This window comes from Pseudomonas sp. GW821-FHT07E12 (assembly GCF_058986605.1).
The window spans coordinates 1-93300 of the sequence record NZ_JBYSVX010000016.1 but is presented as its reverse complement, the minus strand read 5'-3'; the positions used below and the strand labels follow the sequence as shown (position 1 = coordinate 93300).

At 66.5% G+C, this 93300-nt stretch carries 85 protein-coding genes, 1 tRNA gene and 1 pseudogene; 34 read left to right on the top strand and 53 right to left on the bottom strand.

The window, feature by feature from the left end:
• Window positions 1-131 precede the first annotated feature (131 nt).
• The gene (locus AC3WJE_RS11230; protein WP_493730877.1) at window positions 132-503 is read right to left on the bottom strand and encodes a MerC domain-containing protein; all 372 of its coding nucleotides are present in this window, start codon (window positions 501-503) and stop codon (window positions 132-134) included.
• Between the two features lie 63 nt (window positions 504-566).
• On the opposite strand from AC3WJE_RS11230, the gene AC3WJE_RS11225 reads away from it, so the two are divergent.
• The gene (locus AC3WJE_RS11225) at window positions 567-1895 is read left to right on the top strand and encodes a GTP-binding protein (RefSeq protein WP_493730876.1); all 1329 of its coding nucleotides are present in this window, start codon (window positions 567-569) and stop codon (window positions 1893-1895) included.
• Window positions 1896-2106: 211 nt separating this feature from the next.
• Here AC3WJE_RS11225 and AC3WJE_RS11220 read toward each other — a convergent pair whose 3' ends face one another.
• A complete protein-coding gene (locus AC3WJE_RS11220; RefSeq protein ID WP_493730875.1) occupies window positions 2107-2379 on the bottom strand; it encodes a hypothetical protein in 273 nt (90 codons plus the stop codon).
• Between the two features lie 46 nt (window positions 2380-2425).
• On the bottom strand, window positions 2426-3298 hold the full coding sequence (locus AC3WJE_RS11215; RefSeq protein WP_493730874.1) for an EamA family transporter: 873 nt from the start codon (window positions 3296-3298) through the stop codon (window positions 2426-2428).
• A 211-nt stretch (window positions 3299-3509) separates the two neighbouring features.
• Between AC3WJE_RS11215 and AC3WJE_RS11210 the strand changes: the two genes are divergently transcribed.
• The 8 genes from AC3WJE_RS11210 to AC3WJE_RS11175 all read left to right on the top strand — a co-directional run bounded on the left by AC3WJE_RS11210 (window position 3510) and on the right by AC3WJE_RS11175 (window position 10075).
• On the top strand, window positions 3510-4172 hold the full coding sequence (locus AC3WJE_RS11210; protein ID WP_493730873.1) for an alpha/beta hydrolase: 663 nt from the start codon (window positions 3510-3512) through the stop codon (window positions 4170-4172).
• A gap of 57 nt (window positions 4173-4229) precedes the next feature.
• Window positions 4230-5324 carry a cell division protein ZapE gene (gene zapE / locus AC3WJE_RS11205; RefSeq protein ID WP_493730872.1) on the top strand — a complete coding sequence of 365 codons (1095 nt, stop codon included), beginning with the start codon at window positions 4230-4232 and terminating at the stop codon, window positions 5322-5324.
• A gap of 208 nt (window positions 5325-5532) precedes the next feature.
• Window positions 5533-5955: a MarR family winged helix-turn-helix transcriptional regulator gene (locus AC3WJE_RS11200; protein WP_493730871.1), complete on the top strand. Its 423-nt coding sequence runs from the start codon at window positions 5533-5535 to the stop codon at window positions 5953-5955.
• Window positions 5956-6046: 91 nt separating this feature from the next.
• Window positions 6047-6478, top strand: a complete 432-nt coding sequence (locus tag AC3WJE_RS11195) for an organic hydroperoxide resistance protein (protein WP_493730870.1) — start codon at window positions 6047-6049, stop codon at window positions 6476-6478.
• Window positions 6479-7106: 628 nt separating this feature from the next.
• Complete coding sequence (locus AC3WJE_RS11190; RefSeq protein WP_493730869.1) at window positions 7107-8114, top strand: tetratricopeptide repeat protein; 1008 nt, start codon at window positions 7107-7109, stop codon at window positions 8112-8114.
• Window positions 8115-8231: 117 nt separating this feature from the next.
• Window positions 8232-8459, top strand: coding sequence for a MerR family transcriptional regulator (locus AC3WJE_RS11185; RefSeq protein WP_493730868.1), 228 nt, complete (start codon window positions 8232-8234; stop codon window positions 8457-8459).
• Between the two features lie 568 nt (window positions 8460-9027).
• Entirely contained in the window at window positions 9028-9237 is a 210-nt protein-coding gene (locus AC3WJE_RS11180; RefSeq protein ID WP_493730867.1) for a hypothetical protein, read from the top strand.
• A 127-nt stretch (window positions 9238-9364) separates the two neighbouring features.
• Window positions 9365-10075 carry an alpha/beta fold hydrolase gene (locus AC3WJE_RS11175; RefSeq protein ID WP_493730866.1) on the top strand — a complete coding sequence of 237 codons (711 nt, stop codon included), beginning with the start codon at window positions 9365-9367 and terminating at the stop codon, window positions 10073-10075.
• Window positions 10076-10081: 6 nt separating this feature from the next.
• Here AC3WJE_RS11175 and AC3WJE_RS11170 read toward each other — a convergent pair whose 3' ends face one another.
• Window positions 10082-10876, bottom strand: coding sequence for a DUF2884 family protein (locus AC3WJE_RS11170; RefSeq protein WP_493730865.1), 795 nt, complete (start codon window positions 10874-10876; stop codon window positions 10082-10084).
• A gap of 190 nt (window positions 10877-11066) precedes the next feature.
• Between AC3WJE_RS11170 and AC3WJE_RS11165 the strand changes: the two genes are divergently transcribed.
• Window positions 11067-11483: a hypothetical protein gene (locus AC3WJE_RS11165; RefSeq protein WP_493730864.1), complete on the top strand. Its 417-nt coding sequence runs from the start codon at window positions 11067-11069 to the stop codon at window positions 11481-11483.
• Window positions 11484-11541: 58 nt separating this feature from the next.
• Here AC3WJE_RS11165 and AC3WJE_RS11160 read toward each other — a convergent pair whose 3' ends face one another.
• The 6 genes from AC3WJE_RS11160 to AC3WJE_RS11135 all read right to left on the bottom strand — a co-directional run bounded on the left by AC3WJE_RS11160 (window position 11542) and on the right by AC3WJE_RS11135 (window position 17599).
• A complete protein-coding gene (locus tag AC3WJE_RS11160) occupies window positions 11542-11844 on the bottom strand; it encodes a hypothetical protein (protein ID WP_493730863.1) in 303 nt (100 codons plus the stop codon).
• Window positions 11845-12039: 195 nt separating this feature from the next.
• On the bottom strand, window positions 12040-13263 hold the full coding sequence (locus AC3WJE_RS11155; RefSeq protein ID WP_493730862.1) for an RtcB family protein: 1224 nt from the start codon (window positions 13261-13263) through the stop codon (window positions 12040-12042).
• Between the two features lie 55 nt (window positions 13264-13318).
• A complete protein-coding gene (locus AC3WJE_RS11150; RefSeq protein WP_493730861.1) occupies window positions 13319-14443 on the bottom strand; it encodes a slipin family protein in 1125 nt (374 codons plus the stop codon).
• Between the two features lie 359 nt (window positions 14444-14802).
• Window positions 14803-14869 (bottom strand) — tRNA-Thr (locus AC3WJE_RS11145).
• 693 nt (window positions 14870-15562) lie between these two features.
• Window positions 15563-16600: an NADPH-dependent curcumin/dihydrocurcumin reductase gene (gene curA, locus AC3WJE_RS11140; RefSeq protein WP_493730860.1), complete on the bottom strand. Its 1038-nt coding sequence runs from the start codon at window positions 16598-16600 to the stop codon at window positions 15563-15565.
• Window positions 16601-16636: 36 nt separating this feature from the next.
• On the bottom strand, window positions 16637-17599 hold the full coding sequence (locus AC3WJE_RS11135; protein ID WP_493730859.1) for an aldo/keto reductase: 963 nt from the start codon (window positions 17597-17599) through the stop codon (window positions 16637-16639).
• A 182-nt stretch (window positions 17600-17781) separates the two neighbouring features.
• On the opposite strand from AC3WJE_RS11135, the gene AC3WJE_RS11130 reads away from it, so the two are divergent.
• Both AC3WJE_RS11130 and AC3WJE_RS11125 read left to right on the top strand, forming a co-directional pair.
• A complete protein-coding gene (locus AC3WJE_RS11130; RefSeq protein ID WP_493730858.1) occupies window positions 17782-18636 on the top strand; it encodes a class I SAM-dependent methyltransferase in 855 nt (284 codons plus the stop codon).
• Window positions 18637-18752: 116 nt separating this feature from the next.
• The gene (locus AC3WJE_RS11125; protein WP_493730857.1) at window positions 18753-19292 is read left to right on the top strand and encodes a pseudouridine synthase; all 540 of its coding nucleotides are present in this window, start codon (window positions 18753-18755) and stop codon (window positions 19290-19292) included.
• A gap of 110 nt (window positions 19293-19402) precedes the next feature.
• Here AC3WJE_RS11125 and AC3WJE_RS11120 read toward each other — a convergent pair whose 3' ends face one another.
• Together AC3WJE_RS11120 and hrpB are read right to left on the bottom strand one after the other, a co-directional pair.
• Complete coding sequence (locus AC3WJE_RS11120) at window positions 19403-19804, bottom strand: hypothetical protein (RefSeq protein WP_493730856.1); 402 nt, start codon at window positions 19802-19804, stop codon at window positions 19403-19405.
• 285 nt (window positions 19805-20089) lie between these two features.
• A complete protein-coding gene (gene hrpB, locus AC3WJE_RS11115; protein WP_493730855.1) occupies window positions 20090-22588 on the bottom strand; it encodes an ATP-dependent helicase HrpB in 2499 nt (832 codons plus the stop codon).
• A 236-nt stretch (window positions 22589-22824) separates the two neighbouring features.
• On the opposite strand from hrpB, the gene AC3WJE_RS11110 reads away from it, so the two are divergent.
• Window positions 22825-23313: an REP-associated tyrosine transposase gene (locus tag AC3WJE_RS11110; RefSeq protein WP_493730854.1), complete on the top strand. Its 489-nt coding sequence runs from the start codon at window positions 22825-22827 to the stop codon at window positions 23311-23313.
• 60 nt (window positions 23314-23373) lie between these two features.
• On the opposite strand, the gene xdhC is transcribed toward AC3WJE_RS11110, so the two are convergent.
• The 8 genes from xdhC to puuE are packed head-to-tail and all read right to left on the bottom strand — an operon-like array spanning window position 23374 to window position 31743.
• Window positions 23374-24366 (bottom strand): xanthine dehydrogenase accessory protein XdhC, encoded by a 993-nt coding sequence (gene xdhC, locus AC3WJE_RS11105; RefSeq protein WP_493730853.1) that lies wholly within the window; start codon window positions 24364-24366, stop codon window positions 23374-23376.
• Window positions 24356-26677, bottom strand: a complete 2322-nt coding sequence (gene xdhB, locus AC3WJE_RS11100) for a xanthine dehydrogenase molybdopterin binding subunit (RefSeq protein WP_493730852.1) — start codon at window positions 26675-26677, stop codon at window positions 24356-24358. The genes xdhC and xdhB overlap by 11 nt, the downstream gene beginning before the upstream one ends.
• Window positions 26670-28205 carry a xanthine dehydrogenase small subunit gene (gene xdhA, locus AC3WJE_RS11095; protein WP_493730851.1) on the bottom strand — a complete coding sequence of 512 codons (1536 nt, stop codon included), beginning with the start codon at window positions 28203-28205 and terminating at the stop codon, window positions 26670-26672. Before xdhA ends, xdhB begins: the two co-directional genes overlap by 8 nt.
• The gene (uraH, locus tag AC3WJE_RS11090) at window positions 28205-28537 is read right to left on the bottom strand and encodes a hydroxyisourate hydrolase (protein ID WP_493730850.1); all 333 of its coding nucleotides are present in this window, start codon (window positions 28535-28537) and stop codon (window positions 28205-28207) included. The genes xdhA and uraH overlap by 1 nt, the downstream gene beginning before the upstream one ends.
• Window positions 28534-29958, bottom strand: coding sequence for an FAD/NAD(P)-binding protein (locus AC3WJE_RS11085; protein WP_493730849.1), 1425 nt, complete (start codon window positions 29956-29958; stop codon window positions 28534-28536). The genes uraH and AC3WJE_RS11085 overlap by 4 nt, the downstream gene beginning before the upstream one ends.
• On the bottom strand, window positions 29955-30452 hold the full coding sequence (gene uraD, locus AC3WJE_RS11080) for a 2-oxo-4-hydroxy-4-carboxy-5-ureidoimidazoline decarboxylase (protein ID WP_493730848.1): 498 nt from the start codon (window positions 30450-30452) through the stop codon (window positions 29955-29957). Before uraD ends, AC3WJE_RS11085 begins: the two co-directional genes overlap by 4 nt.
• Window positions 30449-30829: an oxalurate catabolism protein HpxZ gene (gene hpxZ, locus AC3WJE_RS11075; protein WP_493730847.1), complete on the bottom strand. Its 381-nt coding sequence runs from the start codon at window positions 30827-30829 to the stop codon at window positions 30449-30451. Before hpxZ ends, uraD begins: the two co-directional genes overlap by 4 nt.
• Window positions 30826-31743, bottom strand: coding sequence for an allantoinase PuuE (gene puuE, locus AC3WJE_RS11070; RefSeq protein WP_493730846.1), 918 nt, complete (start codon window positions 31741-31743; stop codon window positions 30826-30828). The genes hpxZ and puuE overlap by 4 nt, the downstream gene beginning before the upstream one ends.
• Before the next feature lie 92 nt (window positions 31744-31835).
• Between puuE and AC3WJE_RS11065 the strand changes: the two genes are divergently transcribed.
• Both AC3WJE_RS11065 and AC3WJE_RS11060 read left to right on the top strand, forming a co-directional pair.
• Window positions 31836-32129, top strand: coding sequence for a BrnT family toxin (locus tag AC3WJE_RS11065; protein ID WP_493730845.1), 294 nt, complete (start codon window positions 31836-31838; stop codon window positions 32127-32129).
• The gene (locus tag AC3WJE_RS11060; protein WP_493730844.1) at window positions 32119-32409 is read left to right on the top strand and encodes a hypothetical protein; all 291 of its coding nucleotides are present in this window, start codon (window positions 32119-32121) and stop codon (window positions 32407-32409) included. Before AC3WJE_RS11065 ends, AC3WJE_RS11060 begins: the two co-directional genes overlap by 11 nt.
• Window position 32410: 1 nt before the next feature.
• On the opposite strand, the gene AC3WJE_RS11055 is transcribed toward AC3WJE_RS11060, so the two are convergent.
• From AC3WJE_RS11055 to AC3WJE_RS11045, 3 genes are all read right to left on the bottom strand, one after another.
• A complete protein-coding gene (locus AC3WJE_RS11055; protein WP_493730843.1) occupies window positions 32411-33664 on the bottom strand; it encodes a pyridoxal-phosphate-dependent aminotransferase family protein in 1254 nt (417 codons plus the stop codon).
• Complete coding sequence (locus AC3WJE_RS11050) at window positions 33654-34940, bottom strand: allantoate amidohydrolase (RefSeq protein WP_493730842.1); 1287 nt, start codon at window positions 34938-34940, stop codon at window positions 33654-33656. Before AC3WJE_RS11050 ends, AC3WJE_RS11055 begins: the two co-directional genes overlap by 11 nt.
• A gap of 177 nt (window positions 34941-35117) precedes the next feature.
• On the bottom strand, window positions 35118-36206 hold the full coding sequence (locus tag AC3WJE_RS11045) for an NADH:flavin oxidoreductase/NADH oxidase (protein WP_493730841.1): 1089 nt from the start codon (window positions 36204-36206) through the stop codon (window positions 35118-35120).
• 217 nt (window positions 36207-36423) lie between these two features.
• Between AC3WJE_RS11045 and AC3WJE_RS11040 the strand changes: the two genes are divergently transcribed.
• Window positions 36424-37296: an AraC family transcriptional regulator gene (locus AC3WJE_RS11040; RefSeq protein WP_493730881.1), complete on the top strand. Its 873-nt coding sequence runs from the start codon at window positions 36424-36426 to the stop codon at window positions 37294-37296.
• Window positions 37297-37353: 57 nt separating this feature from the next.
• On the opposite strand, the gene AC3WJE_RS11035 is transcribed toward AC3WJE_RS11040, so the two are convergent.
• From AC3WJE_RS11035 to AC3WJE_RS10990, 10 genes are all read right to left on the bottom strand, one after another.
• The gene (locus AC3WJE_RS11035; protein WP_493730840.1) at window positions 37354-37776 is read right to left on the bottom strand and encodes an ester cyclase; all 423 of its coding nucleotides are present in this window, start codon (window positions 37774-37776) and stop codon (window positions 37354-37356) included.
• 91 nt (window positions 37777-37867) lie between these two features.
• Window positions 37868-38929, bottom strand: coding sequence for an alpha/beta hydrolase family protein (locus AC3WJE_RS11030; RefSeq protein ID WP_493730839.1), 1062 nt, complete (start codon window positions 38927-38929; stop codon window positions 37868-37870).
• Between the two features lie 61 nt (window positions 38930-38990).
• The gene (locus AC3WJE_RS11025) at window positions 38991-39368 is read right to left on the bottom strand and encodes a DUF1330 domain-containing protein (protein ID WP_493730838.1); all 378 of its coding nucleotides are present in this window, start codon (window positions 39366-39368) and stop codon (window positions 38991-38993) included.
• A 73-nt stretch (window positions 39369-39441) separates the two neighbouring features.
• Window positions 39442-40191, bottom strand: a complete 750-nt coding sequence (locus tag AC3WJE_RS11020; protein WP_493730837.1) for an NAD(P)H-dependent oxidoreductase — start codon at window positions 40189-40191, stop codon at window positions 39442-39444.
• A 23-nt stretch (window positions 40192-40214) separates the two neighbouring features.
• Complete coding sequence (locus AC3WJE_RS11015; protein ID WP_493730836.1) at window positions 40215-40976, bottom strand: SDR family NAD(P)-dependent oxidoreductase; 762 nt, start codon at window positions 40974-40976, stop codon at window positions 40215-40217.
• Between the two features lie 36 nt (window positions 40977-41012).
• Window positions 41013-41855 carry an SDR family oxidoreductase gene (locus AC3WJE_RS11010; protein WP_493730835.1) on the bottom strand — a complete coding sequence of 281 codons (843 nt, stop codon included), beginning with the start codon at window positions 41853-41855 and terminating at the stop codon, window positions 41013-41015.
• Window positions 41856-42096: 241 nt separating this feature from the next.
• Window positions 42097-43119 carry a zinc-dependent alcohol dehydrogenase family protein gene (locus AC3WJE_RS11005; RefSeq protein ID WP_493730834.1) on the bottom strand — a complete coding sequence of 341 codons (1023 nt, stop codon included), beginning with the start codon at window positions 43117-43119 and terminating at the stop codon, window positions 42097-42099.
• Between the two features lie 56 nt (window positions 43120-43175).
• Window positions 43176-44159, bottom strand: coding sequence for an aldo/keto reductase (locus AC3WJE_RS11000; protein WP_493730880.1), 984 nt, complete (start codon window positions 44157-44159; stop codon window positions 43176-43178).
• 745 nt (window positions 44160-44904) lie between these two features.
• The gene (locus AC3WJE_RS10995; RefSeq protein ID WP_493730833.1) at window positions 44905-47031 is read right to left on the bottom strand and encodes a S9 family peptidase; all 2127 of its coding nucleotides are present in this window, start codon (window positions 47029-47031) and stop codon (window positions 44905-44907) included.
• A 138-nt stretch (window positions 47032-47169) separates the two neighbouring features.
• Window positions 47170-48066 (bottom strand): LysR family transcriptional regulator, encoded by an 897-nt coding sequence (locus AC3WJE_RS10990; protein WP_493730832.1) that lies wholly within the window; start codon window positions 48064-48066, stop codon window positions 47170-47172.
• Window positions 48067-48167: 101 nt separating this feature from the next.
• On the opposite strand from AC3WJE_RS10990, the gene AC3WJE_RS10985 reads away from it, so the two are divergent.
• The 3 genes from AC3WJE_RS10985 to AC3WJE_RS10975 all read left to right on the top strand — a co-directional run bounded on the left by AC3WJE_RS10985 (window position 48168) and on the right by AC3WJE_RS10975 (window position 50822).
• Entirely contained in the window at window positions 48168-48842 is a 675-nt protein-coding gene (locus AC3WJE_RS10985) for a nitroreductase (protein WP_493730831.1), read from the top strand.
• Window positions 48843-48943: 101 nt separating this feature from the next.
• A complete protein-coding gene (locus AC3WJE_RS10980; protein ID WP_493730830.1) occupies window positions 48944-49921 on the top strand; it encodes a quinone oxidoreductase family protein in 978 nt (325 codons plus the stop codon).
• Window positions 49922-49940: 19 nt separating this feature from the next.
• Window positions 49941-50822 (top strand): arginase family protein, encoded by an 882-nt coding sequence (locus AC3WJE_RS10975; RefSeq protein WP_493730829.1) that lies wholly within the window; start codon window positions 49941-49943, stop codon window positions 50820-50822.
• A gap of 51 nt (window positions 50823-50873) precedes the next feature.
• Here the strand turns inward: AC3WJE_RS10975 and AC3WJE_RS10970 are convergent, their stop codons facing one another.
• From AC3WJE_RS10970 to AC3WJE_RS10960, 3 genes are all read right to left on the bottom strand, one after another.
• Window positions 50874-51686: a glycerophosphodiester phosphodiesterase family protein gene (locus tag AC3WJE_RS10970; protein WP_493730828.1), complete on the bottom strand. Its 813-nt coding sequence runs from the start codon at window positions 51684-51686 to the stop codon at window positions 50874-50876.
• Window positions 51683-52726: a purine-nucleoside phosphorylase gene (locus AC3WJE_RS10965; RefSeq protein ID WP_493730827.1), complete on the bottom strand. Its 1044-nt coding sequence runs from the start codon at window positions 52724-52726 to the stop codon at window positions 51683-51685. The genes AC3WJE_RS10970 and AC3WJE_RS10965 overlap by 4 nt, the downstream gene beginning before the upstream one ends.
• 229 nt (window positions 52727-52955) lie before the next feature.
• Window positions 52956-55082 carry a TonB-dependent receptor gene (locus tag AC3WJE_RS10960; protein WP_493730826.1) on the bottom strand — a complete coding sequence of 709 codons (2127 nt, stop codon included), beginning with the start codon at window positions 55080-55082 and terminating at the stop codon, window positions 52956-52958.
• 469 nt (window positions 55083-55551) lie between these two features.
• Between AC3WJE_RS10960 and AC3WJE_RS10955 the strand changes: the two genes are divergently transcribed.
• Both AC3WJE_RS10955 and AC3WJE_RS10950 read left to right on the top strand, forming a co-directional pair.
• Entirely contained in the window at window positions 55552-55890 is a 339-nt protein-coding gene (locus tag AC3WJE_RS10955; protein ID WP_493730825.1) for a hypothetical protein, read from the top strand.
• Between the two features lie 2 nt (window positions 55891-55892).
• Window positions 55893-56768: a DUF6973 domain-containing protein gene (locus AC3WJE_RS10950; protein ID WP_493730824.1), complete on the top strand. Its 876-nt coding sequence runs from the start codon at window positions 55893-55895 to the stop codon at window positions 56766-56768.
• 123 nt (window positions 56769-56891) lie between these two features.
• On the opposite strand, the gene AC3WJE_RS10945 is transcribed toward AC3WJE_RS10950, so the two are convergent.
• The 10 genes from AC3WJE_RS10945 to AC3WJE_RS10900 form a co-directional block, all read right to left on the bottom strand.
• On the bottom strand, window positions 56892-58472 hold the full coding sequence (locus tag AC3WJE_RS10945; protein WP_493730823.1) for a gamma-glutamyltransferase family protein: 1581 nt from the start codon (window positions 58470-58472) through the stop codon (window positions 56892-56894).
• Window positions 58472-59926 (bottom strand): AtzE family amidohydrolase, encoded by a 1455-nt coding sequence (locus AC3WJE_RS10940; RefSeq protein WP_493730822.1) that lies wholly within the window; start codon window positions 59924-59926, stop codon window positions 58472-58474. The genes AC3WJE_RS10945 and AC3WJE_RS10940 overlap by 1 nt, the downstream gene beginning before the upstream one ends.
• Window positions 59927-60322: 396 nt before the next feature.
• The gene (locus AC3WJE_RS10935) at window positions 60323-61420 is read right to left on the bottom strand and encodes a nucleoside hydrolase (RefSeq protein WP_493730821.1); all 1098 of its coding nucleotides are present in this window, start codon (window positions 61418-61420) and stop codon (window positions 60323-60325) included.
• A gap of 184 nt (window positions 61421-61604) precedes the next feature.
• A complete protein-coding gene (locus AC3WJE_RS10930) occupies window positions 61605-63923 on the bottom strand; it encodes a TonB-dependent receptor (protein WP_493730820.1) in 2319 nt (772 codons plus the stop codon).
• Between the two features lie 106 nt (window positions 63924-64029).
• Window positions 64030-65112 carry a hypothetical protein gene (locus tag AC3WJE_RS10925; protein WP_493730819.1) on the bottom strand — a complete coding sequence of 361 codons (1083 nt, stop codon included), beginning with the start codon at window positions 65110-65112 and terminating at the stop codon, window positions 64030-64032.
• A 24-nt stretch (window positions 65113-65136) separates the two neighbouring features.
• Window positions 65137-66300: a nucleoside hydrolase gene (locus AC3WJE_RS10920; RefSeq protein WP_493730818.1), complete on the bottom strand. Its 1164-nt coding sequence runs from the start codon at window positions 66298-66300 to the stop codon at window positions 65137-65139.
• Window positions 66297-67853 (bottom strand): adenosine deaminase family protein, encoded by a 1557-nt coding sequence (locus tag AC3WJE_RS10915; protein ID WP_493730817.1) that lies wholly within the window; start codon window positions 67851-67853, stop codon window positions 66297-66299. The genes AC3WJE_RS10920 and AC3WJE_RS10915 overlap by 4 nt, the downstream gene beginning before the upstream one ends.
• Window positions 67854-67969: 116 nt before the next feature.
• A complete protein-coding gene (locus AC3WJE_RS10910) occupies window positions 67970-69283 on the bottom strand; it encodes an NCS2 family permease (RefSeq protein ID WP_493730816.1) in 1314 nt (437 codons plus the stop codon).
• 246 nt (window positions 69284-69529) lie between these two features.
• A complete protein-coding gene (locus tag AC3WJE_RS10905) occupies window positions 69530-70492 on the bottom strand; it encodes a PDR/VanB family oxidoreductase (protein WP_493730815.1) in 963 nt (320 codons plus the stop codon).
• Between the two features lie 7 nt (window positions 70493-70499).
• Window positions 70500-71537 carry a Rieske 2Fe-2S domain-containing protein gene (locus AC3WJE_RS10900; RefSeq protein WP_493730814.1) on the bottom strand — a complete coding sequence of 346 codons (1038 nt, stop codon included), beginning with the start codon at window positions 71535-71537 and terminating at the stop codon, window positions 70500-70502.
• Between the two features lie 286 nt (window positions 71538-71823).
• Here AC3WJE_RS10900 and AC3WJE_RS10895 point away from each other — a divergent pair, with 286 nt between their 5' ends.
• From AC3WJE_RS10895 to AC3WJE_RS10885, 3 genes are all read left to right on the top strand, one after another.
• Complete coding sequence (locus tag AC3WJE_RS10895) at window positions 71824-72738, top strand: LysR family transcriptional regulator (protein WP_493730813.1); 915 nt, start codon at window positions 71824-71826, stop codon at window positions 72736-72738.
• Between the two features lie 143 nt (window positions 72739-72881).
• Window positions 72882-73688 carry a TatD family hydrolase gene (locus AC3WJE_RS10890; protein ID WP_493730879.1) on the top strand — a complete coding sequence of 269 codons (807 nt, stop codon included), beginning with the start codon at window positions 72882-72884 and terminating at the stop codon, window positions 73686-73688.
• 2 nt (window positions 73689-73690) lie between these two features.
• Window positions 73691-74023 (top strand): hypothetical protein, encoded by a 333-nt coding sequence (locus tag AC3WJE_RS10885; protein WP_493730812.1) that lies wholly within the window; start codon window positions 73691-73693, stop codon window positions 74021-74023.
• A 90-nt stretch (window positions 74024-74113) separates the two neighbouring features.
• Here AC3WJE_RS10885 and AC3WJE_RS10880 read toward each other — a convergent pair whose 3' ends face one another.
• Window positions 74114-74785 (bottom strand): VOC family protein, encoded by a 672-nt coding sequence (locus tag AC3WJE_RS10880; RefSeq protein WP_493730811.1) that lies wholly within the window; start codon window positions 74783-74785, stop codon window positions 74114-74116.
• Between the two features lie 57 nt (window positions 74786-74842).
• Window positions 74843-75739 carry a LysR family transcriptional regulator gene (locus tag AC3WJE_RS10875; protein WP_493730810.1) on the bottom strand — a complete coding sequence of 299 codons (897 nt, stop codon included), beginning with the start codon at window positions 75737-75739 and terminating at the stop codon, window positions 74843-74845.
• A gap of 223 nt (window positions 75740-75962) precedes the next feature.
• Between AC3WJE_RS10875 and AC3WJE_RS10870 the strand changes: the two genes are divergently transcribed.
• Both AC3WJE_RS10870 and AC3WJE_RS10865 read left to right on the top strand, forming a co-directional pair.
• Window positions 75963-77210: an MFS transporter gene (locus tag AC3WJE_RS10870; RefSeq protein WP_493730809.1), complete on the top strand. Its 1248-nt coding sequence runs from the start codon at window positions 75963-75965 to the stop codon at window positions 77208-77210.
• Window position 77211: 1 nt separating this feature from the next.
• Window positions 77212-77592 (top strand): VOC family protein, encoded by a 381-nt coding sequence (locus AC3WJE_RS10865; protein WP_493730808.1) that lies wholly within the window; start codon window positions 77212-77214, stop codon window positions 77590-77592.
• Between the two features lie 167 nt (window positions 77593-77759).
• Here the strand turns inward: AC3WJE_RS10865 and AC3WJE_RS10860 are convergent, their stop codons facing one another.
• A complete protein-coding gene (locus tag AC3WJE_RS10860) occupies window positions 77760-78779 on the bottom strand; it encodes a threo-3-hydroxy-L-aspartate ammonia-lyase (RefSeq protein ID WP_493730807.1) in 1020 nt (339 codons plus the stop codon).
• Between the two features lie 212 nt (window positions 78780-78991).
• On the opposite strand from AC3WJE_RS10860, the gene AC3WJE_RS10855 reads away from it, so the two are divergent.
• The 4 genes from AC3WJE_RS10855 to purU all read left to right on the top strand — a co-directional run bounded on the left by AC3WJE_RS10855 (window position 78992) and on the right by purU (window position 82495).
• Entirely contained in the window at window positions 78992-79822 is an 831-nt protein-coding gene (locus AC3WJE_RS10855) for an NAD-dependent protein deacetylase (RefSeq protein WP_493730806.1), read from the top strand.
• Between the two features lie 81 nt (window positions 79823-79903).
• The gene (locus tag AC3WJE_RS10850; protein ID WP_493730805.1) at window positions 79904-81001 is read left to right on the top strand and encodes an NADH:flavin oxidoreductase/NADH oxidase; all 1098 of its coding nucleotides are present in this window, start codon (window positions 79904-79906) and stop codon (window positions 80999-81001) included.
• A 120-nt stretch (window positions 81002-81121) separates the two neighbouring features.
• Window positions 81122-81574, top strand: coding sequence for an XVIPCD domain-containing protein (locus AC3WJE_RS10845; protein WP_493730804.1), 453 nt, complete (start codon window positions 81122-81124; stop codon window positions 81572-81574).
• 60 nt (window positions 81575-81634) lie between these two features.
• Window positions 81635-82495, top strand: a complete 861-nt coding sequence (gene purU / locus AC3WJE_RS10840) for a formyltetrahydrofolate deformylase (protein WP_493730878.1) — start codon at window positions 81635-81637, stop codon at window positions 82493-82495.
• 560 nt (window positions 82496-83055) lie between these two features.
• Here purU and AC3WJE_RS10835 read toward each other — a convergent pair.
• Window positions 83056-83256, bottom strand: a pseudogene (locus AC3WJE_RS10835) (winged helix-turn-helix domain-containing protein); the annotation flags it as partial.
• A 250-nt stretch (window positions 83257-83506) separates the two neighbouring features.
• Between AC3WJE_RS10835 and AC3WJE_RS10830 the strand changes: the two are divergent.
• Window positions 83507-84406: a glycoside hydrolase family 5 protein gene (locus AC3WJE_RS10830; RefSeq protein WP_493730803.1), complete on the top strand. Its 900-nt coding sequence runs from the start codon at window positions 83507-83509 to the stop codon at window positions 84404-84406.
• Between the two features lie 29 nt (window positions 84407-84435).
• Here the strand turns inward: AC3WJE_RS10830 and AC3WJE_RS10825 are convergent, their stop codons facing one another.
• Both AC3WJE_RS10825 and baeS read right to left on the bottom strand, forming a co-directional pair.
• Window positions 84436-85122: a response regulator gene (locus tag AC3WJE_RS10825; protein WP_493730802.1), complete on the bottom strand. Its 687-nt coding sequence runs from the start codon at window positions 85120-85122 to the stop codon at window positions 84436-84438.
• Complete coding sequence (baeS, locus tag AC3WJE_RS10820) at window positions 85122-86507, bottom strand: sensor histidine kinase efflux regulator BaeS (RefSeq protein WP_493730801.1); 1386 nt, start codon at window positions 86505-86507, stop codon at window positions 85122-85124. The genes AC3WJE_RS10825 and baeS overlap by 1 nt, the downstream gene beginning before the upstream one ends.
• Window positions 86508-86636: 129 nt before the next feature.
• Here baeS and AC3WJE_RS10815 point away from each other — a divergent pair, with 129 nt between their 5' ends.
• From AC3WJE_RS10815 to AC3WJE_RS10805, 3 genes are read left to right on the top strand one after another with little or no spacing between them, the layout of a single operon-like run.
• Complete coding sequence (locus tag AC3WJE_RS10815; protein WP_493730800.1) at window positions 86637-87842, top strand: efflux RND transporter periplasmic adaptor subunit; 1206 nt, start codon at window positions 86637-86639, stop codon at window positions 87840-87842.
• A 9-nt stretch (window positions 87843-87851) separates the two neighbouring features.
• The gene (locus AC3WJE_RS10810; RefSeq protein ID WP_493730799.1) at window positions 87852-91010 is read left to right on the top strand and encodes an efflux RND transporter permease subunit; all 3159 of its coding nucleotides are present in this window, start codon (window positions 87852-87854) and stop codon (window positions 91008-91010) included.
• A complete protein-coding gene (locus tag AC3WJE_RS10805; protein WP_493730798.1) occupies window positions 91007-92449 on the top strand; it encodes an efflux transporter outer membrane subunit in 1443 nt (480 codons plus the stop codon). Before AC3WJE_RS10810 ends, AC3WJE_RS10805 begins: the two co-directional genes overlap by 4 nt.
• A 72-nt stretch (window positions 92450-92521) precedes the next feature.
• Here the strand turns inward: AC3WJE_RS10805 and AC3WJE_RS10800 are convergent, their stop codons facing one another.
• The gene (locus tag AC3WJE_RS10800; protein WP_493730797.1) at window positions 92522-93148 is read right to left on the bottom strand and encodes a nicotinamidase; all 627 of its coding nucleotides are present in this window, start codon (window positions 93146-93148) and stop codon (window positions 92522-92524) included.
• Between the last annotated feature and the right edge of the window lie 152 nt (window positions 93149-93300).

The window sequence follows — 93300 nt, the reverse complement described above, 5'->3', positions numbered from 1 at the left end:
GGCCATCAGTCCCGACGAGCTACCGATAAAGCGTCGGGACTGATGGCCCGAGGCCACCCGGAGTCCCTCCCACAAGAGCGCTGTTCGAGGGCGGCGAATCGCCCGGAAGCGCTTTTACGATTCAGCGCGGCTCATCCCGCATGCCGCCGCCAGTTCCATACATGCGCGCTGGCGATCAGCAGACTGCCGGTTACGGTGATCGGTGTTTCCAGCGCATGCGTCGGCCAACCCAGCGCACCGAACAGCAACCCGCTCAACCCGGCGATCGCCATCGCCCATAACCCGACGGGCAGCGGGCGGTGCCGGTGCGCACGCCACAGCGTGTAGCTCGACAACGGCAACGCCGCTCCGGCGAAGGCCAGATGCGTCCACACTTCCTCGTTCCACGCGCCGAACAACGGCAATAGCGAGGCCAGCAGCGGCAGTACCAGGCAATGCGCCAGGCACAGGCCCGACAGCGCCATCGCGGAGGCATCGAACAAGGCGGGGGAGGTTTTCTTCATGGGCTTGCTCCGGGCTTTATTTGTTATAAAGTAACATTTCAGTCCAGCCAATTCCTTCACGCCATGTCCCTGCCCGACTTCAGCTCCGATCCGCGTCTGCCCGTCACCGTCCTGTCCGGCTTCCTTGGTGCCGGCAAGACCACCTTGCTCAACCGCCTGCTGCAGAACCGCCAAGGCCTGCGCGTGGCGGTGATCGTCAATGACATGAGCGAGGTCAACATCGATGCGCAACTGGTGCGTGACGGCGGCGCGGCACTCAGCCGTACCGAGGAGACGCTGGTCGAGTTCAGCAACGGCTGCATCTGCTGCACGCTGCGCGACGACCTGCTGCAGGAAGTGAAGCGACTGGCGCTGGAGCGCCGCTATGACTATCTGTTGATCGAGTCGACCGGCATCGCCGAGCCGATGCCGGTGGCGGCGACCTTCGCGGTGCGCGATGCCGAGGGTTTCAGCCTGTCCGATGTGGCACGCCTGGACACGATGGCGACCGTGGTCGATGCCAGTCAGTTCCTGGAGCTGTTCGACTCGTCGGTGTCGCTGGAGGCGCTGGGCCAGCAGGCCGGCGCGGACGATGGCCGTCGATTGGTGGATCTGCTCGGCGAGCAGGTCGAGTTCGCCGACGTGATCGTGATCAGCAAGTGCGACCTGATCGACGGCGAACGGCTGCGGCGCGTGCGTGCGGTGCTGCGCGCGCTCAATCGCGATGCGCGCATCGTCGCATCACGTCATGGCGACGTGCCGCCACGACAGTTGCTCGGCACCGGATTGTTCGACTTTGCGCGTGCGCAGTTGGCGCCAGGCTGGATGAAGGAGCTGCGCGGTGAGCACATGCCGGAAACCGAGGAATACGGCATCACCAGTTTCGTCTATCGTGCACGCCGGCCGTTTCATCCGGTGCGTTTCAACCGCTTGCTCGAGCAGGGGTTGCCGCAGGTGATCCGCAGCAAGGGCTTTTTCTGGTTGGCGAGCCGGATGGATTGGGTGGGCGAGCTGTCGAGCGTTGGTCGTGCGACTTACACGCAGGCGGCGGGGTTCTGGCACGCGGCGCGGCATCGGGTCGATGCGCGCGTGGAAGGCACGTTGCCGCAGTTAGGTCTGGCGCCGCTGCCGTATACCGAGGCGGGCTGGCAGCGCCAGCAGGTCGAGTGCTGGAGTGCGCCGTTGCCGGCGCCGCAGGAGGTGGACGATCCGCGCGAGTACGCGGCGATCCAGCGGTTGTGGCATCCGTTGTGGGGGGATCGGCGGCAGGAGTTGGCGGTGATCGGGGTGGATCTGGATGAGGATGTTGCGCGTTCGGAGCTTGATGCTTGTTTGCTTGATGATGCGGAGTTCAGGTTGGGGCCGATGGGGTGGCATGGGTTGGCGGATCCGTTTCCGCGGTGGTCGCGTTGAGGTGTGGGTGATGGGAGTTGTGCCGGCTGATCGTTGCGTGGGCTTTGCCAGTAATCCTTCGACCGTCATCCCCGCGTAGGCGGGGACCCAGCGTCTTCCGCGCAATCTCTCTACCGTCATCCCCGCGAAAGCGGGGATCCAGGGACGTTGCTTCTTAGCTTTGAAGTAACCGCAACAGCAAAAGCAAAAGCTTTCGCTCCTTCGGAGCGAGTTACCTTTCTTTGCTCGTGCAAAGAAACGTAACCCAAAGAAAGCACGCCCCAGTCCTCGCGCCCTTCGCTGCGCTACGGGTCCACTCCGCCAACGGGATTTTCTGACGCGGCATCCATGCCGCGGCAGAAAACGACGTGCATCCATGCACGTCGCCCTTCGGGTTTTTCCCGCTGGCTCCGTCGCTGCGGATGGGGGCCCCGGAAAAGCGGCAAAGCAAAATCACGAACAACTGCAACTGCAACTGCAACTGCAACTGCAAGGTCAACAGCATCGCCGGTGCTCCGGCTATGAAGGCTGCTGCGCTTCTCTGCGCGCCTTTACGTCGCAAACGTACCTTTGCCGATCAGCGCAATCGCCACGATCGCCAACCCCAGTGCGATCCGGTTGAGCAGACTGGTGCGTTCGCGGAAGGCGAGGATGCCGACCAGTGCACCAAGAACGACTACGCCGATGTTCATCGTCGCGAACACCACCGCCGGGCTGTTCGGCAATGTCTGGTGCGCACGCACGTAGCACAGGATGTTGCCGAAGTTGAGGGCGCCCAGCAGCGCGCCAGCACCTAGGTTGCGCCAATCCAGGCGGATACGACCACGCAGGTGTTGCCAGGTCAGCCAGCTGGTCATCAGCATGAAGGCGATCGCGAAGCAGGCGGTGAGCGCGGACAGCGACGGTGCGCCCGATTGCGCGATGTACTTGAGCAGCACGTCGATCAGTGCGAAGCCGGCCCAGACACCCAGCAGCCAGGGCCAGCCCGCTGCTGGTGCACGCGCGATCGAGCTGCCGCGCGGTCGGCTGGCGATACCGGCCACTGCGACGATGCCTACTGCCAGGCCGGCCAGCTTCCAGCTGTTGGCCTGTTCCCCGAACAGCACGAACGCAGCCGCCAGCGACAGCAACAACGATAGCCGCTGGGCGACGTCGCTGCGCACGATGCCGGCGATGACGACCGAGCGGGCCAGCACCAGGAAGATCGACGGCAGTGCGACCGCCAGCGCAAGCAGTGCGAGCCACGGCGTCTGTGGCGTACGCAGCGCGTCCAGCGAGGGGCGCAGCACCAGTAGCGAGAGTGCGGTGGCGACTGCGTAATTGGTCGCCACCATCTGGGTGACGTCCAGACGATAGCGTGTGACCAGCTTGAGCAGCACCGAGACCAACACGCTGCAGATGACGGCAAGGAGCAGGAACGACATGGGAACCCGATACGGGGCCGGCGGCGATGAAGCCGCGGGGCGGGTGGCTATTATTGCGAGTCCTTCGCAGGAGCGCCGCGCATCCTTGTGCGGGGGATCGAAAAGGCGAGTCCCTCGCAGGAGCACCGCACATCCTTGTGCGGGGGATCGAAAAGGCGAGTCCTTCGCAGGAGCACCGCACATCCATGTGCGGGGGTCTTATCATGGTGGTATGTCCAATCCCCCTTTCCCCGCCGAGTCCGGCGCGCTGACGCTGGACGGACCGATCGGCCCGCTCGAGGTCGCCGTCGATCTGCCCGCGGCCGATGTGCCGCATCACCCGATCACCGCCATCGTCTGCCATCCGCTGTCCACCGAGGGCGGCACGATGCACAACAAGGTGGTGACCATGGTCGCGCGCGCGCTGCGCGAGCTGGGCATCACGGTGGTGCGCTTCAATTTCCGCAGTGTCGGTGCATCGGCTGGTGCCTTCGATCATGGCGATGGCGAGCAGGACGACCTGCGCGTGGTTGCCAGCTGGGTGCGTACGCAGCGGCCGGGCGATGTATTGTGGCTGGCCGGCTTCAGCTTCGGCGCCTATGTATCGCTGCGCATGGCCGGTGAACTGCAGCCGCAGGTGCTGATCTCGATCGCGCCGCCTGCCGGGCGCTGGAACTTCGATGGCGTGCAGCCACCGCCGCAGTGGCTGCTGGTGCAGGGCGACGCCGACGAGATCGTCGATCCGCAGGCGGTCTATGACTGGCTGGAGACGCTCCCCGCGCAGCCCGAGCTGGTGCGCATGCCCGACACCAGCCATTTCTTCCATCGCAAGCTGATCGACCTGCGCGGTGCGATCCAGCACGGCGTGCGCCGTTGGCTGCCCGAGCTCGGGTAGTGCGATGACATCCGTATTTCGCGGCGCCCCACGTGCCGCATCCGTTGGCGATACCCGATGCAAGACCTGACCCCCTCACAGCGCTACGCCGCCGGCGCGGCACGCGGCGACTGGCGCGAAGATCCCGCCCAGCTCGCTGCCCTGGCCGAACTGGACCGCATCCATCTGGCGATTGTCGACAGCGCGCAGGATGGCTGGCTGGATCGCCTCTCGGCGTTCTGGAAGAAACCCGAGCCGGTGCGCGGGCTGTATTTCTGGGGCGGCGTCGGCCGCGGCAAGACCTTCCTGGTTGACCTGTTCTACGACGGGCTGCCGATCAAGCAGAAGTACCGCACCCACTTCCATCGCTTCATGCGCGGCATCCATGAGCGGCTGCGCGAGCACCAGGGCCAGAGCGATCCGCTGGCGAAGATCGCGCAGGAATGGCGCGACAAGCTGCGTGTGCTGGTGCTGGACGAGTTCTTCGTTACCGACATCGGCGATGCAATGCTGCTCGCGCGCCTGCTCGACCGCTTGTTCGCCGAAGGCGTCACCCTGGTGACCACCTCCAATACCGCGCCGGAGAACCTGTACCTCAACGGCCTGCAGCGCGACAGCTTCCTGCCGGCGATCGCGCTGCTGCAGAAATACTGCGTGGAGCTGTACGCCGAGGGCACCGAGGACTACCGCATGCGTGCGCTGACGCGTTCGCCGGTGTATCGCGCGCCGCTGGAATCCGATTCCGACGCGTGGCTGGCGCAGCGCTGGGGTGAGCTGTCGCGCAATGCCGAAGCGCGCGCCGGCAACATCGAGATCGAGGGTCGCAAGATCCCGGTGCGCGGGCGTGGCAAGAGCATCGTCTGGTTCGATTTCAAGGCGCTGTGCGAGGGGCCGCGTGGGCCGAGCGACTACATCGAGATCGCGCGCGAGTTCACTACCGTGTTGTTGGGTGGCATCCCGCACTTCGATCGCATGAACGAGGATGCGGCGCGGCGCTTCGTCAACCTGATCGACGAGCTGTACGACCGCCAGGTCAATCTGGTGTGCACCGCGCAGGACGCGCCGCCGCTGCTGTACACCGGCGAGCGCCTGGCCGGCGCGTTCGAGCGCACCGCCTCGCGCCTGATCGAGATGCAGAGCAACGAGTACCTGTCTACGCCGCATCGGGCGTAGCGGGGCGAAGACTCTTTGTAGGAGCGGCGTCAGCCGCGATGAGGCTGTCCCGATTGAATCCCCTACGGGTTTTGCGGGGATCTGCATGAAAGCCCCATCGCGGCTGACGCCGCTCCTACACCAGCAATTAAATCGCTTGCTATTTAATTTTAGGCTATGTAAATTGCAGGCCATGGAACCGCGCGCGCCCCAACCGAAGCCCGAGGAGATGCTCAAGCTGGACAACCAGCTCTGCTTCGCCCTGTATTCGGCCAACCTGGCGATGAACAAGCTGTATCGCGGGTTGTTGAAGGGGCTGGAGCTGACCTATCCGCAGTACCTGGTGATGCTGGTGCTGTGGGAGCGCGACGGGTTGATGGTCTCGGAGATCGGCGAGCGGCTGTTTCTCGACTCGGCGACGCTGACGCCGCTGCTCAAGCGGCTGGAAGCCTCGGGATTGCTGAGCCGCGCACGTGCGGTCAGCGACGAACGCCAGGTCATCATCACGCTGACAGATGCCGGCCGGACACTGCGGGCCAAGGCCCAGGCGGTGCCGGAGCAGGTGATGTGCGCCACCGCCTGCGAGCTGGACGAACTGGTGCAACTGCGCGAGGAGCTGGCGCGGTTGCGCGGCAGCCTCGGCAAACGCTGATCCGGGCATTTTTCGAATCAAAAAATAGTGCGCTATCAAATAGCTCGATTGAACCCAAACAGGCGCAAGCCTTTCACCCAGGAGAACGACCATGGCATCACCGACCACCATCCTCTACACCGCCGTCGCCACCGCCACCGGTGGTCGTGAAGGCCGCGCCGAGTCTTCGGACAAGGTGCTGGACGTCAAGCTGACCACCCCGCGGGAGCTGGGCGGCGCCGGCGGCGAAGGTACCAATCCGGAGCAGCTGTTCGCGGCCGGCTACTCGGCCTGCTTCATCGGCGCGATGAAGTTCGTCGCCGGCCAGGAAAAGCTCAAGCTACCGGCCGAGCCGAGCATCGAAGGTCACGTCGGCATCGGCCAGATTCCGGGCGGCTTCGGCATCGCCGTGGAATTGCGCATCGCGGTGCCGGGCCTGGAGCGCGCCGCGCTGGAATCGCTGGTGGAAAAGGCGCACCAGGTGTGCCCGTACTCCAACGCCACCCGCGGCAACATCGACGTCACCCTGACCGTCGTGGCCTGATCGCGCACGGGGCGGCATCGCGCCGTCGCTGTTGCGAATGATGAATGCGTATGCGCCGTCGGCTGGTCCGGCGGCGTTTTCGTTTGCGTGTGGGTGCACGAACGAGTCCGAAGCGCTGGCCGATCATGATCGCGACGGAATCCAGTGCTCGTGCATGCCGAGTCGTCATTTTCACGGTGTCGGCCAGCGACTATTTGTGTCGATAAAAGACATGTTTATCGCAACGTGCAGTTAATCGCCGAAACCTGCACAAACGAGCGCCGGAATTGCTGAAAAGCGCTCGGAATCCTGTTGCCTGCCGCCTTCGCGTCGCCTGCCACGCCGTGGCATGACGCTTGCAAAAACCGAACTGCGTCAACGCGATGACGCGGCTCGGGCGATGCACCTCGTTGAAGGTCATGGCGCGCCGTGTCGCGTGTCGCACCCACGACCGAGGAGACCCAGGCCGTATCCATGCGCTGGCCGCGCAGGCGCGATCCCCGCGCCCCGATGACGTCCTTCCGGCATTGCGCGGCGGGACATTCGTTCACGGACGCCGTCCCGAACGGCAAGCCGAGTGCACGCGCGGTGGTGGAGAGACGACCGCCAGTCACTCATTCCCACGATGTATCCATCAGGAGTGATTGTCATGAATCTTCCAAGCAGGATCGTACGCACCGCGTTGGCGGTCGCGCTGCTGGGCGGTGCGCAACAGGCAGTGGCCGCCAAGCTGATGTCCAACTATGGCGAGCTGATCCAGCAGGCGATCCGCCAACAGCAGAAAGAAGCCGAGCCCCTGGCGCGCTATGGCGATGCCGCGGCCAAGGGCGACCCGATTGCCCAGACCGCGCTCGGCTGGGCCTATGCCAATGGCGTGGGTACTGCCCGCAACGCTGCGGAAGCCGCGCATTGGTACCAACTGGCCGCGGATCAGGATTTCGCCTGGGCCCAGTTGGGGCTCGGCCAGCTGTACGACGACGGGCTTGGCGTGCCCGCCGATCCGAAGAAGGCCGCGCGGTTCTACCGCAAGGCCGCCGAGCAGGGCAACGCGATCGCGCAGGTCAGCCTGGGCCAGATGTACGCCGACGGCCGCGGTGTGCCGCGCGATCTTGGTCACGCGCAAGCGCTGTACCGGCAGGCCGCGGAGCAGGGCGATGCATGCGCCCAGTTCAATCTCGGGATGGTCTACAGCAGTGGCGATGGCGTTCCCGTCGATGCCTACGCCGCCGCGCAATGGTTGTGGCGCGCGGCCAACCAGGATTACGCGATGGCCCAGGCTGCGCTGGGCGTGCTCTATCAGCGTGGCGAGGGCCTCGAACGCAATCCGGTCGAGGCCGCGCGCTGGCATCGACGTGCGGCCGAACAGGGCTTCGCACCGTCGCAGGTCGCGCTGGGCACGTTGTACCTGCAGGGCGAAGGCGTGCCTCGCGACGAGGCACAGGCGCTCGCCTGGTACCGCAAGGCGGCGCAGCAGGGCGACAGCGACGCGGCGGCGATGCTGGCGCAGTTGGAGGCTCCGGCCTCGGTTGCCACCGGGAACGTCATGGTTGCGTTGCCGGCCGCGCAGAACGGGGCCGCTCCGTTGTCGCTGGAGACACAGGGACATGTGTCCAGCGTGGTGGCGCGCGGTACACGGGTGGCGGGGGTTCCCGATTGAGTCGTGCATGCAGGGGCGTCGTCGGGGACCGGCGTCGCCTTCGCTTCCGGCAGGGGTTTAGGGAGGATTGCGATCTCTGCCGGCATTCATTTCCATCATGAAAGGCGCGTGTAGACCATGAAGATCGGTGAATTGTCCAAGGCCAGCGGATGCCATGCCCAGAGCATCCGTCATTACGAGCAGCTCGGTTTGTTGCCGCCATCGCGGCGCACGCCTACGGGGCATCGTCGCTACTGCAGTGATGATGTGAAGCGGTTGAAATTTGTGCGGAGTGCGCGTGATGAGGGGTTGTCGCTGGCGGCTATCCGGGATTTGTTGGGTAGGTTGGGGGCGTCTGTTTCGTAGGGGAGTTTGTGCTTGGGGCGCGCTCTGGGGTTTTGCTGCTTTTGGGGATGTGTCTGTCGTGATCTTTGTGCTGGTGGGGGCGGTGTCTTCCATGCGATCTCTCCACCGCCGTCCCCGTGCAGGCGGGACCCAGTGACTTCTACGCCATCTCACTACTGTCGTCCTCGTTCAGGCGGGGACCCAGTGCCTTCCGCGCCATCTCTCTACCGTCATCCCCGCGCAGGCGGGGATCCAGTGACTTCCTAGCCATCTCTCTACCGTCATCCCCGCGGAAGCGGGGACCCAGCGACTTCCTAGCCATCTCTCTTACCGTCATCCCCGCGGAAGCGGGGATCCATGGACGTTGCTTGTTGGGTTTGACGTTGCGGTGACAGCAACGGCAACAGCAACGACAACAGCAAAGGCTTTCGCTCCTTCGGAGCGAGTTACCTTTCTTTGCTCGTGCAAAGAAACGTAACCCAAAGAAACACGCCCCAGTCCTCGCGCCCTCCGCTGCGCTACGGGTTCACTCCGCCAGCGGGATTTTCTGACGCGGCATCCATGCCGCGGCAGAAAACGACGTGCATCCATGCACGTCGCCCTTCGGGTTTTTCCCACTGGCTCCGTCGCTGCGGATGGGGGCCCCGGGAAGTCAAAGGCAAAGGGCAAAATCACGAGCAACAGCAACAGCAACAGCAACAGCAACAGCAACGACAACGACAACGACAACGACAAAATCAACAGCGTGGTCGTCGCATTGGGATTTTCCTCGGGAAAGCTTCGGTCCGGCCGCAAATGACGATGCGAGTCCCCGCGACTCCAATGGAACGGGTGGTTCTGCCCTTCTGCATGACGGTAGACCGGCGGTCGTCGCACAATGTTGCGATGACTACCTTCTCCCTGCCGGCCGTGGCCGGTTTCGCGTCGTGACCGGCGCGCGTATTCCACTGCTGTTGCTGCCCGGTCTGCTCAACGACGCCGAGCTCTGGCAGGCGCAGGTCGAAGCTCTGTCCGATATCGCCGACTGCGTGGTGGGTGACATCACCGGCAGCGATTCGTTGTGGGGACTGGCGGAGCAGGTATTGGCACGGATGCCTGCATCGGGTTCGTTCGCGCTGGCCGGGTTCTCGCTTGGTGGCTATGTCGCGCAGGAGGTTCTGCGCGTGGCGCCTGAACGGGTGAGTCGGCTCGCGCTGCTGGATACCTCGGCGCGTGCGGATTCGCCACAGCGGGCGGCGCAGCGGCGTGAGCAGGAGCGTGCTGTCGCCGCTGCACCCGGCACCTTCGTCGGTTTCGGGGAACGCTTGATGCGCAGCTATGTCGACGTCTCCCACCAGGACGACAGCGCGTTGTTGCAGCGGGTGCAGGCGATGACGCGTCGGCTCGGTGCGGAGGTGTTCCTGCGTCAGAACCGGCTGGTGCGCACGGATGCTCGCGAGACGCTGGCGGCGTTCCCGGGCCCGGCGCTGGTGCTGTGCGGCCGCAACGATGCGATCACGCCACCGCCACTGTCGCGCGAGATCGCCGCGCTGATGCCGGATGCGCGTCTGGTCGAGCTGCCCGATTGCGGTCATCTCGCGCCGCTGGAACAGCCACAGGCGGTCAGTGAGGCGATGCGCGAGTGGCTGCTGCGCTGAACGGGCTCAGTTGGCGCTGTTGAGGGCCACGCTGCGGGTGTCGGTTTCGTGCTTGCTGTCGAGTTCCAGCAACTGCAGCGGCTGGCCGTCGAGGCGGTACTCCAACGACTGCTGCAGGGCATGCAGTGAACGCACCTGGTCGCATAACGACTGTGCCTTGGCCTCGACCACGCGGCTGCGTGCCTCCATCCGTTGGTCGAGATCCTTTTCCATCGCATCGGCGCGTCGTTCCAGCCGCCCGGTGCCGCCGGTGAACACCGCGAACAGGGCGCTGCGGGTGACGGTGCCGGCCATGGTCTCGGCGGCCTGCTCGATGTTGGCCTCGAAGCGCTCATCGAACAGCTCCTGGTCCCAGCGACCCTTGCCGAGCGAAGCGTCCACCTGCGCCAGTGCCGTATCGCGATAGCCATCCAGCGCACGCGCCTTGCGCTTGCTGCCGGTCATGCCCTCGATCACGCCGGTGAAGGCGTCGAACACGATGCTGACGGTCTCGCGTGCGATGTCGGTGACCGCGGGCATCAGCGTGCGCGTGTCAGCTTCCATCTGCCGCAGCCGTTGTGCGTCGGCGTCGCTGACCGGGCGCACCTGCTGGTCCACGCTCAGACGGCCATCGTGGAAGAACACTTCGCGCGGCTGGCCTTCCTTGCGATGCAGCCAGATTCCCCCGGTGTCGGCGAGCACGTCGTAGGAGGTGCTGAAGCCGCATTGCTGCGAGGACACCTTCGGGCGGCTTTCGCCTGCATGCGCGGCCAGCGGCGCGATCAGCAGCAGTGGCAGCAACAGGCGTGGGATGGGGGACATGACGATCCTTGTGGCGCGGCGTGGGTGCCAGCATGAGGCGGCGCCTGCGTGCGGGCATGTGTGGGAAGTCAGGATGCCGGCCGTCCGATCGGGTCAAACGCCGGAGGTGGGGCGGTGGGGCAGCGACATCACGCCGCGCTAACGGCGCATCGCGAGAATCATGCTGCATAGCAGCATTGGAGGCCCGGACATGCTCGACGCCCGCATCGAGAAGGTGGATCTCGCATTGAACGAGATCGCACCCGGCGAACTCGCCCGCAAGGTGGCGCTATGGCAATGGGCCTGTCGCGAGATGCTGCACGAGACGCTGATCGGCATGCACCAGCTCTCCTGCCTGACCGGGATCGCCGAGCGCGTCGCCGATGGGTGGCATGCGCCGGTGGATGTGTTCGAGCCCGAGCAGCCATACATGAAGCGCACCGCGCTGGCGGACCGACGCCTGCCGCAGGTGCTGGATGGCCTGGGCGAGGCCCGCGATGAGGAAGACCGCGTGCGGCTGTGGCGGATGCGCTATGCCAGCCTGATCAGCACGACCTTGCAGGGCATGCAGGCGCTTGCCGGCAAGCACTGCATCGAGCGCCAGGTCGCACTCGACGGCTGGCATTGAGCGCAGCCGGTTGCGGATTCTCAGTGCTTTGCCGCAGGCGGTTTCACCAGCGCCCGGCTTAGTGCGTGCGCACCGATTGCTCCATGTGGTGCCAGGCATGCCGTACCCGCCAGCGCGCCTCGTCCCACGGTACTGACAGCAACGGCCGTCGCCGGTTGTAGCTCTCGCGCAGCATGCGGTAGAGCTGCGCTTCGGTGGCGCGCGGGTAGGCCAGGTACACGTCGTAGCCCAGCTTGAGCAGCTTGGCGTAGTCGGCAAACTCGTACGGACCCAGATGCCCGTCGGCATGCATGCCCTGCCAGTAGGCAAGCTCGGCCTGCACATCGATGACGGGACATGAGAAAGCGGAAGCGGCCTGCATGGCTGGACTCCTGTTACGGCGTCTAGCCCCTGTCCGGAAACCCTAGCACTGCGAGCCGGCGGATTCCAAGTGGGGGCGAAGTGGGGCCTGCCTGAATGCGCGATTCGCGGCGTGCCCCGGGTCCATACAAACCATAAAAAAAGCCGCCCGAAGGCGGCTCCCCGGCCGTGGCCGGTGCAACGAACCTGTAGCGGTTCAGCCCTTCACGCACAGCACCTGACGCAGCGTGTGCACGACCTGGACGAGGTCGTGCTGGGCCGCCATCACCGCGTCGATCGACTTGTACGCCGCTGGCGACTCGTCGATCACCGCCGCGTCCCTGCGGCATTCCACGTGCGCGGTGGCCTCGCGGTGTTCGGCGAGGGTGATCTGCTGGCGCGCGGCCGAGCGGCTCATCACCCGGCCGGCGCCGTGGCTGCAGCTGTGGAAGCTCTCGGCATTGCCGAGCCCACGCACGATGAAACTGCGCGTGCCCATGCTGCCGGGGATGATGCCCAACTCGCCGGCCCGGGCGCTGACCGCGCCCTTGCGGGTGACGAACAGATCCTCGCCGCCGTGGGTCTCCTTCTGCACGTAGTTGTGGTGGCAGTTCACCGCGAACTTGGCCAGTTGGAACTTCGGCAGGCGGTGACGCATCTCGGCCAGCACCCGCGCCATCATCGCCTCGCGGTTCTCACGAGCGTAATCCTGCGCCCACGACACCGCTTCGACGTAATCATCGAACAACGGCTCGCCTTCCATGAAGAACGCCAGGTCCTTGTCCGGCAGGTGGAAGCCGAGCACGCGCCGCGCCAGTTCCTCACGCGCACGCTCGATGAAATAGGTGCCGATCAGGTTGCCGGTGCCGCGCGAACCGCTGTGCAGCATCACCCACACCGCATCGCTCTCGTCCAGGCAGATCTCGATGAAGTGGTTGCCGCCGCCGAGCGTGCCGATCTGGCAGTCCAGCTTGTCGGTGCGGATCCGGCGGTGCTTGTCCTTGATCGTCTCCAGACGCGACACCAGCCCCGATTGCGCGATCCGCGTGGCGATGCTGTCCGGCAGGTGCCGGTGCTCGCCGCCACGGCCGTTGCCGACCGGCACGCTGCGCTCGATGCTGTTGCGCAACTGGCGCAGGTCGTCGGGCAGATCATTGGCGCGCAGCGTGGTGCGTACCGCGGCCATGCCGCAGCCGATGTCCACGCCGACCGCGGCCGGGATGATTGCGCCGCGGGTCGGGATCACCGAACCGACGGTCGCACCCTTGCCCAGGTGCACGTCCGGCATCACTGCCACCCACGGTCCCACGAACGGGATCGCGGCGATGTTGCGCAACTGCTGGTGAGCCTGCTCCTCCAGCGGCACGCCGCGCACCCAGCCCTTGATCGGCGTGGTGCTGCCCTCGGCATGCAGAAACTCGAAAGCGTTTGAAATATCCATCTCGTTCATTCCGTTGAGGCCGCGTGCGGCGACTCCTTTCGCCGCGCGCGGATTGCTACTTCATCGTCACCAACTGCTTCAGCACGCCATCCAGGCCGCCGAACACGGTGAGCTTGTCGATCTTCTCGGTGACCTTTTCCAGCGCCTCCAGCTCCTTGAGTCGCATCAGCACCGGGCTTTCCTCGATCAGCCTGGCGGTGTTGAGCAGCGAGCGCGTCGCGTTCGCCTCCTCACGACGACGGATCACGTTGGCTTGCGCCTGCTTCTCCGCCTGCACCACGCCATTGAGGATCTCCTTCATGTCGCCTGGCAGGATCACGTCCTTGACGCCGACGCCGAGTACCTCGATGCCGAAACCGTCGATGGCACCGCGGACGTAGCCGAAGATGTCCGCGTCCAGCGAGGCCTTGTCGCCGAGCAGTTCGTCCAGCGTCTTGGCCGCTACCGCACGACGCAGGCCGTACTGCAGCTCGCGATACAGGAAGTCGCCGATCTTCGCCACGCGGGTCCTGGCCAGCACCGCGTCGATGACGCGCATGCTCGCGGCCAGGTTCACACGCAGCGAGACCTTGTCGCGGGTCAACAACTCCTGGCCGGAGACCTCGACCGACTGCACACGCAGCTCCACGACCTCGGTCGCCACGTTCTTCTGGAAGTTCCAGAAGGCGTAGACGCCCGCATCGAGCGAACGCACCAACCGACCATCGATGAATACCAGGCCCATCGACTCGGCCGGCACCTCCAGCGGCAGCGCCACGCGCGACAGCGTGCCGAGCTGACGCAGGCGGCGCAGTACGTCAGGCGCTACCCGCAAGTCCTCGCCGAGCGGCTGGTACTGCACATCGGTACTCAGCGCGCCACGCCAGTACAGCTTGCGCGTACCCGGCGGCAGCACCTCGTCCAGCTTGCCGTTGCGCAGCAGCAGGCCGACCTGCGTGGTGCCGACGTCGGCAAGCACGAAGTCCCGAGGCAGCGCGACGCCGAACGCAGCGATCAACGATTCGACGTCACGACCTTCGTACTCGCCGCCGCGCGCCACTGCGTGCACGACGACCTCGATGCGGCCGAACGGATCGAACATCTTGTACAGCCCCGGCGCGAGAACACGCTCGAAGCAACGGTTGCGATACACCAGGCCGCGCTCGCCGTCACCGATCACGACCTGCTTGGTCCAGAACATGGCACTACTCCTTGGTTGGGCTCTGGTGGTCCGATCCATCAAAAAGCCGCTTCACGCCAGGATCGGATCGCGTGAAGCGGGTTGCCGGTACAGGACCAGCGAAAGAAGACGGAAACGCCGTGGACGACAACAGCGCGGAGCGCGGCGTGCTGCCGATGCGGTGGCAGCGGTCGTACGAGTAGCCGCGATGTGCTGCGGTCACTCGCCGTTCCGTCGCAAGCCGCACGTCGAGGACACGGGCCCGGCGACATCGCCGCTGCCACGGTCGCGTCGCGATGGATTGCGATGCAGCCCGCGGCACGGGCGTTTCCGGTGGGGCTTGCGCCCCGTTTGTTGCTGCATGACGTGACAGGTCATGATTGGAGCGGGATTCGAACCCGCGAATGACGGATTACAAGTCCGTTGCTCTATCCTCTGAGCTATCCAGTGGTGGACGTACCGGAATCGAACCGGTCCTGCGGCTTGCGCCGCCGCTCCATCCAGGAGCCGACGCCCTTGTCGAAACATCGCCGTCCGATCCCCGGTATACGCCACGGCACAGCCGCGCGCACCGGCCGGAATTAAAATCCGCGCCGCTGGGAACCTTTCCAAGATGTTTCGTATTTCCATAATCGGAATGATTATGGAAATCCGGTGGTGCGCATGCGTCCGCCCGCCGCCCGTGCCCCGCACCGGGGCACAGCGCTTGCGCGCCTCGACGTCAGACTTCCCTGTCTTCGGGCATTCCCTGCCCGGGTGCGGTGGAAGAACGCATGTGCGAAAGATGTAATGCGGACGCAACGAAAAACGCCCCCGGATGTGGAATCCGAGGGCGTTCGCGATGCCTCGGAAGATCGGGGTGGCCGATCTTCCGGGAGGAAGAATCAGCCTGGTGGCAGGGAATTCAGGTAAGCCGATGCGAAACGCGCGCGCAGCCGCATGCCGCGGTATTCGCGTGGCATCTGTTCGGCAATGGCGTCAAGGCGCGTTTTCATGGAATGTCCTGATGGATTCACCGGCGGCGCCAGCGAAGGATGCGAACCTTACACCTGCTTTTTTTCGGATGCAAGTATTTATTTTGATGTTTATCGAAAGATTATCCATGCCATCGCGATGGTCGCGCTGCCGCGGCGGTATTCCTCAATCGAGCCTGACGATACGTTTGCCGAAGTTGTCGCCGCGCAGCAGTCCGATCAATCCCTGTGGGGCGTTCTCCAATCCGTCGATCACGTCTTCGCGATAGGTGATCCTGCCTTCGCGCAGCCATTGGCCCATTTCGCGCAGGAACTCCGGATACAGGCGGACGAAGTCGCGCCAGATGAAACCGCGCACGGTCAGGCGTTGGCGAAGCATCTGGTTGAGGAAGTCAGGCAGGCGATCCGGACCGGGCCGCACCTGGCCGCGCGTGTTGTAGGTGGCGATGGTGCCGCACACCGGGATGCGGGCGAAGTCGTTGAGCAGCGGCAGCACCGCATCGAAGACCTTGCCGCCGACGTTCTCGAAGTACACGTCGATGCCGTCGGGTGCGGCCGCGCGCAGCTGTTCGGCGAAATCATCGGCGCGATGGTCGAGCGCTGCATCCACGCCGAGTTCCTCGCGCAGGTAACGCACTTTGTCCGGGCCACCGGCGATGGTGATCACGCGCAGCCCCTGCAACTTGGCCAGCTGTGCCACGGTGGCGCCGACCGGGCCGGCGGCAGCGGCGACCACCAGGGTTTCGCCGGCTTGCGGACGGCCGATCTCGCGCAGGCCGGAATAAGCGGTGAAACCCGGCATGCCGTACACGCCCAGCGCGGTGCTCAATGGCGGCTGCCCATGCGGGTCGAGCTTGCGGGTCAGGGTGGTGCCATCGGCGATGGTGTGGGTCTGCCAGCCACCGGTCGGTGCGAACACCCAATCGCCGCGTGACAGACCGGGCTGATGCGACTCGATCACCTCGGCCACGGTGCGTCCTTCCATCACCGCATCGAGTGCGACCGGCGCCGCGTAGGAACGGGCGTCGTCCATGCGTCCGCGCATGTAGGGATCGAGCGAGAGGAAACGATTGCGCAGCACCACCTGGCCCGGGCCGGGCAGCGGCAGCGGGGTTTCTTCCAGGCGGAAGTTGGCGGCGGTCGGCTCGCCCTGCGGCCGTGAGGCCAGCACGATGCGGCGGTTGATGATGGGGGAGGAAACCATATGCTTACTTCCGTTCCTTCCGGTTTCCGCAAGCGCTCATGTCAGGTCCTCGGCGCTGGCCGCATCCAGCTGCGCGACATCGTCGGCGGACAGGCCGAGTGAGGCGGCCTTGAGAATGTCGTGCAGCTGTGCCACGGAGGTGGCACTGGCGATCGGTGCAGTGATCGAGGGACGCGCGATCAGCCATGCCAATGCGGTCTGCGCCGGTGTGGCCGAGTGCTTGCTGGCGATGTCGTCGAGCGCGGCGAGAATGCGGATGCCGCGCGGATTGAGGTACTGCTTCACCACCGCCGCACCGCGTGCGCTGCTTTTGGCTGCGTCCGCCGCGCCGCGATATTTGCCGGTGAGGAAGCCGCTGGCCAGCGCGTAGTAATTGATGACGCCGAGGCCCTGCTCGCGCACCAGCGGTTCCAGTTCGGCCTCGTAGCCGGCGCGGTCGTAGAGGTTGTATTCCGGCTGCAGCGTCTCGTAGCGCGGCAGCTTGAACTGGCGCGAGACTTCCAGCGCATCGCGCAGGCGCGCGGCGCTGTAGTTCGAAGCACCGATCGCACGGACCTTGCCGGCCTCGATCAAGCGACCGAACGCAGCCAGCGTGGCTTCCAGCGGCGTGGATTCGTCATCCTCGTGGGCCTGGTACAGGTCGATCACGTCGGTCTGCAGGCGCTTGAGCGAATCCTCCACCGCCGCGGCGATGTTCTCCGCCGACAGGCCCGGATGTTCGCTCCACTTGGCGACCTTGGTGGCGATCACCACCTTGTCGCGCTTGCCGCTGCGCTTGAGCCATCTGCCGATGATCGTTTCCGACTCGCCACCGTGGTTGCCGGGCACCCAGGCCGAGTACCCATCGGCGGTATCGACAAGGTTGAAGCCGGCATCGACGAAGGCATCGAGCAGATCGAACGAGGTCTTTTCGTCAGCACTCCAGCCGAACACGTTGCCGCCGAATGCGATCGGCGCCACCTTCAGGCCGGAACGGCCGAGCTCACGCAACTGGGTCATGGGGGGAGGTTCCTTGGAAAACAGGACGCCAAGGATAGTCACGCGCGCCGACGCCGCGTGTGACACCGGCGCGGATTCTGTGTTCCGCATGCCGGCGCGTCGATAACGTTTTTTGAACGCTCAGGTCCGGCCCACGCTGCGTGCTAGTCTCGCCGCACTCAAGCTCGTGAAGGGACAACGCAATGAAGCAGAGCCACTTCGCAGGCGCATGCCTGCTTGCACTGGGCATGTTCGCCACGGTGCCCAATGCCTTGGCGATCAAGCCGGCCGACAGCGCGACGTTGCCGGCACCCGATGCCGCGCTGCAGAAGGCGATCGATGGCAGCTGGCGTGACAGCGCGAACGTGAAACGCGATGTATATCGTCATCCCGGGCAGACGTTGGCGTTCTTCGGACTGAAGCCCAGCCAGACCGTCATCGAGATCACGCCGGGCAGCGGTTGGTACTCGGAGATCCTCGCGCCCTACCTGCGCGAGCGTGGTCACTACATCGCTGCGGTGGTCGATCCGCAGGCGGTGCCCGAGGGCCGCAGCCGTGAGTACCAGCAGAAGGCGCGCGATCAGTTGCAGCAGAAGTTCGATGCGCAGCCGGAGCTGTATGGCAAGGCCGGTTTCGCCGCGTATGCACCGGATGCGCCGGTGTTCGGCCCGGATGGCTCGGCCGACGTGGTGCTGACGTTCCGCAACGTCCACAACTGGCGCACCGCAGGACAGGCCGAGGGCATGTTCCGCGGCTTCTACAAGGTGCTCAAGCCGGGCGGCGTGCTCGGCGTGGTGGAACATCGCGCCAAGACCGATGTGCCGGCCGACGACAAGAGCGGCTACGTGGGCCAGGCGCAGGTGATCGCGATGGCCGAGGCCGCCGGTTTCAAGCTGGCCGGCAAGAGCGAGGTCAATGCCAACTCGCGCGACACCAAGGATTATCCCGGCGGCGTGTGGACGTTGCCGCCGACCAACAAGCACGACGCTGCGGACGATGCGAAGTACCAGGCGATCGGCGAGAGCGATCGGATGACGTTGAAGTTTGTGAAGCGGTGATTGGAGCCGGGAATGGAGAATCGGGAATTGGGAATGGGAAAATCTAAAGCGGGTCGTGGCGGAAGCTGAGTTGCTTTCTCCATTCCCGTTTTCCCGTTGCCTATTCCCGGTCCTCCATGCTTATCGCCTTCAACAAACCGTTCAACGTGTTGTGCCAGTTCACCGACCGCAGCGATCCGCCGCGGCGGACGTTGGCGGAATTCGGGTTGCCGCCGGATGTGTACGCGGCCGGGCGCCTGGACTACGACAGCGAGGGATTGCTGCTGCTCACTGACGACGGGCGGTTGGCGTCGCGCTTGACCGATCCGCGTCACAAGGAAGCCAAGACCTACTGGGTGCAGGTGGAAGGCACGCCGCGTGAGGAGCAGTTGGCGCAGCTTCGGCAAGGTGTGCTGCTCAACGACGGGCCCACTCTGCCGGCCGGTGCTGAGTTGCTGGAGACCGCGCCGACGCTGTGGCCGCGCGATCCGCCGGTGCGTTATCGCAAGAGCGTGCCGGATGCATGGCTGGCGATCACCTTGCGTGAAGGACGTAACCGGCAGGTGCGGCGGATGACGGCGGCAGTTGGATTGCCGACGTTGCGGCTGGTGCGGGTGGCGATGGGGCCATACCGGTTGGATGGCTTGGCGCCGGGGGAATGGAAGCGGTTGGGGTGATCGCGTGCGACGGTAGGGAGGTTCTGGCGAGTGTCGGGAGGGGAAGGACGAGACGGTTCCCGTCCTTCCTGTACCGGTAGAACATTGGTGACTTCCGCGCAGCCCTGGGATTACTCCGCGCTTCCGGTTTCGAGGCTGTCGGTCGGGGTGGCGGCGACGCTGCGGGCTGCACGGCGCGCGCTGGCGTTGCCGCGATGGGTCACGCGCTCGGCGCTGCCTTCGATCACGCCCTGGCGCTGCTTGCGCTTGCGGTACAGCGCATAGCCGATCAGCCCGATGCCGGCGACGGCTGCGGCCACGGTAATCGCGGGATTGCGCCGTACCAGCTTGCTGGCGACGCGGCCGCCGGTCTTGACCGCACCGATCGCTGCACCGGTCTTGATCCATTCGCTGGCATGCGGCGCGGCATCGCGCAGGCTGCTGCCGGCATGCTTGAGGCTGTAACCGGCGTTGCTGACCAGTTCCAGGGCCCGTTCCAGGGCGCGGTCGGTGATCGCGGTGAGCTTGCTCATGGGGGTCGTCCTTTCACGTTGGGCTGGAACGCAGTTTCCGATGGCTTGCGTGTACGGATCGTTAGGCGGCGCGCCGGTGTGCCGTCGTAGAGCCGAGCTTGCTCGGCTGGGGCTTTCCCGGGAACGCTCCAGCCGAGCAAGCTCGGCTCTACGAGGGTGCTTTGCGATCAGGTTCCACGGGGTTTCGCACGGTGTGTCGCGGTGGCACTCCACGGGTCATCGGGCCGCGCCCCACCAGCAAGTGGAGGCCAGGGATCTATCACCGTCGCCACGGGTGATGATGGATCACGTCCCGCGGGGCTTCGCGCGGTGGGTTGCGGTAGCACTCCAGGGGTCATCGGGCCACGGATGCCTCGGATACCGCCCCTTCATCTCCTTCCTCACCTCGGCATAGGTGGTGTTCCAGAAGTTGCGCAGGTCGCCGGTCACCTGCAGCGGTTTGCCGCCGGGCGAGAGCAGGTGCAGCAGCAGCGGGACGCGGCCGTCGGCGACGCGCGGGGTGTCGGCCAGGCCGAACAGTTCCTGCAGCTTGACCGCCAGCACCGGCGGTTGCGGGTGGCCTTCGTGGTCGAGCGTGTAGTCGATGCGACGTTCCATGCCGGAGGGCACTTCGATGCGCGCCGGTGCGTGGCGCTCGATCAGCTGGCGACGGTCCCACGGCAACGGGGTCTTCAGCGCTTCGCCGAGCTCGGCTTCGTCGAGTGCATCGAGCCGGGTCTTGCCGGCGAAGGCCGGGGTCAGCCAGTCCTGCAGTGTCGCCAGCAACACCTCGTCGCCGTAGTCGGGCAGTTCCAGCTCCGGCATCCAGGTGCGCAGCGATTGCACCCGCGCGCGCCACTGGTGCAGCGATTCGGTCCAGGGCAGCGCATCCAGGCCGAGCTCGCGCACCGCTTCGGTCAGCGCCTGCGCGGCGTGCTGTGGATCGACTTTCCCGGCCGGCCGGCTGTCGAGCACGATGCGGTCGAAGCTCGACTCGCGTCGAGCGACGAGCGCGCGTTTGTCGGCATCCCAGCGCACCACGTCGCGCTGGGCGAAGCGTTCGGCGAAATCGCGGCGCAGGCGCAGCTCATCGACCGGCGCGGCGCGCAGCAGCAAGGCGTCGCGGGCTTCGTAGCGCAGTTCGCTGGCGACCAGCCACGGTTCGCCGCGCAGGTCGCTGGTGTCGAACAGCCGCGCGCTGCGGCCGTTGGCGAGCAGGTAGCGCAGCGGATCGAGCGGATGGCGCGCGGCGATGCGGTCGGGGAAGGCGTGGGCGAGCAGGTCGCCGAGTTCATGTGCTTCGATCGAGGCGGGTGGCGCGGCGTCGCCACGCAGGCGGCGGCGCCATTGCCTGGCGGCGGCGTCGATCGCGGCCAGGCCGCCGCGGTTGGCATCGTGCGGCGCGCGGCCGGATCGGAACGCGGCCAGTGCGCGCCAGCGGGCGGCCAGTGCATCGCCGCCTTGGCGCAGCGGGTCGCGTGCTTCCAGCAGTGCGGCCAGATCGCAGGCCAGTGCCTGTTCGCGCGGCCCTTGTGCATTGAGCAGCATCGCGGCCAGGCGCGGATGCGTGCCGAGAGCAAGCATGCGTCGGCCCAGCGCGGTGATCGCGTGGGCGTTGGAGAGCGCGCCGAGGCGTTGCAGCAGTTCGCGCGCGGCGGCCAGCGCGCCGACCGGCGGCGCATCGACGAAACGCAGGGCATCGCTGCCCCAGGCGGCCAGTTCCAGCGCCAACCCGGCCAGTTCGACCTGGACGATTTCCGGCCGGCGCTGTGCTTCCAGTCGTTGCGATTGCGGCCACAGTCGATAAGCCCAACCTTCTGCGACGCGTCCGGCGCGTCCTGCGCGTTGGTCGGCCGAGGCCTGCGCGATCGTTGCCACATCCAGCCGCGAGAAACCGCTGTTGGGATCGTAGTGCGGCTCGCGCGCCAGGCCGCTGTCGATCACCACGCGCACGCCGGGCAGGGTGACCGAGGATTCGGCGACGTTGGTGGCGAGTACCACGCGACGGCGGCCTTCGGGATCGGGCTGCAGTACGCGCGCTTGCTGGTCGATGGGGAGTTCGCCGTGCAGCGGCAGTACATCGGCATCGATGGCCGCGCTCTCAAGCGCACTGTGCAGGCGTGCGATCTCACGCTGGCCCGGCAGGAACACCAGCACATCGCCCGGATGCGTCGCCAACGCGTGTTCGATCGCGCGACGTGCCTGCGGTTCCAGCGTCTCGTCGCGACGTGCCGGGAAGTGCGCGATCTCGACCGGATAACTCCGGCCTTCGCTGCTCAACCGTGGTGCGTCGAGGAACTGCGCCAGCCGTTCGCCGTCGAGCGTGGCCGACATGACGACGATACGCAGGTCATCACGCAGGCCGGCCTGTACGTCCAGCGCCAGCGCCAGACCCAGGTCGCCGGCGAGGTGTCGCTCGTGGAATTCGTCGAACAGCAGTGCGCCGACGCCGTCCAGCAGCGGGTCGTCCTGGAGCATCCGGGTCAGGATGCCCTCGGTGACGACCTCGATCCGGGTCTGTGCTGAAATCTTGTTCTCGAAGCGGATGCGGTAGCCCACGGTTTGGCCGGGCTGCTCGTCGAGCTGGCGCGCCATGAAGCTGGCGGCGCTGCGTGCGGCGACGCGGCGCGGTTCCAGCATCACGATCTTGCGACCGGCCAGCCAGGGTGCATCCAGCAGCGCCAGTGGCACCTGGGTGGTCTTGCCGGCGCCGGGCGGGGCTTCCAGCACCAGGCGCGGGTGCTCGGACAGGCTGGCGGCGATGGCCGGCAGCAGCGGGGAAATCGGGAACGTAGGGGCAGTCATGCGCGGCGAAGGATACGGGTAGAGCCGCGATGACGCTCATCTGACCGAGTCCAGTCAGGCCAGCTGGATGTTGTAGGAGCGGCTTCAGCCGCGATGGGGCGTTCCCGGTAGAGCCCCATCGCGGCTGAAGCCGCTCCTACGGTCAATGGCCGACATGTTGTCGCGTGTTTTCCCGGCAAACGGGTCAGATTCTGTCTGACAGACCGTGTGGACCAGTGCCGGCCACGCTTAATGGCATGCCGACATCCCACACTCCTCCCGGTCATCAGGCACTGCGTCGAGGTCGATGCGACGAATCAGGCCGTGTGTACCTGCTGACCACGACGACCTGGGATCGTCAGCCGCTGTTCCGTGACTGGCGCTGTGCGTGGGCGGCCTCGGCGGTGCTGGCGCAGCCGCAGAGCTGGCCGGGCGCCGAGCTGCTGTGTTGGGTGCTGATGCCCGATCACTGGCATGCGCTGGTGCGGTTGCACCCTGGGGGACGGCTCGACGCTGCGATGCAGGCAGCGAAGGGGCGCTCGGCGCGGGCAATCAACCATGCTCGTGGACGTGGCGGCCGGATCTGGTCGCGGGCGTATCACGACCACGCACTGCGCGAGGACGAGGATCTGCTGCACAGTGCTCGCTACATCGTCGCCAACCCGCTGCGCGCGAGGCTGGTCCGCCGGATCGGCGACTACCCGTACTGGGATGCCATCTGGCTCGACGATGGTCGGTCCCCGTAGGAGCGGCCTCAGCCGCGATGGGGCATTGCCGGTAACGCCCCATCGCGGCTGAAGCCGCTCCTACGAGGTGCGTTGTGTCAGCAACTGCGCGGCGACCGCGATCGCGATCACCGCCGGTTCCTTGCCGGCGATGCCGGGCAGGCCGATCGGGCAGATCAGGCGGGCGAGGGCATCCTCGCCGACGCCGTCGCGGCGCAGCTGGCCGAGGAAGCGGGCGCGCTTGGAGGCCGAGCCGATCAGGCCGACGAACGGGATCGGGTGCGCCAATGCGGCACGGGTCAGGCGGTAGTCCAGGCCGTGATCGTGGGTCAGGATCAGCACGATGGCGTCGTGTGGCGTGTCCGTGAGCATGGCTTCTTGCGAGGTGTCATCGCAGTGGCGGGCGCCGGCGTCGGCGGCTTCGTCGGCGCGGTTGTCGAACCAGTGCAGTTCGAACGGGAGGCCGTGCATGGCATGTGCGATCGCGCGGCCGACGTGGCCGGCACCGAACAGATACAGCGGCCGGGGGCGTGCGCCGATCGGCATGCGCAAGGCGTCGCCGACGCCCGGCAGCGCGCCCTTCGCCGGCAGCGGTGCCATGGGTGCATCGTCGATGGCGTGGGTGGCGCCGTCGGGGTCCAGGCCGATCACCAGGGTGCGTCCGGGCGTCATCGCGTGCAGCCAGTGTGCTTCGGCCGGGTCGAGGTGTTCGAGCAGCACGCGGGCGCGACCGCCGCAGCACTGCGGCAATGACACTTCCGCAGCGCTGGAGGCGACCGAGCAGCCGCAGCGCTCACAGCCCAGCGGGCCAGGGCAGGCACGGCGGCCGGCACCGAGCACGTAGTCGTGCACGCTCCAGCTGCCCGGCGGACGCGCGAGCAGTTCGCGCGCGGCGGCGATGGCACGGTGTTCGAGTACGCCGCCGCCGATGGTGCCGCGGGTGTCGTGCGTGCCGACCACCATGCGGGTGCCGGCGCTGCGTGGTGTCGAGCCGGCCACCGCCAGGATCGACACCAGCGCAGCCGGCCCGAGCCGGAGTGCGGCCTGCGCGTCGCGGGCCCAGTCAGCCAGCACGGTCCTTCAGCTCCTGCAGCGCACGCAGCATGCGCTCCGGCGTGGCGGGGGCGTCGAGCGCGGGCAGGCCCTTGCCGGGCACCGCCGCGGCGATCGCCTGGGTCAGCGCCGAGAACACCGAGATCGCCAGCATGAAGGGTGGCTCGCCCACCGCCTTGGAGCGGTGGATGGTCGGCTCGCTGTTCTCGCCCGGCCACAGCCGGATCGACAGATGCGCCGGGCGGTCGCTGGCGGTGGGAATCTTGTAGGTCGAAGGCGCATGGCTGAGCAGGCGGCCGTCGTCGCTGTAGACCAGTTCCTCGGTGGTCAGCCAGCCCATGCCCTGGATGAAGCCGCCCTCGATCTGGCCGATGTCGATCGCCGGGTTCAGCGAGCGGCCGACGTCGTGCAGGAGGTCGGCCGCGAGCACGCGGTGCTCGCCGGTGAGCGTGTCGATCACCACCTCGCTCAGCGCCGCGCCGTAGGCGAAATAGAGGAACGGCCGGCCCTGATGGCTGGCGCGGTCGTACCGGATCTTGGGCGTGGCGTAGTAGCCGGTCGCCGACAGCGACACCCGCGCCATGTGCGCCTGCCGGCACAGCTGGGCGAACATCAGTCGCGTGGTACCGGTCTCGACGTGGCCGTCGTGGAAGCGGACCTCTTCCGGCGCCACGGCTTCGCGCCCGGCCAGCAGATTCACCAGTCGCTCGCGTACCGTCATCGCCGCGTTGTAGGCCGCCATGCCGTTGAGGTCGGCACCGGAGGAGGCGGCAGTGGCCGAGGTGTTGGGGACCTTGTCGGTGCGGGTGGCGGTGATGCGCACCTGCGCCAGCGGCACTGCGAACACGTCGGCGACGATCTGCGCCACCTTCACCATCAGGCCCTGGCCCATCTCGGTGCCGCCGTGGTTGAGCTGGATCGAGCCGTCGGCGTAGACCAGCAGCAGCGCGCCGGCCTGGTTGAGATGCGTAGTGGTGAAGCTGATCCCGAACTTCACCGGGGTCAGCGCCAGGCCTTTCTTCAGCACCCGGTGGCGAGCGTTGAACGCGGCGACTCGGGCCTGGCGCTCGGCGTAGCGCGCATCGCGCGCCAGCGCGTCGATCAGCTGCGGGGCGATGTTGTCGGTGACTTGCATGCCGTACGGCGTGAGGTCGCGGCCGGGGCCGTAGAGGTTGCGCCGGCGCACCTCCAGCGGATCGAGGCCGCAGGCCGCGGCGATCGCATCCATCACCCGTTCGATCGCGAGCATGCCCTGTGGCCCGCCGAAGCCGCGGAAGGCGGTGTTGGACACGGTATGGGTGCGGAATCGGTGCGAGAGGATCTCCATCACCGGCAGCCAATAGCAGTTGTCGCTGTGGAACATCGCGCGGTCGTTGATCGCCGGCGACAGGTCGGTGCTGGCGCCGCAGCGTGAGGCGAGTTCAAGACGCAGCCCGAGCACGCGGCCGTCGGCGTCGCAGCCGACCTCGTAGTCGATCGCGAAGTCGTGGCGCTTGCCGGTGATGCACATGTCGTCGTCGCGGTCGTAGCGCAGCTTGGCCGGGCGTCCGGTCTTGGCCGCGACCAGCGCGCAGGCCGCGGCCGGCCCGGTCGCCTGGGTCTCCTTGCCGCCGAAGCCGCCGCCCATCCGCCGCACTTCGACGACGACATCGGCGCTGTGCAGGCCGAGCAGGTCGGCGACGAGGTGCTGCACCTCGCTGGGGTGCTGGGTCGAGGACAGCACGTGCAGCGCGCCCTGCTCGCCGGGCAGCGCCATCGCCACCTGGCCTTCGAGGTAGAGGTGCTCCTGGCCGCCGATTTCCAGCGCGCCGCGCAGCCGCTGCGGTGCCGTGGCCAGCGCGGCCTCGACATCGCCGCGGTGCATGCGCTGGGTCGCCTCGATCAGGTCACCGGCCGCGCGCGCCTGGGCGATGGTCACGCGTGCCGGCAACGGTTCGTAGTCGATCTTCGCCAGGCGCGCGGCGCGGCGCGCCAGCGCATGGCTCTCGGCCGCGACCAGGAACAGCGGCTGGCCGTGGAACAGCACCTCGTCCTCGACCAGCAGCGGGTCGTCGTGCGCGACCGGGGCGATGTTGTTGGCGCCGGGGATGTCGGCGGCGGTGAATACGGCGATCACGCCGGGCGCGCGCCGTACCGCTTCCAGGTCGAGTGCGCGGATGCGCGCGTGCGCCTGCGTGGCCAGGCCGAAGGCGAGATGCAGCAGGCCGGCCGGCTCGTTGGCGTCGTCGATGTAGCGCGCGCTGCCATCCACATGCGCCGGCGCGCTGTCATGGCGCTGCGCGCTGTGCACCAGCGCGGTGGGCGGAACCGCGATGGCACCTGCATCAGCCATGCGCGCGTTCCAGTTCGAGCACGGTCAGCACTTCGTCCGGATGCGCCTCGCGCAACCCCATGCCGCGCAGGATATTGCCGGCTGCCCGCAGTCGGTAGCGTGCACTGCCGCGCACGTCGTCCAGCGGCGCGTAGTCCTCGTCCAGGGCGAGAATGGCCGCTTCGATGGCCTGTTCGTTCCAGCGCCGGCCGAGCAGTGCGGCCTCGGCATGGCGCGCGCGCTTCGGCGTGCCGGCCATGCCGCCGAAGGCGATGCGCGCGGCGTGCACGTGACCGTCGCTGACCTCGACGCAGATCGCGCCGCACACCGCCGAGATGTCGCTGTCGAAGCGCTTGGACAGCTTGCGCACGTGCACGCGCGCGCTGGCCGATGGGCGCGGCACGATCACCTGCTCGACGAACTCGCCGGGCTGGCGGTCCTGCCTGCCGTACTCGATGAAGAAATCCTCCAGCGCCAGCGTGCGGCGTTCGTCGCCACGACGCAGTACCAACCGGGCGCCGAGCGCGATCAATGCAGGTGGGGTGTCGCCGATCGGTGAACCATTGGCGATGTTGCCGCCGAGTGTGCCGGCGTTGCGCACCTGCAGCGCGCCGATCCGGCGTACCAGCTCGCCCAGGTCCGGATGCAGTCGCGCCAGTGCCGCGTGCGCCTCGGAGTAGCGCACCGCCGCACCGATCCTCAGTCCGTCGGCGTCTTCCTCGACATGCCGCAGCGCCGCGATGTCGCCGACGAAGATCGTGGTTTCCAGCGTGCGCAGCTGCTTGGTCACCCACAGCCCGACGTCGGTGGCGCCGGCGACGATGCGCGCGTCCGGATGTTCGATCAGCAGTGCCGCCAATGCTTCGACACTGCGCGGCGCGAACGTGTGGCGGAGCTGGCGCGTGTGCGGGTCGGTCCATGAGTAGGCCAGCGCGTCCGCGCGCACGAGCGCTGCGAGTGCCGGGCCGACGTTCTCGGCGCTGGCTGGATCGGGCGCGACTGCGCGGCCGGCTTCCAGAATCGGGCCATAGCCCGTGCAGCGGCACAGGTTGCCGGCGATCACGTCGGCGACCCCGGTTTCGTACGTGCCGAGTGCGCCGATGCTGCGTGCGTAAAGCGACATCACGAAGCCCGGCGTGCAGAAGCCGCACTGCGAGCCGTGGCAGTCCACCATCGCCTGCTGCACCGGATGCGGTGTGCCGCATCGCGCCAGGCTTTCCACGGTGAGCACCGCCTTGCCGTCGAGCATCGGCGCGAACAGGATGCAGGCGTTGACCGCGCGCCATTGCACCGCGGGAGCGGCTGTGGGAGGGACTTCAGTCCCGATGGGTATTCCCTGCAATGCGTCGGGACTGAAGTCCCTCCCACAGTGCTCCGCCAGCTCGCCGATCACGATCGTGCAGGCGCCGCAGTCGCCCTCGGCGCAGCCTTCCTTGGTACCGGTGCGGCGCAGCCGGCCGCGCAGGATTTCCAGCGCGGTCAGGGTCGGGTCGACCTCGCCCAGGTCCACCACCTCGCCGTCGAGCAGGAAGCGGATGCCCTGGCCCATCAACTGCCCCGATAGGTCGAGTAGCCGAACGGCGAGACCAGCAGCGGCACGTGGTAGTGGCCGTCCCCGGCGATGCCGAAGTCGATGCCGATCTCGTCCAGGAACGGCGGCTCGGGCAGCGCCACAGCTTGCGCGCGGAAGTAGTCGGCGACTGCGAACACCAGCCGATAGCGGCCGGGTGTCACGGTGACCGCCTTCAGTTCCGGGCAGCGGCCGTCGCTGTCGGTATGGCCGGCATGCAGCAGCACGCCGTCGCGATACAGGCGCAGTGCCACGCCGTGTGCGGGCCGGCCGTGCGCGGTGTCGAGCACGTGGGTGGATAGCGAACTCATGCGGCGACTTCCTCGACCTGTTGCGGCCATTGCCCGGTGAACTCGGCTTCGTCGTAGTCGAGGAACGCATCGACCACTGCCTTGCGATCGTCGAGGAACAACTGGTCGGCGACCGCGCGTGCCAGCTTCGGCAACGCGTACTTCAATCCCGACAGCGCTGCCGCCGACAGGCCGTGGTTGATCAGCCCGGAGTAGTTGAAGGCGAACAGCCCGTGCAAGGCGTCACCATCGGCCGGATCGCGTGGCAACAGCTCGAAACCGGGGCCGAGATAGGGATGCGCATCCAGCAGCACGTTGCCCTCACCGGCCGGTGCGGTATAGCGATCGGACCAGCGCAGGATGCGCGGCGCCAATGCCGCCAGTTCCGGGCGCAGCTGCGGATCGGTGATCAGGCCGGTGGCCACCGCGAGGAAGTCGAAAACGTGTTCGCCCTGCGGCGTGGTCACCACCGCCTGGCCGTTGCGCTCGGCCACCGACAGCCACGGCGCGCCCAGGTGCAGGCGGAAACCGGGCAGCGCGCAGGCGCGCGCGAAGGTGTCGTTGGTCGGCGGTTGGTTGCGCGCGAAGAAATGCGTCATCAGCCGGTACTTGTCGGCGTCGGGCAACGCGGCGAAGCGCGGGATCATGCCGGTGCGCTCCATGTGCCGGATCGGATTGATCTGCGGCAGTTGCGGACGCCGCACGAACACCTCTGCCGCCGCCACGCCCTGGGTCAGCGCGAAGCTGGCGTTGTCGAATGCCGACGCACCGCCGCCGAGCAGGCCGATCTGCTTGCCGGCCAGCGCGGCGTAGTCGATCCGTCCCGAGGTGTGTGCGTACAGATGCGCCGGCAGCTTGCGCGCGATCCATTCCGGCACGCTCCAGTCGCCGCCGCCCTGGATGCCGGTGGCGAGGACGATCTTGCGGGCCAGCAGCGGCGCGCCCATCGCCAGATGCAGGCGATGCACGCCGGGCGCGACGTTCGGCTCGATCCACGCCAGCCGGGTGTTGTTGCGCACCGGCAGCCGCAGCACGCGGCGATACCAGCGCAGATAGTCCATCCACTCGCCGCGCGGAATCTTGTCGAGCGCGTCCCAACCGGCCGCGCCGTGCTGGGCTTCCCACCACGCGCGGAAGGTCAGCGAGGGCACGCCGAGGTCGATCGAGGTCAGCTGCTTGGGCGTGCGCAGCGTGACCATGCGCGCGTAGGTGACCCAGGGGCCTTCCAGTCCATCCGGATTCTCGTCGATCACCAGCACGTTGCCGACGCGCTCGCGTTGCAGCGCAAATGCCGCGCCGAGGCCACTCTGGCCGCCACCGACGATCAGCACGTCGTACACGTGGCCGAGACGATGCACGTACGGCTGCGTCCACGACTCGCCGCCGTGGCCGATGCGCTGCAGGTCGCGCGCGAGTTCCTGCTCCAGTCGTTCCAGGCTCATTCAATGGCCTCCAGTCGCAGCTTGACGATCTTGCCGATCTCCTCGATCGCGGTGGCGATCTCGGTGGTGCGTGGTTGATCCAGACGCCGTTCCAGTTCGGCCAGGATTCCGGCCTTGTCGTGCAGCCGCACGCAGATCACGAACGGGAAATCGAACGTGTCGCGATAGGCCTGGTTGAGTGCGTGAAAGCGCGCGTACTCGGTTTCGCTCAGCCGATCCAGTCCGGCGCTGGCCTGCTCGGCAGCCGAGGCGCTGGTGAGCGTGCGATCGATCGCGGCCTTGCCGGCGAGTTCCGGGTGGGCGCGGATCAACCGTTCCCGGTCCTCGATCGAGGCGGCGTAGACGACCGCCATCAAGCCGGCATGCAGGTCATCGAACGGGCGCTGCGTCGCTGCACGCTCCACCACCCACGGCGAGTGTTCGAACAGCTCGCGGTAGCGCGCGACGAAAGCGGTCTCGCTCAGATCGTTGTGGCCGTGGACGAGCGTGCTCATGCGTGCGTGCCCTCCAGGGAAACGTGGGCGGAGACGACCTTCCAGCCATCGGTGAAACGAACCCAGCTCTGGCTCTGGCGACCACGCCGCGCGCTGCCGTCGCGGAAGAACTCGGCGTTGGCGGTGGCGAAATCACGGCCGTAAGCGGCGATTTCCACGCGCGCCAGCCGGCGCTGCGGCGAACCGCCACGGCCCTTGCGGAATGCGCGGATTTCCTCGATGCCGTACAGCACTTCGCCGACGCCGTAGCGCACCGTGCTCGGCGCGGCATGGAACAGCCGGTCCATCGCCGGAATGTCATCGGCCATCAATGCGCGCTCGTATTCGTCGAACGCGGCGCGCACCTCGGCGACCACCTGCGGGTCGTTGACGATCATGCGGCGGCTCCGGTTTCATGCCCCGCATGGGGATGCTCATGCCGCCAGTGCTCGGCGATATCGATCCGGCGAGCGATCCAGGCATCGCCGCTGGCGATCACATGGTCGAGAAAACGCGCCACTGCACGCGCGCGGCCCGGACGTCCGGCGATGCGCCCGTGCAGGCCGACCGACATCATCCGCCCGCCTTCCTCGCGCAGTTGCTCAAAGCTGTCACGCAGATAGCGGAAGAACGCCTCGCCCTCGGAAAATCCGTTGTAGGCGACGAACTTCATGTCGTTGACGTCCAGCGTGTACGGCACGATCAACTGCGGCTTGCCGTAACGGGTGTCGTAGTAGGGCAGGTCGTCGGCGTAGGAATCGGCGTCGTAGGCGAAGCCGCCTTCTTCGACGATCAGCCGCGCGGTGTTGGGGCTGGTGCGACCCTGGTACCAGCCCAGTGGGCGCGCGCCGGTCAACGCGGTGTGCAGTTCGATCGCGCGCACGATGTGTTCGCGTTCGATGTCTTCCGGCAGGTACTGGTAGTCGATCCAGCGATAGCCGTGGCTGGCGATTTCCCAGCCGGCGTCGAGCATCGCCTCGACTGCGATCGGATTGGCCTGCATCGCACTTGCCACGCCGAACACCGTCAACGGCGCGGCGCGCTCGGTGAACAGGCGATGCAACCGCCAGAAGCCGGCGCGGCTGCCATATTCGTACAGGCTTTCCATCGCCATCGCGCGCGCGCCAGCGTGGCTCTGCGCGCCGACCATCTCCGACAGGAATGCCTCAGAGCCCTTGTCGCCATACAGCACGTTGTTCTCGCCACCTTCCTCGTAGTTGACGACGAATTGCACGGCGACCTTGGCGCCGCCGGGCCAGCGTGCATCCGGCAGCGTGCGGCCGTAGCCGATCAGGTCGCGCTCAAGATTCATGCGCGCCTCCCGGTACCCGTGGCTGTACGGGGGGCTTTACGAGCGGCGTAATTGTATTGACAATGTAAGTACATGAGAGCAGGATGCGACCCATGCAAGGACGGCATGAACACAAGGGCGCCACGTTCGTCTGGGATGTCGAAAAGGCTCGGCACAACGAGGCCAAACACGGTGTCCGCTTCGACCAGGCGGTGGAAGCTTTCTTTGATCCCCTGCTGCGCGTGGTCGATGCCAGCCGCAACGATGAAGTGCGCGACGCGATCATCGGTTACGACGCAGACGGACGGTTGCTGTACGTGGTCCACCTGATGGTGGAAGCGGAGGCCATCCGGATCGTTTCGGCTCGCAAGGCCAGCGCAGAAGAGCGAGGTGTCTATGATTCCTGAAGTCCTGAAAACCCGTCTCGCCAAAGACCGCCCCATGGTCTCGATCACGCTGCGCATGCCGCAGGACGTGGTCGATTCCCTGAAAGCGATCGCGCCGTTGAAAGGCCACAGCGGATACCAGGCGCTGCTGAAGACGTATGTCAGCGAAGGCCTGCGCCGTGACGAGGCCGAGCACCTATTCGGACCCGCGGCGCGATTGGCCGAGGCCCTGCGCCGCCGGGGCGTACCGGCCGAGCTGATCGAGGCGGCTGCACGGGAAGCGGCAGAGAAGGCGGCGTAGTTCATGCCGGGCGTTCCTGCGCCAGCTCCGCATTCCACGCCGTCAGCGCGGCTTCCACGCCGGCACCCGGCGGGCAGGCGAAGCCTTCCGCGCGCAATACTGCTTCCAGCGCGCCGAGCGTGATCAGCACTTTGTGCTTGGCGGCGTTGTAGCCCATCGCGCCGATCCGCCAGAGCTTGCCTTGCAGCGGGCCGAACGCGGTGCCGATCTCGATCTCGAAATCCTCGCGCATGCGTCGGCGCACGCGTTCGCCATCCACCGTGGACGGGATCACGATGCCAGTGACATTGCTCATGCGATAGCGGTCGTCGCCGAACACTTCCAGCCCGAGCGCACGTGCGCCGGCGGTGACCGCGCGACCGGCGGCGCGGTGGCGGGCGTAGCGGTTTTCCAGGCCTTCCTGCAGCACGATGCGGGCACATTCGCGTGCGCCGTACAGCATCGTGGTCGCTTCGGTGTGGTGGTTCAGGCGCTTGTCCGACCAGTAGTCCATCACCATGGCGAGGTCGAAATAGTTGGAGAGGATGCGTGGTTCGTCGCCGTCCTCGATGTCGTCGCGGACGATGCCGCGCTCGACGTGGCGACGTGCAGCGATGCGCTCGGCGGCGAGGTCGGAAATCGTGATCGGCGCCGAGCCGGACGGCCCGCCCAGGCACTTCTGCAAGCCGCCGGTGACCACGTCCACGTCCCAGCGATCAGCCGCCAGTTCCATGCCGCCGATGGTCGCGGTCGCATCGACATAGGACAGCGCGCCATAGCGGCGGCAGATCGCGCCGAAGCCGTCCAGCGGTTGCGCCATCGTGGTCGAGGTATCGCCGTGGATGGTGGCGACCAGCTTGGGTTGCACGCGTGCGACCGCGGCTTCGATGGCGTCGAGCGGCACCACCTCGCCCCAGGGGGCATTGACGGTTTCGACCTTGGCGCCGATGCGGCCGAGGATCTCGGTCAGCAGCAGGCCGAAGCGGCCGAAGTTGACCACCAGCACCGTATCGCCCGGGGCCACCAGCGACACCAGCGCGGCCTCGATGCCGGCGCGGGCGGTGCCATCGACCAGGAAGGTCCAGCGGTTGCGGGTGCCGAAGATCGGCCGGTACAGCGCCATGACCTCGTTCATGTACGCGGTCATTTCCGGATCGAACTGGCCGAGCAGATCGGCCGACATGGCCCGCAGCACGCGCGGGTGCGCGTTGACCGGGCCGGGGCCCATCAGCAGGCGTTGCGGCGGATCGATCTCGCCGAAGACTTCAGGTGCCAAAGCGTTCTCCCAATCGTTCGATGAAGGCCAGCATCGCCGCAACGGCGAGGCCGGCGTCGGCCGGGTCGACGGACTCGGCCGGGTTGTGACTGATACCGCCTGCGCAGCGCAGGAACAGCATCGCGGTGGGGCATAGCGCGGCCATCACCATGGCATCGTGGCCAGCGCCGGAGACCAGCGTGCGTGGCGCGATGCCTTGCGCGGCGACAGCGCTTTCCAGCAGTGCGACGAAATCTGGATCGCAGGGACAGGCAGCCAGATCCTGCACCTGCTCGGCGACGACACGCACATGGCGCATGGCGGCGATCGCCTCGAAGCGGCGCAGGATTTCAGCCGCACCGGCATCGCGTGCGGCGTTGCTGCCGGCACGTACGTCGAGCGAGAACTCGACCTTGCCGGGCACCACGTTGGTCGCGCTGGGCAGCACCTGCATGCGTCCGACGGTGGCGACCAGATCCGAGGCAGCTTCGCGCGCGACCGCCTCGGCCGCGAGCACGCACTCGGCGGCGGCGGTCAGTGCGTCGGTGCGCAGCGGCATCGTGGTGGTGCCGGCATGACCGGCGCGGCCGTTGATGGTGACCTGGAAGCGCAACTGCGCAGCGATGCCACTGACGATGCCGAGCGGCAGGCCTTCGGCTTCCAGCACCGGGCCTTGCTCGATGTGGGCTTCCAGGTAGCCGATCACCTGTTCGGGCCGATACGTGGCCTCGCCGATGCGCGCCGCATCCAGTTCCCAGCCGGCCAGTGCCTGCGCGACAGTAATGCCGGCGCTATCGGCCACGCCGTCGAGCGCGGCCGGTGCGAGCGTGCCGGCAACCGCGCGGCTGGTGAACATCGAGGCGGGAAAGCGCGAGCCTTCTTCGTCGCCGAAAGCAATCACTTCGATCGCGAACGGCCGCCGCTGTCCGGCTGCGTGAAGGCTGGCCACGCATTCGATGCCGAGCATCACCCCGAGCGGGCCGTCGTAGCGGCCGGCGTCGCGCACGCTGTCGATATGGCTGCCGATCAGCAGCGCCGGCGCGTCGGGTGTGGTGCCCTCGTAGCGGCCGATCAGGTTGGAGGCCGCATCGATGCGCACCGTCATCCCGGCATCGCGCATCCAGCCGGCCACGGCCTGTTGCGCGGCGCGGTGCGCCGGCGTCAGCCAGGCGCGGTAGAGCCCGTCGGCGCTGTCGCTGTAGGGCGCCACGCCGAGCAGATCGCAGCGTGACACCGCCCGTGCGCCGGCTGCGGCGCTGGATTGAGGGGAACGGGCGGGTGAGGGTGTGGAAAGCACGTGGCGAGGACCGGCTGGACCCACCGGCGACCCGGCGTGGAGGGCAGGTCACAGGCAGGGGTGAAGAGTCGGATCGACTATAAAGAGCCGGCCGTGTCGCCTTCAAAGAGTTTTTTCACACCAGGGTGTTGCAAAAAATGCAACGTGATCGCGCCGCCCGGGCCTGCCGTTTCGGCGTTACCCGTGCTGCAGCCAGTGGGCGTAAGGCGTCGGCAGCACCGAGGCCGGGTGTTCGATCTGCAGCTCGCGTGCCGCCTGGAAGGCCCAGTGCGGATTGGCCAGCAGCGAACGGCCGAACATCACCAGGTCGAGCCTGCCCTCGCGGATGAAGGCATCGGCATCGCCGGCGCGGGTGATCATCCAGCTGGTGGCCACCGGCAGGCCGGTTTCGGCGCGGACCCGCTCGGCATACGGCACCAGGAAGTTGGGTGCCCACGGCACCTGCTCGGTCGGCGTGGACAAGGCGAGCCCGACATCGACCAGATCCAGCCCGGCGTCCTTGAGCCAGCGCAACACTTCGACGGACTCGGCGAATGACGGCTCGGCGTCGTCGCCGAACTCGGTGATGCCCAGGCGCAGGGTCAGCGGCAGATGCTCGGGCCAGATCGTGCGGACTGCGGCCACGGTTTCGATCAGGAAGCGCGCGCGGTTGCGCAGCGAGCCGCCATAGTGATCGGTGCGGGCATTGGCATGCCGGGACAGGAAGTTCTGCCCCAGGAATCCATGTGCGAAATGCAGTTCCAACCATCCAAAGCCCGCATCCAGGGCACGACGCGCGGCGTCCACGAAGTCCTGCTGGACGCGCTGGATATCCTGCAACGTCATCTCGCGCGGCATGTGCGGCGCACTCGGCATGTACGCCAGCGCACTCGGTGCCAGCGGCTCCCAGGCGCGCGGGTCGCTCCTGTCCAACGGCGCGCCACCTTCCCATGGCGGCGTGCAGCCCGCCTTGCGGCCGGCATGGCCGATCTGGATGCCGGGCACCGCGCCAGCGTCCTCGATCGCCTGGGCGATGCAGGCAAAACCCTCGATATGCGCATCGCTCCAAAGGCCGGCATCGCCGGGCGTGATGCGTCCTTCCGGTGAGACGGCGGTGGCTTCGACGATCAGCAGTCCCACACCACCCCGCGCAAGCATGGCGTAGTGCACCTGGTGCCAGTCATTCAGAAAGCCGTCGCATGCCTGGTACTGGCACATCGGCGAGGCGACGATGCGATTGCGAAGGGTGACGCCCTTGAGTCTGTAGGGTTCGAAAAGAGATGGCATCGGTGGTTCCGGAAGCAGCGTGTTTCGAAACTCCAGTGTCGCCGCGGCATCGCCGCCGCCATTGCCGGATCCATGGTTTTTCTTGCACAAAACGACGTTCCAGCACCGAAAGTGAGCATGCGCAAATGTCACCGGTGCTAGATTGCCGGCGACCTGGCTACAGCGGAGAGCCGTTGTGAATACCCATGAAGGGCTGCAATCCCCGGCCACCACGGCGATGAGCGTGCTGGCTCAGGCGATCGGGCGATTTGCTCAAACCGATGGCGATCACACCACCGCGATTCCGGCGCTGACACTGCACCGGCGCAACGCGCTCACCGAACCCCTGCATTGCATCTACGGCCTGGGCCTGGGTGTCGTCGCGCAGGGCAGCAAGCAGGTCACGCTCGGCGAGGAGGTGGTGGACTATGGTCCGGGCCAGTCGATGCTGACCACGATCGATCTTCCCGTGCTCGCCCACGTCACCCACGCCACGCTGCGAGAGCCCTTCCTCGGCATGATGCTGACGCTGGATGTGCGCTCGATCATGCAGGTCGCTTCCGAAATGGAACTGCCGCGACCCGGCAGAGACAACACCTGCCAGCCGATTACGATCGAGAAGCTCGATCCCGCGTTGACCGATGCCTTGATCCGGCTGGTCAAGCTGCTGGATGAGCCGATGCTGGCGCCGCAGCTGGCCCCGTTGATTCAACAGGAAATCACCGTGCGCCTGCTGACCGGGCCGCACGGGTCGCAGTTGCGGCATCTGGTCACCGCCGGCTCGCCGGGCCATCAGATCGCCAAAGTGGTCGCCTGGCTCAAGCAGAACTTCGCGAAGTCATTGCAGGTGGATGAGTTGGCCGAGCGCGCACGCATGAGCCCTTCCACGTTCCGGCAGCATTTCCGCGCGATCACCGGCATGAGCCCGTTGCAGTTCCAGAAGCAGTTGCGTCTACAGGAAGCGCGCCAGTTGATGCTCAACCAGAATCTGGATGCGGGATACGCCGGCGGACTGGTCGGCTATGAGAGCGCCTCGCAGTTCAATCGGGAGTACAGCCGCCTGTTCGGTGCGCCGCCGCAACGCGACATCAAACGCATGCGATTGATCTGAACCATCCGATTCTGAGGAGGACCCGTTGCCCCCGGCGGATACGGCTTATGGGCTGCCTCAGTTCATAGGAGGTATCGCGCCGATCTGCTGAAGCAAACCAAGCAGGTCGGGTTGACCGTGTTCTTCCATGATTCGACCTTCCGCCCATCGATAGAAATTCACGGCCTTGACCTCGATAGCCTTTCCTGACGGCGGTACACCAAAGAAATTTCCAAGATGGGTGCCACGCATCGTAAAACGAGCGGCCACCTTGTCGCCTTCGATAATCAGTTCCTCGAGCGTCCACTGAATATCCGGAAATCCGGAGCGCATCATCGCGATGATCTGCTGGTATCCGCTCGGTCCATGCAGAGGCTCGGAGCGCCCTGGAACATGAAATAGTGCATTCGGCGAGATCAGCTGCTCAGCCAGACTATCGCTCGCGGTATTGATGAAGTCGGTAAAGCGCTTCATCAGAAGTCTTGTCGATTCTGTTTCCATGCCGATTTCCTTTGTTGGGTTACCGCGGGGAGTGTTGGGGCCATGCACTCTTCCATATGGAAAAGCGCATGGCCCAATCGGTTACACGGCATCAAATATGGCTGCCAAACCAATCCAGAACGAGCTGCGGATTGCGGCCGAAGTAGTTGTAGCCCTCAAAGCGCTGGTCGGTGTCTTCGATCCAGAACAGCTTCTTGTCCCGGGATGAGATCGTGTCGTAGATCTCCTGCACGTTGGACTGCTTGGTCAGGAAGTCCCTGCGCACCTGTGCGACCAGCGTCGGCACCGTGACCGACCTGGCGTACTCCATCGGCCAGACGTCGACCAGATGGTAGCCGGTGCGCTTGTGGAACGCGGCGTCGAACAGCGCGACCCCGTTCGGGATTTTCTGGTTCTCGACTGCCGTCTGCACGAACACGCCTGGCGTCACCGGTTGCAGCGCGATCATGGCCTTGATGTGGGCGAACTCTTCCGGATGCTTGTGCATGCCCACGATGGTGGAATTCGCGCCCAGGCAGCGACTGTAAAGCGCGGTGCGCATGTTGCGGGTGTCGGGTCGGGACTTTGCGTAACGCAGCGAACCGATCACATCGCGATACTCCAGCACGCCATGACCGTTGACGCCGCCGCTGCCGGTACCGCTGCGGCCGTGGTTGCGCATGTCGTAGGTGAGGATGTTGTAGCCGGCATCGTGCAGGATCTTGTACTCGGGCAGGAAGTTCACCTCGAAGCCGCCGAAATCCTTCCATGGGTCCAGATGCCCCGGGTATCCGTAGCGATTGCACGGCATCGGGTGATTGAAGATCAGCAGCTTGTCGGAGTTGGCAGGAATGAACCAGCCTTCGATGGTCACACCATCCATCGCCGGGAAGAAGATTTCCTCGTAGTCCAGGCCGTACTCGTTCGGCCAGCGCAGGATCGGCGTGCGGGTCGAATGGGCCATGAGGTCGGCCATGCCATTGATGAACGCCTCGGATTTTGCATCGGGCGCGGCGACGGGCGGGGTTGCCTGGCCCGTCGCGGCCCGTGTCGCCGAGGACGCCACGGCCAGCAACGGCAGTGCGGCGAACGATGCGCTGGCCTTCAACAGCTTCCGGCGACTTTGCGACGAAGCACTCTCTTGCGTGGCGGAAACATCACCTTGGTTGCTCATAGCGGACTCCGTGATTGAGGGGTAGGTCGATATCGGACGTGAGCGCGGCTCGAAACACGCCCTAGTGCGAAGGAGGGACGAATCCCTCGGTGATGACGACCGTGCCTTCCGTCGATTCGATGCGGAACTTCCTGGCGGCGGTGTATTCGGGGGAGTTGTAGAAGCGTTGGGCATCGGCAAGGCTGGGGAATTCGGCGATCGCCATGACCGACTGGGGCCTGCCTTCCACCGCCGTCGCGTTCAGGTTGAACACGATGATCTTGCCGCCATAGCGGGACGCGAGCGGACCTGCCGCCTGCATGTATCGCCGGAAGCCGGCCTGATCCTTGATCGTGTAGTTGGCGATCATGTAGCCCGGTGCCTGTGCCGACTGGGCATTGGCCACCGCTGCAAGCGTCAACGCAATCGCGGCGGTGATGCCGATGATGTGTTTCTTCATTGGGGATATCGCTTTCTCAAGGTGGGCAAGTCATTGCTGTGGATGAATGGTCGATCTGCTCGTCGTGCCGTGATCAGAAAGCAGCCAGGCGTTGCTTCAAACGCTGCATGTCCGAGGCAACCTTGGGAGCCTTGATGACATCGAACGCAGCGAACGCCGGCAGGATCTCGATACCGCAGAACTTGTAGACAGAGGTCGTCGCGGAAAACAGCTCGTCGAGCGAGCGGCCGGCATGCAGCCGCTGGTTCTTGTCGTCGAACACTTCCCGGGGAGCATTCATGGTCAGCGACAACATGAACTGCTTGCCCTGCATCTTTCCGCCGCTGCCGTACTGCCTGCCCGGGTCGTCGGGGGTGCGGCCATCTCCGGATATGAAGGCCTGCTTGATCATGCCGGCGGTGAACACCTCATCGATGTACTTCTTGTAGATCCAGGGCGCGCCGAACCAGAACACCGGCGACTGGGTGACGATGATGTCGGCCCAGACGTGCTTGCTGACCTCATCGTCCATGTCGTAACCCTGCTCGATGTAGGTTTCCCGGACTTCGTAGCCCTTCTTCTGCATCTCCTCCTTGATGAGAGCGGCGAATGTGCGATTGAGCCGGCCTTCGCTGATGCCCGGATACTGCTGGTGTGCATTGATGATCAGCACGCGCTTGGCGGTACTGGCGGTTGGTGAGGAGGTGGTGGCGCCGGTCGCCGCCGTGGCGATGCCGGGCAGCAATGCAGCGGCCGTCACCGCCAATCCAGTCTTGAGGAAACCGCGACGGTCGCGCACGGTTGCCTCATCCGCGTTGTGCGGATCATCAGGTAACTTGCTCATGAGGAATGCTCCGGTGGGGGAGTTCAGGCTTGGTCGGTGGGCATGATCCACAGCTCGCTGATCGAGGCGTGGCGCGGTCGGGTGACCATGTAGGCCACACCATCGGCAATGTCCTCGGCCTGCAGGACTTCAGTGGCTTCGTAGAAGGCGTCGATGCCTTCGCGCATGGTGCCGCTGTTGTGCGAGCCCAGTTCGGTATCGACACCGCCAGGTTCGAGTACGCCCACGCGCACGTGCTTCTTGGTGATTTCCTGGCGCAGCGATTCGGTGAAGCCGTTCACGCCGAACTTGGTCATGTTGTAGACGCCGTAGTTGGCCCAGGCCACGCGGCCGGCGATCGAGGAAATATTGACGATGTCGGCGACCCGGCGCGGCCCGCCTTCGGCGGCGGCCAGCAGATGCGGAAGCGCCGCGTGGGTCATGTACAGCAGGCCCTTCTGGTTGATCGCGATCATCCGGTCCCATTCGTCGGGATCGGCGCCGACGATCGGGCCGAGCAGCATCAGGCCCGCATTGTTGACGAGGATGTCCAGGCGTCCGAACTGCTCGACCACGGTGTGCACGGCCGCCTCGGCCTGCGCGCGATCGGTGATGTCGGCAGGCACCGCGAGGGCCGTGCCGCCGGCGTCGCGGATCTGCGTGGCGAGCGCTTCCAGACGATCCTGGCGGCGGGCGATCAAGGCCACCGCGGCGCCCTGTGCCGCGAGCGCGCGTGCCGTGGCGTGGCCGATGCCGCTGCTTGTGCCGGTGACGAGGGCGACGGTGCCGGTGAGAGGGGATGTCATGAGTGTGTCCTGCACGAATGTGGATTGATGACGGCGTCAGACGTCGTCATGGGCGAGCGAGGAAGACAGTTCGCGATGCGCATGCGCCTGCTCCAGCAAGGCGTTGGCCTTGGCTTCGAAGGTCTGCACCGCGTCGGCACCGGCGGCGAAGCGTGCCGGTGGCACATCCAGTCCCGCGAGCTGCACGATCGCCGTGGCGAGCCTGGCCGGATCACCGCCCTGCTTGCCGTCCATGCCACTCCAGGCGGCGACGGTTTCCCGGGTGCGCTCGGCGTAGTCGTCGATGGAGGGCGGCGCATACGTGGTGGAGTCGGCGCTCAACAGCTCGGTGCGGAAGAAGCCGGGCTCGACCAGCATGGTGTGGATGCCGAACGGCGCGATCTCCGGGGCCAGCGATTCGGTCCATCCTTCGATGCCGAACTTCGCGGCCGCGTACGCCGTGCAGAACATCCCGCCGCTGATGCCGGCGGTCGAGGAGATATTGAGCAACAGCCCGGCGCGCTGCTTGCGCATCACCGGCAGCACTGCGCGGGCCACGTTCATCGGGCCGAACAGCAGCGTCTCGATCTGGCCGCGGACCTGCTGCGAGCTCAGCTCCTCGAAAAAGCCGGCGTAGAAGTTGCCGGCATTGTTGACCAGCACGTCGATGCGCCCGAATTTTCCGATCGCGGTCGCGACCGCAGCCCGGGCATCATCGGTGCTGGTGACGTCGAGCTTGATGGTCAGCAGATCGGCATGCTCGCCGATGGCCTTGGCCACCTTCGCCGCATCGCGGCCGGTGGCGACCACGGCGTGACCGGCGGCCAACGCCGCGCGGGTGATGTCCACACCCAGGCCACGGCCGGCGCCGGTGATGAACCAGACTTTCTTGATGGTCATGTGCGTGCTCCTTCTCAGTGATGACTGATTGTGTTCGCCTGCTGGGCGAACGGGCTGCATGGACTGTCGTGTTTATTGCCCAAAACAACGGATGCTCACGCTGCATGACTATCTGTTCATGGATGTGGAGGCCGACCAGCGCTCAAGGTGATGATCGCCAGCGGACGCGGAAGAGCGTGTGTAGCCGCCGGGCCGGGGCCCTGCGCCGTTGACGCCAGCCGCCCGATGAAGTCCCGCTCATTCAGTACGTCTGGGGACCTCGAATGACCACCTTCCCGAAGTGCAGTCCCTTGTCGAGGTGAGCGAAGGCCGCTTTGGCGGCTTCGAACGCAAAGACGCGATCGATGACCGGCCTGATGTCGGCCATTTCGATGGCCTGTGCTGCATTGCGCAGACCCTCACGGCTGCCCACCGCGATGTGCCGGAGCGTCGCGCCGCTCATGAACAGATCGAAGAAGTCGATGCCGGCTCCATCGGGACTGACGAAGCCGATAAGTGCGATCTCGCCACCCGGTCGCACGGCGCGCAGGCTCTCGGCGATCGTGCCGGGGCCGCCGACCTCCACGATGCGGTCGACGCCGCGCCCGTGTGACAACGCGCGTACACGCTCGCCCCAGCGAGGCTGCTCCCTGTAGTTCACGACCTCATCTGCGCCGAGTGCACGCAGCCGCACAGCCTTTTCCGTGCTGGATGTCGTGGCGATCACGCAGGCGCCCATCGCCTTCGCCAACTGCAACGCGAAGATCGACACGCCGCCGGTGCCTTGAACGAGAACCGTGTCGCCGGCGCGGATGGGAGTGCCATCGGTCAATGCACTCCACGCGGTCAGCGCCGCGCATGGCAAGGTGGCTGCTTCCTCGAAGGAGAGGTTGTCCGGAATACGCACCAGCGATTCCTGGCTGACCACCTTGTTCTCGACCAGCCAGCCATCGATCGCGCTGCCATAGTGGTACTGGCCAAGATTGGCCGGCATCCGCCCCGCGTACCAGCGCGGCTGAAAGGTGCCCATGACCCGGTCGCCCACGTTGAAATCATCGACACCCGCTCCCACCGCCACCACTTCACCGGCGCCGTCGCTGGTGGGGATCAAGCCTTTGAGGTGCGGTGCGGGATACTGATCGCGAAGTATCGCGATGTCGCGGAAATTCAATGAAACCGCGCGCACGCGGACCAGGACCTCGCCTCGCTGCGGTCGCGGTTCGTCCTCGTCATGCATGCGCAGGTCATCGATGCTGGTGAAATCGTGCAGGCGATAGGATTTCATGGGCTCTCAAGCACCTCTTCTTGACTGACGTTGCTGTCGTATTTCGGGCGGCTGGTTCACTTGGTTTCGTCGACGACACGCATCTGCGCTTCGTTCATCCGGCCGCCGTGCACGGTGAATTTCGACAAGGCTGTGTCGATTGCGTCCAGATCGGCTGCAGTCAGCTGCACATTGACGGACGCCAGGTTCTCCGCCAGATGATCGAGCCTGCGTGTAACCGGGATCGGAACGATCCATGGCTTCTGTGCCAGCAACCATGCCAGCGAGATCTGCGCGGGCGTCGCGTTTTTCTGTTTGGCGAATTCCCTGAGGAAATCGATGATCGGTGCATTGGCGGCGCGGTTCGCTTGACTGAAGCGATCGAATCCGGACCGCAGGTCCGTCTTCGGATCGAGCCTGGTCCGGGCATTCATGGTGCCGGGCAGAAAGCCCATGCCGAGCGGTCCCCATGGCACGAAGCCGATGCCGAGTTCCTCGCATGTCGTCAGTACGCCGTTGCGTTCGACGTCGCGCTCCATGAGCGAGTATTCGGTCTGCACCGCTGCTACCGGTTGCACCGCGTGCGCGCGCCGGATCGTGCTTGCGCTGGCTTCGGAAAGGCCGAAATGCAGCACCTTTCCCTCCCGGATCAGGTCCTTGATCGTGCCGGCCACGTCTTCGATGGGTACCGTCGGATCGACGCGGTGCTGGTAGTACAGATCGATGCGATCGGTTCGCAGGCGCTTGAGCGAGCCCTCGACCACGTTCCTGATATGCGCAGGCTGGCTGTTGAGGCCGCCGGCTTCGATGTCGAAGCCGAACTTGGTGGCGATGACGACCTGATCACGGAATGGCGCGAGTGCCTCACCGACGAGATCCTCGTTGGTGTGGGGGCCGTAGACCTCGGCGGTGTCAAAGAACGTGACGCCCTGTTCAAAGGCCGTGCGAATCACCTTGATGCCCTGATCCCGGTTTGCCGGTGGACCGTAGTTGGCGCTGATGCTCATGCAACCCGCACCCAGTTCGGACACCTCCAACTGCCCGAGCTTGCGCGTGCGCATGGGATGTCTGCCTTTGACAACGCCATCGACGGTCCCGGCATGCCCGGCTGAAGCGGCCCATGCCAAAGGACCGACGGCCAGGCCGGTGCCGACGATGGCGGCGTTGATCAGAAGATCGCGACGACTGAGCGCTCGCTGGTCCGGGGAGTTCGATTCGACGATCGTTTTGGAATTTTCCATCGTGATTCCTCTTCGGTGGATTTCTGGCGCGAAGGTACGTTGAGAAGCGCGATCGACGCAGTTCTCGTGGCGGTTCCTGCAAGGAGGAACGAGGTGCTTGCCATTGGCTCGGATGACGGCATGCCACGCCTTGCGATGTCGAGCCTTCGCGGACACGAGCCCGGACCTGGGTCGGCACGGCAGCTTTCGGGCGCTGGCGGGCGGCACTTCGACACAGAAGACTGCTGGACGATTCGGACCAGGACAGCCCTGCGTCGAGCGCTGAGTATGTGGCGATCGAGCGGTTTGCCAGTTGTCCGATTCGTGGGCTTTATTGCCTGATTCGACGAATGCAGCGCCGCGCTTGTTTGCGTGTAGCTCAGGCGTCAGCGGACGCGGATGGCATCAAGCTGGCCCACCGGCGTGAGCGAGACCGGTGATTCGGGATGGAGTAGCCGGAGGCCTCTGAAAAGATCAACCATCCGTGGCGGCGCTTCCGCCGCCTGCTTCTAACTCCAGGGCATCACTTCACGCATCCCGTTTGGTGGGATCGCGCGCCAGGCAGCATCCGCTGCTTACGCCCCCGCTATTCGGGGTCGACTCCTGCCACCGTCCGCGTGCCGCCGCCGCCGGGCGCGGGCATGGATCGGGTTCCGCCCAGATAGTCGGCCAGCCAGTCCTGCACTTCCTGGTACCAGCGGATGGAGTTGTTCTGCTTCAATATCCAGTGGTTCTCGTCGGGGTAGTACACGAAACGGCTGCGCACACCGCGGTTCTGCAAGGTGTTGAACAGCTCGATGCCGTGGTTGACCGGTACGCGATAGTCCAGTTCGCCGTGGATCACCAGGGTCGGCGTGTTGAAGTTGCCGGCCTGCAGGTGCGGCGAGTTCTGCTGGAACTGCGTCGGCTGCTCCCAGAATTCGCCATGCCGGCGTTTGCCGGCGCCGTAGTCGGCGGCGTACTGCGTGTACAGGTTGTATACACCGGCATGCACGATCAGCGCCTTGAACGGATGTTCGCGTCCGAGCACCACCGAAGTCAGATATCCGCCGTAGCTGCCGCCGCCGGCGGCCATGCGCTGGCTGTCGATCCAGGGCTGGGCGGCGAACCATGCGGCCGCCTTGATCGTGTCGAGATAGGGCAGGTTCGCCCAATCCGGATTGATCGAGTCGGTGAAACCCTGGCCAAAACCGCTGGAACCGTGGAAGTTGGGCCACGCGGTCACGTAGCCCCAGCCGGAGAACACTTGCGCTTGCCAGCGCCAGAAGAACTCATCGGTCACGCCGGCATGTGGGCCGCCATGGATCAGCAGGAACAGCGGGTATTTCCGGTTCGCGTGCTTGTCGAAGCCGGGCGGGTAGTTCACCCACATCTGGATCGGGTCGCCGTTGGCGCCGGCGTAGGTGACGCTTTCGTAGCTACCGAAATCGATCCTGGACAGTGCCTCGTCGTTGAAATGGGACACCGCTGTGGTGTTGCCATTGGCCGGATCGACCCGTACCAGCGTAGGTGGCTGCACGAAGCTTTCGTTCAATGCCACCAGCACCTTGCCGTCGGCCGATAGCGAGAGCGCGTGGTAGTCGGTGGTGCGGGTGATGGGCGTGGCTGCGCCCGTGCCGGTGTCGATGCGATACAGCCGCTGCGTGCCGGCGTCATCGACGCTGACGACCACGGTGCCGGCGTCGCGTACCCATTGCGGGCGAGCGACCGAGCGATCGAATTGCTCGGTGACGACCTGCTCCTGATCGCTGCTGCGATCGTGCAATACCCAACGTTGGCGATCGGCGTAGAAGTTGGGAATTTGCTGGCGTGAGTAGGCCAGCCAGCGGCCATCCGGGCTGTAGCTCGGCGCGCTGTCGTCAGCTGGATTGCTTGCGGTGAGGTTGCGTGGTTTGCCGCCTCGCACAGGCAGCACGTAGATGTCGGTATTGGTGCGCGTGCCGGTGGTATCGCTGTCCACGGTGAGTGCGACCTCATGCCCATCCGGCGAGATGTCGTAGGCATCGCTGCCGCTGCCGGGCATCGTCTGGGACACGAACAGCTTGACGCCGCTGCCGCGTGTGATGGGCAGTGATTCGCCGCCGCTGATGGCTACGCGATAAAGGTGCGCTTCGCGCTCGTCCAGCCATGTCGACCAGTAGCGCACCGGTGCCTTGTCCCAGGCACGTGCGGAGACTTTGGAATCCTTGAGCGCCTGCTTGCGTTTGGCCTGGCCTTCCCAGCTGCCCACGTCGGGCCATACGTGGCTGATGAAGGCCACCTGCCTGCTGTCGGGAAACCATTTGGGGCTGGAGGCCCCGGTCGGGACGTCGGTTATCCGTGTCGCCGGGTCTGCGCCCAACGCAATCACGTACAACTGGTTTACCTCGTCCTCGGCGCGTTTGGATTCGAACACGATACGGCTGCTGTCCGGCGACCACACCGGGTTGCCGCTGTTGAAACCTTTGGCGGTCAGCACGCGTGCCGTACCGCTGCTGTTGTCGAACAACCACAACCGCGTGCTGGGCTGATCCTTCCTGCGATCATGGGTGCTTACCGCCACCACGGTGTAGCGGCCATCAGGTGAGACGGCCGGCGTGGACAGACGCTTGAGTTGCCATAGCGTCTCGGCGGTAAGTGGCTTGCGTGTCTGAGTCTGGGCCGACGCCGCGGCGCTCAGGAACAACGAGGCCGCCAGCAATATGACCGCGGACCGGAGATGGCGATATTCCATCGAGCATTCCCCCATGCCTGAAAGAAGCCCAAGTGTGTTACGGCATGGATGTGCGGGCAAGTTCGCATCTGTGGATGCGATCTCCCTCGATCGGGCGTGTGATGCATCCGACCACGATTGCCCGAGCTTGATGCGTCATCAGTCCGAAAACCATTCGACCGCAGCATCGATGAACGAACGAAGCTTTGCAGTGCGTTGCCGGTCGGCGCGATAGACCAGGTTCAACGGGCGGGTCGGACCTTCGTAGTCCTTGAGGATGCGTACCAGTTCGCCCGTTTCCAGAAACTCGCGGAGGGTTTCCTCGGCGCCCATCACGATGCCGAAGCCGCCCAACGCGGCGGCGATCGAAGCGCGCATGTCGTTGACGCGAAGCTTGCCGGTGATCGGCGCGCGGAGGGTTCCGCTGTTGTGGGTGAATACCCATTCTGTTTCGTGCCGGCGATCGAGAAACAGATAGCTGATGCAGTTGTGGTGAACCAGATCTTCCGGCGTCGACGGCTCGCCATGGGCAGCGAGGTAGCCCGGAGATGCGCACGGGATCAATCGATAAGGGCGCAGCACGCGGGACACCAGCGATCCGATCTCGTTTACTACGTCGCCGGCCCGGAACACGGCTTCGAAGCCATCCTCGGTGAGGTCAACGTAGGTATCCGACAACACCAGTTCGATTTCGGTCAGCGGATGCGTGTCGAGGTAGCTCTGCACGAATGCCATGAAGTTGGAGGCACCGTAGTTGAGCGGTGCGCTTACGCGGATGCGACCGCGTGGCTGCGCGACGGCCTCGCTGGCCATCGCATCGGCAGCTCCGGCCTCGGCCACGATCAACCTGCAACGTTCCAGATACCGTTCGCCGAACTCGGTCAGGCTTTGTCTGCGCGTGGTGCGGTTGAGCAGGCGCACACCAAGGCGCGTTTCCAGTGTGGTGATGTGTTTGGCGACCATCTGCGCCGACATGTCCAGGTGCTCGGCTGCTGCGGCGTATGAGCCCGCATCGGCTGCGGCCACGAATGCCTCCATCCCCCGTAGTCTGTCCATGATTAACAACTATTGGTAATTAATGTTGTTTTGAAATGTACGTTTATTTACCCTGTATCTGCAAACTAAGCTCCCGGCCTGACATTCAAGGGAGTCTGCCAATGGACACGTTCTTCGCGGATCTGGCGCAACGCCGACGCTCGGTGCGGAGCTACCTGCCCACGCCACTCAGTCACGAGGAGATCACCGGCATCCTCGCTGATGCGCAGTTGGCGCCTTCCAACTGCAATACCCAGCCATGGGTCGTGCATGTGGTCAGTGGCCGTGCCAGGCGGGAACTGAGCGCGGCGCTGCTGCGCGATCTGGAACAGGGCCTTACCTCGCCGGACTTCCCGTTCGATGTGGCCAACTACCAAGGCGTGCACGCGCAACGCAGGGAGCGCCAGGGCAAGCTCTACCATCTGGCGCTCGGGATTGGACGAGATGACACGGAAGGTCGGTTGAGAAGTGTCCGTCGTAACCTGGCGTTCTTCGATGCGCCGCATGTGGCTTTCGTCTTCATGCCGCCGATGTATGGAAACGAGGTGCATGCCGCTGCGGACATCGGCATGTATGCGCAGAACTTTCTGTTGTCGCTGGCATCGCGCGGTCTGGCGGGCATTGCGCAGGGAATCCTGGCGAAGTACGCCGCGACGGTTCGCGCAGCGCTGCAGGTTCCGCACGATCACCGCTTGATGTTCGGCATCTCGTTTGGTCACGAAGATACGTCGGGCCTTTCCGCGACCGTCCACGTGGGGCGGGCGGCACTCGGTGAAGTCACCTTCTTCCACTGCTGACGATTGATCGCGCCGGTTGATGGCCGGTCCGCCGTCGTTGCCTTTGCAGTGCCGCCGGCGCGTTCTTCGCTATGGGACCAGATTGGGTCTGGAGACAAAACATGAAAATGAAAGCCGTGGTATCCCATGGCAACGCCGTCGATGGTCTTTCACGGGTCGAGGAGCGGGATATTCCCTCGATCCGGCCCGGCCATTCGTTGCTGCGTATCAAGGCGGCGACCATCAACCAGCTTTCCAGCACGATCCGCAATGGCGGAATGGACGGAACGCCGTTTCCGCTGGTGCTGGGAAATGAAGGTGCTGGAATCGTGGAGGCAGGCGCGAAGTTTCCACCGGGTACACCCGTGGTCGTGTACGGCGCCGGCGTACTCGGCGTGGTGCGAGATGGATTGCTTCGGCAGTGGGCGGTTGTCGAGGACAGTCGTTTGTTCGCATTGCCCGCCGGCCTCAGTCTCGATCAAGGCGCTGCCGCGTCGGTGAATTACATCACCGCCCACCAGGCGCTGACGCGCGTCGCTGGAATCAAGCCAGGACAGAAGGTTCTGATATCCGGCGGCACCGGCGCACTGGGACACGCATTGCGTGAAGTGGCCGAGTCATTCGGCGCCGAGGTCACTGTGGTCGTGTCCACTTCGGAGAAGGCGGCGAGCGCGAGGAAGCTGGGGGCGACTTCGATTATCGATCTATCCCGGGAATCGCTTCATGAGACGGCGGGGGCGTTGACTGACATGGCGGGTTACGACCTCGCTCTGGACGGCGTTGGTGGGCCGATGACCGCCGGAATGATCCGTGCGGTGCGGCGGCGGGGCACGGTCGTGTTGATCGGGTTTGCCGCAGGCACCCGGGCAGAGATCGATCTCGTGGACATCATCGTGAATGAAAAACGCCTCATCGGTTATGACCTGCATCTGGAGGATGACCACGCCGTGGAGAACGCTTTTCGGAACATTTCGGCGCTGATGGAAAAGGGCGTGGTTCGTCCTGTCATCGACAGCCACCATCAACTCGACGATGTCGAAGTTGCCTATGCGCGGCTCGCTTCGCGCAAGTCCATCGGCGCCATCGTCCTCCATCTTTAAACAACGCAGGAACAGGCACATGAATCCCCAGGAAAAAACCACCCTGCGCCTGCTGTTTCCGCAATGGCAGGGCGGCAACAATCCGCCGTATCAGCTCGGTGCGCAGTTGCTGAACTGGCTGGCGCCACCGGTGCATGGAGGCTTCGAGGAGATCGAAGTCGAAGCGCCGGCCTCCGCCGAGCTTCCGATCGAAGACGGCATCGTGGCCAAGCGGCAACTGTTGGCGCAGGCTGATCGCGCACGCGAAGCGATCGACCGGCACCAACCGGACCGGATCGTGGTGCTGGGCGGCGATTGCCTGGTCGATCTGGTGCCGTTCGCCTATTTGAACGAGCGATACCAAGGCGATCTGGCGGTGCTATGGGTGGATACGCACCCGGACATCATGACGGCGCGCCAGTTCCAGCATGCGCACGCGATGGTGCTCGGGAATCTGATGGGATTGGGCGACGCGGACTTCGTGCAACGGGTCGCCAGGCCCTTGGAGCCTCGGCAGGTCATGTACGCGGGATTGCAGGAAACACTGCCTTACGAGACGGCCGAGATCGCTCGGTTGGGGCTGCGGCATGTGGGACCGGCAGAGCTGCGCTCATCAAGTGAAGCAGTGCTGACGTGGTTGCGGGAAACCGGTGCGAAACACGTGGCCATCCATCTGGATCTGGATGTACTTGATCCGCGAGGGTTCCGCTCGTTGCTGTTCGCCAATCCGGATGTGCCTGTCGACGCCTTCGATGGCATCGCCCAGGGCGGAATGCGGGTGGCCGAAGTCGTCCGCTTGCTCAAGGATGTGTCCGCCGTTGTGGATGTTGTCGGTCTGGGAATCGCCGAACATCTTCCGTGGGACGCCATCGCACTGAAGGCGATGCTCAGCGAGCTTCCCCTGATCGGCGGGCGCAGATAGCGCTTGGCAACAACAGCAGCGCATCCGCAAGCGGCGGCACACGGAGCTGTTTCAGTGGTGGGCGTTGCCGGCGGTCACGCATTGCGGCGTATCCGATACCAGCACGTCCGCCGGATGCGTCGCCAGGAACGTCGCATAGCTCGCACAGCCTTCGCGCGCGGCCAGCGCGTCCAGCGATTCGCCCTGCTGTGTCGGCAATGCATCGCTGATGACGTGCAATCCGCTGGCGTGCGCGGCTGCGAACAGTTCCGGTGCCGAGCGCTGCGGTACATACAGCGCCAGCGGTCGTCCCGCTGCCAGTTGTCGATAGCGGGCGATGTCGTCCGCCTGCGTCACCAGCACCGACACCGGCGCGCCGTCGCCGTTGTCCAGCGCCTCGGTGGCCTGCGCGCGATTGAAGGTCAGCAGGATCGAATGCGATGCCAGTCGGTAACGCTGCAGCAGTGGCCGCACTTCGGCGGCGGTGGCGCCTTTCAGGTCCAGCATCAGCCGCACTTCTGGCGCCTTGGCTGCCCAGGCCGCGACTGCGTCGAAACGCGGCAGCGGCTCGTCGGTGACATGTCCGTCCGGTGCACGCAGGCGCACCTGCGCCAGTTCGCGGTCGCTGCGTTCGGCAATCGCGCCGTGGCCGCTGGTGCTGCGATCGAGCGTGTCGTCGTGCAGCACCCACAGCGTGCCGTCGCGGCTGCGGCGCAGATCCATCTCCACGCCGAAGCCGGTCGCGCCGGTGATCTGCATCTGACGCAGGCTGTTCTCCACCTGCGTCGGTTGCAGGCGGCCGCGATGGCCGATCACTTCGACGGCGTCGACGTGTGCGGCGGTCGTCAGCGATATCAGCAGCAGGGGCAGCAGGCGCGAGTTCATGGCGTCGCGCCCGGTACGCCATCGCGCCAGTGCGTCCAGTCCGACACGATCACCTGCGCCAGCGCATCGGCAACGCGATAGGCATTGGTCGTCGCTGGCAGGAATCCGCCCGAATTGGCGCGCAGCGACTCGGCCACGTCCTGGCCCGGTGCTTCACGGTCGAAGTTGGAGCCGGTGCGCAGCACCGCCACGCGCTGGAAGTCGACGCGGCCGGCTTCGGCGCCGCGCTTGAGTGCGGTCAGCGTGGCGTTGTCTTCCATCTGCGTGGTGCACACGCGCGCCTTGCCGTCGCTGACCAGTGCGTTCTGCGCCGCCATCGCCGCCGCCATCTGCGTGCCATGCCAGTAGGTATCCGAGGACTGCGTATCGCAGATGCTGACCTGCGGCGCGGCATTGCCCGGTGCCGACGGGTAGCGTGCGCGATAGGCGCGGGCGGCGTCGTTGTCGAGCAGCTCGACGTTGCGGGTCAACGCGAACGCGCGTTGCAGCAGCGCCTCATCGAGCTGGTACAGCTCGGTGCCGGCATCCCAGGCACCCTTCTCGCCGGGCCGCGACGAGCCCAGCGCCAGGATGCCCGATGGCCACCCGGCCGGCGCCTGGCGCGGATCGATCGAATAGGTCAGCCCGCCATCGACCACGTAGCGCGCCCAGTGCGCCGAGCCCAGCGTGCCAAAGGCCGGATCGATACCGCCGATGCCGGCGACGATCACATAGCTGTGGCGCAGGTCGAACCGCTCGGACAGCACCAGCGTGGTGGTGACGCTGGCGGCATTGGCATAGCCCATGTCGGTGGTGACCATGCACAGCGTGGTGTCGTCGGTGCAATGCACCGCCGGATAGCGCGGCGCCAGCCCCGGCAGCTTCACCTCGCGGGTCAGTTGCGCGTGTTCCAGCCACGGCTTGGCTTCGCCGTCGAACATGGTGATGACCAGCACGCGTGGCGCGATCGGCGCACCGCTCGATTTGGCGAAGGCGGACAGCGGCAGGCTACAGAGCAGCAGGAGCGCGAGGGCGCGCACGGCGGTACGTGAGGGGAGCATCGGAGGGGGCTCATCAGTGGGACGTGGGGAGTCTCACTGTAGCGATGTATGGGGCGGACATCGCACGGAATCTGCATTCGTGGAGGCCGACCGTGTCGTTCCTTGCAGCCCGGAACGAGCCCGTCGCTGTCGCCTGCTGCCGGCGTATCGCCACGAGCGCCCGCGCGGGCCATCCGGTGCGCGGGACGGCCCGCACCGGATGGCGAGAAACCCCGGGGAATGCGGGTTCCTAGAAGTCGACCGATAGGGACAGGTAGGTCGTCCGTGGCGCGCCCAGCGACAGCGTGCCGTAGGACGCCGCGCCCGACCAATAGTGCCGATCGAAGGCGTTGAGCAGGCCCAGTCGCAGCGTCGCCGGGTGCTGCGCGATGCGGGTCGCGTAGCGGGCCCCCAGGTCGAACGTGGTCCAGTCCGGCAGGGATTGGGTGTTGGCCTGGTCCAGGTACTGCTGGCCGGTGTGGGTGACCGCGCCGGTGAAGGTGAGGCTGGGCAGCCACGGCAGATCCCATTCCGCCCCGGCATTGGCCATCCACTTCGGGACTCCCACGGGCCGGTTGCCGGTGGTCGCCGGGCTGCTGGTCCGGGTCAGTTCGGCATCCAGCAGCGTCACCCCGCCCAGCAGGCGGAAGCCGCCGACGGGTTCGTACGACACGCTGAGTTCGAGGCCCTGGTTGCGCTGCTCGCTGTCTATCGCATAGACCGCGCCATAAAGCTGTCCGCTGGGCTTGGTGATCCTGAAGAGCGCCATCGTCGCGAGCCAGCCGTCCGATGCCAGCTTCACGCCGACCTCCTGCTGCCTGGTGCGGTAGGGGGCGAATGCCTGCCCGGCGTTGGCGGCGGTGGAGGGTGCGATGTCGCCCTTGCTGAGGCCCTCGATGTAGTTGGCGTAGACCGACAGATGTTCGGTCGGGCGCAGGACGATACCTGCCAGCGGCGTGACGGCGCTTTCGTCGTACGACGTGGTGCGTTGTCCGGTGCTGGCGCTGAAGTTCTGCGACCTCACGCGCTGTTGGCGCAGCCCCAGGGTGATCTGCAGCCGGTCGTCCAGCATGTTCATCGTATCGGCCAGCGCCACGCTCGACAGTCGCGACTCGGTCACCTTGCGTGCGCGCGCCGGCGCGGCCACCGCCTGCTCCGGGTTCGCGACGGGCGAATAGATGTTGGACGGCATCGCCACGCCCGCGTTGACGGCGTTGCCGATGCTGTCGCGGTAGCCGTTGACCTGCAGCACCAGCGCGTGCCGCACCGGTCCGGTTGCCAGGTTCGCGCGCAGGCCTGCGTCCGCGCTGGCGCGTCGGATCGCGAACTTCCAGTTCTGCGGCACCGCGGTGGTGTCGCCTGCGGCGTTGAGGATCGTCGGGGTCTGGTCCGAGTAGCGCGACACGTCCGAGCGCGTGCCGCCTGCGTCGGCGAAGACGGTCAATGCCTCGTTGATGGCGTAATCGCCACGCCATAGTGCGGAGGTGTCCCGGGATTTCCACCAGCCCCAGGCCTGAGTGACGTTGCGCTCGCCATCGGGCGCGGCCGGCACGTCGATCCCCTGCCTCAACACGAACGGACGCGTCGGCGCATCGACGAACTCGTGCTGGCTGATGATGTCCAGCGACGTGCGTGCCCGCTCGCTGCGGTAGTCCAGCGAGAGCGCACCCACGTCGGCGCGTGCGTGCTGGTTGTCCAGCGCCGTGTCACCTTCGCGATGCAATGCATTGAAGCGCAGCCCGAACTGCCGCCGGGCGCCGAAGCGCCGGCTGTAGTCCGCCGCGCTGCCGACCTGGGAACCGGAGCCATAGTCGAACGAGACCCGGGTGGCGTCCGTGCCGGTGGCACGCTTGGGCACCACGTTGACGACACCGCCCACGCCGCCGTTGGGCGACATCCCGTAGAGCAGCGCCGCCGGTCCCTTGAGCACCTCCACCCGCTCCAGGTACTCGGTGAACAGATGGTAGTTGGGCGATACGCCATACACCCCATCCAGGGCGACCTCGCTCAGGTTGCCCTCGTTGATCGGGAAGCCCCGGATGAAGAAGGAATCGGTGACACCGCCCCGCTGCCCGGTGAACCGCGTCGAGGGATCACTGTTCAACACCTCCGCCAACGTGACGGCCTGCTGGTTCTCGATGCGCCTGGAGGTGTAGCCGCTGATGCTGAAGGGCATGTCCATCACGCCCTTGTCGCCCAGCAGCCCGGCGCGTCCATCCCGGGCGAGCTGGCCCTGGTCGCCGCTGTCCGCGTTCACCACCACGGTGGAAAGCTGCTTGACCGGCTCCGACGGGTCCGACTCGGCATGCGCCGTCGTGACGGCCAGCAGGCTCGCCGCGGTCAGTCCAAGAGCCTGCCGCACGCATCGTGGCAGCACGGGAGAGGGATGCCGGGAGGCTGGCTTCAGGGATCGTGACACACGCATGGTTGCGCTCCGGTTTGCTTGCTTGTCATGTCGAAGGTCGAGGCTGCTCCGGGCAATATCCGCCCGGGCATCGATGTCGGCTGGCTAGTAAGCAAAACGGGATAAGGACAATCGCCGGATCACAACATTCCCCGAAGACCGGGGTGGCGCGCGCGAGGCGGGATGGTAGAGCATCGGCTTGCCGCGGGCAAAGCAGGAGAGGGCGCGCGCTCAGGTGAATGATCGCGGAGGCATACTCATCGCGATGCCCTGCGGTGGTGTGGATCGACTGTCCAACCGATGCCGGCGATCTGTTGCCGTGGTCCGGCCTCTGCGGTACAAGGCACTGGAACCGCTGGAAGGAGCCACACCGATGACCATGCCGCGACGGCTGTCATCTTTCTTGCATGTTTTCCCGTTCTTTCTGCTTGCAGGATGCACCATGACCGAATCCAGTCTTTCGAAGGCACAGTTCGTCCAACGCGTCGACTCGCTCCTGGCCGGACGCGATTCCGTGGTGGTCGAAGCGGGCAAGTTGACGGACTTCCCCTGGGGCTCGCTGTGCTTCGAGCGCCACGATGCGTTGCAGCTGAAGTTCAAGCATGACGCGAGCGAGAAGGTGCTCTCGCTGCCCTACGAGGAATTCTTCGTCGACGAGGGCTACGTGCCGAACTCGCTGGAGGACGTCTGCGTTTCGCCGGGCGAACGCATCCTCATCAAGAAGAAATATCCCGGCTACGACGGGCCGATCGAATTCCAGAAGGCGGCACAAGGACGCTGACCATGGTTGACATTACCGATCCCAGGGCTGCAAAGCGGGAAATCGAGCAGGAGGCTTATCGGTATTACGAGCAACACAGCGGTGTTCAGCTCGCCCGTCGCGCTGATGGAAGTTTCCAGTCGCAAGGTCATAACGATGAGGTGGATGCGTTCCGGCACGCTTACACGAGTGGACGCGTCACCCAGCTTGCATTGGGCCAGCAGTGGATCGCGCGCAAGTACGGGAACGAGGCGGAGATCGGTCCGGCGCATCCGAACGATCCCTACGAGCATCGGATGGATCTGTGGAACAACGAGGCGGGCCGCCGCATCGGCGACCAGACGTCGGGTGCCGATGCGCTGGCGCGCGAAACGTTCGCCGCAATGAAACGTGGCGACCTCGTCACCGGGCTGACCGATTCCCGGCTCAGGCAGCTCTATCCGGACGATGCGAGATTGCAGCTTCCGAGCGGACATCCGCAACGCGAGCTGGTCGACAAGGACGACGTGGACAGGATCAATCGCGACGTTGCGAGGATCCAGGATCAATCCAGGGAGCGGTTTCCGGAACGTCATCCCGACCGGGCCTATTTCGATGCCTTGCGCAGCCAGCTTCCAGGTTCCGTCTCGGATGCGAAGGTCGCCGAAACGCTGGTGGCGGCGAAGAAGGCCGGTATCGAACGTCCCGATCAGCTCGGCTCCGTGGCCTTGCATAACGACCAGATCTTCGTCGCAGGCAAGACCCCCGGCTTTCGTGCGCAGGTGGATGCCAACGCCCCCGCACCAGCACTACGGGAAAGTGCCTATCAGGCCGAACAGCAGCATGCAGTGAGCAGCTACGACCAGGCACAGCGGCAGGAGCAGCAGGAGCGCCCACCGGCCCGCACGCAGAGCTACTGAGCGGCGTGCTCGTGCGCGGTTGGTAGGAGCGGCTCTGGGTGGCCTAGGGCCATCAGCCGCGATGGGGCTTTACCGGTAACGCTTCATCGCGGCTGACGCCGCTCCTACGGGTCATGGTGTCGTCTACCACCCGGCTACCGCGCCGTCGCTGCGCGGATCGGCGGCGCCGGACAGCGTGCCGTCGGCCTCGCGCACCAATGCGCCGGCGTGTCCCATCACCGAGGTGAATGCCGGCAGCAGCTCGACGCTGTGGCCGGCGTCGCGCAAGGCCTGTACCACGGCGGGATCGAAGCGGTTTTCGAGCTTGAGTGAGGTGCTGTCCTCGCCCCAGGTGCGGCCGAGCAGCCAGCGGGGTGCGGTGATGGCCCGTTGCAGCGGCATGCCGAAGCGGGCGTAGCGGGTGAACACGGCCGCCTGGGTCTGCGGCTGGCCTTCGCCGCCCATGGTGCCGTAGCTCATCACGCGGCCGTCGTCGAATACGGCCAGTGCCGGGTTGAGGGTGTGGAATGGTTTGCGGCCGGGTTTGAGTGCGTTCCAGCCGTCGCGTGCGAGGCGGAAACTGCAGCCGCGGTTCTGCCAGACGATGCCGGTGCGCGGCAGCACCAGGCCGGAGCCGAATTCGAAGTAGGTCGACTGGATGCAGCTGACCGCGCGGCCTTCGTGGTCGATCGCGCCGAACCAGACGGTATCGCCGGCTTGCGAGGGTTGCGGCCATGGCAATGCGTGCCGTGGGTCGATGCGTGCGGCGAGTGTGTCGAGCACAGCGTTGTCGTCGAGCAGGGCTTGCGGATCGAGCGTCATGTACGCGGGATCGCCGACCTCGCGATCACGCACCAGGAATGCCTGTTTGGTCGCTTCGATCAGCCCGTGCAGATGCGCGAAGCTGTCGCCGGTGTCGGCCTCGAGGCGATCGAACAGGGCGAGGATCAGCAGCGAGGCCAGGCCCTGCGTCGGTGGAGCGTGGTTGTAGAGCGTGGCGTTGCGTACGCGTACATGCAGCGGCGTGCTGGCCTCGGCGTGATGCGCGTGCAGGTCGGCGAGCGTGAGCGGGCTGCCGAGTGCGGCGAGGTCGGCGGCGATGGCGTGCGCGAGTTCGCCGCGGTAGTAGTCGTCGAGACCGGCCTCGGCCAGGCGTTCCAGCGTGGCGGCGAGCGTGGGTTGCGTCAGCAGTTCGCCTTCGCGCAACGGATGGCCTGCAGGTTCGAACACCTGCGCGTAGGCCCCGGGCTGCGCGCGCAGTTCCGCGCTTTTCGCGGCGGCGATGTGGGCGCCGCCGGCGGTGACCGGTGCGCCGCTGCGCGCGTGGTGGATCGCGTCTTCCAGCAGCCGTGACAGCGGCAGGCGCTGCTCCTGGTCGGCAAGTGCGAGTGCCCAGCCGGAAATGGTGCCGGCGACGGTGTTGGCGGCGCCGGGGCCGCGCCAGGGAATCGTGTCCTGACCGGCGTAGAAATCCAGCGTGGCGGCCTGCGCAGCGCGGCCGCAGGCGTCGATCGCGTGGACGCGCCCGTCCGGTTCGCGGATCAACCAGAAACCGTCGCCGCCGATGCCGGTCATGTGCGGGTAGACCACCGCCAGACATGCGGCGGTGGCGACGGCGGCTTCGACAGCGCTGCCGCCATCGCGCAGCACGTCGCGGCCGGCCTGCGCGGCGAGGTGGTGGGGCGCGACGACGAGGCCGCGGCGGGCGCGCAAGGTGTGCAGCATCAGCGTGTCGCCTCCGGTGCGCTGTAGCCGATCAGGCCATCGTGTTCGAGCTGCGCGGCGAGCGCAAACAGGCGATCTTCGCGGCCAGGTGCGGCGATCAACTGCACGCCCAGCGGCAACTTGCCGGGACGTTTGAGCGGTGCCGCCAGCACCGGGCAGCGGGCCAGTCCGAGCGGTTGGGTCAGGATCCCGAGGTTGGCGCGCGCGGAGACCGGTTGGCCATCGATGACGATGGTTTCCTGATCGATACGCGGCGCCACGCAGGGCACGGCGGGCGCGATCAGGACGTCGACTTCATCCCACAGCTGGTCCATCGCGTGCTTGAACCATTCGGCAAAGCGATGCGCGTCGGCGATCACCGCAGCGGGCAGTTGCAGACCGGCGAACAGGCGGTCGCGGGTGGCGGGATCGAAACCGGCGGCATGCGTGGCGAGCGCGGCGCGGTGGCGGAATCCGCCTTCGGCTGCGGTCATCACGAATGCGGCGGCGCGTGAGCGTTGTGCGTCGGGCAGGTCGCGGGTGGTGGCGATGTCGAGATGGGCGGCGAGTGCATCGAGGCCGGCGGCAAGTTCGGGATCGAGATTGCGTGCGAACCAGCCGCCGAGACGGGCGATGCGCAGGGTGGAGGCATCGCGATCCGGCAGCGAGGTGCCGGCCATGGCTTCGTGCACGACGCGCAGGTCGGCGACGCTGGTGGCGAACGGGCCGGCGACGTCGAAGGCTTCGACGAATGGAAACACGCCCTCCAGCGGCAGGCTGCCGTGGCTTGGGCGCAGGCCATAGATGCCGCACAGTGCGGCCGGCACGCGGATTGAGCCGTTGGTGTCCGAGCCGAGTGCGAACGGCACCAGTCCGGCGGCGACCGCCGCGGCCGAGCCGCCGGAGGAGCCCCCGGCCAGACGCGTGCTGTCGTGCGGGTTGCGGGTGGTGCCGTAATGGGCGTTGACGGTGGCGAAGCCGTAGGCGAACTCGTCCATGTTGGTGGTGCCGACCAGGATCGCGCCGGCTTCGATCAGGCGTTGGACGAGCGGTGCGTCATGCGTGGCGGGCGCTGCGTCGGCGCGGATCGCGGCGCCGGCGGTGGTCGGCAGGCCAGCGACGTCGAACAGGTCTTTCACTGCGAACGGGACGCCGGCGAGTGGGCCGCCGTCGCGGTGGCTGTCCAGCGCGGCCTGCACGCGGGTGGCATCGGCGTGGGCGCGTTCGGGGAGGATGCGGGTGAAGGCGCTCAGCGCGGGATTGGCTGTGGCGATGTGCGCGAGGGTTTGTTCGGTGTGGGCTTGCGCTTGGCCGGTTGTGGTGCGAGTGGCCTGGGTGATCTTGGCGATCTGGCTGGGGGGTTGTGGGTTTGCGTTGGCGGGTGGTGGGGTGAAGTCGTGCAGTAGCTGCGCGTAGCCGTTGAGCAGGTCCGTGTTGCGCTGGATGCCGGGTTGGTATTCGACGGGGATCTGCATCGTGGCCTCTTCTTTGAAGCTTGGTTCTTTTGTTTGTAGGAGCGGCTTCAGCCGCGATGGGGCTTTACCTGTGACGTTTCGAGTCTATTGATTGAAGCAACAGCAACAGCTTTCGCTCCTTCGGAGCGAGTCACCTTTCTTTGCTCGTGCAAAGAAAGGTAACCCAAAGAAAGCACGCCCCAGTCCTCGCGCCCTTCGCTGCGCTACGGGTTCACTGCGCCAGCGGGATTTTCTGACGCGGCATCCATGCCGCGGCAGAAAACGACGCACATCCATGTGCGTCGCCCTTCGGGTTTTTCCCGCCGGCTCCGTCGCTGCGGATGGGGGCCCCTGAAGAGCGAAGAGCAAAAGCAAAATCACGAGCAACAGCAACAGCAACAGCAACAGCGGGCGGCCTCACGATACTGGCAACGGCGCGCCCACCGACGGTGGATGTGCCGCGGTCAGCCGTTCGACCAGCAACGCTTCCATCGCGGCCACGTCCATCTCCAGCACCACGGTCTGCGCTTGTTCGCCCAGCCCTGGTTGGTAGCCGGGTGCCCACGACAAGGTGTCGCCGTAGCCGGGGCCGAATTCGGTGTTGGTGTCGATGTAGAGCGTCTCGGTGACGGTGGCCAGCTCGGGGTGCAGCCATACGGCCGTGGCCAGTTCGTCCCACATCGGGAAGCCCGGTTCGCGGCGGCGCAGGGTGTGGCCGATGGTGGTGTCGGCGGCGCCGATGCGGGCGACCAGATCGGCGGTCAGCTCGGTGGCGGTGGAGGGATCGACCGGGACCATCACGATCTTCTTCCACGGCGCGCGCTGCACGATGCGGGCCGCTTCCGGGTCCCAGCGGATGTTGAATTCGCGGCGCGGTGAGTTGACGAATTCGCGGGCGAATTGATGCGCCGACACGCTGTCGCGCTGGCGTTTTGGGTTGAGGCTGCCGCCCATGTAGACCAGTTCCTTCACCAGCGTGGCGAATTGCGGATCCAGCGATTGGGCAAGCGCGAGATTGGTCAGTGGGCCGGTGGCGACGATGCTGACCTGGCCGGGGTACTGGCGGACCATGCGCAGCATGAACAGCGCGGCGTGTTCGTCGGAGGGACGCACCACGCTCGGATTGCCGAGTGCGAGGTCGGGCACGACGTCATGGGCGTGGTAGCGCGGTGAGGTCTGCACGGTGTCGGCGTCGATCCACTGCCGGGTCCACGCGCCCTTCCACACCAGCTTGCCGTACAGCGCTTCCCAGCGCTCGGTGGCGGCTTCGGAATTGAGCAGCGGGAACACCGGGCCGGGCAATACCGGGATGTCGGGGCGGCCGGCCAGTTCGAGCAGGCGGCAGGTGTGGGCGAGCACTTCGTCGCGCCAGATGTTGCCGCTCACTGCGGAGATGCCGAGCACCTCGACGTCGGGTGATTGCAGCAACAGCAACTGGGCGGGGGTGAAACCGTCGATGTCGTCCTCGAGGATCACGAGGCGCTTGCCGGAAGCGGGGTGTTGCGATTCGGACATTGCATAACCAGGAAAGGGGCGCGCCACAGCGTACCGGGTCGAAAAAGCCCGGTCACCCATGCATGGCGCGGATGACCGGGGGTATGAACTTCGTCATCCCCGCGTAAGCGGGGATCCAGTGCCTTTGTACTTCCTGGGCGAAAGTCGCTGGGCCCCCGCCTGCGCGGGGGCGACGAGGGGGTTCTTACAGCGCGATCGAACCGCCGAAGGTCACCATCACGGTGCGGTCCTGCAGCAGCTGCCAGGTGGCCGACGTGGCGGTGGTCGCCAGCGAGGTGGTGGCCGAGTAGTTCAGCGCCTGGCGGTTGCCGATGTTGAACAGGTTGACCTTCAGGTACGGCTTCTTCAGGCCGCCGAAGTCCTGGAAGTTCCAGCCGCCGTTGAGGTTGAGCACCGCGAAGCCGCCCGCGTACGAGCCGGCCGCGTTGTTGAAGGTGCCCCAGATGCCGCTCTGCACGGTGCTGCTCAGGCTGGCCCAGAACGGACCCTGGTTGTAGTTCACCGACGCATAGCCGGAATTCTTCGGCACGTTGACCAGTGTCTTGCCCGAGGTCAGGTAGGTGGTGGTGCCGAGGGTGAGGTTGTCCTGCATCTCCGCCGTGGTGTGCGCGTAGGAGGTGTAGACCGACCAGGCGTCGTCGAACTTGTAGCTCAGCTCGCCGTTGACGCCGCGCATCTTCACCTGACCCAGCGAGAAGTACACCGGCGCCGAGGTGGCCGGGTCGGTGCCGCTGAACTGCTTGTTCTTGAAGTCGGTCGTGTAGGCGTCGACGGACGCGCTCAGCTTGTCACCGTAGAAGCGCCAGCCCAGGTCGACCGTGGTCGCCTTCTCCGGCTCGGCATCGCTGATCGACACTGATTTGCCCGAAGCCTGTGCATAGGCCGCGCCCCAGAAGTCGTACAGGGCGGAGGTGTTGATCGGCGCGCGATAGGTCTGGCCGACGCCGAGGTAGAACTGGTTGTGGTCGTCGAGCTGGAACTTCAGACCGCCGGTCGGGGTGAACTTCTTGTAGGTGCGCGAGCCGGAGGCATACAGCTCGCTGGAGGACGCGGTGGACTTGATGCCGAGGTCCGAGTCCGGCCAGGTCGAATACCAGCCCTTGCGTGTGACCGAGGTGTAGGCGCCGCCGAGGGTGACGGTCCACTGGTCGTTCGGAGTCCAGGTGTTGGTGGCGAAGGCGCGGTAGGTCGGCGTGGTCGAGTAGAACTTGTAGGCGATCTTCGGCGTGCCGTTGGCGTTCTTGTAGTAGTACGCGCTGTCGTGGCCCCAGATGTCGACCGGGTTGCCCTGGCTGTCGGCGGGGATGTAGACGTTGGAACCCTGCTGGCGCGGACGCTCGGCCAGGAAGCCGTACTCCAGGCTGTCGTTCAGGCCGAAGTCCTGCTTGAACTTGACGTGGATGCCCGGGCGGAACGTGTCGGAGGTGAAGAACACGTAGGTGTTGGCATAACCGTAGCTGCCGCCGCCGTAGCCGTAGACGAAGTACGGCACCACCGACACGTGCAGGGTGTCGCTCAGGGTGAACTCGCCATCCAGGCTGAAGATCGCGCTGGTGAACGGGTTGACCTCGGTGCCGACCCAGTCACCGGCGTTGCTGGACTGGTAGGACTTCACGTAGCCGTAGTGGTAGCCGTACTGCGCGATCTGGCTCTTGGTCAGGGCGCGGTAGTTGTTCTTGACCTCGCGGTTGTACTGCAGCGAGGCGGTGATCGAGTTGCCGTCGTCGATGGTCCAGACCGACTTGCCGTCGACCTTGGTCACCTTCGACTGGCCGGCACCGCGCCACAGGTCGGTCTCGTTGTGCGAGTACGAGATCCACGAACGCACCGGGCCGATGTCGCCGGTGTTGTAGCGCACGAAGGTGCGCTTGTAGTTGTTGCTGCCCAGGCTCTGGCTGAAGTCCACGCCGGCCTGGTGGGTCGGGTCGATGGTGACCCAGGCGATGTTGCCGCCGGCCGCGCCGATCACCGGCGAGGTGACGCTCGGGTAGCCCTGCTCGACGGTGATGTCGCCCATGTTCTCGGTGTCGCCGTACTCGGTGGCGTACATCGCGTAGTTGCCGCTGTCGTTGATCGGCACGCCGTTGACGGTCACGCCGACTTCGTTGGCCGGGAAGCCGCGCACGGTGAAGTTGCCATCGTTCAGGCCAGTGACGTCGTTGGTGGCCGAGATCGCGCCGGGGATGCTGCTCAGCATCTGGGTGAAGTTGGCGCCCGGCACGGTCTTGAGGATCGCCTCGCGACCGATCGTGGAGACCGCCTTGGGTGCGACCTGGACCTGCATGTTGCCGCCGCCCAGCGACTCGACCTGGCCGCTGACCTGCACCGCGTCGAGCTGCTGCACGCGCTTGGTGGCGTTGGAATTGGTGGTGTTGGACGTGGTGGTGACGCTGGTGCGTGCCGATGCGGTGGTGGTGCTGTCGTCGCTCTGCGACTGGGCATGGGCCTGCATCGGGATATACAGCGCGGAACTGACGGCGAGGGCCAGGAGCGTGGTCTTCATTGGGATATGCCTGTGGTGGGATGAAGTGCGGAAGAGCTGGAGAACTGCGGTGCAACCGTGTTGCGAGGCCTTCCGTGAGCCGTGACAGTCATTCGTCCTGGGTCGATCAAGGTGTGGGCAGTGGCGTGCTCGGTGGCGTGTCGCGGTACTGGTGCCAGCCGGCCAGCAACGCGCGCACGACCGGCGCGCCGACGCGGTAGTTGGCTTCGTAGGCGGCGATCTGGCCGGGCGTTTCATCGCCGATGGTCGCGAGCGGGTCTTGCCCCGGCGGCGGCATCGAGGGATTGCTGGCGGTGCGCAGCACCAGCACGCGCTGCGCATCGAGCAGGCCGAGCCTGGCGTAGCGCTCGACACGCTCGGCGGCGTTCTGGCTTTCCATGTTGGTCATGGCGAAGCGGCCCTGGCCGCCGGTCCACAGCTTCACCCAGTCCTCGGCCCAGCGATTGCGCATCGAACCGTGCCAGTAACGCTTGCTGCCGAGGGTCTCGCCGAGCAGCACGCGCGGCGGCTTCTGTGCTTCGGGAAAGCCGGCCCAGGCCTTGCGCCGTTCGGCCAGCACCGGATCATCCGGAATCGCGATGTCGCGGGTCATCGCATAGGCCCAGCCGACCAGGCCGGGATTGAGCTTCCACGCCATGCCCAGCTGGTCGGCGCTTTCGACGCTGCCGAAACCGTTGGGATCGCTGGGCAAGGTGTTCGGCTTGAGCGCGCCGATCGCGAACAGGCCGTAGGGCCAGTCGGCGGGAATCTCGCGGTCGTCGAATTCGCGCAGCTGGTCGCCGTTGACGACCCAGCGCGCCCACGCCGCGCTGCCGACCGAAAGCAGGTTCGGATCACCGCCGGAGATGCCGGTGAACAGCCAGTAGGCGTGGCTCAGATCGAAGCGCGGATCGAGCACGAACGCGTCCATGTCCGCCAGCAGCAGGCCGTACTCGCCCTGCGCGTTGCGACGCACCCCGCGCTCGGCGCCGCGTACCGCGATGCGTTCGTCGAGGTGATCACGCTCGACCCAGAACTGGTACTCACCCGGCTTGTCGCCGCTGTCGGCGCCGTTCTCGAAGTTGGCCACCACGACCACGTTGACCGGGATCCTGCGCGCCGGCTCCGGTGCGGGCGGCACCGCCGCGCTGGCCAGGACAGGGAGCAGCAGGAACAGCGACAGCAGACGACGGAGGCGGGGCGCGGGCATGGCGGTTCCTGGGCGTGGAGGGCGTCAGTCGGGACGCAACGCCGGCAACGGCCGGCCGAGCGAAGGCGGTTGCGGACGATTGAGCAGCTCGACCATCAGCGTCTCGACGCCGACGACATCGACCTCGCGCACGACCTGCTCCGGTTCGTGGTCATCGAGTTCGGGCTGATAGCCGGGCGCCCACGACAGGATGTCGCCGTAGCTGGCCGCGAACTCGGTGTTGGTATCGACGTAGAGCGTGTCGGCGCGGGCGATCAGGCTTGGATCCAGCCACACCGCGACCGCCAGTTCGTCCCACATCGGAAAGCCGGTCTCGCGTCGCGCCAATGCCTGCGCGATCGGCGTGCCGGAGGTGGTCATCCGCGCCAGCAGCGGCGCGCTCAATTCGGTGGCGGTGGACGGATCGACCGGCACCATCACGATCTTCTTCCACGGCGCGCGCATCACGATGCTGGCCGCTTCAGGATCCCAGCGGATGTTGAACTCGCGGCGCGGCGAGTTGATGAACTCACGCGCGAACTGCCGCGCCGATACGCCGTCCAGGCGCTGCTGCGGATTGAGGCTGCCGCCCATGTAGACCAGCTCCTTCGCCAGCGAGGCGAACTGCGGGTCCAGCGATTGCGCGAGCGCCAGATTGGTCAGCGGGCCGGTGGCGACGATACTGACCTGGCCGGGGTACTGGCGGACCATGCGCAGCATGAACATCGCCGCCGGCTCGCTGGCGGCCTTGACCACGCTCGGATTGCCCAGCGCCAGATCCGGCACGACATCGTGAGCGTGATAGCGCGGATCGCTCTGCTGGGTATCTTCGACCCAGCGCTTGGTCCACGCGCCCTTCCACACCAGCTTGCCGTACAGCGCTTCCCAGCGTTCGGTGGCTTTTTCGGAATTGAGCAGCGGATAGACCGCGCCCGGCAGCACCGGAATCTCCGGATGACCGGCGATTTCCAGCAGGCGCCGCGCATGCGCCAGTTCGGCGTCGCGCCAGGCGTTGCCGCTGACCGTGCAGATGCCGAGCACCTTCACGTCGGGCGCCTGCAGCAACATCAGCTGGGCCGGATTGAAGCCATCGATATCGTCATCGATGATCACCAGCCGCGGCGCTGCCGACGTGGCGGCGAACGCGCACACCGGCAGCGCCGTCAGCCAGCAGGCAAGCAACCAGCCGAGCGCGCGGACGAAGTTCATGCGGCCGGGCTCTGCTTCAGCACGGCATCTTCGAAGCGGGTGAAGTCCTGTTCCAGCTGCCACTGCACGCGGGCCTTGTCGCTGCGCTCAAGCAATGCGCGGCAGTTAGCGTCCGGCGCGCGAGCACCGTTCAGCGCGGCGGCGCAGACAGGTGCGACGCGGCCGTCGGCCTGCCACAGGCTTTCGCCGGGCAGGAACGCGTAATGGATGCCGTTGCGCGCGATCCGCTTGAGCGTGGCGTAGCCCAGATGCTGTTCCTGCACCGCGCGCTGGTACTCGTGGGTCATGTCGCTGCGCGAGACGCCTTCGTCATCGGTGGACAGCACCACCGGCACGCCGGCGGCGAGATACATCGACAACGGATGCGCGCCGTCGCGCACGCCGAGGATCACATCGTTGCTGGTCAGGTTGATCTCGACCGCGACCTGGCGCTCGCGCATCGTGCGCAGCAGGCCCTGCGGATCATCCTCGAACGGCAGATCGACACCGTGGCCGATACGGCTCGCACCGGCCTCGACCGCCTCGCGGATGTGGAAGCGCAGATCGGCCGGCGGCACCAGCCCCAGCGCCAGCTCGCCGGCATGCAGGGTCAGCTTCACCTCGGGATGGCGCGCCGAGAAGAAGCGGAACATCGCCATGTGCGTGCGGTAGTCGGTGCGCGCCACCGCGTCGTCTTCCGGCGCGACGATGTTGACGCCGACGTAGCGGTTGTTTCCGGCCGCGACCAGCGCGTAGTTCAACGCCATCTGCCCGAACACGAACGGCTGCGGCAGCGTGCGCAGCACGTAGGTGATGTAGCGGTACTCGACCGCGCAGGCCGGCGAGGCATCGGCCTGGTCACAGCGCAGCAGCTCGCGCACCCGCGCATCGGTGCGCGCGGTGTCGGCGCGCGCGGCCTCGACCTGCGCCGGCAGCTCGGCCTGGAGGCGCGCCAGATCGGCGGCGTAGTCATCGCCGTTCCAGTCCAGCGCCTGCATGCGCTTGCCGACCACATCGGTCTGCTCGGGATTGGCAATCAGCTCGACGTAGCCAACGTGATCGCGCGCGGCCTGCTCCAGCGTGGTGGCGATGACCTCGGCACGGCGCACCTTGCCGACCGGGCCGAAGCGGGAGAATGTCGAGAAGAACTGGTCGTGGCCGGATGGTTTGCCCGGCGTAGGCACGAAGTTGCGCATCGACAGCGCATCGACCGTGCGTGCGTACAGCGCCGGATCGCGTGCGGCCAAGCCACGTGCCGGTGCCTGTTCTGCACCGCACGGCGGCGGGCGCAGCGCGTGATCGGCCAGATTGACGCAGAAATCGTCGGCATCGGCCCAGCGCAGGAAGTCCTCGGCGTAGGTCGAGCCGCCCGTGTGGTTGTGCAGGTCACCACCCTTCGGCATCGCCTGCAGGAACGCGCGCAGCTGCGCCGGTTTGTCGGCGATCTTCTGCATCGCGAGCGCGACCTGCTGCTCACGCGCGGCCGGTGTCGTTGCCGGCGTGGCGGTACGCGCCGAGACGGGCAGGGCGGTGCTGAGCAGCAACGTGGTGAGTAATGCGGAACGCAGGTGCATGGGGCAGGGACGCAATCTAAAAAGGGGAGGGGATTCTTCTGTGGGAGGGACTTCAGTCCCGACGAGCCTTCTCGGCCATCCGTCGGGACTGAAGTCCCTCCCACAGATGTCGAAACTCACTGCAACGCATGCCGCAGCACGAACAGCGCAGTGATCGCCCAGCTCGCCGGATGCACTTCGCGCCAGCGCCCGGAACCGAGCTTGAGCACCGCGTAAGCCAGGAAACCCAGCGCCAGACCATCGGCGATCGAATAAGTCAGCGGCATCGCCAGCGCGCACAGCGCCGCCGGCAGGGATTCGCTGAGATCGGCCCAGCTGACATCGACCAGCTCGCGCAGCATCGAGGCCGCCACATAGATCAGCGCCGGTGCGGTCGCATAGGCCGGCACCATCGCCGCGAGTGGCGAGAACAGCAGCGCAAGCAGGAACAGCGCGGCCACCGTCAGCGCGGTCAGCCCGGTGCGGCCGCCGGCCTGCACGCCGGACGCGCTCTCGATATAGGCAGTGGTGCTGGACGTACCCAGCAGCGAGCCGGCCAGGATCGCGCCACTGTCGGCGAACAGCGCACGGTTGAAGCGTTGCTGCTGCACTGGCGTGCCGAGCAGACCGGCGCGCTTGGCCACACCCATCAGCGTGCCGGTGGCGTCGAACACCTCCACCAGCACGAACACCAGCACCACGTGCAGCACCGCTGCCAGCGCCGAGCCGGCACCATGCCCCTGCAACGCGCCGGCGATATCGAGCTTGAGGAAGGTCGGCGCCAGGCTCGGCGGCCACGCCAGCAGGCCATGCCAGTGCACCAGCCCGAGCGCGGCCGCGCTCGCAGTGATCGCCAGGATGCCGAGCAGGATCGCGCCGCGCACGCGCCGAAGATCGAGGATGGCGATCAACGCCAGTCCGGCCAGCGCCAGCAGCGGCTCGGGCTTGTGCAGATCGCCCAGCGTCACCAGCGTGGCCGGGCTTGCCACCACCAGCCCGGCCTTCTGCAGACCGATGAAAGCCAGGAACAAGCCGATGCCGGCGGCGATACCGCTGCGCAGCGCTGGCGGAATGCCATCCACCAGCCAGCGCCGTGCGCCGGTCAACGTGAGCAATACAAACAGGCAGCCCGAGACGAACACCAGCCCCAGCGCCTGCTGCCAGCTGTAGCCGAGCGTGCCGACCACGGTGAAGGCGAAGAACGCGTTGAGCCCCATTCCCGGTGCGGCACCGACCGGATAGTTGGCGAGCAGTCCCATCAGCGCCGAGCCGATCGCCGCCGCCAGGCACGTGGCGACAAACACCGCGCCATGGTCCATGCCGGTCGAGGCGAGGATGTCGGGATTGACGAAGACGATGTAGGACATCGTCAGGAAGGTGGTCAGCCCGGCCAGCAGTTCGGTACGCGTAGTGGTGCCGGCGCCGGCAAGATCAAAACGTGGGATGGCCATCACGCCTTCCCGGCCGTGCAGCTGCAGGAAGGACGAACGACAGGACGAAGCACGACTGCTTTCATGGGGTCTCACAGGAGCGATCGGGAGAGAAACCCGCGTCCTGCGGGAACACTTGCAAGCCTCCATTTTGCAGGGCGTGACGAATCTTTAACATGACAATGTTGCAATGCACCAAAGGGTGGCGCGAACGCACCAACAAGGGGCTAAGCTAGGTGTATCCCCCTATCGCAACCCCTTGCAGCGCTACAGATCGAGGACCAGCCGGGGCGAGCGGCTGCGCGAACAGCACAGCGCCACCTGCCGCCCGGCGCAGCGCTCGGCCTCGCCCAGCACGCTGTCGCGATGTTCCGGCTCGCCGCCCAGCACCCCGGTCAGGCAGGCCCCGCAAATCCCCTGTTCGCAAGACACCGGCGCGGCGATCCCCGCAGCCCGCAGCGCCTGGGCGATGCTGACCTGCGCCGGCACCGTCACGACCCGGCCGCTGCGGGCGAGTTCGACGTCGAACGGACGCTCCCCGTCCGCTGCCCGCGCGACCGCGCCGAAGTGCTCGCGATGCACCTGCGCCGGCGACCAGCCGAAGCCGCCCGCCAGCGCCGCGAAGCGGTCCATGAACGGCGCCGGCCCGCACAGGTACAGCTGATCGCGCGAAGTTGCCGCACGGATTTCCACCGGCACATGCGTGCGCGGGCTGGCACCGTCGGCGCTGGCATGCAGCAGCACCCGACCATGCGTGAAGCCCTGTCGCAGCCGCGCGGCGAAGGCGATCTGCCCGCGGTGGCGCACGTAGTAATGCAGTACGAATTGCTCGCCGCGCGCGTCCAGCGCCTCGGCCATCGACAGCAGCGGCGTGATGCCGATGCCGGCGGCGATCAGCACCTGACGCGTGCCGGTGCGCAGCGCGAACAGATTGCGCGGCGCCGAGATCCGCAGCCGGTCGCCGGGCGTGACACTGCCGCACAACTGGCGCGAGCCGCCGCGCGAATCGTCGGTGCGGCGCACGCACAGCAGATAGTGGTCGCGCTGCTGCGGCGCGCTGGCGATCGAGTACTGGCGCACCAGCCCGTCGGGCAGGTGCACGTCCACGTGCGCGCCGGCTTCGAAGGCCGGAAGCGCACCGTGCAGCGGTTCCAGGCGCAGCGCGCGCTGGCCGTGGCCTTCGTCGGCCACGGTGGCGATGCGGACTTCCTGCAGCGGACTCGTCGTCATGGTCATCTCAGCGCAGGAAGAAATCGCCGTAGCCCTGATCGCGCAGCGCGCGCCGGTAGGCGATCGAGCTGCGGTCGGCGGGGATGTGGATCTCCAGCAGCGGATCCAGCGGCAGATACTCGGGCTTCTGCGCCTCGACCATCTCCGCGTCCTCGGCAAACACGCGATGGTTGAACGCGTGCACCGCCTCCACCGGCACCTCCAGATCGAAGTTGCGCGCGATCGGCACCAGCAGGCGGGTCTTGTGCTTGGACACCGGCGAGGCGCAATTCATGATCACCAGCCGCTCGCCGTCGTTGGGAAAGTGGATCGTCAGCGTCGCGGTGAACGGCACGTGCACCTCGAAGCGACGCAGCCACAGATAGCCCGGCGGCACCGGCCGACCCGAATCGGCGGAGTAGTTGCTGACGGTGCTGTAGTAGTCCGCGTCGAAACCGCCGTGGCGTTCACTGACGGCGTACTGCGGCACTTCCTGATTGTCCGGATCGGCGAAGGTGCCGGTGTGGATCCAGGCGAAGTGGGAGACGTCGATGAAGCCTTCCAGCTGGCGCGCGGCCGAGCCGCCGATATCGAACCCCGGGCAGTTGATCTGCTGGAAGCCTTCGTCGTCCCAGTGCGGCATCGGCGGGATATCGATTTCTGCTTCCGAAGTGATCGACGGTTTGGCCAGACACACCCAGATCAGCCCGTAACGCTCGGTGGCTGCATAGGTGTGCAGGCGCATCCGCGCCGGGATCGCCTGGGTCGGGCTGGCCGGGATGCGGTTGCAGCGGCCGCCGGCACCGAAGCGCAGGCCGTGGTACGGGCACACCACGCCCTGGCCATCGGCCGTGCCCTTGCTCAGCGGCACCCCGCGGTGCGGGCAGACATCGCGCGCCACCACCAGTTCGCCGCCACTGCGGTACAGCACCAGCGGCTCGTCGAGCAGGGTGGCCTTGAACGGCGCTTGCCCGACCTCGCTGCTCAGCGCCACCGCGTGCCAGTGCTGCGCCAGGCGCTGCCAGTCGGCCTCGTCGAAGCTGCAATCCAGCGGCAGGGGGGGCACGGCAACATCCATCGGCGGGCGGGTCTCGTGAAGCGGGGGGAGGGCCGTCCGCAGGGCAACGCGGGGAGGGGGCGGCGACCGGATTGACTCTAGGAAGCGCCGGGTGTGTTATCAAACATCGTTTTTCAGCGAATCCATTGCAAAAAATGCAACGCGCCGATCGGGTCGCCCGCAGCTGCCTTCACATGCGTCATCCCCGCGCAGAGCCTGCCCCCGCCTTCGCTGGGAGCAGGCTCTGCGCGGGGATGACGATAGATTCTCTGCGGGACGGCCCTGGAGCCCACCGATGCTGACCTTCTCCCGCTTCACCCGTTACTTCATCGAGGTCGCGCGCTGCGGCAGCATCCGCAAGGCGTCCGAGGTACTGCACGTGTCCGCCTCGGCGATCGACCGGCAGATTCTGCGGGCCGAGGAGGATCTGGGCGCGCAGCTGTTCGAGCGCCTGCCTGGCCGGCTGCGCCTGACCGCCGCTGGCGAGATGCTGCTGGTGGAAGCGCGGCAGTGGGAGAAGAGCTACGGCCGCACCCTGGAGCGCTTCGAGGAACTCAAGGGCCTGCGGCGCGGCCACGTCGACATCGCGATGATCGACGCGCTCAGCGAAGGCATGGTGCCGCAGGTGGTCGGCACGCTGATCCAGCAGCACCCCGGGCTGACCTTCAACCTGTCCACCGCCGGCAACCAGAAGGTGGTGGAGATGGTGGCGCGTGCCGATGTCGACTTCGGCCTGCTGCTCGACCCGGTCAGCAGCGTGGACCTGGAAGTGCGCGCGTTCGCCGACGTGCCGCTCGGCATCGCGATGCCGCCGGATCATCCGCTGGCCGGCAAGGCCTCGCTGCAGCTGGGCGATGTGATCGACCACGGCCTGCTGCTGCCGGCCGCGCCGCTGATGGTCAACGAGCACGCCAAGGTGCTGTACCAGCGCCAGCAGCTGGACGTGAAGCGCTTCACCCAGTGCAACGACGTGCGCAGCCTGCGCGCGCTGGCGCGTGCCGGCGTGGGCGTGGCGCTGATGTCATGGCTGGACGCCGCCCCGGACGTGGCCGACGGCCGGCTGGCATTCGTGCCGTTCCGCGCGCACCTGACCAAACCGATGACGCTGGCGCTGTGCGTGGCGCCGCAACGCCAGCTCTCGCGCGCGGCCAACCTGGCGATCCAGGCGCTGGCCTCACACATCGAGCAGATTGGTGCGGGCACCCCGTAGGAGCGGCTTTAGCCGCGATGGGGCGTTACCGGTAAAGCTCCATCGCGGCTGAAGCCGCTCCTACGGATAACGGGTGAGACGGATAACGGATGAAAGAGTGCAGCGGCTACAATCCGCCGCTTCCCCACGAACTACCCGGCCGTATGCAGCTGATCGACATCGGCGCCAACCTCACCCACGATTCCTTCGACCACGACCGTGAGGCGGTGCTGCAACGCGCGCGCGCTGCCGGCGTGGCCCAGATGGTCATCACCGGTGCCAGCCGCGAGCATTCGCCGCAGGCGTTGCAACTGGCGCAGCGCCATCCCGGGTTCCTGTTCGCCACCGCTGGCGTGCATCCGCATCATGCGGTCGAGTACACCGACGAGTGCGATGCCGAGATGCGCGCGCTGCATGCGCACCCGGAAGTGGTCGCGGTCGGCGAATGCGGGCTGGACTATTTCCGCGACTTCGCCCCGCGCCCGGCCCAGCGCAAGGCGTTCGAGCGCCAACTGCAACTGGCCAGCGAGAACCACAAGCCGCTGTTCCTGCATCAGCGCGACGCGCACGATGACTTCATCGCGATGATGCGCAACTTCGACGGCAAGCTCGGCCCGGCGGTGGTGCACTGCTTCACCGGCGAGCGCCGCGAGCTGTTCGACTATCTCGACCGCGACTGGTACATCGGCATCACCGGCTGGCTGTGCGACGAGCGCCGTGGCGCGCACCTGCGCGAGCTGGTCAGGCACATCCCGGCCGAGCGGCTGATGATCGAGACCGATGCGCCGTACCTGCTGCCGCGCACGCTCAAGCCGATGCCGAAGGATCGTCGCAACGAGCCGATGTTCCTGGCGCACATCGTCGAGGAGCTGGCGCGCGATCGTGACGAGGACGTGGCCACGGTCGCCGCCGCCACCACCGTTGCGGCGCGCGGCTTCTTCCGTCTTCCGGACGCGTCTGCCGGCGCATGATCGTGCGGGGTCTGTTGGTCATCACGCTGGCACTGCCGGCGCTCGCCGGCGCGCAGGATTGCAGCGGCGTGGAGCAGCACGCGCTGCGCGAGAGCGTGGGCCTGCATCCGCCGCTGCAGGCGAAGGTGGGCGGCGAGGGCCGCGTGTACTTCCATCGCGCGCCGGATGCGGGGTGCCGCGAGCGCGGGCTGTTCGTGGTGCCCGGTGATCGCCTGGTCGCGCTGACGCCATGGGGCCACTGGATCCAGGTGCGCTATACCGCTCGCGACGGCACCCGCCACGTCACCTGGCTGGAAGCATCGCGGGTGCGCTTGTCCGAGCGGCCGGCGCTGTAGCGCCGAGCTTGCTCGGCTGAGGCTTCACCAGTAACACCCAGCCGAGCAAGCTCGGCTCCACGAGTGCGGATCCTGTGTGGCTCCGGCCTGTCATGCCACCGAGCGCAACTCCCAACCCTGCGCGTCATACAGGCACAAACCCGGCGGCGGGCCCTGCACGTGCACACGCACACCGCGTGCCCACGGTAGCCGGCGTTGTTCGGGAAACCAGCGTCGCTCGTGATCGACCACGATCAGCAGGCCTTCGTCATCGCCAAGCGGTGCGAACACCGGCGTCGGTTCTTCCAGCGGCGGCATCCGGAAGTGATTGCCGACGCTGCGGGTCACGCCGCTGACGTTCGCGCTCGGCAGACCGACTTCGCTGATGCACAGCAGTTCGCTGCCGTGGAACGGGCCGTGCACCGGCTTCGGCGCGGGCAGGCGCCGGCGTGCGATCAGCTCCAGCACCGCGCCGTCCGGCCCGGCGAAATACACCGACTCCGAATCCCAGCCGCGCGACAACGGGAAGCGCGTGGTGCCATGCGTGTCCCGCAGCAGCGGTGCGCGTTCGATGACCCAGCGCTCGGCTTCCTCGAAGCGGTGCGGTGCGACGTTGAACGCCAGATGCACGCAACCGACCACGCCCTCGGCGGGAATCAGCTCGATCTCGCTCCAGCCGACACGCACACGCGTGCCTTCGACCGGCAGCTGCAGTACATCGCGATAGAACGCGGCACTCGCGGTGGGGTCATAGGTGGGTTGCTGCAGATGGACGATGCGCATCGGGCCGGCTCGCACGGGATTGGAGCGGCCATTGGACAACCTCAACCAAAGTTGAGGTCAAGCGGTCTCCTGCACCAGTGCCCGCGCCAGCCGCGCCAGGTGCTGCACCACTACCGTTTCGTGACCGGGCAACGAGGCCAGCGCCAGCCGCGCCAGCGGCACGTGACCCTGGATGTCGATGTAGCGCACGCCCGGCAGCTGCACATGGGTCATCGCCTGCGGCACCACCGACACGCCCAGCTCGGCGGCGACCAGATTGCAGATCGAGGACATCTGCGGGGCTTCCTGGCTGACCTGCAAGGTGAAGCCGGCCAGCCGGCAGGCCTGCGCGATTTCGTCGTACAGGCTGGGGCCGAAACTGCGCGGAAACAGGATGAACGGCTCGCCGGCCAGCGCCGACAGCGGCAGTCGCGCGCGCCCGGCCAGTCGATGCGCGGCCGGCAGCGCGATCTTCATCGGCTCGTCGGGGAAGTGCAGCAGGTTCAGCCCGACCGGGGTCAGGCTGCTGGGACGGATGAAGGCGGCATCGAGCTGGCCGCTCTCCATCGCCTTGAGCAGGCCGATGGTGTTGGTCTCCAGCAGCACGATGGTCACCTGCGGCCAGGCGCGCTGGAAGCGCCGGATCAGCTTGGGCACCACCGGATTGAACGCCGCCGAAGCGGTGAAACCCAATCGCAGCCGACCACGCTCGCCGCGTGCGGCACGCTGCACCGAATCGACCGCGGTATCGACATCGGCCAATACCCGCCGCACATCGATCAGAAATGCCTCGCCGGCTTCGTTCAATTCCGCACCCTGATGGGTGCGACGGAACAGCGGCGTGCCCAGTTCCTTTTCCAGTGCCTGGATCTGCTGGCTCAGCGGCGGCTGGGCGATGCCCACGCGCGCGGCGGCGCGGGTGAAATTGCCTTCCTCGGCGACGGCCAGGAAGTAGCGGAGGTGGCGCAGTTCCATGCCGAGAGGCTTTGGGTATCGGGGCTGCCGGCATCATATATTGGACAGATTGTTTCAGGAGGAAAATAATTTGCCGGACCGGCGCCGGCCGGATTCCTGTGGGAGGGACTTCAGTCCCGACGCTTTGGCGGTACCGCGTCGGGACTGAAGTCCCTCCCACAGGACAGCACCCAACGCGAGCAGCACTAGACATTCCTCCACGATCGGTCCCATCCCCATCCCTGTGAGCACTCCCCCCGCCCGTCCGCTGGACGCGGCCGCCCCCGCCCTGGCACGCATCCGCATTGCGCTGTTCCTGGCCGGTTTCGCCACGTTTTCCCTGCTCTACAGCGTGCAGCCGTTGCTGCCCGAGTTCGCCCGTGAGTTCGGCGTCGATGCGGCCACCAGCTCGTTGCCGCTGTCGCTGGCCACCGGTGGGCTGGCGCTGGCGATCTTCTGCGCCGGCGCGGTCTCGGAGAACCTGGGCCGGCGCGGGCTGATGTTCGTTTCGATCGCGCTGGCGGCGCTGCTCAACGTGATCGCCGCCTGCCTGCCACATTGGGGCGCGCTGGTGGTGGTGCGCACGCTGTCCGGCATCGCGCTGGGCGGCGTGCCGGCCGTGGCGATGGTGTATCTGGCCGAGGAATTGCCTCCGGAACGACTCGGCGCGGCGACCGGGCTGTACGTGGCCGGCAACGCGTTCGGCGGCATGAGCGGACGCATCATGATGAGCGTGCTCAGCGATCATTTCGGCTGGCGTGCCGCGCTGGCGGCGCTGGGCGTGCTCGATCTGCTGTGTGCGATCGCGTTCGTGTTGCTGCTGCCGCGCTCGCGCCATTTCGTGCGCCGTCACGGCATCAATCTGGTGTATCACCTGCGCGCCTGGCACGGCCACCTGCGTGATCGCCATCTGCCGTGGCTGTTCTCGATTCCATTCCTGCTGATGGGCGCGTTCGTCAGCGTCTACAACTACGCCGGCTTCCGTCTGGGGGGAACGGAGTTCGGTTTGAGCCAGAGCCAGATCGGCTTGATCTTCAGCGCCTACATATTCGGCATCGTCAGTTCCTCGGTGGCCGGTGCGGCTTCCGATCGCTTCGGGCGCGGCCCGGTGGTACTGTCCGGCGTGCTTGCCTGCATCGCCGGCGTGCTGCTGACGCTGCTGCATTGGCTGCCGGGCGTGATCGGCGGCATCGTGCTGCTGACCATCGGCTTCTTCATCGCGCATTCGGCCGCCAGTGCCTGGGTCAGCCGGCTCGGTGGCGCCAATCGCAGCCACGCCGCTTCGCTGTATCTGCTGGCCTACTACGTCGGATCCAGCGTGATCGGTTCGTTCAGTGGTTGGTTCTGGCAGCACGGTGGTTGGGTTGCGCTGGTGGCGTTCCTGACGCTGCTGCTGGCATTCGCGCTGGTCGCCGCGCAGGTGCTGCGGCGTGGCGCCGACGACTCACGGCCGTATGGCCGCTTCGCACCGCATCCGCCGCGGGGAGAATGATGTGGACATCGATCGTCTCGATCATCTGGTCCTGACCGTCGCCGATGTCGAGGCGAGCTGTGCGTTCTACACGCGTGTGCTCGGCATGCAGGTGCTCACGTTCGGCGAGGGCCGACGCGCGCTGGCGTTCGGCCGGCAGAAGATCAACCTGCATCCGGCCGGACGCGAATACGAACCGAAGGCCGCGCGGCCGACGCCGGGTTCGGCGGACCTGTGTTTCATCACGCTCACACCGCTGGCGCAGGTGCAGGCGGAGTTGCTTGCCGCGGGTGTGGCGATCGAGGAAGGCCCGGTGCAGCGCACCGGTGCGACCGGACCGATCCTGTCGGTGTATTTCCGCGACCTCGACGCGAACCTGATCGAAGTCAGCAATTACCTCTGAAGCAGTGCTGGTTGGGTGACCGGCCGTATGTGCATCGGGCTTGAAACGGCCGACGAAATTCGTCATCCCCACGGAGGCGGGGATCCAGGGTCTTTGGCTTTGCCGAGTGAAAGTCGCTGAGTCCCTGCCTTCGCGGGGACGACGGTCGTGGTGCTATCGGTGACTCTCTAGACGGTCACGGCCGCCGCAGAATTGACCACGCTCGCGCTTGCCGGGCCGCTCGATCCCTGCACGAAGCGGCCAAAAGCGTCCAGGTCGACATTGCCACCGGACACGATGATGCCCACGCGCTTGCCGCTGACATCGAGCTTGCCGTGCAGCACCGCGGCGGCGGCCAGGCAGCCGGTCGGTTCCACCACGATCTTCATGCGGCCGGCGAAGAACTTCATGGTCTCGATCAGCTCGGCGTCCGAAACGGTGACGATGTCGGTCACCAGCTCGCGGATCACCGCGAAAGGGTACTGGCCGATGGAGGTGGTCTGCGCGCCGTCGGCAATCGTGCGCGGCATGTCGATGCGCACGATCCCGCCGCTGCGCAGGCTGCGCTGGCCATCGTTGCCGGCTTCGGGCTCGACCCCATAGAGGGCGCAACCGGGCGCCAGGGCCTGCGCTGCCACCGCGCAGCCCGACAGCAGTCCGCCGCCGCCCAGGCACACCACCAGCATGTCGAGCGGGCCGGTCTCCTCGATCAGTTCCTTGGCCGTCGTACCCTGGCCGGCCATCACGTGCGGATGGTCGAACGGGGGAATCAGCGTCATGCCGCGCTCGCTGGCGATGCGGCGGCCCAGCGCCTCGCGGTCTTCGCTGTAGCGGTCGTACAGCACCACCTCGGCGCCATAGCCGCGCGTGGCCTCGATCTTGATCGCGGGCGCGTCCTGCGGCATCACGATCACCGCCTGCACGCCCAGCAGCCGCGCCGACAGCGCGATCGCCTGCGCGTGGTTGCCGGAGGAGAACGTCAGCACACCGCCGGCCTTCTGCTGCGGCGTGAACTGGGCGATGGCGTTGTAGGCGCCGCGAATCTTGAAGGCGCCCATGCGCTGGAAGTTCTCGCACTTGAAGAACAGCCGGGCTCCGGTGGCGGCATCGGCGGTGGCCGAGGTCAGTACCGGGGTGCGGTGGGCAGCGCCGCGGATGCGCTCGTGGGCGGCGGCGATGTCGTCGAAGCTGATGGGCAGGGGGGTCATGGCGGCGCGGATGGTGAATGACGTGGGAAATTCCAAGTCTACGGGTCCGATGCAGGTACGGGCGGGGCCGGCGCGCCCGGCATCGTGGTCTGAGCGACCACGCCGATCCGGCCGGCGTACTTCCGCGAGCCGGACGCGAACCTGATCGACGTCGGCGACGTTCTGCGCGCGGCGCTTGCGTGGCCGGCCCGGCATCGCCATGTTGGGGAACCATGAGCGCCTCGATCGCCGACCTGCAGGATTTCATCGAACGCCACCGGCGCCTGTTCGTGCTGACCGGCGCCGGGTGCAGCACCGACTCGGGCATTCCCGATTACCGCGACCGGCAGGGCGGCTGGAAGCGTCCGCAGCCGGTGACGTTCCAGGCCTTCATGGGCGAGGCGGCCACGCGCCGGCGCTACTGGGCGCGCAGCCTGATCGGCTGGCCGCGCTTCGGCACGGCACGGCCGAACGGCACCCATCACGCGTTGGCGGCACTGGAGGCGCGCGGCCAGCTGGAAGTGTTGCTGACCCAGAACGTCGACGGCCTGCATCAGGCCGCCGGCAGCGGTGAGGTGATCGACCTGCATGGGCGCCTGGACCAGGTGCGCTGCATGGACTGCGAACGGCGCAGCCCGCGCGCGGCGTTGCAGGCACGGCTGAGCGCGGCCAATCCCGGCTGGGAGCAGTTGCAGGCAGGCATCGCACCGGATGGTGACGCCGATCTGGACGAAGTGGATTTCGACGCGTTCGTGGTGCCGGCCTGCGAGCACTGCGGCGGTCTGTTGAAGCCTGATGTCGTCTACTTCGGCGAGAACGTGCCGCGCGAGCGCGTTGCCCGCGCCAGCGCGCATCTGGCACAGGCCGACGCGGTGCTGGTGGTCGGCTCCTCGCTGATGGTCTGGTCCGGCTTCCGCTTCGTGCAGGCCGCCGCGCAGCAGGGCCTGCCGATCGCTGCGTTGAACTTCGGCCGGACCCGGGCGGATGCGCTGTTGACGCTGAAGGTCGAACACGATTGCGCCGCGGCGCTGGCGTTCCTGCGTGGCAGCGAGCGGGCCGCGTGACGCTGTGATCCACCCCGGCAGTTGCGCTGCCGCCGGCCGCGCAGTGCAATGGCGCTTCCCTTGCCCTCGTCAGGTTTCCCCTTGAGCCAGCTGTTCTCGCCGCTTTCGCTCGGCCCGCTCGAACTCGCCAACCGCATCGTGGTCGCGCCGATGTGCCAGTACTCCGCCGATGAAGGTCGCGCCAGCGATTGGCACGTGCAGCACCTGGGCAGCCTGTCGCAGTCCGGTGCCGGTCTGCTGATCCTGGAAGCCACCGCGGTGGAAGCGCGCGGCCGCATCAGCTGGGCCGACCTGGGCCTGTACGACGATGCCAACGAGGCCGCGTTGAAGCAGGTGCTCGACAGCGTGCGGCGTTGGTCGCCGATGCCGATCGGCGTGCAGCTCGCGCATGCCGGTCGCAAGGCCTCCACCGAGCGGCCATGGGATGGCGGGCATCCGATCGCGCCGGACCGGCCGAATGGTTGGCAGACGGTGGCGCCATCCACGCTTCCGTTCCATCCCGGCGCGCCGGAACCGCACGCGTTGGACGCGGGCGAGATCGACGGCATCGTGCAGGCCTTCGCCGAGGCCGCGCGCCGCGCCGAGCGGCTGGGCCTGCAACTGATCGAGATCCATGCCGCGCATGGCTACCTGCTGCATCAATTCCTGTCGCCGCTGAGCAATACCCGCAACGACGAATACGGTGGCGCCTTGGAAAACCGTATGCGACTGACGCTGCGCGTGTTCGAGGCGGTGCGCGCGGCGGTCTCGGACAACATCGCGGTCGGTGCGCGCATTTCCGCGACCGATTGGGTGGAGGGCGGTTGGGACCTGCCGCAGAGCATCGCCCTGGCCAAGGCGTTGGATGCGCGCGGTGCGCACTTCATCCATGTTTCCAGCGGCGGTCTGGATCCGCGCCAGCAGATCGCGCTCGGTGCCGGCTACCAGGTGCCGTTCGCCGAGGCGATCAAGGCGCAGGTGGCGATGCCGGTGATCGCGGTCGGGTTGATCACCGATCCGCTGCACGCCGAGGCGCTGCTGGCCGAGGGGCGCGTCGATGCAGTCGCGCTGGCGCGCGGCATCCTCTACGACCCGCGCTGGCCCTGGCATGCGGCCGCCACGCTCGGCGCGACGGTGCAGCCGGCGCCGCAATACCTGCGCTGCGAGCCGCGCTCGGCGCGCGGTCTGTTCGGCCTCTGATCGACGGCAGGCGCGGCCTGTCGCGCCCCGTGCAGGACAAGGCTGAACGGCGGACGGCACGGAACGTGATGGCGGGCTTGGGTATCCGGCGACAAACCGGCTAAGGTCGGCGCCGGAGCCGTGACCGACCTCAAGGAGGAAACCCATGCCGTATTGCCGTCCAACGTCGTGCCACGCCGGGATATCCGGGGTGGCGTCGTGACCCTCGACAAGCTGGGGCCCGATCATCCCGAGCATCCGGACCACCGCCTGTTCGAGCAGATCCGCGACGGCGTCGCACGCCTGGATGCCGAGCTGGGACGCGATTTCGATGCGGTCAGCGAGCGCATGGCGGCGCGCCTGTTGCCGTTGGCCAAGCAGCACGGTTTCGACCAGATCGATTACGTCGTGCTGAGCCGGCATCTGGGCGAGACCGGCGAGCGGGTATTCGTGGTGCGTGGCGAGCTGGACGATCCTGCGCACCTGCGCGCGCACGTGTCCACCGAAGAGGCCACCGGTACGCCGATCGCCGAATCACTGGCGCAGCTGGACGAGGTCAACCGGCGTCTGTACCTGCGCCTGCCGAAGCGCTGAGCGCGGCGGCGACAGTTTCCTCGGAAAGCGTCGGTCGGCCGTGGCGTTGCTTTCGTTATCATTGAGCGGATGCGACCTGACTACATCCTCACGCTTTCCTGCCCGGACCGTACCGGTATTGTTTACCGCGTCAGCGGCCTGCTGTTCGAACTGGATTGCAACATCCTCGACGCGCAGCAGTTCGGTGACGAGGAGCGCGGCCAGTTCTTCCTGCGCGTGCATTTCGACATGGCCGAGGGCGCCTCGCTGGCGCGGCTGCGCGAGCACCTGGGCGCGCTGGCGGCCGACTTCGCGATGGACTGGCAGCTGCACGATGCGCGTCGTCGCGCGCGGCTGCTGGTGCTGGTCAGCAAGCAGGGTCATTGCCTCAACGATCTGCTGTTCCGTGCACACAGCAAGCAGCTGAAGGTGGACATCGCCGCGGTAGCCTCCAACCACGCCGACTTCGCGGCGCTGAGTGCGTCGTATGGCGTGCCGTTCCATCATATGCCGGTCGGCGCGGACAACCGCGCGCAGCAGGAGCAGCAGATCATCGATCTGGTCGAGCGCGAGCAGATCGATCTGGTGGTGCTGGCGCGCTACATGCAGATCCTCTCGCCGCGCCTGTGCGAGGCGCTGGCCGGGCGTGCGATCAATATCCATCACAGCTTCCTGCCGAGCTTCAAGGGTGCGCAGCCGTATCATCAGGCGCACGCACGCGGGGTCAAGATCATCGGTGCGACGGCGCACTATGTGACGCCGGATCTGGACGAGGGTCCGATCATCGAGCAGGACGTGGCGCGGGTGGATCATGCGATGACGCCGCGTGATCTGGTGCGGTTGGGGAGTGATACGGAGTCGTTGGTGCTGGCGCGGGCGGTGCGGCGGCATGTTGAGCATCGGATTCTGCTCAATGGGCATCGTACGGTGGTGTTTCGCTGAGGTTGGTTGTGGGTGCGGCGCGGTTTGTGTTTGTTTTCTCGTCTCGCCGTCCTTCTATCGTCATCCCCGCGTAGGCGGGGATCCAGAGCCTTCCCTGCGATCTATCTACCGTCATCCCCGCGAAGCGCTTTTCAGCAGCCGAAGGGCTCCACAACAGCCGAATGGCTGGTAATGGCTGATCAAGCGGGGATCCATGGACGTTGCTTCTTGGGTTTGAAGTAACTGCGACGGCAACTTCAACGGCAAAGGCTTTCACGCCCTGCGGGCGCGAGTCACTTTTCTTTGCTCGTGCAAAGAAAAGTAACCAAAAGAAAGCACGCCCCAGTCCTCGCGCCCTTCGCTTCGCTACGGGTCCGCTACGCCAACGGGATTTTTCGACGCGACTTCCTGTCGCGGCGAAAAACGACGCACATCCATGTGCGTCGCCCTTCGGGTTATTCCCGCTGGCTCCGCCGCTGCGGATGGGGGCCCCGGAAAAGCGAAGAGCAAAGTCAAAATCACGAGCAACGGCAACAGCAACAGCAACAGCAACAGCACTGCTTCGATGTTGTTCGCCTGCGCTACAGATCCAGGCGATAACCCATGCCATAGATCGAGCAGATCGGGTCGTCTTCGGCACCGGCTTTGGATAGTTTGCGGCGGAGTTTTTTTGCGTGGCTGTCGACGGTGCGGTCGGTGACGATGCGGTGGTCGGCGTAGAGGTGGTTCATCAGGTGATCGCGTGACCAGACTCGGCGTTGCATCAGCCCCGGCGTTCTGGATTTTATTTTTTCGTATTTTCTGCATGCGAGCCGGCATCCACTTCGCTCGAAAATGCGCTGGAGGCGCCGTTGCGCGGCGGCGCTTCCCGGGTCAGACTGACAGCGTTGTTACGCGCGTTCGCAGAAGCCCAGCCGAGGAAACGTCATGCGCCCAAGCTTCAAGGTTCTCGCTGCCTGCGTCCTGCTCTCTATGCTTATGGTCGCCCCGGCGACCGCCCGCGAGATCGCGCCTGCCGATCAGGTCAAAGCCATGGCCCGAGGGGTCAACATCCTTGGCTACGATCCGCTGTGGAAAGATCCGGCCCAGGCCCGCTTCCAGATCGACCACCATTTGAAGGTCATCAAGGACGGTGGCTTCGACACGGTGCGGGTCAATCTGCACGGCTTCGCCCACATGGACGCCGACAACCGCCTGGATCCAGCCTGGCTGAAGACCCTGGACCATCTGGTCGAGACCGCCCTGGCCCAGAAGCTGACCATCATCCTCGACGAGCATGATTTCGGCCCTTGCGGCGAGGATCCGGCCACCTGCAAGCCCAAGCTGACCGCCTTCTGGACCCAGATCGGCGCGCGCTACAAGGACGCTCCCGATGGCGTGGTGTTCGAGCTGCTCAACGAGCCGAACAAGGGTCTGACAGACGACCTGTGGAACAGCTGGATCGCCGATCTGCTGCCGGTGGTGCGAGCGACCAACCCGACCCGCAACGTCATCGTCGGTCCCGCCTCCTGGAACAACCTCGAACACCTCAAGGCCCTCGACCTGCCGCAGGCCGACCGCCATCTGATCGTGACTTTCCACTACTACACGCCATTCGAGTTCACCCACCAGGGCGCGTCCTGGAACCCGTCCACGTCGAAGACCGGCATTACCTGGGGAACCGAGGCCGAGCGGGCGCGGATCAAGACCGATTTCGACAGCGTCCAGGCCTGGGCCGCAGCCCACGACCGGCCGGTGCTGCTGGGTGAGTTCGGGGCCTATGACAAGGGCGACATAGCCTCCCGTGTCGCCTACACCGCCGCCGTCGCCCGCGAGGCCGAAGCCCGCGGCTGGGCCTGGAGTTACTGGCAGTTCGACAGTGACTTCATCGCCTATGACATCGAGAAAGACGCTTGGGTCGCGCCGATCCACGGGGCGCTGGTCCCGCGGTAGCGCGCACAGTCGATGCCGTTTCGCCTGCGCTACAGATCCAGGCGATAACCCATGCCATAGATCGAGCGGATCGGGTCGTCTTCGGCGCCGGCCTCGGACAGTTTGCGGCGGAGGTTTTTTACGTGGCTGTCGACGGTGCGGTCGGTGACGATGCGGTGGTCGGCGTAGAGGTGGTTCATCAGGTGGTCGCGTGACCAGACCCGGCCCGGCGTGGCGGCCAGGGTGCGCAGCAGGCGGAATTCCACCGGGGTCAGTTCCAGCCAGCGGCCACGCAGTGCGGCGCGGCAGCCGGCATCGTCGATCTGCAGGTTCTGCGGGGCGCCGTTACCGCCGCCACGGTAGCGGCGAAGTACGGTGCCGATCCGTGCCACCACTTCGCGCGGGCTGAACGGTTTGCAGATGTAGTCGTCGGCGCCGACTTCCAGGCCGAGCAGGCGGTCCACTTCCTCGACGCGTGCGGTGACCATGATCACCGGTACTTCGCTTTCTGCGCGCAGTGCGCGGCACAGTTCGATGCCGTCGCGGTTGGGCAGCATCAGGTCGAGCAGTACCAGGTCGGGTGTGAGGCGGTGGAAGGCGGCCATCACTTCGGCGCCGTCGGCAATCCAGTCGCTGCGGTAGCCGCCAGCGTGCAGGTAGTCGCGCAGCACGCCGGCCAGGCGCGGTTCGTCTTCGACCACCAGGATCAATGCGTCGGCGCCGTTCGCAGGTGTCATCACGATGGCGCCAGCGCTGGTAGGGTGACGACGATGCGCAGGCCGCCCAGCGCCGCGCCCTCGGCACGGATGGTGCCGCCGTGCGCCTGCACGATGTTGTGGCAGATCGCCAGGCCCAGGCCGCTGCCGCCGCTGGCGCGGTTGCGCGAGGCTTCGACCCGGTAGAAGCGTTCGAACAGCCGCTCGCGCTTGTCCTCGACCACGCCCGGTGCGCTGTCCTCGATCACCGCTTCCACGCGCTGACCGTGGCGTTGCACGTTCACCACAACCTCACCGCCGCGGTCGGTATAGCGCAGCGCGTTCTCCAGCAGGTTCGCGAACAATTGCTGCAATCGGCGTTCATCGCCTTCGATCAGCAGCGGTGTGGGCGATGGTGCCGCTCGCAGTGTCAGGCCGGCGTCGGTGAAGCGTCCGCGCATGCCGGCCAGGGTGGTTTGCAGGACGCCGTCCAGATCAATCGCGGCGAAGCGGTAGGACACCGCGCCGGTCTGCGTCACCGCCAGCTCGTGCAGGTCGTCGATCAGCTTGCCGAGCTGCGCCACCTCGCCCTGCAGCGGTGCCAGCGCGGCGGGTGTCATCGGCCGGATCCCGTCCTGGATCGCTTCCAGCTCGGCACGCAGCACCGCCAGCGGCGTGCGCAGTTCGTGCGAGATGTCGGCCATGAAGCTGCGGCGGTTGCGCTCGGTGTCCTCGAGGGTGTCGGCCAGGCGGTTGATGTCGGCGGCGAGGCGGCCGAGGTCGTCATCGCTGGGCCGTTCGACCCGATGTGTGTAGTCGCCCGCGGCGAGGCGATGGATGGTGCCTGTCAGGCCGCGCACGCGCCGCAACAGTGCGCGCGAGAGCAGCCAGGCCAGCAGTGCGGCGACGATCACCGAAGCGATGCCGTTGGCCCACCAGGCCCGGATCTGCGCGCGATAGAAACGCACGTCGCCGGCGGCGATGGCCTTCTGGAACGGCACCATCGCCAGCCAGCCGACGGTGCGTCCTTCCACCTGCACCGGCAGCCGGATCGCATCGCTGGCGGCGTCGGGGTTGCCGATCAGGATCGTGCCGTTGCCGTCGAGCAGCGCCAGACGCGGTATCGCGCCGGTCTGGTCGGATACGGGTGGCGCATGCAGCGGGGCTTCGTCGCGCGGGCGGTCCGGGCGCAGCAGTTCGAACCACGCCTCGGGATTGTTGTTTACGAACTGCCAGCTGCCGTGCTGGCGATAGGCCACCTGCAGCCGCGGCAGCACCTCGCGCATGCGCGTCTCGCCCTGCTCGTTGAGATAGCCCATGAAGGCGCGATCGAACAGGATGCGGCCGACCACGCTGTTGGCGGCCAGCACCAGTGCACAGGCGGTCAGGATGAGCAGGAACAGCTTGGCGGAAATGCCGGGTTTCATCTGAGTCGTACTAAGCCGCAGCGGCGGTGCGGAAAGCAAGGCGTTGGTCGCCGATTCAGCCAATCTCCCCATTTGCTGCACATTTGCGGCCGAGCATGCGGTGTCCTCGATACAGCATGGGTTGGCCGCATGTCCTCGCTTGTCCGCCGTTCCGTTTCGCGTCTGCCCTGGCGCCCGCTGGCGCCTGCCGCACTGGCCTTGGCGCTTGCTGCCTGCGGTCCGCAGCAGATGCCGTCGCCACCGCAGGCCAGCGTCGGCGTGCAGGTCGTGGGCACCCAATCGCTGGCGATGGAGCAGTCGCTGCCCGGCCGCACCGTGGCCTACATGGTCTCGGACGTGCGCCCGCAGGTCGGCGGCATCATCCAGAAGCGGTTGTTCACCGAAGGCCAGGAGGTGAAGGCCGGCGATGTGCTGTACCAGATCGACCCGCGCAGCTACCAGGCCAGCTACGACAGCGCCCAGGGCGAACTGGCGCAGGCCGAGGCGGCGGTGCTGTCGGCCCGGCCCAAGGCCGAGCGCTATCGCGCGCTGGTCGCCGCCGATGCGGTCAGCAAGCAGGACGGCGACGATGCGATCGCCACGCTGCGCCAGGACGAGGCCGCGGTGGTGGCGGCGAAGGCTTCGCTGCAGAGCGCAAGGATCAACCTCGACTACACCCGCGTCACCGCGCCGATCAGCGGCCGCATCGGTACTTCGACCTACACGCCGGGTGCCCTGGTCACCGCCAGCCAGGACACTGCGCTGAGCACGATCCAGCAGCTCGACCCGATCTACGTCGACCTCACCCAGACCAGCGCGCAGTTGCTCGCCCTACGCAAGCAACTCGACAGTGGCGCACTGAAGGCGGTGGACGGCAAGGCCGAGGTGAAGATCGTGCTGGAGGACGGCAGCACCTACACACGCACCGGCACGCTGGAGTTCGTCGGCACCTCGGTGGATACCGGCACCGGCAACGTCACCCTGCGCGCGGTGGTGCCCAATCCCGACCGCCTGCTGCTGCCCGGTACCTACGTGCGCGCGCTGCTGCCGATGGCGATCAACGACAGCGCGATCCTGGTGCCGCAGGGTGCGGTCACCCGCAACACCAAGGGCGAGGCCACCGTGAAGCTGGTCGGCGAGGACGGCAAGGTGATCGAGCGGGTGGTGCAGGTCGGCGATGCGATCAAGGACCAGTGGGTGGTCACCTCCGGGCTCAAGGCCGGCGAGAAGCTGATCGTCGATGGCGCCAGCAAGGTTTCCGCTGGGCAGGCGGTGAAGGTCGAGCAGGCGGGCGCGAGCCAGCCCAAGGACGCTGCCGCGGCCAGGACCGGCGCCGCCGGCGCCAAGGCCGAGTAAGGAACCGCCATGGCCCGCTTCTTCATCGACCGCCCGATCTTCGCCTGGGTCATCGCCATCGTCATCCTCCTCGCCGGCACGCTGGCGGTGTTCACGCTGCCGGTGGAGCAGTACCCGGACATCGCCCCGCCGAGCGTCTCGATCCGCGCCACCTACACCGGCGCCTCGGCCGAGACCACCGAGAACTCGGTCACCCAGGTGATCGAGCAGAACATGACCGGCCTGGACAACCTGCTGTACATGTCGTCCAGCAGTTCGTCCGCGGGCAGCTCGCAGGTGACGCTGACCTTCGCCTCCGGTACCGATCCGGACATCGCCCAGGTGCAGGTGCAGAACAAGCTGCAGCAGGCCGAATCGATGCTGCCCGACACGGTGCAGAGCACCGGCGTCACCGTGACCAAGTCGTCCGGCAGCATCTTCATGGTGCTGGCCTTCACCTCTGATGGCGGCAGCATGGACGGCACCGACATCGCCGACTACATGGTGTCCTCGCTGCAGGACCCGGTCAGCCGCGTGAACGGTGTCGGCAACGTGCAGGTGCTGGGTTCGAAGTACTCGATGCGCATCTGGCTGGATCCGGAGAAGTTGCGCACCTACTCGCTGATGCCTTCGGACGTGACCAGCGCGATCGAGGCGCAGAACGCCGACGTCTCCTCCGGCTCGCTCGGCGCGTTGCCGGCGGTGGAGGGGCAGGCGCTGAGTGCGACGGTGACTTCGCGCAGCCGCCTGCAGACCGTGGACCAGTTCAAGGCGATCGTGGTCAAGTCCGGCAGCAGTGGCGCGAAAGTGTTGCTGTCGGACGTCGCACGGGTGGAGCTGGGCAGCGAGTCGTATTCGTCGGTCAGCCAGTTCAACGGCAAGCCCGCCTCCGGCATGGCCATCGAACTGGCTTCCGGTGCCAATGCGCTGGATGTGTCCGAGGCGGTGGATGCCAAGCTCAAGGAGTTGGCGCCGTTCTTCCCGAGCGGGCTCAGCTACCACGTCGCCTACAGCACGACACCGTTCGTGAAGATCTCGATCGAGGAGGTGGTCAAGACCCTGATCGAGGCGATCGTGCTGGTGGTGGCGATCATGTACCTGTTCCTGCAGAACTGGCGGGTGACGCTGATTCCGGCGGTGGCGGTGCCGGTAGTGCTGATGGGCACGTTCGGCGTGTTGTCGGTGCTGGGCTATTCGATCAACACGCTGTCGATGTTCGGCATGGTGCTGGCGATCGGCCTGCTGGTCGACGATGCGATCGTGGTGGTGGAGAACGTCGAACGGGTGATGAGCGAGGAGGGCCTGTCGCCCTACGAGGCCACGCGCAAGTCGATGGGCCAGATCACCGGTGCGCTGGTCGGCATCGCGCTGGTGCTGACCGCGGTGTTCCTGCCGATGGCGTTCTTCGGCGGCTCCACCGGTGCGATCTATCGCCAGTTCTCGGTGACGATCGCCTCGGCGATGATCCTGTCGGTGCTGGTGGCGATGACGCTGACCCCGGCGTTGTGCGCGACGATCCTGACCCCGATCGAGAAAGGCGGCCACGTCACCGCCAAGGGACCGTTGGGCCGCTTCTTCGCCTGGTTCAACGCGCGTTTCGAGCGCGTCGGCCACCGCTACCACGGCGGCGTGAAGTACGTGACCGGCCATCGCAAGCTGGGTCTGCTCGCCTATGCGGTGATCCTGCTGGTGATGGGCCTGCTGTTCTGGCGCCTGCCCACCTCGTTCCTGCCGGAAGAGGACCAGGGCATGCTGATGGTGCAGATCAAGCTGCCCTCCGGTGCCACCCAGCAGCAGACACAGAAGGTGATGGAGCAGGTCTCCGACTACGTGCGCCAGCAACCGGAGGTCGCCTCGATCATGGCGATCGCCGGCTTCAGCACCGGCGGCAGTGGCCAGAACTCGGGCATGGGTTTCGTGCGGCTGAAGGACTGGAGCGAGCGCAAGGCCGATGCCGCCTCGATCGGCATGCGCGTCACCCTGGCGATGGCGCAGAAGTTCCGCGACGCGCAGATCTTCGCGATCGCGCCATCCGGTATCCCGGGTCTTGGCCAGAGTGCCGGCTTCACCTTCGAGCTGCAGGACCTGGGTGGCGCCGGCCACGAGGCGTTGGTGTCGGCGCGCCAGCAACTGCTCGCGCTGGCGGCCAGGAGCGACAAGCTCAGCTCGGTGCGCTATGGCAGCCTGGAAGATGCGCCGACCTTCGACATCAAGATCGACGACGCCAAGGCCGGTGCGCTGAGCCTGTCGCAGAGCGATATCAACAGCACACTCTCGACCGCGCTGGGCAGCACCTACGTCAACGACTTCATCAACCGTGGCCGCATCAAGAAGGTCTACGTGCAGGGCGAGCCGGAGGCGCGGATGTTGCCGCAGGACATCGGCCGCTGGTCGGTGCGCAACAGCGACGATGCGATGGTGCCGTTCTCGGCCTTCACCACGGCCGGCTGGAGTTATGCGCCGGCCTCGCTGGCGCGCTTCAACGGCTCGGCGTCGATGGAGCTCAGTGGTCAGGCTGCCAGCGGCGTCAGCTCCGGCACCGCGATGGCCGAGATGGCCGCGTTGGTGAAGCAGCTGCCGAATGGCTTCGGCTATGCGTGGTCGGGGTTGTCGTTCCAGGAGCAGCAATCCGGGGCGCAGGCGCCGCTGCTGTATGCGGTCTCGCTGCTGTTCGTGTTCCTGTGCCTGGCGGCGCTGTACGAGAGCTGGTCGATTCCGTTTTCGGTGATGCTGGCGGTGCCGATCGGCATCCTCGGCGCACTGTTGTTCACCACGTTGCGCGGGCTGGAGAACGACGTGTACTTCCAGGTGGGCCTGCTTGCCACCGTGGGTCTGGCGGCCAAGAACGGCATCCTGATCGTCGAGTTCGCCAAGGAGCTGGAGGAGCAGGGCAAATCGCTGGTCGCCGCCACGCTGGAGGCCGCGCGTCTGCGTCTGCGCCCGATCCTGATGACCTCGCTGGCGTTCATGCTCGGCGTGCTGCCGCTGGTGGTCAGCACCGGTGCCGGCTCGGGTGGCCGCCATTCGCTCGGCACCGGGGTGCTCGGCGGCACCCTGGCCTCGACCGTGCTGGGTATCTTCTTCGTCCCGTTGTTCTACGTGATCGTGCGCAGCCTGTTTCCCGGCAAGAACGCGCCCGGCAAGGACGGCAAGCATGCCGCAGCAGACACGACCGAGGTGACTCCATGAGCCGCATGACTTTCCCGCGCACGCTGCTCGCCGCGGCCTGCACGCTCGCGCTGGCCGGCTGCGCCAGCATGGCGCCGCATTACCAGCGGCCGGATGCGCCGGTGGCCGAGCAGTTTCGCGATGCATCGGCGGGCGACGCCGCGGCCACGCCGGTGGCCGCGCTGGACTGGCGGCAGGTGTTCCTTGACCCGCAGCTACAACAGACGATCGCGCTGGCGCTGGACAACAACCGCGACTTGCGCGTGGCCATGCTCAACATCGAGAAGGCACGTGCGAGCTACCGTATCCAGCGCGCCGACCTGCTGCCGACGGTGAATGCCACTGCCAGCCAGAGCTCGGAGCGCAGCAGCGCCGCCACCAGCGGCACCGGCACCTCGACGGTGAGCCGAAGCACCTCGGCCGAGGTCGGTTTCAGCAGTTGGGAGCTGGATCTGTTCGGGCGCATCCGCAGCCTGAAGAACGAGGCGCTGGAAACCTGGCTGGCCACCGGGCAGACCCAGCGCAGCACGCGCATGAGTCTGGTCGCCGAGGTGGCTGGCGACTGGCTCACGGTTGGCGCCTACCAGCAGCGTCTGGCGCTGGCGCAGCGTACGCTGCAGAGCCAGCGCGAGACGCTGCGCCTGACCGAGCTCAAGCATGGACAAGGTGTGGTCTCCGGCGTCGATCTGGCGCAGGTGCAGAGCAGTGTGGAAAGCGCACGCGCCGACGTCGCCAGCTACACCACCTCGCTGGCGCAGGCACGTAACGCGCTGGAACTGGTGGTCGGCGCGCCGGTGGCGGACACGCTGCTGCCTGGCGCGAACATGCAGGACGATGCGGTCGCGCTGGCGCCGCTGCCGGCCAACCTGTCCTCGAGCGTGCTGCTGCAGCGGCCGGACGTGCTCTACGCCGAGCACACGCTGAAGGCCGCCAATGCCGACATCGGCGCGGCGCGTGCGGCGTTCTTCCCGACCATCTCGCTGACCGCCTCGACCGGGCGCAGCAGCGATGCGTTGTCGAGCCTGTTCGACGCGGGCAATCGCACCTGGTCGTTCGTGCCGAGCATCTCGATCCCGATCTTCCAGAGCGGCGCGCTGAAGGCCTCGCTGGACTCGGCGAAGATCGAGAAGGACATCACCGTCGCCGAGTACGAGCAGGCAATCCAGACCGCCTTCAGTGAAGTCGCCGACGCGCTGGCGGCGCGCACCCACATCGACGAGCAGCTCGACGCGCAACGCGCCCTGGTTGCGGTCACCCAGCGCAGTTATGACCTGGCCGATGCGCGCTACCGCAACGGCGTGGACAGCTATCTGGAGGCACTGGATTCGCAGCGCTCGCTGTACAGCGCGCAGCAGGACCTGATCACGTTGCGCCTGACCGAAGCCAGCAACCGCGTCACGCTGTACAAGGTGCTTGGTGGCGGTGCCGATGCACAGTCCGAGGCGACGGCGGCGCGGTGATGGCGGGCTGCCCGCTGCCCGCGGCAGGCACCTTGGCCGAGCAGGTTTCGAGCTGCGGATTACCGGGCCGATTCAGTCGATGGCGATGCCGGCACTCTGCAGCGCCGCGCGCGTCGGCGCGTCGCCAGCGGGCGTGACCGGACGGGTCAGATCCCACAGGAAGCGCACCCGGAAGCCGGCGCTGACCGCATCCTGCGCGGTCCACAGCACGCAGTAATCGCGCGCCAGTCCGCATACGTGCACCTCGGCGATGCCGCGTTCGCGCAGCCAGCCGGCCAGCCCGGTGGGCGGACGCGTGCCATCAGGGCCGTGGTTCTCGCGGAATGCGCTGTAGGAATCGACCTGCTCATGGTTGCCCTTGCGCAGGATCAGGTCGGCGACGTTCCAGTCCACGCGCCGATCCAGCGCCGCGCCCAGCGTGCCCTGCACGCAGTGATCGGGCCACAGCGTCTGCGGATGGCCGTGCAGTTCGATCACCTCGAACGGCTCGGTGCCGGGATGGCGACTGGAGAAGGAGGCGTGTGTAGGCGGATGCCAATCCTGGGTGGCGACCACGGTGGCATAGCGGCGCGAGGCCAGCAGCTGGGCAATGCCGGGGACGATCGCGGCGCCCTCGTGGCAGGGCAGCGCGCCGCCGGGCATGAAGTCCGGTTGCAGGTCGACGACGATCAGGGCGGTGTCGTGGGCAAACGGGGACATGGCAGTGGCGGCATCGGAGTGGGGGCGACAGTGTATCGCCGTGGATTCCCGCGCCGAGGTCAGGGAATCCATATGCGTAGGAGCGGGGGGGGGGGGGGGGGGGGGGGGGGGGGGGGGGGGGGGGGGGGGGGGGGGGGGGGGGGGGGGGGGGG

Coding starts and splice junctions, on each gene's coding strand:
- AC3WJE_RS10890 (WP_493730879.1), top strand. CDS start 72,882: ATGCAGCTGATCGACATCGGCGCCAACCTCACCCACGATTCCTTCGAC.
- AC3WJE_RS11005 (WP_493730834.1), bottom strand. CDS start 43,119: ATGAAATCCTATCGCCTGCACGATTTCACCAGCATCGATGACCTGCGC.
- hpxZ (WP_493730847.1), bottom strand. CDS start 30,829: ATGATCGTCAACGACCCGCAGGTGGTCGCCGAGGTGCGCGCCGCGTTC.
- AC3WJE_RS11220 (WP_493730875.1), bottom strand. CDS start 2,379: ATGCTGTTGACCTTGCAGTTGCAGTTGCAGTTGCAGTTGCAGTTGTTC.
- AC3WJE_RS11210 (WP_493730873.1), top strand. CDS start 3,510: ATGTCCAATCCCCCTTTCCCCGCCGAGTCCGGCGCGCTGACGCTGGAC.
- AC3WJE_RS10895 (WP_493730813.1), top strand. CDS start 71,824: ATGCTGACCTTCTCCCGCTTCACCCGTTACTTCATCGAGGTCGCGCGC.
- AC3WJE_RS10970 (WP_493730828.1), bottom strand. CDS start 51,686: ATGAACTCGCGCCTGCTGCCCCTGCTGCTGATATCGCTGACGACCGCC.
- AC3WJE_RS11195 (WP_493730870.1), top strand. CDS start 6,047: ATGGCATCACCGACCACCATCCTCTACACCGCCGTCGCCACCGCCACC.
- AC3WJE_RS11015 (WP_493730836.1), bottom strand. CDS start 40,976: ATGACATCCCCTCTCACCGGCACCGTCGCCCTCGTCACCGGCACAAGC.
- AC3WJE_RS10980 (WP_493730830.1), top strand. CDS start 48,944: ATGAAAATGAAAGCCGTGGTATCCCATGGCAACGCCGTCGATGGTCTT.
- AC3WJE_RS10995 (WP_493730833.1), bottom strand. CDS start 47,031: ATGGAATATCGCCATCTCCGGTCCGCGGTCATATTGCTGGCGGCCTCG.
- AC3WJE_RS11020 (WP_493730837.1), bottom strand. CDS start 40,191: ATGAGCAAGTTACCTGATGATCCGCACAACGCGGATGAGGCAACCGTG.
- AC3WJE_RS10935 (WP_493730821.1), bottom strand. CDS start 61,420: ATGTCCGAATCGCAACACCCCGCTTCCGGCAAGCGCCTCGTGATCCTC.
- AC3WJE_RS10855 (WP_493730806.1), top strand. CDS start 78,992: ATGAGCGCCTCGATCGCCGACCTGCAGGATTTCATCGAACGCCACCGG.
- AC3WJE_RS11120 (WP_493730856.1), bottom strand. CDS start 19,804: ATGAGCAAGCTCACCGCGATCACCGACCGCGCCCTGGAACGGGCCCTG.
- AC3WJE_RS11065 (WP_493730845.1), top strand. CDS start 31,836: ATGCAAGGACGGCATGAACACAAGGGCGCCACGTTCGTCTGGGATGTC.
- xdhA (WP_493730851.1), bottom strand. CDS start 28,205: ATGGGCCAGGGCATCCGCTTCCTGCTCGACGGCGAGGTGGTGGACCTG.
- puuE (WP_493730846.1), bottom strand. CDS start 31,743: ATGAATCTTGAGCGCGACCTGATCGGCTACGGCCGCACGCTGCCGGAT.
- curA (WP_493730860.1), bottom strand. CDS start 16,600: ATGGTTTCCTCCCCCATCATCAACCGCCGCATCGTGCTGGCCTCACGG.
- AC3WJE_RS10920 (WP_493730818.1), bottom strand. CDS start 66,300: ATGAACTTCGTCCGCGCGCTCGGCTGGTTGCTTGCCTGCTGGCTGACG.
- AC3WJE_RS11165 (WP_493730864.1), top strand. CDS start 11,067: ATGCTCGACGCCCGCATCGAGAAGGTGGATCTCGCATTGAACGAGATC.
- AC3WJE_RS10955 (WP_493730825.1), top strand. CDS start 55,552: ATGACCGAATCCAGTCTTTCGAAGGCACAGTTCGTCCAACGCGTCGAC.
- AC3WJE_RS11030 (WP_493730839.1), bottom strand. CDS start 38,929: ATGAGCAACCAAGGTGATGTTTCCGCCACGCAAGAGAGTGCTTCGTCG.
- AC3WJE_RS11010 (WP_493730835.1), bottom strand. CDS start 41,855: ATGACCATCAAGAAAGTCTGGTTCATCACCGGCGCCGGCCGTGGCCTG.
- AC3WJE_RS11160 (WP_493730863.1), bottom strand. CDS start 11,844: ATGCAGGCCGCTTCCGCTTTCTCATGTCCCGTCATCGATGTGCAGGCC.
- AC3WJE_RS11185 (WP_493730868.1), top strand. CDS start 8,232: ATGAAGATCGGTGAATTGTCCAAGGCCAGCGGATGCCATGCCCAGAGC.
- AC3WJE_RS10815 (WP_493730800.1), top strand. CDS start 86,637: ATGTCCTCGCTTGTCCGCCGTTCCGTTTCGCGTCTGCCCTGGCGCCCG.
- xdhB (WP_493730852.1), bottom strand. CDS start 26,677: ATGGCTGATGCAGGTGCCATCGCGGTTCCGCCCACCGCGCTGGTGCAC.
- AC3WJE_RS10830 (WP_493730803.1), top strand. CDS start 83,507: ATGGCCCGAGGGGTCAACATCCTTGGCTACGATCCGCTGTGGAAAGAT.
- AC3WJE_RS11130 (WP_493730858.1), top strand. CDS start 17,782: ATGAAGCAGAGCCACTTCGCAGGCGCATGCCTGCTTGCACTGGGCATG.
- AC3WJE_RS11180 (WP_493730867.1), top strand. CDS start 9,028: ATGCACGTCGCCCTTCGGGTTTTTCCCACTGGCTCCGTCGCTGCGGAT.
- AC3WJE_RS11045 (WP_493730841.1), bottom strand. CDS start 36,206: ATGCCATCTCTTTTCGAACCCTACAGACTCAAGGGCGTCACCCTTCGC.
- AC3WJE_RS10810 (WP_493730799.1), top strand. CDS start 87,852: ATGGCCCGCTTCTTCATCGACCGCCCGATCTTCGCCTGGGTCATCGCC.
- AC3WJE_RS11170 (WP_493730865.1), bottom strand. CDS start 10,876: ATGTCCCCCATCCCACGCCTGTTGCTGCCACTGCTGCTGATCGCGCCG.
- uraD (WP_493730848.1), bottom strand. CDS start 30,452: ATGAGCACGCTCGTCCACGGCCACAACGATCTGAGCGAGACCGCTTTC.
- AC3WJE_RS11155 (WP_493730862.1), bottom strand. CDS start 13,263: ATGGATATTTCAAACGCTTTCGAGTTTCTGCATGCCGAGGGCAGCACC.
- AC3WJE_RS11135 (WP_493730859.1), bottom strand. CDS start 17,599: ATGACCCAGTTGCGTGAGCTCGGCCGTTCCGGCCTGAAGGTGGCGCCG.
- AC3WJE_RS10875 (WP_493730810.1), bottom strand. CDS start 75,739: ATGGAACTGCGCCACCTCCGCTACTTCCTGGCCGTCGCCGAGGAAGGC.
- AC3WJE_RS11000 (WP_493730880.1), bottom strand. CDS start 44,159: ATGCGCACGCGCAAGCTCGGGCAGTTGGAGGTGTCCGAACTGGGTGCG.
- AC3WJE_RS10975 (WP_493730829.1), top strand. CDS start 49,941: ATGAATCCCCAGGAAAAAACCACCCTGCGCCTGCTGTTTCCGCAATGG.
- AC3WJE_RS11215 (WP_493730874.1), bottom strand. CDS start 3,298: ATGTCGTTCCTGCTCCTTGCCGTCATCTGCAGCGTGTTGGTCTCGGTG.
- AC3WJE_RS10925 (WP_493730819.1), bottom strand. CDS start 65,112: ATGCCCGCGCCCCGCCTCCGTCGTCTGCTGTCGCTGTTCCTGCTGCTC.
- hrpB (WP_493730855.1), bottom strand. CDS start 22,588: ATGACTGCCCCTACGTTCCCGATTTCCCCGCTGCTGCCGGCCATCGCC.
- AC3WJE_RS10940 (WP_493730822.1), bottom strand. CDS start 59,926: ATGCAGATCCCCGTCGAATACCAACCCGGCATCCAGCGCAACACGGAC.
- AC3WJE_RS10950 (WP_493730824.1), top strand. CDS start 55,893: ATGGTTGACATTACCGATCCCAGGGCTGCAAAGCGGGAAATCGAGCAG.
- zapE (WP_493730872.1), top strand. CDS start 4,230: ATGCAAGACCTGACCCCCTCACAGCGCTACGCCGCCGGCGCGGCACGC.
- AC3WJE_RS11150 (WP_493730861.1), bottom strand. CDS start 14,443: ATGTTCTGGACCAAGCAGGTCGTGATCGGTGACGGCGAGCGCGGCCTG.
- AC3WJE_RS10905 (WP_493730815.1), bottom strand. CDS start 70,492: ATGACGACGAGTCCGCTGCAGGAAGTCCGCATCGCCACCGTGGCCGAC.
- AC3WJE_RS11110 (WP_493730854.1), top strand. CDS start 22,825: ATGCCGACATCCCACACTCCTCCCGGTCATCAGGCACTGCGTCGAGGT.
- AC3WJE_RS10985 (WP_493730831.1), top strand. CDS start 48,168: ATGGACACGTTCTTCGCGGATCTGGCGCAACGCCGACGCTCGGTGCGG.
- AC3WJE_RS10805 (WP_493730798.1), top strand. CDS start 91,007: ATGAGCCGCATGACTTTCCCGCGCACGCTGCTCGCCGCGGCCTGCACG.
- AC3WJE_RS10965 (WP_493730827.1), bottom strand. CDS start 52,726: ATGCTCCCCTCACGTACCGCCGTGCGCGCCCTCGCGCTCCTGCTGCTC.
- AC3WJE_RS11230 (WP_493730877.1), bottom strand. CDS start 503: ATGAAGAAAACCTCCCCCGCCTTGTTCGATGCCTCCGCGATGGCGCTG.
- AC3WJE_RS10880 (WP_493730811.1), bottom strand. CDS start 74,785: ATGCGCATCGTCCATCTGCAGCAACCCACCTATGACCCCACCGCGAGT.
- AC3WJE_RS10910 (WP_493730816.1), bottom strand. CDS start 69,283: ATGGCCATCCCACGTTTTGATCTTGCCGGCGCCGGCACCACTACGCGT.
- baeS (WP_493730801.1), bottom strand. CDS start 86,507: ATGAAACCCGGCATTTCCGCCAAGCTGTTCCTGCTCATCCTGACCGCC.
- AC3WJE_RS11200 (WP_493730871.1), top strand. CDS start 5,533: ATGCTCAAGCTGGACAACCAGCTCTGCTTCGCCCTGTATTCGGCCAAC.
- AC3WJE_RS10930 (WP_493730820.1), bottom strand. CDS start 63,923: ATGAAGACCACGCTCCTGGCCCTCGCCGTCAGTTCCGCGCTGTATATC.
- AC3WJE_RS11125 (WP_493730857.1), top strand. CDS start 18,753: ATGCTTATCGCCTTCAACAAACCGTTCAACGTGTTGTGCCAGTTCACC.
- AC3WJE_RS11225 (WP_493730876.1), top strand. CDS start 567: ATGTCCCTGCCCGACTTCAGCTCCGATCCGCGTCTGCCCGTCACCGTC.
- AC3WJE_RS10945 (WP_493730823.1), bottom strand. CDS start 58,472: ATGCTGCACACCTTGCGCGCCCGCCGCGGCCTCGTCGTCGCGCCCCAC.
- AC3WJE_RS10800 (WP_493730797.1), bottom strand. CDS start 93,148: ATGTCCCCGTTTGCCCACGACACCGCCCTGATCGTCGTCGACCTGCAA.
- AC3WJE_RS11085 (WP_493730849.1), bottom strand. CDS start 29,958: ATGAGCCTGGAACGACTGGAGCAGGAACTCGCGCGCGACCTGCAGCGC.
- AC3WJE_RS10990 (WP_493730832.1), bottom strand. CDS start 48,066: ATGGACAGACTACGGGGGATGGAGGCATTCGTGGCCGCAGCCGATGCG.
- uraH (WP_493730850.1), bottom strand. CDS start 28,537: ATGAGTTCGCTATCCACCCACGTGCTCGACACCGCGCACGGCCGGCCC.
- AC3WJE_RS10860 (WP_493730807.1), bottom strand. CDS start 78,779: ATGACCCCCCTGCCCATCAGCTTCGACGACATCGCCGCCGCCCACGAG.
- AC3WJE_RS11035 (WP_493730840.1), bottom strand. CDS start 37,776: ATGGAAACAGAATCGACAAGACTTCTGATGAAGCGCTTTACCGACTTC.
- AC3WJE_RS11025 (WP_493730838.1), bottom strand. CDS start 39,368: ATGAAGAAACACATCATCGGCATCACCGCCGCGATTGCGTTGACGCTT.
- AC3WJE_RS10825 (WP_493730802.1), bottom strand. CDS start 85,122: ATGACACCTGCGAACGGCGCCGACGCATTGATCCTGGTGGTCGAAGAC.
- AC3WJE_RS11190 (WP_493730869.1), top strand. CDS start 7,107: ATGAATCTTCCAAGCAGGATCGTACGCACCGCGTTGGCGGTCGCGCTG.
- AC3WJE_RS11040 (WP_493730881.1), top strand. CDS start 36,424: ATGAGCGTGCTGGCTCAGGCGATCGGGCGATTTGCTCAAACCGATGGC.
- AC3WJE_RS10915 (WP_493730817.1), bottom strand. CDS start 67,853: ATGCACCTGCGTTCCGCATTACTCACCACGTTGCTGCTCAGCACCGCC.
- AC3WJE_RS11060 (WP_493730844.1), top strand. CDS start 32,119: ATGATTCCTGAAGTCCTGAAAACCCGTCTCGCCAAAGACCGCCCCATG.